This window comes from Novosphingobium jiangmenense, assembly GCF_015694345.1.
GTDB classification, from domain to species: Bacteria; Pseudomonadota; Alphaproteobacteria; order Sphingomonadales; family Sphingomonadaceae; genus Novosphingobium; species Novosphingobium jiangmenense.
This window is the reverse complement of record NZ_JADQDC010000002.1, coordinates 57490-172074: the sequence shown is the minus strand read 5'-3', so window position 1 is coordinate 172074 and position 114585 is coordinate 57490. Positions and strand designations below refer to the sequence as shown.

The window sequence follows — 114585 nt, the reverse complement described above, 5'->3', positions numbered from 1 at the left end:
CGCCAGACGACAAGCAGTTGAACCTGCGCTGCGTTCACGCCGGGCCGGTCAGCCTCCCGACCTCAGGCTAGGCCCACCGCGCTGTCACGCCGCATGCGCCAGTAGGCGTAGGTGATGATGCCGCCGAATGCGATCACGCCGAAAGGCAGCGCGGCGGGGAAGGTCTCGACGACGGCAAGCGCATCGGGATTGTCGGTTGCAGCAACGATTGCGGCATAGGCAATGTTGAACAGGCTGTCGCCGACGATCAGGCCGGTGGCGGTCAGCACGCCCATGCGCTCGGCGAATTCCGGTGCGGACTGGCGTGCGGCCCAGCCATTGTATAGGTGGCCAAGCACTGCGCCGACGATCACCATGATCGTCACCGAGGTCGGCAGGTACATGCCCATGCCGACGGCGAGCGGCGGCAACGAACGGTTGCCGGTGCGCTTGAGCATTTCATCGACGAAAATCACTCCGGCGCCGATTGCTGCGCCGAGGCCGACGAGGTTCCAGTCGAGATTGCCACCGAGCACGCCTTGAGCGATGGCTGAGATCAGCGAGGCCTGCGGTGCGGACAGGGCGTTCTCCCCTGCCCCCGGCGCGCCCTGGAAGCCGAATGTCGAGTTCAGCAGATCGAGAATTGGCGGTATGACCAAGGCACCGAACAGTACGCCGAGGACCAGCGCCACCTGCTGTCGCCATGGCGTGGCGCCGACAAGCTGGCCGGTCTTGAGGTCCTGCAGGTTGTCGTTCGAGATCGTCGCGACGCCGAAGACGATGGATGTGACGAACAAAGCGAAGGCGACCAGCGCCTTGGTATCGTCCTCGCCCAGCCCTCGACCGAACAGGCCGAGGAGGAGGAGCGAGATGCCGAGTGCGGCGAGGATGCCGACGCCCGAGATCGGGCTGTTCGATGCGCCGATAAGCCCCGCCATGTAGCCGCAAACGGAGGCAATGATGATCCCGGCGACGAGGACGTAGACGACAGAGGCAATGAGCGAGAGGCCGAGGGCGTTGGCGACCGGGCCTCCGGCGGCGAAGTCGGCCAACAGCAGGGCTATCGGTATCATGGAGGCCAGAATCGTACCGCCGACGATGCCGATCGGAATATCGCGCTCGGTGAGGTCGAGGCTGCCCATCCCGGCACCACTCCGGGCGCGGTTGGCGGCGATGGCTGCGGTGACGCCCTTCACGATGGGGCCAATCACGCGCAGCAAGGTCCAGATCGCAGCAACCCCGATCGTGCCTGCACCGATGAAGCGGATCTTCTGGCGGAAAACCGTGCCGACGAAGTCGGCGAGTTCGGTGCCGGAGGGCACCCCGCCCGCTGTGAGCTGCGGAAGCAGAACGCCGAAGCTGATCACGATGCCGACGAGCATGGCAATGCCCACGGCGAGACCAACGAGATGGCCTACACCGACGAGTGCGAGGGAAAGTCCGCCGGTCAGCATCGAGCCGCCAGCGCCAACCTTGAATGCGCCGCCCACTTCCTCGACCGCCAGTTTCATCTTGGCGAGCAGAGGGTAGAGTGCGGCGAGCAGGCCGCCTGCGGTCACTGCGGCCAGGCCCTTTTTGTTTTCCTCCGCGCCACCTACGCCTGCACCAACTTTGAGCACTTCAGCAGCAGCAACGCCTTCAGGATAGGGCAAGTCCGATCCGGTAACCAGGGCCCGGCGCAGCGGCACGGAATACATCACGCCGAGGATGCCGCCGACGGCGATGACTGCGACCGACTCCCAATAGGGGAAGTCTGCCCACCATCCGACCATGACAAGGCCAGGCAGCACGAACACGATGGCCGAGAGCGTACCTGCCGAACTCGCGATTGTCTGGACGATGTTGTTTTCCTGGATCGTCGCGCCGGAAAACGCGCGCAGGACGGCCATGGAAATGACTGCCGCAGGGATCGAGGTGGCAAAGGTCAGGCCGATGCGCAGGCCGAGATAGACGTTGGCGGCGGTGAACACGATCGTCAGGATCGCGCCCAATACCACGCCGCGAAGTGTCAGTTCCCTTGGGGCCATGCCGCTCATTCGTGCTCCATCCACTTTGAAAGGCTGCCTGTCTTGCATGACAGGGCGGACTTGGGAAGCGGCATCAGCTTACAAACGAAACCTTCGTTGAGCCCGTCACCATCTGTGCGAGGCGCGCCGCATCCCAGTTGGTCAGGCGTACGCAGCCATGGCTTTCGGCGCGGCCGATGGTCTGGGGCTCGGGCGTGCCGTGAATGCCGTAATGCTCCTTGGACAGATCGATCCATGCCACGCCAACCGGGCCGTTCGGACCGGGGGGTAGCAGGTGTTCGCCCTTGCTGTCCGGCACATCCCAGAACAGGCTGGCGTCGTAGGAGAACTCCGGGTTGTAGGACGTGCCGTTGATTTTCCAGTCGCCGAGCGGCAGCGGGTCATGGCTGGACCCGGTCGTCACGGTGAACACGGCGACAAGTTTGTCAGCCTTGTCGTAGGCCTCGAGCGTACCCTTCGATTTGCTGACGACGATGCGCGAGGCTTCGGGTTGTGCATTGCTGACGCCCAAGGTTGCCAGCGTGGCAAGCCAGCCCTTGTTGTCGACCTTCGACGGATCGATGCGATCACCGCCGGTGTTGGGCACGCGCAGTTGCAGACCGGCACGGTAAGGCTCGGGTGGGAGCGGATTGGCGGTCGGCGGGTTCTGCGCCTTGCGCTGTTGCATTGCGGCCGCATGCGCAGCTGCCTGTCGGGCAATCGCCGGGTTGAGGCCGCGCAGGACTTCCGCCGTGGTGTGGAAGCGCTCCGCCAGCTTCTCCTCCAGCGACGTATATCCGATTTCCGAAAGCTTGGCCTGCTGCGCCGGGTCCTTGGGCAGTGGCTCGTACCGTCCGGCCGCGAAGTCATCGGGAATGGTAACGACACGAGTGGCCGCAATATTCGACCAGCGCGAAAGCGCCTTCATCGTCGCCTCATCGAACTTGCCCGTTACAGGCAGGCCGTTCGCCTTCTGGAAGCCGCTTACGGCGTTCGTGGTGGAAAGTCCGGTCTTGCCGTCGATGATGCCGGGCGCAAAGCCAAGCCGCTCGAGCACAACTTGCGCCTGCATCACCGGGCGCGCAGCGTCATCCTGTTGCGCGGGCGCACCTGGCGCAGGATCGTCGGAAGCCATTGGCACCGAGAAGGCAGGCGCGCTGGCGACGCTTTCGCTGGGTTCGGGTTCGGGCTTGTTCGAGTTGCAGGCCGAAAGCCCAAGGGCGGCAAGGACCAGGAGAGACGGGGCGGCGAGTTGGAAGCGAGGCATCGGTGCTCCGAAAGAGATTGCCTCTCCAGAACCCCCACCTTCCGCCGCCGTTCCGTCAGTCTGCGTCAGTGATGCGAGGATTTGCGCGGATGGCGTCGAAAAACGCCGCCACGTTGGCAGCTTCATCCCCGCCCCACACGGCATTGCTCACGGCAAGGAAGTCTGCCCCTGCCTGCACCAGCGGCCCACAATTGGCGGCCGTGATCCCGCCAATAGCAACGCAGGGCAGTTCGAAGATCGACTGCCACCATTCCAGCAGATCCAGCCCCGCGACATGCTTGGTGTCCTTGGTGCTGGACGGGAAGAATGCGCCAAAGGCGACGTAATCGGCCCCGGCCTCGCCAGCGTCCATGGCAAGGTGGCGGCTGTCGTGACAGGTCACGCCGATCTGGGCATTGCGGCCGAGGCGGTCCCGGGCGTCCTTCACGTCACCATCATCCTGACCGAGGTGGACGCCATCGGCGCCGAGGCGCTTTGCCAGACTGATCGAATCGTTGACGATGAACGCCACTTCGCGATCCGCGCAGATGCGCTGGAGCGGTTCGGCGAGCCGTGCCGCCTCGTGCTCGTCCACGCCCTTTACCCGGAACTGAAATGCCGCCACCGGCCCGGCATCGAGCGCCCGCGCGAGCCTGTCCGGAAAGGTGCCCGCAACATCGAGCGGCGAGATGAGGTAGAGTTCGGATGAAAGCTTGGCCATGCGGCGCCCTTATCGGTTCGCTGGCGATGCTGCAACGTCGGTTCCGGAACGGTTCATCCGGCGGGAGCATTGTCCGCCCATGACCAAAGCCATTCTTGCCTTGCTACCCGCAATCGCACTCGCTTCCTGCGCCGTCATTCCCAAAGTGGAGCGCACCGACGGATTCGCCAGCATCGGCGAAACGACGCTTGTCGGAAGCGCCAAAATCCGCCCGGATTCGCTGATCGAAGACAGCCGCTGCCCGATGAACGCGCGGTGCGTCTGGGCCGGACGCGTCATTATCGAAGCAACGGTGATGCGCGGCGGAGGGTTCGAGACGAGGCGCTTCACGCTGGGCGAAGCTGTTGATGGCCTGATGCTCGATACCGTCGAACCCGGCCGAATGACCGATACACAGCTCAAGCCGTCCGACTACCGCTCCCACTTCAGCGTCGCGCCCTGACGCAAAACGCCCCGCCCCGGCTGTGCCGGTGGCGGGGCGGCCTTTCCGTCCTCTCAAACGGCAATCAGGCGGCGACGAGCGTCTTCTGCGTCGAGCCGGTGTAGATCTCGTCGATTGCGGCGGCGAGCGAGGCATCGAATTCCGCGTCAGTCATCTGATGGCGCAGGTCTTCGAGCAGGGCGCGGCTGAAGCTGGCGATGATGCCGGTGTTCTTGGCGAGTTCGACGCAAGCCTCGGGACGCTTGTAGCCGCCCGAGAGTGCCACCACGCGCAGCACCTTGGGGTGCGACACGAGCGGGTCGAAAGTGCACGGCACGATCGGCAGCGAAAGCTTGAGCATCACCTGCGTGCCTTCCGGCAGTGCATCGAGGTTCTTGAGGATCTCGTCGAGCAGGATTGCGTCGCACTCGGCGCGGGTCTCGCTCTTGATGTTCACTTCAGGCTCGATGATCGGCATCATGCCGTGGTTCAGCACCTGCTTGCCGACTTCGAACTGCTGCGCGACCACGGCGGCAATGCCTTCGCGGTTGGCGCTGTTGATGACCGAGCGCTCCTTGGTGCCATAGACGCCCAGCGCCTTCGAGCGGGTCAGGAGGTCGTCCAGCGCCGGCATCGGCTTCATGAGCTGCACGCCGTTGGCTTCGTCCTCGAGGCCCTTGTCGATCTTGATGAACGGGACCACGCCCTTCTCGATCAGCGCCTGCGGCACAGGCTTGCCATCAACCGTGCCGTCCATCGTACGCTCGAACAGGATCGCGCCGATGACCTTCTCGCCCGAGAACGCGTCCGAACGGATGATGCGAGCGCGCATCTCGTGGATCAGGCCGAACATTTCCTCTTCCGAGTTCCACGCGCCTTCTTCGATGCCGTAGCCCTTGAGAGCCTTCGGAGTCGAACCGCCCGACTGGTCGAGTGCGGCAATGAAGCCGTTGCCGGAGGCCATCTTCGCGGTCATTTCGGTCGTGTTCATCTGCGGGTCCTGTTCTTCGCAGAAACGGCGGAATTCCGTCTCCGCATACCTATGCGTAAAAGCGCTTTTGAAAGACGCTCCCCAAGTTCGAAGAGCGTCTGGAATGGCGCATACCTATGCGGATATGCGCCATAAAGGAGCGCGTGCCGCAGTGCAACACGCGCTCCTGAATTTTTTAGCGTTCGAGCGCGGCGACGCCCGGCAGTTCCTTGCCTTCCATCCATTCGAGGAAAGCGCCGCCCGCCGTCGAAATGTAGGTGAAATCAGCCGCAACGCCGGCGTGGTTGAGCGCGGCGACGGTATCACCGCCACCAGCGACCGAAACCAGCGAGCCTTCCTTGGTCAGTGCCGCAGCCGTCTTCGCCAGTGCAACCGTGGCCGCATCGAACGGCTCGGTCTCGAACGCGCCCATCGGGCCGTTCCAAACCAGCGTGCGGCAGGTCTTCAGGGCATCGCCAAGGGCTTCGACCGCTGCCGGCCCCACGTCGAGGATCATCTCGTCCTCGGCGACCTCATGCACGTTGCATGTGCGCAGGCTCGGCGGATTGGCCGCGAATTCCTTCGAAACCACCACGTCGTAAGGCAGATGCACCGTGCAACCCGCCTTGTCGGCGTTGTCGAGGATTTCCTCGGCGGTTGCCTTGAGGTCATGCTCGCACAGCGACTTGCCGACATTCACGCCGCGCGCCGCGAGGAACGTGTTGGCCATGCCGCCACCGATGATCAGGTGATCGACCTTGCTGACAAGGTGCTTGAGCACGTCGAGCTTGGTCGAGACCTTCGCGCCGCCAACAACGGCCGCGACCGGACGTTCCGGTTCACCAAGGGCCTTCTGGAGAGCCTTGAGTTCGGCCTCCATGGCGCGACCTGCGTAGGCTGGCAGCACATGGGCGAGGCCCTCGGTCGAGGCGTGGGCCCGGTGCGCGGCGGAGAAGGCATCGTTGACGTAGATGTCGCCGAGGCTGGCGAAGCGCTCGATCACGGCAGGATCGTTCTTCTCCTCGCCACCGAAAAAGCGGGTGTTCTCCAGAACCGCGATGGCTCCCGGCGCGAGTGCTGCAACAGCAGCCTTGTCGCCTTCCCAGTCGATGTAGCTTACCGGACGGCCAAGCACGTGCGAGAGCGGCGCGGCGAGCTTCTTCAGGGAGAACTCTTCCGAAGGCTGGCCCTTGGGGCGCCCGAAGTGTGCCAGGACCAGCACCTTCGCGCCCTTGTCCGACAGTTCGTTCAGCGTCGCGACGGTAGCGCGGAGACGGGTGTCATCGGTGACGGCGCCGTCGGCCATCGGCACGTTGAGGTCCTCGCGCACAAGCACGGTCTTGCCGGTCAGGTCGCCGATATCGTCCAGAGTCTTGAAGCTCATTCCTCGATCCTCACTTCGTCGCCGATCGCGATTTCGCCATCGGTCAGCACCCGGCCGAGTACCCCGCCGCGCCAGTCAGGCATCAGCGCGAGTTTCAGGCCGGGCAGGATTTCGTCCATGCGGCTGCATGGGTCGCATTCGCAGGTCGTCTCGATCCGCAAGCTCTTGCCGATGGCAATGATCTTGCCAGCCTCGCGGGGCAAGCGGATGCCATGAACCAGCAGGTTGGCGCGGCGCACATGCCAGGGAAGCAGTTGATCCGCCGACACCTTGAGCTCGGCCAGCGCCGCATCCCAGCTTTCGGCTTCGATCAGCGAAATCTGCCTGCGTCCGGATTTGCCGGGGCGGATCGCCCCGCGCAGGTCACCGCGAACGCCAAGCTCGCGTGTGACGGAAACGTGATCGAGCGTCTCGATAGGCCCGCGCGGCCGGTCATGCCGTGCAATGCCACCGAGACGCCCGCTCATTTTACCATTTCCTCAGAGGAACTTCGCCATCGCGCCCGCGGTGTCGAGCATGCGGTTGGAGAAGCCCCATTCGTTGTCGTACCACGACAGCACGCGAACCAGCTTGCCTTCGAGCACGGCCGTCTCGAGGCTGTCGATGGTCGACGAGTGCGGATCGTGGTTGAAGTCGATCGAGACCAGCGGCTCCTCGGTGTAGCCGAGCACGCCCTTGAGCGCGCCTTCGGCTGCAGCCTTGAGCAGGCCGTTGACTTCTTCAACGGTGGTGTCGCGCTTCGGCGTGAAGGTCAGGTCGACAACCGAGACGTTCGGGGTCGGCACGCGGATCGACGAACCATCGAGCTTGCCCTTGAGGTCGGGCAGCACTTCGCCGACGGCAACGGCAGCGCCGGTGCTGGTCGGGATCATGTTCATCGCGGCAGCGCGGGCGCGGCGCGGATCCTTGTGGATCTGGTCGAGGATCTTCTGGTCGTTGGTGTACGAGTGGATCGTGGTCATCAGGCCACGCTCGATACCGATCGATTCATGCAGAACCTTGGCCATCGGCGCGAGGCAGTTGGTGGTGCACGATGCGTTCGAGACGATCAGGTGATCGCCGGTCAGCTTGTCGTGGTTCACCCCGTAGACGACCGTGAGGTCCACGCCCTTGGCCGGAGCCGAGATGAGCACACGCTTGGCGCCCGCATCGAGGTGCTTCTGGCCACCGGCGCGATCGGTGAAGAAGCCGGTGCACTCCAGCGCGATGTCGATGCCATTGGCGGCGTGAGGCAGGTTGGCCGGGTCCTTCTCGGCAGTCACCTGGATGCGCTTGCCATCGACGATCAGGTCATTGCCGTCGACCGAGACTTCGCCCGCGAATGCGCCGTGTACGCTGTCGCGCTTGAACAGCAGGGCGTTGGCCTTGGCATCGGCCAGGTCGTTGATCGAGACCAGCTCAAGGCCGCAATCGGGCCGTTCGAGGATGGCGCGGGCCACGTTGCGCCCGATGCGTCCGAAACCGTTGATCGCAACCTTGATCGCCATGTCAGCTATCTCCTGTTTGAATTACGAAACCCGCGAAAGGATCTGCGGGACAATCTTTTCGGCGGTGAGGCCGAAGTGATCATAGAGCACGTCGATCGGAGCCGAGGCGCCGAACGTGTCGATGCCGATCGACAGGCCATCGCCGACATACTTCTGCCAGCCCAGAGTCACGCCGGCCTCGATCGAGACCTTGAGCGCGTCGGCGGGAAGCACGTCAGCCTTGTAGGCGGCGTCCTGCTCGTCGAACAGTTCCCAGCACGGGAACGAGACGACATCGGCGCCGATGCCCTGCTCTTCCAGCGCAGCAGCGGCCTTCATCGCGATCTCGACTTCGGAACCCGAAGCGAGCAGCACGACCTTGCGCGCAGCCGTCGCCGAGACGAGCCGGTAAGCACCCTTGGCGCTCTTCATACCGGCATCGAAACGCACCGGCGGCAGGTTCTGGCGGGTCAAAGCGAGGACAGACGGACGGTCCTTGTTGGCCAGAGCGATCGCCCAAGCTTCCGCCGTCTCGATCGCGTCGGCCGGGCGGAACACCAGCAGGTTGGGAATCATGCGCAAGCTCATGACATGCTCGACCGGCTGATGGGTCGGGCCGTCTTCGCCAAGACCGATCGAATCGTGCGTGAACACGTAGATCGAGCGGACATGCTGCAGGGCCGACATGCGCACGGCATTGCGGCAATAGTCGGAGAACACCAGGAAGGTGCCGCCGTAAGGGATGATCCCGCCATGCAGAGCCATGCCGTTCATTGCCGCGGCCATGCCGAATTCGCGAATGCCGTAGTAGACATAGCGGCCGTCGTAGCTGTCCGGCGTGAACGGTGCGGTCGACTTGGTCTTGGTGTTGTTCGAACCGGTAAGGTCAGCCGAACCGCCGACCATTTCCGGCACGTTGGCGGTGAAGGCCTCGAGCGCCATTTCGCTCGACTTGCGGGTCGCAACCTTGGGCGGATTGGCGATCAGCGACTGCACATAGGCATCGAGACCGGTTTCGGCCGGAAGATCCCCTGCCATGCGGCGGGCGAGTTCGGCCGCCCGCGGGTTGGCAGCGGCACGCTGCTCCCACGCGGCGCGAGCGGCCTTGCCTGCCTCTGCCGACGAACGCCAGTTGCCGAGGATATCTGCGGGAATTTCGAACGGAGCCGAAGTCCAGCCCAGATATTCGCGGGCCGCAGCGATTTCGTCAGCACCAAGCGGCGCGCCATGGACGTTGTGGCCGCCCTGCTTGTTGGGCGCACCCTTGCCGATCACGGTGCGGCAGGCAACGAGTGATGGACGCGGATCCGCCTTGGCTTCGGCCAGTGCGCGGGCGATGTCGGCAAAGTCATGACCGTCGCACGAGGTCACGTGCCAGCCCGACGCGGTATAACGCCCGAGGATGTCCTCGGTGGTCGAAAGCGAGGTATCGCCGTCGATCGTGATCTTGTTGTCGTCCCACAGAACATTCAGGCGACCGAGTTTCAGCGTACCGGCAAGGCCCACGGCCTCATGGTTGATGCCTTCCATGAGGCACCCGTCACCGGCCACGACCCAGGTGTGGTGATCGACCAGGTCATCGCCGAACTGCGCGTTGAGATGACGCTCGGCCATGGCAAAGCCGACGGCCATGGCAAGACCCTGCCCCAGCGGGCCGGTAGTGCATTCGACACCCGGGATCAGGAAATTCTCGGGATGCCCTGCGCAAACGCTGTCGATCTGGCGGAACTTGCGGATGTCTTCCATCGTCGGGCTTTCGTAGCCCGTCAGGTGAAGCAGCGCGTAGATCAGCATCGAGCCGTGGCCGGCCGAGAGGATGAAGCGGTCACGGTCCGACCACTGTGGCGCGGCGGGATCATGCTTCAGGAACTGGGTCCACAGCACCGTCGCCACGTCGGCCATGCCCATCGGCATGCCGGGGTGGCCGGAATTGGCTGCCTGAACCGCGTCCATGGCAAGCGCACGGATCGCGTTGGCCATGGGAGCCAGCGCGGTGGAATCGCGTGTCATGCTGAAAAAGCCCTTCCCTGCGAGCGGCCGAACGGCATGGGCCGCATGAATCCGGTGATTCGGAGCGGGGTCTCTTTGGTCACCATGGGGCCAAGGGTCAAGGCTGGCGGGGCGGGTTCTTTGTTGCAGGTGCACAAAGCAGGCTTTTCCGTGCCGCTATCCCCGCCCCTTTCCTGCCAGAGTGTTGCGCCTCTGCGCCATTGTGCTAGCGTGCCGGGCCATGGCGACGGAAGCACTCGGCGCCGCTCTTGACAGGCTCGAGCAAGCGCTCGCGCGGGTTGAAGGAGCGGTCGCGCAACAGGGAACCCAAGGGGCTGCAGCGGGCGAGGAGCTGGCGCTGCTAAAGGTCCGTCATCGCCGCCTCAAGGATACGGTCGCGCAGGAGTTGCGCCAGCTCGATCTCCTGCTTGCAGGTCTGCCGAAATGAGCCCCAGGTCATGAGCAACGTCAGCCTGCCGATCGGCGGTCGCAATTTCGCCGTCTCCTGCGCCGATGGCGAGGAAGCGCATATCGAAATGCTCGGCCGCATGATCGACGAGCGTGCACGGAAGATCGGCGGCCAGCAAAGCGAAACGCGGATGCTGCTGTTCGCGGCGCTGATGATGGCCGACGAACTGCACGAAGCGCATAGAGCGTCACCTGCGCCTGTCGCCGTGCCAACCCCGCCTCCCGCTCCCGCTCCCGCTCCCGCCGAAATCGACCCCGCTGTGGTCGACCGCGTCAACACATTGGCGGAGCGCATCGAAAAACTCGCCGTTGCCCTTGAGCAAGGGCCGGTCAGCGCCTAACTAGGCCGTGACGGGATCTGCCCGGCACGAGCCGCATGAACATCCCTGAGGCTATAAGCAATCCAAGGGGGCTGCCCCTGTCTGGGATCCTGGTCCCGGGTAAGCGGTCCCCACCTGACGTCGAGGCGTCAGAGGATTTTCCGAGCAACCGACCCATGGTGGGCCCGTCACCCCCTTCTCTTTCCTGATACCGGAGCACCTCGTGGAAGCCAAGACTGCGCTGCGCACTGAATTGAGAGCGCGGCGCAACGCTCACGTTGCATCGCTCGATCCGCGCGTGAAGGCGCTGATGTTCCGCCGCCCGCCCTCGCCCGTCATGGCGATGGTGCCCGAAGGGGCGACTGTCGGAGTCTATCTCGCAGGGCCTTCGGAAGCGCCAGCCACGGCTTACGCACAAGTCCTGCATGAAGCAGGGCACAAGGTCGCATTGCCATGGTTTGCCGATCGCGCCTCGCCCATGGTCTTCCGCGAATGGACCTCGCCATGGGTCGACGATCTGCTGGAACCGGGACCCTGGAAGGGCATCGTCCAGCCAGCTTCAGACGCTTCCGAGGTCGTTCCGGAAGTGCTCTTCGTCCCCCTGGTCGGTTTCAGCGCCGATGGTGGGCGACTGGGCCAAGGTGGCGGTCATTACGACCGCTGGCTGGAAGCCCACCCCTCCACGCTTCCCATCGGCCTTTCTTGGGACTGCCAACTCGTCGAGCACCTGCCCCGCGAGGCGCATGACGTTCCGCTTCACGCCGTGGTAACGCCGACGCGAATCTACGGACCGTGGGAGCGACAGGCATGAAGCAGGACTACCAGCCCACGTGGCGCAAGCCGGTCGGCATTCTCGCGCTGGTCCTTGCGCTGATGATCTACGCCTTTGGCGTTGCCGCGCTGTCCGATGTGATCGGGCAATGGCACGTCCTGCTTCAGACGATCGCCTACATCGTCCTCGGGACGATCTGGCTCCTGCCCCTGCGGCGCTTCCTGATCTGGATGGAAACCGGCCGCTGGGGCTGATCGCAAACGCTGCTGGACAGCGCCACGCGATTGCTTACCCCTTTGCACAAAGCAAAGGGGAGAATGCCATGTCTGGACCAGTCGAAACCGTCGCAACCTTCTGCGCAATGTGGGACCAACCCGGCGGGTTTGCAGCATCCATCCGCGAATACTTCACGGAGCAGACCGATTACGAGAACGTGGGCATGTCCCACACCATCGGGACCGACCAAGGGCTTGCGCTGGTAGCAGGCTTCGAGAACGACATGGGTATCGCACGCATCAAGGTCGACATGCTGGCGGTTGCGGCCAACGGCAATACGGTCCTGACCGAACGCGTGGACCACATGATCAACGCCGCTGGCGAGACTTTCGCGTCCTTGCGGCTCATGGGCATCTTCGAATTGCAGGATGGCAAGATCGTGAAGTGGCGGGATTACTTCGACACTGCGCCATTCAAGCAGTGATCCGGCTCAGAACGCGAAAGGGCGCCCGAAGGCGCCCTTTGCATCGCATCTGACGTGGCGCGAGTGACGGGGCTCGAACCCGCGACCTCCGGCGTGACAGGCCGGCACTCTAACCAACTGAGCTACACCCGCGTAACGTCAGCAAGATGCCGATCAGGCACCGCCCCAAGTGGTGGCGCGAGTGACGGGGCTCGAACCCGCGACCTCCGGCGTGACAGGCCGGCACTCTAACCAACTGAGCTACACCCGCGTACCTCTTGGAAGCCGCGCCTCTATGGCAGGCGGTCTGGGCTGTCAACGGGCTTGAAAGCGGGAATTTTTCCACAACGGAGCGCCGCCCCGCACGCAAAGAAAAAGGCGCCCGGAGGCGCCCTTTTCATCATCCCAATGGCGCGAGTGACGGGGCTCGAACCCGCGACCTCCGGCGTGACAGGCCGGCACTCTAACCAACTGAGCTACACCCGCTCGCCGTTGGGAGCGCCGCCTCTATGGCAGAGTTTGCAGGCTGTCAACGCTCAACGACAGGCAATCCGGCCCGACCAGCAATTTCTTCCGAAAGCACGAAGCTTCAGCAGTTCTGGTACTTCCAGTTACGGCTCTTGCCCTCGCCGATCCATTCCACCGCCTGCGCAATCCGCTTGTCCCGCGTAGGGTCGGTCTTTGCCTCGACAATCCACTCGATGTATTCCCGCCGCTGGCCGGGCGGCATGGCCGCGAAGCGCTCGGCATGTCCTGCGCCCGTCAAGGCAACGCTGAAGGCCTCCGGCAGTTCGGGGACCGGCTTGATAGCAGCACGCGGCACCTTGGGCTTCGGCGCGGCAAGTCGGGCAACAGCGGAGGTCAGCCGCTCAACGACGACCGTCTCTTCCGGAAAATCATCTGGCGAAGCGATCTTGCGAAACGGTCCGGTACCACCCGATTGCTCGTCGTTGTGGAAGAAAATCGAGACATGCGCTTTGAACGCCGCCATGCCCGCCAGGTTCTTTCCGCCCAGCGTGAAGTGCGGCATGCCCCATTTGATCGCTTCAACGCAGTCCGGCACTTCGCGATGAACGAGCGCCCGGAAGCGCTCGAGGATCGGACGGGCAAATTCGCCAGCGTTTGCGATATGCTGATCGATGCGCGGATCGGTAGTCGGCATGGGCACCTCCGATCCGCACATCTACCACATCAGTCGGCCAGCAGCAGTACCGGCGTTTCGATCAGCTTCTTGATCGCCTGGACGAAGCTGGCGGCATCATGCCCGTCGACGACGCGATGGTCGCAACTGATCGAGATGTTCATCAGCTTGCGCTTCTCGATCCGCTCGCCGCCCATGCCGTCAGGCACGAACATCGGCCGCTCGATGATCCTGTTGGGGCCGATGATGGCGACTTCCGGACGGTTGATCACCGGCGTCGTCGCAACGCCGCCGAGCGGCCCGAGCGAGGTGACCGTGAGGGTCGAGCCCGACAATTCTTCAGACTTGGCGCTGCCGCTGCGCGCGGATTCGGCAAGTCGGCCAATCTCGCGCGCAAGCTGCCACAGGTTCAGGCTCTGCGCGTTGCGGATAACCGGTACCATCAGGCCGGCGGGCGTCTGCGCGGCCATGCCGAGATGCACTGCACCATAACGGGTCACAACACCGGCTTCGTCATCATAGCGCGCGTTGATCATCGGAAATTTCGGCAGCGTGCGGCAGATCGCGGTGATCAGCAGGGGCAACATCGTGAGCTTGGGCTTGTCGCCACGGCTGGCGTTCAGCTGCTCGCGCATCACTTCCAGCATGGTCACGTCGCATTCCTCGACATACGAGAAGTGCGGGATGTGGCGTTTGGATGCGGCCATGTTCTCGGCGATGCGGCGGCGCATGCCGATGACCTTGATCACCTCGTCGCCGCGTTCCGCCCCCGCCGAGCGGTAGCCGCCCGTCGCGTTGTAGGCGAGGAACTGGTCGAGGTCGGCATGGCGCACGCGCCCTTCCTCGGACGGACGGACCTCGGAAAGGTCGATGCCGAGATCACGCGCCCGCTGGCGCACGGCGGGGCTTGCCAGAACCTTGGCATCGTAGCCACGCCGGACCGGCTCCACTGCCTGCGCGGGAGCAGCCTTGGGCGCCGCTGGGGGTGACGGAGGAGGTGCCGGTGGTGGCGGCGGTGCAACTGCTTCAACTCGCGTCACGTCCCCTGCATCTGGTGTTTCCACCTCTAAGCGCTCTTCGACGACTTCGGACTTCGGGGCGGGAGCGGCAGCGGGTGCTTGCGCCTCCCCTTCCCCCTCGGTCTCGATCACGACCAGCGCCGATCCGATCGCCACCACATCGCCGACTTCACCGGCGATCGAGACGACCTTGCCCGCTACCGGGCTTTCCATCTCGACCGTGGCCTTGTCGGTCATCATGTCGGCCAGGCGGCCATCTTCCTCGACCATGTCGCCCACGGCAACGTGCCATGCGACAATCTCGGCCTCGGCGATGCCTTCGCCGATGTCGGGCAGGCGGAATGTGTAGGTTCCCATGGCTTCAGGCTTTCGTCAGGCGGTCGATGGCCTCGCCGATGCGGACCGGGCCGGGGAAGTAGGCCCATTCGAGGCTGTGGGGATAGGGGGTGTCGAAGCCGGTCACGCGCTCGATAGGGGCTTCGAGGTGATAGAAGCAGCGCTCCTGCACCAACGCCGAGAGTTCGGCGCCGTAGCCGGAGGTGCGTGTCGCTTCGTGGACGATCAGGCATTTCCCGGTCTTTTCCACCGACTTTTCCACCGTCTCGATGTCGAGCGGAACCAGCGTGCGAAGGTCGATGATCTCGGCGTCGACGCCCTTCTCCGCACAGACCGCTGCAGCCACGTGGACCATCGTGCCATAGGCCAGCACAGTGAAGGCATTGCCCGGACGGACAATGCGCGCTTTGCCCAACGGGATCGAATAATACCCCTCCGGCACCGCGCTGTCCGCGTGCTTGCTCCACGGCTCGACCGGCTTGTCATAGTAGCCGTTGAACGGGCCATTGTAGATGCGCTTCGGCTCGAAGAAGATCACCGGATCGTTGTCCTCGATCGCGGCAATCAGCAGGCCCTTGGCGTCGTGGGGATTGCTCGGCACGACCGTCTTGAGGCCGGCAACATGCGTGAACAGTGCCTCCGGGCTCTGGCTGTGCGTCTGCCCGCCGAAAATGCCGCCACCGAACGGCGAACGCACCGTCATCGGCGCGACGAACTCGCCCGCTGAGCGATAACGCAGCCGCGCCGCCTCCGAAACGAGCTGGTCCAGCCCCGGATAGATGTAGTCCGCAAACTGGATTTCCGGCACCGGACGCAGGCCATAGGCGCCCATGCCAACGGCCACGCCGATAATCCCGCATTCGCTGATCGGCGTGTCGAACACGCGGGTCTTGCCGTACTTCTTCTGCAGCCCTGCCGTCGCACGGAACACGCCGCCGAAGTAGCCGACGTCCTCGCCCATCACGACGACATTGGGATCGCGCTCCATCATAATGTCGAGTGCATCGTTGATCGCCTCGATCATGTTCAGGCGGCGGGTCGGAGCCTCGGCGAGGCTGACCGGGGATTCTTCGTAGGTCATGCTTCTTTCCACTCTGGCCACTTGACCCGACGCTCGTGGATGGCCTGCTCGCTCTGTTCCTGAAGGTGCCAGGGCAAGTCCTCGAACACGTCCTCGAACATGGTGTGGAAGGGATGGTGCAAGCCATGACCCAGGATGCCGTTCTTCTCGGCCTCCTTGGTCGCCGCCTTGACCATCTCCATCAGTTCGCGGTCCATCGCGGCATGCTGCTCCTCGGACCATTCGCCCAGCGTGATCAGATGCTGCTTCAGCCGGTTGATCGGATCGCCCAAGGGCCACTCCTCGCGTTCGTGCGCCGAACGGTACTGTCCGGGATCGTCCGAAGTGGAATGCCCCTCGGCACGATAGGTAAAGTGCTCGATCAAGGTCGGACCGGCATTCGAACGTGCGCGGTCAGCCGCCCACTTTGTCGCGGCATAGACCGCCAGCGGATCGTTGCCGTCCACCCGCAACCCGGCCATGCCATAGCCGATGGCACGCGCCGCAAAGGTCGTCCGCTCAGCCCCGGCGAAACCCGAAAAGCTCGAGATCGCCCACTGATTGTTGACGACGTTGAAGATCACCGGCGCGTTGTAGACGGTGGCGAAGGTCATTGCCGAATGGAAGTCTCCTTCCGCCGTCGATCCTTCGCCGATCCAGGTCGCCGCAATCCGGGTATCGCCCTTGATCGCGCTGGCCATCGCCCAACCCACCGCCTGCGGGTACTGCGTGGCGAGATTTCCGCTGATCGTGAAGAACGATGCCTCGCGCGCCGAATACATGATCGGCAACTGCCGCCCCTTCAGCTTGTCCGCCCGGTTCGAATAGATCTGGTTGATCATCTCGACGATCGGGTATCCGCGCGAAATCAGGATGCCCTGCTGCCGGTAGCTCGGAAACACCATGTCGTCCGTAGCCAGGGCCATGGCAGGAGCAACCGAAGTCGCCTCCTCGCCGGTGCACTTCATGTAGAAGCTGGTCTTGCCCTGTCGCTGCCCCCGATACATGCGGTCGTCGAACGCCCGCGTAAGCGCCATGGTGCGCAGCATGCGGCGCAGGGTTTCGGCCTCCAGCTTGGGATCCCATGGCCCCACCGCGCGATGATCATCGCCCAGCACGCGGACCAGATCGAAGCAGAGGCCCTGCGTTTCCGAAGCTGCGCACTGCTCGTCCGGCCGAGCCTGCGCCCCTGCAGTCGGAATCTCGAGATGCGAATAATCGACCGCGTCTCCGGGCCGGAACTTCGGTTCGGGCACGTGGAGCGAGAGCGCAGGCATGTTGCTGCGCATGCCGCCATTCGTTCCGCCGCTCATCCTGCGAACGCCTGCATTTTCGACTCTCCCGCACCGAATCACTCTTTGCACATGCAAAAGTGTTACAGATGCAAAGTTATAGACGCGTGTTATTTTATTTCACACGCCTTTTCGAGTCAATCGCAGGCCTAGACGGCAACAGGAGCAGAAAGATGACCCTGCGGCGCGTATCCGGACACTTCGAAATCCTCGATCCGGTATCCGAAGATCGTATCCGGTCGGCGCAGGATGGCAAGGCGCGGATCGCCCTCCGGTTCCCGGGAAAGCTGCGCTTCGACCAGTTCCGCGTGATTGAGATAGAGATGCGTGTCGCCGCCCGTCCACACCAGCTCGCCCGGCTCCAGATCGCATTGCTGGGCAAGCAGCCGCAGAAACAGCGCCGCGCCCCACAGGTTGAATGGCAGCCCCAGCGCCACGTCGCAACTGCGCTGGTAGAGCAACCCGTTCAAGCGATTCCCGCTCACGTGGAACTGGTAGGTCTTGTGGCACGGCGGCAGAGCCATCGCGTCCAGCTCCGCCACGTTCCAACCCTCGACGATGTGGCGCCTGCTCCCGGGATTGCTACGCAACGAATGCACCAGATCGGCAACCTGGTTCACGCCTTGAGGGCGCTGTCGGAAGAGCCCTTCCCCTGCAGGCTCGTAAACAGGCCAGTCCACCCACTGCTTGCCGTAGACCGGCCCCAGATCGCCCCACTCCCGGGCAAAGGCCTCGTCCGCCACGATCCGCGCCGAGAAGTCGGCCCGGGAAATGTCCGAGCCTGTCGCCTTGCGGTAGCGGTCGAGCGGCCAGTCGGTCCAGATCTCCACGCCCTGCGCACAGAGCGCGCGGATGTTGGTATCCCCGGTAAGAAACCACAGGAACTCGCGCGTGGCAGTTTTCCAGTAGACCCGCTTGGTGGTCAGCAGCGGCACCCGCCCGTCGGACAGGTCGAACCGCAACTGCGCCCCAAATACGGAGCGCGTACCAACACCGGTCCGATCCACGCGCGTGTCCCCGCCTTCCCAGATCTCACGCATGAGATCGAGATACTGGCATTCGTAGTGGCGAGCGGAATCGGCGTGTTTCGACATGGCGCTGCTTCTATCGCGCGGCCCACAATCGAGCAAAAGAGCGCAACGGAAAAAACTTGTTCCTTCCCGCTTGCCAGTCTCGGAACTGCCTCGTATAGGGCGCCCCTGCCTCGCAGCCGGGTCACCGGTTGGCGGATCGGTCGGGGAATAGCTCAGCCTGGTAGAGCACTGTCTTCGGGAGGCAGGGGCCGGAGGTTCGAATCCTCTTTCCCCGACCATTTCATCCTCAAGGATGATCGAAAGGGCGGCCTTCGGGTCGCCCTTTTCGTTTGCCCGACGCACACAGTTCGTCGCCGCTGCTGCACAAGTGCCTCATTCTGGCGGGAAATACCGCTCCGGAAATCGCAAACGGGCTTTCGCATCGGAACAGTTGCCCCGACCTTGTGCGGGCATTCTCTGCAACTGGACAGGATACCCATTGTGAAAATCCGCAATCTCACCGTTGCCCTTCTCGTCGCTTCCATCCCCTTTGCAACCGCAGCAAACGCACAAGAGGCGGCTGCCGGCACCGATACCACCGCAACCGCTACAGCCACCGCTGCGACCCCGTCTGTCGGTGCTACCGTCTACGATGCCAGCGGCGCCGAAGTCGGCAAGATCAAGAGCGTGAACGCGCCCAACTTCGTCATCGACACCGGCAAGAACACCGCCACCCTCGCACTGACGGCGCTTGGCACAGGTCCCAAGGGCCCGGTTCTCGGCATGACCAAGGTCGAACTTGATGCTGCTGCCGAAAAGGCTGCCGCTGCGGCCAAGGCCGAAACTGCCGCTGCCATCGTCGCCGATGCGCCGGTCTATGCCTCCGACGGCACTACCCAGCTCGGCAAGGTTGCCGAAGTGACCGACACCGAATTCGTGCTCGATGCCGGAGCCGTCCGAGTGAAGCTGCCGAAGACCTCGGTCGCCAAGGGTGCTTCGGGCCTGATGATCGGCATGACCGCCCAAGGCTTTGCCGACGCCACCAAGAGCGCTGAAAAGAGCGCCAGTGCGGGCGCCGCAAAGCCTGCCGGCAAGTAAGCCATTCAGGGAGCGGGCGGCGCTTTTCCCCCTTTTTGCGCCGCCCCAACCCGTCCAGCCTATCCGCCTCTGAGTAGCTGCACGCCCCAATCGCGCTCGAACAGATAGAGCAGGACTCGCGCTGCCTCGCCCCGCGGCGAAGACAGTCCGCCGTCACGCTCCATCAGCAACCGCGCATCATCATGCGCAAGAGGTAGCAACCGCGCGATCTGCTCGAAGTCCGCAACCTTGAACGGGGTGTCGCCGGACTGCCGCGTGCCCAGCAGTTCTCCGCCGCCGCGCAAGCGCAAGTCCTCTTCCGCCAGCCTGAACCCATCCTGCGTCTCGCGCATCAGCGCCAGACGTTCGCGCCCGGTCTCGGACAGCGCCTCGCCGCGCAGCAGCAGGCAAGTCGATTGCTGGCTTCCCCGCCCCACACGCCCGCGCAACTGGTGCAGCTGGGCCAGACCGAAGCGCTCGGCCTGCTCGATCACCATCAGCGTCGCGTTCGGCACGTCGACGCCGACTTCGATCACCGTCGTCGCCACCAGCAGTTGCGCCTCGCCCCGGGCAAAGCGCTCCATGCCTGCGTCCTTGACCTCGGGCCGCAACTGGCCGTGGACCATGACCACGGTATCGCCAAACCGCTCTTTCAGCGCTGCGTAACGCGCCTCGGCCGCGGCAATGTCCTCGGTCTCCAGTTCGCGCACCATCGGGCAGACCCAATAGGCCTGCGCCCCCTTGGCAATGTGCCGCGCCACCCCTTCCACAACATCGGCGATACGCTCGGTCGAGATCACCCGCGTGTCGATGGCCTGACGCCCGGGCGGCATCTCGTCGAGCCGCGAGACGTCCATCTCGCCATACTGCGCCAGGGTCAGCGTGCGCGGGATCGGCGTTGCCGTCATCGCAAGGCAGTGCGGCGTCCGCCGCGCCTTCTGCGTCAGCATCAGACGCTGTCCCACGCCGAAGCGGTGCTGTTCGTCGATCACCACCAGTGCGAGATTGCGATAGGCCACAGCCTCCTGAAAGATCGCATGTGTCCCGACGCAAATGTCGATCGATCCATCGAGCAAGCCCATCAGGATCGATTCGCGCGCCTTGCCCTTGTCCCGCCCGGTCAGCAGCGCGATGGTCACGCCGGTGCCAGCGGCCATCTTGTTCAGCGTCTCGAAGTGCTGGCGCGCCAGGATTTCGGTCGGCGCCAGCAAGGCCGCCTGCCCGCCAGCCTCCACCGCGATCAGCATCGCGTTGAGCGCCACCGCCGTCTTGCCCGAGCCGACATCGCCCTGCAGCAGCCGCAGCATCGGCGCGCCCTGCGCCATGTCGCTCTCGATTTCGGCAATTGATCGCTTCTGCGCCCCTGTCAGCTCGAACGGGAGGTTGAGCTTGGCTCGCAGCCGTCCATCGCCATGCAGCGGCGTGCCCTTCTTGGCGCGGTTGCTTTCGCGCACCAGCATCAGTGCAAGGCTGTTGGCCAGCAGTTCGTCATATGCGAGCCGGTCCTTGGCCAACTTGTTCGCAGCCTTGTGCGCAGCCGGTAAGGCATGGTGCCAGGCAGGCCAGTCCATCCGCGCCAGCAGTCCCGGCTCGATCCACTCCGGCAGCTTCGGCAGATGCGCCAGCGATTGCGCCACCAGCGCCTGCACCCGCCCCTGCGTCAGTCCCTCCGACAGCGGATAGACCGGCTCGTTCAACTGTCCGAGCATACCGGCGCTGTCTTCGCTGACATGATCCGGATGGACGATCTGCCAGGTCTGCCCGAATTGGTCGAGCCTGCCCGCAACCCAGCGCTTCTCGCCCAGCGGTAGCTGCTTCTTCGCCGTATAGGCCGCCCGCCCGAAGTAGGTCAGCGCCACGTAATTGCCCACGGCATCCTCGGCCATCACCCGGAACGGCCCACGCCCGGCCGACTGCCGGTAATCGCGCACCGTCAGCGGCAGGACGATCTGCTCACCAAGGCCTGCCTCATCGAGATTGGCAACCGCCCGCCGCAACACCCAGCGATCCGGCAGATGATAGGCAATGTCCTTGACCCGCGTCAGGCCGAGCTTGTCGAGCGGGCGCGCCAGTCCCGGCCCGACGCCTTTCAGGCTCGAACTTTCGGCAAAGAGGGGATTGAGCAGGTCGGGACGCATGGTCTGCCCGACATAGGCTGCAAGGCCGGCTTTCGCCAATGCCACGCCCTGCGAAATTCACGGCCAATTTTGACCCAGCGCATGGTTGCACCTGCTTCCCGGTGCTTGAGTCCTCTCGCAGTCAACGAGAACAGGAGCCTCAGATGCTGATCCCACACGGAACCGTCATTGCCGTCGTCGATGGCAAGGCATGGGAACTCTACCGCAACGCCGGGACCGAAGCCGCGCCCGAACTGGCGGTGATGGAAACCCCCGCGCTCGTCGAACACAACCATTCCAGCGGCGGCAGCCACGCATCGCCTCACCAGCAGGACGAGACCGCCCATTGCGCTGCCGTGGCCGATTGGCTCAACCGGCAGGTGCAGGCGCACAAGATCGCCCAGATCGTGCTGATCGCCCCGCCCCGCGCACTGGGCGAACTGCGCCACGCGCTCAGCAAGGCGACCCAGCACGCCATGATCAAGGAACTGGCCAAGGACATGGTCGGTCGTCAACCGAACGACATCATCGCGGCGCTGCGGGGCAAGTAACGCGCGCGGTCAAGCGATGGGGCATTCCGGCGCGGGGGAAGGACGGCGCCGGGATGCCCTTTGGCATGGGGCCTGCACCCTTGTTTCGCCGGGCCGATCAGCCTAACGGCAAGCCATGACCGAGCCCGCCCCCGCCACGCCTGAAAGCCTCCGCCGCATCCACTTCCGCGCCTGGCATCGCGGCACGCGCGAGGCCGATTACATGATCGGCTGCTACTTCGACCGCTATCACGCGTCGTGGACGCCCGAGCAAGTCGCCTGGTTCGAAGAGCTGATCGAGGAAGACGATGTCGAGATCATGGCGTGGGCTCTCGGCACCCAGCCTGTCCCTGCGAAGTACGAGGGGCCGATGATGGACGCCATGCGCAAGCTCGATTACGTCGAAATCCCGCGCTGATTTCGAGCTTCGCGCGTTAAGCCTGCCATGTCCGATCTCGCTCGCATCCTCTCGGCCAAGACACCGCTCACCCTGTCCTCCGTCGCGCGCGGAGCACAGCCGCTCGTGCTGGCCGATCTCGCCCGCGCCGCGAAAGGCCGCGCCATCTTCATCGCGCCCGATGAAGCCGCGATGCGCGCGATCGTCGAAAGCGCCGCCTTCTTCGCACCCGACCTCGAGGTCATCGACTTCCCGGCATGGGACTGCCTGCCGTTCGACCGAGCCTCACCCGCGCTGTCAGTAAGCGCCCGCCGCCTCGCCGCACTTCAGCGCCTGCAGCGCAAGCGGTCCGGCCCGCAGCTTTTCGTCACGACGATCAACGCCGCGCTCCAGCGCGTCCTGACGCCTTTCCGCATCCGCGAATCCACCCGCCTGCTCTCTCCCGGCACCGAGATCGGCCGCGAGAGCCTGATCGCGCTCCTGCAGCGACAGGGCTATTCGCGCACCGATACGGTGGTCGATGCCGGTGAATACGCCGTGCGCGGCTCCGTCTTCGACATCTACCCCTCCGGCCTCGATCACGGCCTGCGCCTCGATTTCTTCGGCGACGAACTCGAAACCCTGCGCCTGTTCGATCCGAACACGCAGCGTTCGGTGCAGCCGGTCGAGACCCACCTGCTGCTACCCGCCAGCGAGGCCCTGCTCGACGACGACAGCATCAAGCGCTTCCGCAGCCGCTATCGCGAATTGTTCGGCGCCAACGCCACCGGCGACCCGCTCTATCAGGCGATCACCGACGGCCGCCGCCTTGCCGGCATGGAGCATTGGCTGCCGCTGTTCGAAGACCGCCTTGCCACGCTGTTCGACCATCTGGCCGAAGACGACCTCGTCCTGATCGACACGACCGCGATCAAGGCCGCCGAACAGCGCGTCGCCGATATCGCCGACTACCACCAGTCGCGCCTCGATTCCTCGTCCAAGGCCCCCGGCAGCTACCGTCCGCTGTCCGAAACCGCGCTTTACCTGTCACGCGACGAGTTCGACCGCGCGCTCGCAGGCTGGCCGGTCCACCGCACCACCATCTTCGCCGAGCCGGAATCGAAGCAGGTCGTGGACTTCGGCTTCAGCTCCAGCCACGATTTCACGCCCGAGCGCGCCGCAGCCACCTCAGGCGGCACCAACATCTACGAAGCTGCTGCCAAGTACATTTCGGCACTGGGCACGCGCGGCAAGAAGCCGATCATCGCTGCCTACACCGCAGGCTCCCGCTCACGCCTCGCGTCGTTGCTGGCCGAGGCGGGCAAATTCACACCCCAGATGGCCGAAACCTGGCAGGAAGCCCTCGGCCTCGCCGCATCCGGCAAACCCGCCGCAGTCGTCCTCCCGCTCGAACAGGGCTTCGCCAACGACGATCTGGAACTGCTGACCGAGCAGGACATCCTTGGCGACCGCCTTGTCCGCCGCAAGAAGAAGCGCAAGGACGCCGACGCGTTCCTTGCCGAACTCTCCGCGCTCACCCCCGGCGATCTCGTCGTCCACATGGACCACGGCATCGGCCGCTACCTCGGCCTCGAAGCGATCGGCGTGGGAGATTCCCCGCACGATTGCGTCCAGCTCGAATACTCGGGCGGCGACAAGCTCTACATCCCGGTCGAAAATCTCGACGTCCTTTCGCGCTATGGCTCCGATGCCGAAGGCGTTGCGCTCGACAAGCTCGGCGGTGAAGCCTGGCAGCGCCGCAAGGCGCGCATGCGTGAGCGCATTCTGGAAATGGCCGGCCATCTCATGGCCACCGCCGCCCAGCGCGCTTTGCGCCAGGGCACGGTACTGCCGGTGGACCCCGCCAGCTACGGCCCCTTCGTCGACCGCTTCCCATGGGACGAGACCGAGGACCAGGAACGCGCGATTGATGATGTTCTGGGCGACATGTCGGAAGGCAAGCCGATGGACCGCCTCGTCTGCGGCGATGTCGGCTTCGGCAAGACCGAGGTTGCCCTGCGCGCCGCCTTCGTCGCGGCCATGCAGGGCGTGCAGGTTGCCGTCATTGCCCCGACCACGCTGCTCGCGCGCCAGCACTACGCGAACTTCGTCGAACGCTTCAACGGTTTCCCGCTCGAAATCGGCCGCCTCTCGCGCCTCGTCCCTGCCAAGGAAGCTGCAGAGACAAAGGCAGGCCTTGCCAGCGGCAAGGTCGATATCGTCATCGGCACCCACGCCCTCCTGTCCAAGTCGGTGGAGTTCAAGCGCCTCGGCCTCGTCATCGTCGACGAGGAACAGCGCTTTGGCGTGACCCACAAGGAAAAGCTCAAGGAGCTGAAGGCGGACGTCCACGTCCTCACCCTCACCGCCACGCCGATCCCCCGCACTCTGCAGATGGCAATGTCGGGCCTGCGCGAGCTGTCCACGATCCAGACCCCGCCGGTCGACCGCCTCGCCGTACGCACCTATGTCATGCCGTGGGACGACATGGTGATGCGCGAGGCGCTGCTGCGCGAACACCAGCGCGGCGGGCAGAGCTTCATCGTCGTCCCCCGCATTGCCGACATGCCCGATCTCGAGGAATGGCTGCGCCTCAACGTCCCCGAAGTCCGCTTCGTCACCGCGCACGGCCAGATGAGCCCGACCGAGGTCGAGGACCGCATGGGCGCGTTCTATGAAAAGAAGTACGAGGTCCTGCTTTCGACCACCATCGTCGAAAGCGGCATCGACATTCCCTCGGCCAACACCATCGTCATCCACCGCGCCGACCGCTTCGGCTTGGCCCAGCTCTACCAGCTGCGCGGACGCGTCGGTCGCGGCAAGATCCGCGCTTACGCCTATCTCACCGTGCCGGAGGACATGGCCCTGTCCGAAGTCGCGGAAAAGCGCCTCAAGGTGCTCGGCGATCTCGACAGCCTCGGCGCGGGCTTCCAGCTTGCCAGCCACGATCTCGACATTCGCGGCGCCGGCAACCTGCTGGGCGACGAACAGTCCGGCCATATCAAGGAAGTCGGCTTCGAACTCTACCAGTCGATGCTCGAAGACGCGATTCTCGCGGCCAAGGCTGGGGACATCGGCCTTGCGCGCGAGCGCGAGGCGCTGAGCCCGCAGATCACGCTCGATGCGCCGATCATGATCCCCGAGGATTACGTGCCCGATCTCGCCGTGCGCATGGCGCTCTACCGCCGCATGAACGACGCCGAAGGCCCCGATGCGGTGGAAGCACTGGCCGCCGAGATGATCGACCGCTTCGGCCCCCTCCCCGGTCCGACGCAGAACCTGCTGCGCCTGATCGAGGTCAAGCGGCAGGCCATCGCCGCCAACATCGCCAAGATCGACGTCGGCCCCAAGGGCGCGCTGGTCAGCTTCCACAAGGACCAGTTCCCCGATCCGATGGGCCTGATCGGCTATGTCGAGCGCCTCAACGGCGTCGCCAAGTTGCGCCCCGACAACAAGCTCGTGATTACCCGCGCCTGGGGTACTGCAGAAGGGCGCCTCAACGGTCTGGTGCAACTGACCAAGGGCTTGGCAGCCATCGTCAAGCGGGCGAAGAAAGTGGCTTAGAGAAGCGCTGCGATCCCTGCCGCGCTGATCGGCCCGGATCGGAGAAAGCCCTGAAACGTATCGCAGCCTTCCGCCTGCAGGACGGCAAGCTGGCTTTCCCGCTCCACCCCCTCGCACACGATCTTCAACCCCAGGGCCTGCGCCATCGCCACGATGGCCGTCAGGATCGCCCGGTCACGCGGATCGCTGTCCACGTCGCGGATCATCGAAGCGTCGAGCTTGATCGTATCGAGCGGCAGCGCCTTCAGCGTGCGGAAGTTTGCATAGCCCGTGCCGAAATCGTCGAGCGCGATGCGCACGCCCGCTGAAGCCAGCAGGGCCAGTGCTGCTGCAGATCGCCCGAAGTCTCCGACAAGGGCGTGTTCGGTAACCTCCAGGGTCAGCCGGTCTGGCGCAAACCCGATCTCGTCCAGCAGTTCGCGGAACTCGCTCGCAAAGGAATCGCTCGCAAGATCCTGAGCTGTAACGTTCAAGGATAGCGACAGATCGGCCCAATCCTTCGCCAGCGATAGCGCCTTGCGCGCAATATGGCGCGAGAGTTGCGCCACATGATCCCCGCGCTCGGCAATGGAGAACAGGGTCTCAGCGCCGATGCGTCCAAGCTGTGCATGGTTCCAGCGCGCCAGTGCTTCGACGCCGACCAGCACTCCGTCGGCAACCCGATACTGCGGTTGGAACACGATCTCGATCTCGTCACGCGCCATCGCCCCGATCAGATCGGCTTCAAGCCTTGCCGCGCTGCGCCCCCGCGCTCGATGCGAACCATCCGCCCAGAGTATCCGCCGACCCACCTGCTGCTGCGCAGTGCCGAGCGCCTGGTCCAGCCTGTCGATGATCGCCGCCCCGGCCTCGTCCGGCACGCCGCGCAGCAGCGCAGTGCGCGGCACGAGATGCAGCACCTCGCCCCGCACCGTCAGGGCGCGCGAAATCCGACGCGTCAGCGCTTCGGCCAGCCACTGCCAGCGTTCGCGGCTGATCGAACCACTGCTGGCAATCAGGAACTCCCCGCCGCCGACCCGCGCGACAAGCGCATCGGGGCCAAGCTCTTCCACCGCAAAATCGGCGATCCGCCGCCCGATCTCCGCCAGCGCCACGTCGCCTCCCGCCTGCCCGTAAGCGAGATTGACCGAACTCAGCCGGTGCAGTCCGACCAGCATGGCGTGGATGAAGCCCGGCTCGTGGCGCTCCAGCCATGATGTTGCCGCTGCCATGCCCGGAAGACCCGTCAGGCTATCCCGGCCAAGATCGGCTTCCGGCATGGTCAAACGGTGGGGCATCCTCTTCCGCCTAGCACGCGAACCTTGCCAAAGCGTTCCCTGTATCGGCTCACCCGCGTCGGCTCGACAGCCGCTGCTATGCTTTTGTGCATTGCGCCACTGCGGTCTGCCCAATATCTCCGGAGCGAAGCGATTTGCCGCGTCCGATGGGGGCCTGAACAACGATGCCGGATTTCACCCGCCTGGCCCTGCTGGCGTCGCCCAGCGAGCGTGCGCAGGACGCCTATGACACGCTGTTGAAAAGCCGCGAGTGGGTTGCACTCGAGAAAGCTGACGCCGCCGTGGTCATTGGCGGCGATGGCTTCATGCTGCAGACGCTGCACACCATGCTCGATATCGACCATGTGGTCCCTGCCTTCGGCCTCAATCTCGGCACCGTCGGCTTCCTGATGAACAAGTATCGCTCAAGCCGCGGCATCGAGGAGCGGCTTGCCAAGGCGACGCAGATCTCGGTTTCGCCACTGCGGATGACGGCGGTGACCAACACCGGCGAGGAACACTCGGTCTGCGCGATCAACGAAGTCTCCATCCTGCGCGAAACCCGCCAGACGGCGAAGCTCGAGGTCAGCGTCAACGGCAAGGTGCGCATGCCCGAACTCGCTTGCGACGGCGTGCTGGTGGCAACCCCCGCCGGATCGACCGCCTACAACCTCTCCGCGAACGGCCCGATCCTGCCGCTGTCGTCCAACATGCTCGCGCTTACCCCGATCAGCCCCTTCCGGCCGCGGCGCTGGCGTGGGGCGATTCTGCCCGACACCTACGAGATCGTGTTCAAGGCGCTCGAATCGGTAAAGCGCCCCGTCCTCGTGGTCGCCGACCAGAAGGAAGTCCGCGACGTGCGCGAAGTGCGCGTAAAGGCCTGGCCGGAGCACCGCCTGACCCTGATGTTCGACCGTGGCCAGAGCCTCGAAGACCGCATCTTCGCCGAGCAATTCATGGTCTGAGCAAAAATCTCGAAACAGGTGCTTGCCAAACCGGAATCGCCTGTTATTAGCGCGCTCCTGCCCCGGGGAACTGGGGCTGCTCCCTGATAGCTCAGCGGTAGAGCTCTCGACTGTTAATCGAGCGGCCGTAGGTTCGAATCCTACTCAGGGAGCCACTTCTTCCAACAAAATCAAAGCTCCTCGTCCGCCTTGGGTGGAGCGTTGTCGCGCAGCACTCCCCGCCCCCGCGGGGTTCCGCGCCAGCTGACACCGCGCGTCAGGTTGTTCGCGATCAGGCAATAGTCGTCGAGCTCGGTCGAGCCCAGATCGCCCCTGATGACGATGCTCTGGCGGACAAGGACGTTGTAGGCGACCACGACGTGGCTCTGGCCGTTGGTCAGCTGGCTGGCAATGTGGCGGTGATTGTTTGACCGGCCGCTGCGGTCCTTGTTCGCGAACCGGTTGTTGACTGCGAAGAAGTCCGCACATCCCCCGCTGCCTTTGAAGAACAGGTCCTGCGTCACAAGGTCGGTGCCGACATTGTCCATGATCACGACGTTCTCCTTGAGCACGCCGGTGTCGTTCTTCTGATAGAAATCGGAATGGATGTCGAAGTAGGAGCAGACGCTCAGCGGCGCGCTTCCCACCGCTACCGGCCCCCACGGTCCGATCGTCCCCTCCGCCTGGCATGATGCCGCAAGGTAACGGTCGTCGATCAGCCGGGCAGACCAGCCGGCCAGCCCGTTGAGCCACGCGACGACACCCGCGAAGTTGTAAGCCTCCCCCGCTCCAAACGTATCGTCGCCATTGCCGGTCACGAATGTCCCCACCGGGCTGCCGTCGATCCTGGCGGTGAACACCCGTTTGCGCGCCATGTTGAGCCCGCTGCACTCCAGCGTCGCCCGCCCCGCGCCGCGATAGCTTGCCGTGAAGGCGGGGCGATAGAGGGTCCAGTCCTCCGAACTGTCCCAATCGTCAACCCGGTTGCCATAGACGCACAGGCTTTCGGTAAACACGTCCCACCCGCCTTGCTGAAGCACGCAGCACCGGGCGAGCGAGCTCTGGACCATCGCGTTGAGAACGCGCGATGCGGAAACCTCGGTGAAGTATGGCCAGTCGCGCACCACCTGCGCGACTGGCCTTACGCTTTTACGCCACAGCGCGCCGCGCCCGGCAGGATCGCTGTTGGTCAGCACGCAACCATCGAGCCAGTGCTGCCGGTTGTCCGGACGCTCGTGGTAGATCTGGAACACATTGCGCAGGTCCAGCGTCAGGTTGCCGCCGCGAAAGCAGATCGGCTCAAGGCGCGGCCTGACCAGGCTCGCCCCATCGAATCCGCGCTGACCGGATGGCAGCGATGCTCTTCCGATGGTCGCAGCCACGCTTGCATCCACCACAGTGTAGCCGAGCGTATGGCACGTCGCATCAAGCGCAGCCCATTCATGCACACCACGCTCGACCAGCGTGATATGGGCGAACTGATAGCCGCCCTTGCGAATGTAGTCGGCCGCATCCCGCAGCGACGCATAGCGCGATCCGGGGATCGCCTTGCGCGACGGCGCCACGGTAAGTTCGACATCGTAAAGCGTTCTGCGCGGATGGAAGCGATAGGGCCCGATGACCCTCGCCTGCATCGAAGGATCGCGCGGTATCGCCTTGAAGTAGATGTCGACCCCGCCCTGCAGGCTTTCCGCGCGCTGCCGACCGTCGTTGCGCAGATCGGCCCACCACCCGAAGGCAGTCTGCTCGCGGCCGTTGACGTCGATGTATCGGCGCAGCGTCGGCGCGGCGATCACTGCCACAGCCCCTTCGCAGTGCGCTTCCACCGCTTTGAGGCCAAGGTTGGTCAGGCAGTCCCCGCGATCGTTCGCCCCTGCCATCACGCCAATGATCAGGCTGTCGGTGTAGACCTGATGCGGTGGCACCAGCAGCCGCAACGCGGGCTTTGCCGTGATCCTCGCCGGATCTTGCGGTGGCTCGGCATAGCCGCTCCCGGCAATCCCGTTCCAGCGCTGGCCCGGAGCAACGACGACAGGCGCCGCTCCGGCGGAGGAGCGGCTTGCCTGTTCCATCGCGTCGAACGCATTGCGCACCTTGTTCGGTGCCCCGGGCGCAGCCAGCAAGGGCATGGCGCCCGGCGCTGCGGCACTCGCCAGCAGGGCAGACAGGGCGGCTCTTCGGCTCCATTGCAGGCCTTGGCGCTCGCCCTCGTCTGCGTGATCTTGCCTCTGTGCCATCGGCGAACCCTACCAGATCGACCGGAGTCCGGTCACGCCCCGGTCGTCAGGTCCGCCATTTCGCCTTGACCATCACTGAACAGGCCTGCGCCGCGATCAGTGGAAACGCAGCAAGGTTCCGCCAAGGATCGCGTCCAGCACCGCAGGATGGAACGGCTCGGCAAAGCGCACGCGCATCCGGAATGCAGCGCTGTCCTCGACCACGGCGGCGCGGGCTTCCAGACCATGAAGCTTCAGCCAGACCGTCGTACCGGCAGGAGGGTTCTCAAGGCACTCGATCTGCGCATGCGTGCGGGTCAGCTCACAGGCATTAACCTTCGCGCGAAAGACGCCGCGCCGATACCCTGCAACGATCGGCCCGGAAGGAACGCCTGCAACCCAAGGCCCCTGCCCTGTCACGCCGTCATGGTTGAGCCACATTGCGCATCTCCGATCGCTGTCATTCAGACATGACGGAGGACGGCGCGTTAACCGCAAAGTTCAGCCCGCAGGCAGCACCTGCGGGCCTCTACTTAGCGCACCTGAAAGCACCCGTTACCGGGAAGCCTGGCTGGTCATTGCGGCCTTCCCGGCGACAAGCGGCTTGGCTCCGTCGCCAACGATGATGAACGCCGCCCAGTAGAACGGATGCGACGTATTGGGATCGTCCATCAGGTTCTCCTGCGCGCCCTCCAGCGCATTGGCGAGCTCCTGTCCGGGGCGGGAATCGATCACCCCGCCGATCAGCCTCTTTGTTGCGTCGAAATCGTCAGGAACCGGCCAGTGGCTGGCAATGACCGAGCGCGCGCCCGCGCCGACGAAAGCACGCACCAGCCCGTCGAGGGCATAGTTGCCGCCCGTGGTCACCCCCGCCTCGCGGCTTGCTGCCACGGTCGCCATCCCCGCCGTGTCGCAGGCGGAAAGGATCACGAGATCGGCGTTGAGCTTGAGGTCGAAAATCTCGCGGAAGCTCAGCAATCCGTCCGACCCCATGTCCCCGAAGCTCGTGACCAGCGCCGGACGTGCCGGACAATCGGCGCGCGGCGCGGTGACGAGACCGTGGGTGGCAAAGTGCAGCACCCGGTACTGATCGAGGTCGCTCTCGCTCAACAGCGCGCTGTCGCTGAACTGGGCGTCGGTCTTCACCGCACTCCCGCCCAGAGCCAGCTTCTTCTGCGCGAAGAACAGCTCGTCCGCCGAGATCGGGTTCTGCCAGGTCGCCAGCGGCCAATCGCACTCGTCCGCAACGGCAGCCATCGGGCGGGCGGTGGGCTTGGCATTGTGGCCAAGCCCCAGGTAGTTCCGCGGCGCGCCTGAGGCTGCCAGCTTGCGGATGTCGAGGAAGCCGCGCGGACTGACCGCGATCGACACTTCGCGGCCGCGCCCCAGCCACTCCACCCCGGTAAAGTCGAACGGATCGCCATCCGGGCTTTCCATCCGCTTCTTGTAGGCGGCAATGCCTTTGTCTCCGGTGACCAGCACAGTCGGTGGCAACTGCAGCATCGCACCGTCCGGCTCGAAGATCAGATGCCGGGTTGCCGGCAGCATGTCCTCGACCGGGCCGAACAGCGTCTTGTAAAGCGCGCGCGACTTGTCGAGATCGAACGGATAGTTGACCTGCTGCCCGTTCTCGACCTTCACGATCGTATCGCGGATCTCCTGCACCTGCTTCGCCATTTCGGCAGGGGTTATGCCAAGATCGACGACGCGGGCATCGCTCGCGGTGGCAAACAGGCCATAGACGCGGTCGCCCACAAGCATCAGCTTGTAATAGGACTCCCCGCTCTTCAGCGCCGATTGCAGTTCCGCCAGTTCCACGCTGCGCGGCGCCAGCACGTTGTAGCGCGGGAATGCCGCGAGCTTGCTGACCAGCGCGGTCTGGTCGCGGCGCAGCGAAGCCAGATTGTCCTGTGCCGATTGCAAGGCCGCAGCCTGCTTGGGATCGGGTGAAGCAACTGCGGACAACTGCTCGACCAGCGCTTCGGTGCGCGCGATGTCGCGGGTCCGGGCCAGCGACAGGCGGAACAGCGCCGCAGCCTCGTCATTGCCCTCCGACATCTGGCGGGCAAGCACGGCCTGCGTCTGCGCCACGCCCGGCCGCTGCAGGACCTGTGACGCAGCGAACGTCGCCTTGGCCGCATCTGCGCCGGACTGCTTGGCGAGCAGTCCGAAGTAGGGGCCGAGCAGATCGCGCAGGGTCGTACCGGCATCTGGCACGGCCAGGCTGTCCTCGACGACCTTGCCATAAAGGGCGAGCGCCCCTGCTTCGTCGCCGGACCGGCCCAGCCACGCCGCCTTGCGCGCCTGTGTTGCCAGCAGGGCGGGCGATTGCGGGAACGAAGCACCGATCAGCGCGATGGCACGGTCGAACGCGGCACCGGCGTCTGCCTTCCGCCCTTGCGCCTCGGCCAGCAGGGCCAGTTCGATCTGGATTTCGGACCGCAGCCAGCCCGCGGAAGCAACGCGACCGCCACGGACTGCTTCCAGCCTCCGGCTCGCGCCTTCGAAGCCGGCCACGGCCTGATCGAAGCGCCCCTGAAGGCGAGCTGCCGTCGCTTTCAAAGCGTCGGCCTGAGCGTCGAGGATTTCGGCACGTTCGGTGTCCGACAGGCCGGGATCAACTGCGCCCAGACGCTTCAACGCTGAACTCTCGCGGTTGATCTGCTCCGCCAGCGGCATGTTGATCAGGCCTGCCTGAAGGCTGCCACGGTCAAACGAGTCGCCAATCGCGTTCACCGGGTTGGCCAGCTCCTTCAAGGCCGCCGCCGGCTTGCGCTGGTTCAGCCGGTTGATCGCGCGATAGTTGCGGATCAGCCGCTGCGTCACGCCATCCCCGCGCGACATTGCTGCCGCAGCCTGCGTCAGCAGGCGATCGGCTGCCGTGAAGTTGCCAAGGTTGCTCTGTTGCAGGCCCTGGTTGGCCAGAGCTTCGGCAAGCCCTGTTCCGCCCGACGCCCGGTCCCGGTTTGCCAGCGCTTCGAAGAACTCAGAGGATTCGGCAAAGCGCCCGCCGTTGTTGCGCAAGTACCCCTCATCGCGCGCACCAAGCCGATCAAGCTGCCCCGCCTGCACGCGCGCGAAGGCCGCCGGATCGCTCACCTCGGTCGTCGCAACGCGGATTTCGCCGGCCACAGGCGCATCGTTTACCACGCTGGCCAGCGCGAGGCGCAATGCCGGGTCGTAGCCCGCCAACCCCTCGACGAAGTAGGTCGTGCCGCCGCGCTTCACGGCATAGCGCTTGTATTCAACATTTGCGCTCTGGTCCCGGCAATTGACTGCCGTCACCCGTCCAAGCGTCTCGATCGACACCGATCCTTCGGCACCACACGCCAAGGTGACGCCCGGCAAACCCGTCGGTTCGCCACCCATTGCCACATCGCGGCGGACCGCAATGAGGCTACCCACCGCTCCCGCCGCATCGCGGCAGCTTAGGCGATAGCTGCGGTCGAAAATGCCCCCCAGGCGCTTGTCCAGCGGCGCGTTCTGGGCGGTGCAGGTCACGCCAGAGGTCCCGACGCGGAACGAGTTGCGGATGGAGAGCGGTTGCCGTGCCTCGGCGGCAAGCGCCGGAGCGACGGTCGATGCCAGCAGCGCTGCGATCATCGAACCGTTGCGGAGTGTCTTCATGCGCGCGTTCACTGGTCATCTCCTTCCGCGCTGTTCTCGTTAACCACCGATCCGATCAGGGCGGGATTGCCGCTGCCTGCCACCGGCTGCTCGACTTGCGATTGCGGTTCGAGAGGCCTGCTGTCGATCAGCTGGGGCGGCGGCGCGATCGGGCTGGAAGCAGCCTCCTCGCCTTCGCTCGCCTGTTGCTGTTGTTGCTGCTCTTCCTGCGCCGGATCATCGCTCTCCGCATCCGATGTCGGCGCGGCCGGGCTCTCGGTAAAGGTCGGCGTGCTGCCGAGCGTCTCGTTCGAGATGATCTCGATCTGCCCGGAAATGGCGCCGATGGTATCGGGCCCTTCCATTGCGGATGAACAGGCCGTTGCCGTGAACAGGCAGCCGTTGATCTGGCTGTCTGCGGTGTACGGCGTGAAGTCGGCATCCGGAGCATTCACGACAAGATCGTGTGCAGCCACGCCTGAAACGATGCCGGTCGGCGTCTGGAACGCGCCGTTGACCACGATGGAGATCGAACCAGGAGTGGCGTTGGTCGGAGCCGTCACGTCCGTGAAATCGGCATCGGCAAGGAAACCGGCAGAGTTGAGCACGGTACCGGTGTTCTGGATGTAGAGCGTACCGGTCGGGTAAAGGTCGAGGCCCAGCGCGCGGATGACGCCTTCCGGGCGCTGGACCGCCGCAGGGGCATTCAGCTCGGCAATCCGTCCGGTATAGAACGGATCGGCGGCCAGCTTGTCGAGGATGCTGCCGGCCGCAACATGGATGTTGGCCGCATTGATCTCAAGCGTCCCGCCGAGAGGCGCCGTGGCGCCCGACTGGCTAGCCGAAGTCAGATTGATCGACCCGGTCGCCGCGTCAAGTTCGAACCGTCCGGTCGTGAACTCGATCACGTTGCCTTGCCCGAAGCCGGTGCCATTGATCGCCCCGGTCACCCGGATCGCGCCGCCGGGGGTCTGCGTCTGCAGGTTGCCCGAGGCGAAGATGATCCGGCCCGTCGTGCCGGCGAGGTTGGAAGAACCGATTGCTCCGCCCGCGGTCAGCGAAAGATTGCCAATCAGCATGTCGGTGGCGTTGTTCGGCTGATCAACCGCGGCGATGGTCAGTTCGCTGGTGGAGATCAGGCCGATCTCGGCGTTGCTCAGGGCATAGCCGGAGCCGGTCAGCCCGTCACCGATCAGCGCCGTGCCGGTCGAGGTCGAGATGAGATCGACAAACCCGGTCTCGCTGGTGCGGATGCCCGAAAGGATCGGCTGTCCGGTCGGGCCTGTCGCGGTGCCGTTGTCGATGATGGCAATGTCACCCGAGACGATCCGCACCTGCGGCCCGCCCCAGCGGCGGCCTACAGTCACGAGGCCATCGGCCAGCACTTCGATCCGGCTGAACCCGGCCATCCCCGCCCCGGTGAACGACCCGGCAGTAGCGCCGACGATCTGCCCGGCCACCGCCACGTTGCCGACATTGATGTTGCCGTCCGTCTTGATCGGCGTCGCCGCGAACAGGCCAGCATAGTTGATGCTTCCCGGCAAGGCGCCGGTAACCGGCAGCATCGTCGAGTTCGCCATCAGCATTCTGCCGACGGCATTGGTGATCTGGTTGGTCTGCGGATCGAACACTGCTCCCGACAGCGCGGTCTGTACCGAGATGTTTCCGCTCGACAGCAGCACGAGATCGCGGCCCCTGACAGTACCGACCGTCAGTCCAGCCGCACCGCTTGCCAGAATGTCCGAGCTTGAAAGCAGCGCGCTGGCCGTAACGGTCCCGTTGCGCGAAATCACTTCGATCCGGTCGCTCTGCGACTGCAGCGAACCGAAGTTCATCGCGCCATTGCCTGTCACGCCGATACGGCCAGCGGCAAACACGTTGGCCGTCGTGACGGTGGTCCCCGCAGCAATGCGCAAGGTGCCGACGGTGGAGTTGTTGGAAATCGTCACCGCGCCGGTCAGCGCCATCGGCGTCGCGGCAAATACGAGTTCCTTGTCGAACCCGTTGGCCGTCTGGCCCAGCGCCTGCATCGAACTGTTGGCGATCAGCACCCGGTTGACCACGTTCATGCTCGTGACCGAAAGGTCCCCGACCGAGCCGAGCAGGACGTCGTAGCCGACCACCGTCCCGGTGCTCAGGCCACCGCCTGAGGCAACGCGGACGTCGCCGCTGGAGGTCAGGTTGCCGGTGCTGACATTGCCCGACGATGCGATCGAGATCAGCCCCGCTCCGCCGGCCGTCGGTGTGCCCGAGCCTGCCGTGAGTTGCCCCAGAGTTGCGCTTCCGCCTGCCGAGAGTCGCAGGGAGTTGGAAACGGCGATGTTGCCAGTCGTCAATGCGCCTCCCGCAGCAGCGGTGAGGCTGCCCGACCCGGAAGCGTTGGTAATCTGGATGGGACCGTTCGTCGCCACTGGAGCCGCTGCGAACACCAGTTCCTTGTCGAACCCGGCCGGCGTCTGCCCAAGGGCCGCCATTGAAGCATTGGCGATCAGGGTGCGGTTCACGATCGAGAGACTGTCGATCGTCGCGCTCGAACCGGCGAGGAGCAACGTATCGTAGGCGCGGACAAGCCCGGTCGTCAGGGTGCCCGCAGCCGATATCCCCACATCCGATGCGGCAAAGATCGTCCCGGTCTGGACATTGCCGCCCGATGTGATCCCGATCGAATTGAGATCGCCGTTGGCGCCCGAAGGCGTCCCCGTTCCGGCCGCAAGGTTGCCGGTGGTGACGCTGCTGGCCGACTGGACCGTGATCGAGGTGGCGGCCGTCATGTTGCCAAGTGCGGCCACGGCCTGCGATGTCAGGTCGATCGAATCCCCTGAGGAAACATCCCCCAGCGTCAGCGATCCGCCCGCCGTCACATCCACTGCCCCCAGCGCGGACAACGAGCCGAGGAAGATGCGCCCGACCGCCTGAAGCGTCAGCGTCCCCTGCGTGGAAAGGTTCGCGTAAGCGATGATGTCCTGCCCTGACGACAGGCTCACCGAGCTTGTCCCGGTCAGGCTGCCGTAGCTTGCGGGGGCGGTGGCAGGAAGCACCCAGTTTCCGGCGTCGATCGCCACGCTTGCAGCCGTCAGGTTCGACTGGTCGAGCTGCAGCGAGAAAGCGTTCGGTGTCGAGAACGACAGGCTGCCGGAAAGGTTCGCCGTCGAATTGGTCAGCGCGATGTAGTCCGGAAGCGCACCGGCAGTTACGCCATCGGCAAGGGCCGAGAACGACAGGTTTGTGCCGCTCAAGCTGCTGTTCAGCATCTCGAAATCGACAGCATCGCCAGTGACCGTCCCGACGCCGGCGACAGATCCTGTACCGCCAGCGGCGATCGCGCTGAAATTCAGATCACCTGCCGTCAGGCTGCCGCTCTGGGAGGGCTGCTGGAAACGGCTCGTCACGACGAGCCCGGCACCCGACGCCTGCGCCGGATTGGTGCTCACGCCGACAGTAGCGTCGCCGCCTGCTCCGACCGTCGCACCACTGCCGCCGTTGCCGCCTTGCGCATGGGCGTTGAAACTGCCGGTTCCGGTAACGGTTGTCGAACTGCCCCGCACAAGCAGCAGCGAACCGCCGGCCCTGCCACTGCCGCCTGCACCGCCTGTCCCGGTCGAGGCATCACCGCTGCCACCATCGCCGCCAACACCGGAGGCAATCGTCAGTATGCTGCCGTAGGTGCCGGACCCGGTATTCAGGGTTCCGGTATCGAGTCCGCTGGCGGTGCCGATCTGGACGAAGCCGCCGTTGCCGTTGCCACCCAAACCGCCAGCGAGACCATCGCCGCCGCCACCGCCCTGGCCGCTCGCGCTGGCCAGGACCGAGCCGATCTGCATCCGCCCGTTTCCGGCCGTGCCGAAGATCGCGATCGTACCTGCCGTTGCATCGCCGCCCACGCCGCCGTTGCCGGTCGGCGTCGCAGCAAGGCCACCAAACCCGCCAAACGCCGACGAATCCGCGGTCAGAGTGTTGATCGTGACAAGGCTGGCACCTTCAAGGGCGCTGTTGGCGTAAACTTCTATGCCGCCGCCCTGGGCGACGCCGCCTGCTCCGCCGAACTGGCCATAGCCCCCGAAGCCATCGGCGGTGGCGAAGGTCTGGTCGAGCGAGAGTGTCCCCTGGCGAGCCGAAATGCCGACAAAGCCGCCAGTGCCGACTCCGCCCCGGAAGGAGTCTCCACCGGTACCTTCGGCAGTGACAAAGCTGAAACCACCGACAGTGATGCTGCCATTGTTGCCAATCGCGTCAGGCGTGCCCACCGTAAGCAGGGCCTGGCCGCCCGTTCCGGCGCCGCCGGTTCCGCTGGCGCCGTCCAGATACCCGAAGCCACCGAAGCCGCTGGCTTCCACTGAAGCACCGCCGGTGACCGAGACGGTACCGCCATCGCTGTAGAGACGGCTGATGCCGCCGGTGCCGGTGCCGCCATTGGCGCCAACGTCGCGGCCATCGCCGCCCGTGCCGTCCGAGTAGAGGCCGATGGTACCGGAAATCGTGGCCGAGCTTGTGCCCGAGGCAATGAACGATGCATTGCCGCCAGTTCCATTGCCGCCTGCAAGCGCGGTAAACTGGTCCCCGCCTTCGCCAGTGGCAGACACGCTCACGCTGTCGGCAGTCAATGCCAGTCCGGAATTGAGGTGGATGATTGCCACACCACCGGTGCCGTTTCCACCTGGAGCGCCGTAGGCCCCCCCGCCGACTGCGAAGGCCGACAGGTTGAGCCCGCCGACGATCGAAACCGAATTGCCGGTGGTGGCTCCGCCCGAACCGAAATTGATCGAGCCACCCTGCGCATTGCCGCCGGCGGCGGTGCAGGTGATCCCGCAATCACCGCTGTTGCCGCCTGTCGCATCCGCCGAGACGTTCAGCCCATCACTGACGGTCAGTTTGCTGCCGCCACGGTCGAACGCCATGTTGATCGTGCCGCCGTTGGCCGCGCCGCCATTGCCACCTGCGCCCGGAGTCGGACCTTCGCCGCCGCTGCCGCCAGCGCCGCCTATGGCTCCGGCATTGAACAGAACGACGCCCAGTTCGTATCCGCCACTGCCGCTGCCCCCCGATGCCGCGATCGAGTTGACATTGATCAGGCCGCCAGTCGCCGCCCCGCCGTTGCCGCCTTGATCGCCATTAGGAGTGTTCATGGTGCCCGAAGCGCCAAACCCGCCAACGCCCGAGGCGTTCGCGTTCAAGTCGCCGACAGAGATGGTACCGCCATCGACAGCAGCATTAAGAGTTATCGTGCCGCCCTGACCAATACCGCCACTGCCACCGACGCCGCCAATCGCCGAAGCGAAGGCGCCTGCGCCACCGCGTCCGACAGTGCTGATCGAGATTGTCGAAGTCGAAATCGCGGTCGGAGCCGTCAACGCAGCATCGGCAGTGACCGAGACGCCTCCGCCAAGGCCGTTGCCACCACTGCCGCCAAAGAAGCCGTTGCTGCCAACGCCTTCCGAGAAAAGATTGATGCCCGAGGTGGAATCCACAGTCGAGCTGCCAGCGGCCAGGCTTATGCTGCCACCCTCGCCATTCGCCGCCGTCTGCCCGTCACCCGCATAGCCGGTGGCTTCAAACGTGACGTTCCCGGTCTGGCTGAGATGCACCGTGCTGCGCGTTGCGTTGAACGAAATCGCCCCGCCCGTCGCTGCACCCGCACTTCCCGGGGATGAGAAGTTGCTGCTGGTCCCGCCCGATCCGATTGCGCCGATATAGGATATGCCATTGATCGTGAAGGAAGCGTCGGTGATCGCAGCATTCACCGTGCCGCCCTGTCCGGAACCCGCGGTCACACCACCGCCGCCGTAGCCTTCGGCAACAAGGCTGAAGGCGCCTCCTGCCGAGAGGGCTCCGCCGCTCATCTGGATAACTGCGTTACCGCCCGTGCCGTTGCCAGCGTTGCCGGTGCCGTCGGTGGCATCTCCACCACGCCCGGTGGCAGCTACCGAGATACCTCCGGTAGCTGACAGCTGACCTGCAGGAGCGACACGCAGCCGCGCCAAGCCGCCGGTACCGGCGCCCGCAGCAGCTGAGCCGAATTGAGGACCGCCGTTGCCGTTGGCGGTCATGAACAGGTCAGTGGTCTGGATGGTGCCACCATTCGCGAATGCGTCCACCGTTCCACCGGTCGCCGCACCTGCAGGGGTTGTTCCGCTGGCAGGAGAGCCGACCGCATTTGCCGTCAGCAAAATGCCATCGGTACCCGTCAGGACGCCGCCGTTGCGAGCCTCCACGGATATGAAACCGCCGGTAGCAGCCTGGGTTGCTCCTGTCCCGAACGAGCCGGACGCCGCCGCCGTTGCATTGAGCAAGCCGTTGATGGTGATGTCAGTGGTGTCGGCCAGAAGATTGATCGAGCCGCCATTGACGGATCCCGAAATACCCGCCGATCCGGTGCCGCTGCTGCCCAAGGCAGAAGCCTCGAGACGGGCCATTCCGTTGATCGTGATGCCGGTTCCGGAGGTCGCCCCGGCCAGCAGGGAGATGTGGCCACCAAGCGCCGAGCCGCCGCTGGTGGAGCCACCGCCGCCACTCGCATCGGCAAGGGCGGTGAGGCCCTGCATCGAAATCTGAGCAGCATCGAGAGTGAAGATGCTGACTTGACCGCCGGTAGCGTTCCCGCCGGCGCCTGCGGAAGATTGGCCTGCGGTTGCGTAGGCTGACAGGACCGAAGCACCGCCGATGGTTATTGCGGAATCGCCGTTCGCCCGGATGGCGGCAAGTCCGCCGAAAGCGCTGCCTCCATCCCGCGTACACGTGACGCAGCCATTGCCGTCATAGCCTCGGCCGGATGCGTCGAGATTGGCGGCTCCGAGGATGTTGACTTGTGATCCGCCTGTGCCGGTAGAGAGGATCCATGCGGTCCCTCCCGTTCCGGAGCCAGAACCAGTGCCCGGACTTTGAGGCTGGCCGCCGAAACCGATGGCCTCGAGTTGAGCGTCGCCGCCAATATTGATCTGCCCCCCGTTGTTCGCTTGGATCTTGGCAAATCCGGCCTGCGCGTCTCCCGCGTTCGCACCTGGCGAGATAGCCGGTGCGCCGTAGGCGCTGGCACTTAGGAGTACATCGCCTGCCACAGCGATCGTGCCGCCATCGGTAGCATAGAGCTGCGCCCGCCCGCCGAATGCGGTAAAACTTGCGCTTGCCCCGCTTTGGTCGGCATGGAAATCGACATTGGCCGCAAAGTTCACCTGTCCACCGGCATTGGCGAAGACGCTGGCATTACCGCGCGCGGAGCTGGCAAAGACATTCGAAGCGAAGTCCAGGCCGGCGCTGCTCCCGGAGCCGAGCTCGAAATTCCCGGTGGTGCGAGCCACGAGGTTCGAAGTGAAGTCCGCATCGCCGCCGATGACCTCGGCGAGTCCTGAACCGCCGCCGATCGACGCAAAATTCTGGGCACTGCCGCCTATGATGTTGTTGCCTGCTGACAGCACGATGGTGTTGCCGCTGACGTCGGCAGCACCCGCAATGTCAAAGCCGAGCGAACTGCCGGCGCCGATCGCCATCGTGATCGCGTCGTTCTTCGGCACGGCGACCATGTAGATGCGATGGAAGAATGAAGAACCGGACGCAGCCGGGCCGGTGATCGTGCCGTTGTTCACCGCGACCGTCCCCGTCGCGCTGGTTCCGGAATCGACCTGGATATCGAACAGTCCGCTTGGCGAAAACGTTATCGTCGCCGCATCGGCAGCGACCAGCGCCGCCGAGCCGTTTACGGTGATCGTGCCGTTGTTGGTAACGGACGGCGCAACCATTGCGATGTACGAGCCATCGGTCGTCGCACCGAGTTGCGCCCCCGCGCTCACCACGATCTGCGAACCCGCAACGGTGGCGGGCTGGAACACGTAGGCGCCGCTGGTATCGAAGCTGCCGTCGGTCGTGTTGTAGTTGAGGTCCGAAGTCGTCAGCACCAGATTGCCGACATCGAACACCGATGACGCCCCGATCAGGATCCCGCCGGGGCTGTAGAAGAAAACCGTACCCCCCGCAGTCTGGCCGCCAGCTGCCGATTGCAGACGCGAAACGACCGTGCCGTCAAACTGGATCGGGCGCGTCGATCCCGAAGGAATGATGCGGTTGAGGACGGTGAAGTCGCTGTTCGCCGCCGGGTTGTTGGTGAACGTCGCGGTCGTGCCCGAAGTCTGGAAGATGATCGGGCCGCCGGTCGTCGCGGTATCGGTCGGCGTCCAGTTGATCACCGCGCTGGGGCTCGAAACCGTGATCGCGGTCGTGGTCGGGGTGGTGTTGATCGTTACCGAGCCGAAGGTGGACGTCGGCGTCGCCTGGAACGACTGCGCACGCAAGGCCGGCCCGGCCGCAACCAGCGCCGTGGCCAGAGCAAGGCCGGACGCCGACAGCAGCTGCTTGCGGGTAGCGAGTGGGATCGAGCGCATCAGAAGTTCCTCCACGGCAGCAGTCGCGTGGTCAGTGTCACGAGAAAACGGGCTTTCGAGCGGCTTGCCTGCAGGCCGACCTTTTCGAGCGGGACAGCAAGCGTCGCATCGAGGCGGAACCTGCTGCCGATTTCGGAGCGGATGCCGCCGCCTGCCGAAGTCAGGCGTTCCGAACCGGACACGCCCTTGTTCCAGACCCAGGCCACGTCGCCGAACACGAAAGGCTGGATGCGGACGCTGCGGCTGCTGCCAAATGGCAGGCGCGGCCCGCGCAATTCGGCCGAAGTCCCGATGGCGTCATCCCCGATCAGTTCGCCCGGATCGTAGCCGCGGCCAACGGTGAAGTTGCCCGCCGAGAACTCCTCGAAGCTGAACAGTGGCTTGAAGGCATACTGCGCGCGCGGCGCAAGCAGGAACGACACACGTCCGATCGCCCGCTCGTATTCCCCTTGCCAGCGGATCACGGTGGCAGTGGGTGAGGCGTCGGCCCGGCTCGCCGGAACCGCGGTAGCACATGCCGCACCTGCGCAGGGACGCGTGGCGCCGAAGATTGCCAGGCCCTGCCGTACCTCCAGCGCCGAGGACATCCGCCATCTCGGGCTGGCATGGGCGGTATCCACCGCGTCGAGATCGACACGAGCCCACGCCACGCGGATCTTGTCGCGCGTCAGCGGGGCGATCAGGTCGACGTCCTGATTGACGAGATCGAAGCCGCCACCCAGCCAGATGTTGCGGGCAAGCGACCGCTCCAGCGGATAGCGCGCATAGAGGCTGGCATAGAGCGTCCGGGCATCGAGCGACACGTTCGCGGGAAGCCCTGCCACATCGGGCTTGGTCCAGGCGTAGGTGAGCTGGCCACCGACAACTAGCCCCTGCGATCCGGGTCGGAACTCATGGCTCCCCTGCAGGATGTGCTGCTCGGAGAAATCCGAAGTGGCATAGTAGGACAGGGTGGTCACGTCGCCCATCCCGGTCAGGCCGAACGCCTGCGCGCGCAACTGCCCGCCAAACCGCCCCGTCGCCTTGGAGGAGAGGTTCTGGACGGTGAAATCCACCGCGTAGGGCTCGCGCAGCACGCTCACCTCGGCGACGAGATCGCCCGCGCCGGTCCCGGCCGGCTTCAGGGTCAGCTGGACGTTGTAGCCGGGCAGGTCACGCGCCAGCAGAAGATAGCGCTCCGCCCGCTTCTGGTTGAATACCTCGTCCCCGGTGAGTTCGCCGAGATACTGCTGAAGCTTCTTCTCCGCCCCCCGCGTTTCGCCCCGGGCACGCACGGCGGCGATGCGCGCATAGATTACTTCCATGCGGACCTTGCCATCCTCGATCTTCTGGGTCGGCACCTGGACCGCAGCAAGATAGCCCTTGTTGCGCAGCATAGTACCTGCAGCATCACGGATTTCGCACAGCATCGAGATCGGCTGGGGCGTGCCGACCAACGGCTTCCACGTGCTGGCCAGTTCTTCGGGCGCGATTTCCTTGAGGTTGTTGAAGGTCACTTCGCTCAGGTTGACCTTGATGTCGGCATATTGCGCATCATCGAGCGGACAGGGCGAACGTTCGATTTCGCCCTTGATTGAAAGTCGCGGCGCGGTTGTCGGCGCCTGACCGGTCAGCCCGCGCAGTTCATCGCGCGAAGGTGGAGCGACAGTGCCATTCGGTACGACCTGAGCCAAGGCAGGCGCGGATGTCGAAGCGAGCACGAGAATCGTCAGGCATGCTGCACCAGAAAGCAGCCCGCTCCGCCCCGAAAACCTGGAAATCATCTGCATTAGCCCCCGTCGGAAAATTCAACGACGCGGCCCGGTCTGTTCTGTTTATGCGTTTGTCACCTTAGCAGCAAAAGTTACCACTGCAATCGCGCCGTCGTGTGTTATGCACAAACCCATATCATACAAGTGCTTGCAAATTCGAAAGAAAGGGCGATCCGCGAGGATCGCCCATTGGTTTACGTAGCGTTACGCAGCAACACCGTGGCAATGTTTGTACTTCTGCCCGGAGCCACACGGGCACGGCGCGTTGCGGCTGATTCCCTGTCCGGCAAAGGGATCGGTACCCGCAGCACCCGCTGTCAGTGCACCCCCAGCCTGCGGCGGCAGCGCGCCGAAGAACGACGGCGCGGGCGCCAGCGGCGCCGCGTCGTTCTCGCCGGTGAACGGGTCGATGTGGCTGGTCAGGAAGTCCGGCAGTTCCGGCAGCTGAAATTCGTCAGCCGGCCGCAGACGGATCTCGCTGGTCGTCAGGATGCGCGTCACGTCTTCGCGGATCGCATCGAGCATCTTCTCGAACAGGCCGAAGGCTTCCTGCTTGTACTCGTTGATCGGCGTCTTCTGCGCATAGGCGCGCAGGAACACGACCTGGCGCAGCGCGTCGAGCGTGGCGAGGTGTTCCTTCCAGTGATGGTCGAGCCGTTCGAGCAGGATGGACTTTTCGAGGCTGCGCCAAGCGGTCGGGTCGATCTCGGTGATCTTGCGATCCATGTGCTCATCGGCCAGCGTCTGGATGCGCTCCTCGATCGTCTCCGGCTCGATCGCTTCTTCCTGCATCCACTCCTCGAGCGGAACTTCGAGACCCAGGACGTCGCGCACGCGCGCCCTCAGGCTCTCGACATCCCACTGTTCGGGATAAGACCCCGGAGGGCAGGCATCGCCAACGATCGCGTTGACCGTGTCGTGACGCATGTCGGTCACCACGTCGCCGACCGTCTCGGCATCCATGATGTCCGCACGCTGCTCGTAGATAACCTTGCGCTGGTCGTTCATCACGTCATCGTATTCGACGACCTGCTTGCGGATGTCGTAGTTGCGCGCCTCGACCTTCTTCTGCGCGGTCTCGATGGCCTTCGACAGCCACTTCGAACCGATCGCCTCGCCATCGGCAAGGTTGTTGTTCATCATCTTGGCGAACAGGGTGTCCGGGCCGAAGATGCGCAGCAGGTCGTCTTCAAGGCAGAGGTAGAACTTGCTCATGCCCGGGTCGCCCTGACGGCCAGAACGGCCGCGCAGCTGGTTGTCGATGCGGCGGCTCTCGTGGCGCTCGGTGCCGATCACGCAGAGGCCACCGGCAGCAAGCACCTTGGCCTTTTCCTCGGCCACTTCGGCCTTGATCCGGGCGATCCCGGCATCACGCTCCGGCCCCTCGGGCAGATCGCGCAACTCGTCCTCGATGCGGAACTCGATGTTGCCGCCAAGCTGGATGTCGGTGCCGCGACCCGCCATGTTGGTGGCGATCGTCACCGCGCCAAGGCGGCCCGCCTGTGCCACGATGTGCGCTTCCATCTCGTGGAAGCGGGCGTTGAGCACGTTGTGCTTCACGCCTTCCTTCTGGAGGAATTCGGAAAGCAACTCGGACTTCTCGATGGAAACCGTGCCGACCAGCACCGGCTGCCCGTTCTCGTACTTGTCGCGGATCAGCTTGGCGATGGCGCCGAACTTGTCCATCGTGTTCTTGTAGAACTCGTCCTCGTCGTCGATGCGCTGCACCGGCACGTTGGTCGGGATCGAGACCACGTTCATCTTGTAGATGTCGAAGAACTCGGGCGCTTCCGTCGCTGCCGTGCCGGTCATGCCCGAAATCTTCGGATACATGCGGAAGTAGTTCTGGAACGTGATCGAGGCCATGGTCTGGTTCTCGGGCTCGATCCGCACGCCTTCCTTGGCCTCGACAGCCTGGTGCAGGCCATTCGACCAGCGCCGACCGTCCATCATGCGGCCGGTGAACTCGTCGATGATCACGACCTTGTCGTCCTTGACGATGTAGTCGATGTCCCGCTTGAACATGACGTTCGCCTTGAGCGCCTGGTCGAGGTGGTGGACCACCATCGTGTTCTCGACGTCATAGAGGTTCGAGCCGACCAGCAGCCCCGCTTCCTCGAATGCGCGCTCGACCCATTCCACGCCGTCTTCGGTCAGCGTGATGTTCTTGGTCTTCTCGTCCGCTTCATAGAGATCGGGCTGGATCTGCTTCACGATGGCGTCGACCGAGATGTACAGGTCGCTCTTGTCGTCCGTCGGCCCGGAGATGATCAGCGGCGTGCGCGCCTCGTCGATCAGGATCGAGTCCACTTCGTCGACGATCGCGTAGTTGAACGGGCGGTGCACCATCTGCGTCCGTTCATGCTTCATGTTGTCGCGCAGATAGTCGAAGCCAAGCTCGTTGTTGGTCGCGTAAGTGATGTCCGAGTTGTAGGCCTCGCGGCGCTGCTCCTCGTTGAGGTTCGGCACGATCACGCCCACGGTCAGCCCGAGGAACTTGTAAAGCACGCCCATCGTCTCGGCGTCGCGGCGGGCGAGGTAGTCGTTCACGGTCACGACGTGAACGCCCTTGCTTTCGAGCGCATTGAGATAGACCGCCAGCGTCGCAACAAGGGTCTTGCCTTCGCCCGTGCGCATTTCGGCAATCTCGCCGCGGTGGAGCACGATACCGCCGATCATCTGCACATCGAAGTGACGCAGGCCCAGCGTGCGGATCGAGGCTTCACGAACCGTGGCGAAGGCTTCAGGCAGGATGTCGTCGAGCGTCTTGCCATCGGCCAGCATCTGCCGGAACTTCGGCGTCTGCGCTGCCAGTTCCTCGTCCGAAAGGGCCTGAACATGGGGTTCGAATGCCGCGATCTGGCGAACGATCTTGTCGAGCGACTTGACGTAACGGTCGTTGGACGAACCGAAGAGGGCCTTGGCGATTGAGCCGAACATGGGCGGATTTTCCTGTTGAATCTGTAATGTAGGGAGCGGCCACGCCAATGGCGCGCCACGTCGGGCAAGGGTCTTGCCGGTAAGGGTATGCTGGCCCGGGCGCTATTCGCGCGCGCGGTCAGTCAGTTCAATGCCGCAGGGCCGGATCAGTGCCGGGGCGGGCAGCCACACCGTCTTGCGGCGGGCATTCGTGCGCTTCTGCGGAACGGCACCGCCGCGCGCGGCGCAACGCTGCTGGCGCTGATCGACCGAGGTCGTAGCACCGGCAGACATCCCCGCTTCCGCCACTTCCGTGCGCGAGACGGCAAGCGCCACCGCGGGCAGGGAAAGCCCCGTGATCAGGGCCAGAAGGGCAAGCAGCATGCGCATCGCCGCAACAGATAGGCATTCCGTCGCGGTTCGTCCATCTTGAAAACGAACCCTTTTGCCGCACGCGGTGCCAAAGCCAGTGCGCAGTTGAACCGCAGGCCCCGGCGCGCTAGGCGCTTGCGCCATGTCCGACGCCGTTTCCCCGCTCGCCTCGCCCTTCCCCGCCCTGCCGCAAATCGCAGGGGTTGCCCCGCGCGTCGCGCGCGCCGGATACAAGGATTGGGGTCGCTGCGACCTTACCTACGTCGAACTCGCCGAAGGCACTTCGGTCGCCGGCGTGTTCACGCGCAATGTCTGCTGCTCGTCCGAGGTCGAGCTCGGGCGGCAGAACGTGGCGCTGGGCAAGGCCCGCGCGCTGGTGGTCAACGCCGGCAATTCCAACGCCTTCACCGGCTATCGCGGGCGCGAGGCGGTGGAGCAGATCATGGCTCAGGTGGCAGGGCATCTTTCCTGCGCCAAGGAACAGGTGTTCGTCTCCTCCACAGGCGTGATCGGCGTGCCGCTGCCCAAGGACAAGGCGCGCGCGGGTATCGAGGCCGCGATGCAGGCCGAACTCTGCACCTGGGAAGACGCCGCCCGCACCATCGGCACCACCGATACCTTTGCCAAGGGCGCAACCGCCACGGCCATGATCGGCGATGTCCGCGTGACGTTCAGTGCGATCATCAAGGGCAGCGGCATGATCGCGCCCGACATGGCGACGATGCTCGGCTATGTCTTCACCGACGCCGCCGTGAGCGCCGCCTTCCTGCAGGAGTGCCTGTCTGCCGCCAATCGCCGCACCTTCTCGTGCATCACGGTCGACAGCGACACCTCGACCAGCGACACCGTCCTCGCTTTCGCCACCGGCAAGGCGGGCAACGCAGAACTGACCGGCTTCGACAGCCCTGGCGCCGATGCCTTTGCCGCCGCGCTAGAACAGGTCTGCCGCGAACTCTCGCACCTCGTCGTCAAGGATGGCGAAGGCGCGCAGAAGTTCATCGCCGTCAGCGTGACCGGCGCGGTGTCCGATGAAAGCGCCCGCAAGGTCGGCCTCGCCATCGCCAACTCGCCCTTGGTGAAGACCGCGATCGCCGGTGAGGACGCCAACTGGGGCCGCGTCGTCATGGCGGTGGGTAAGGCGGGAGAACCGGCTGACCGTGACCGCCTGTCCATCGGCTTCGGCGGCATCTGGGCCGCGCGCGACGGACAGCCGCTGGCCGATTACGACGAAGGCCCCGTCGCCGCGCACCTCAGGGGCCGCGAGATTTCAATCGAGGTCGATCTCGGGCTCGGCGAAGGAACGGCCACGGTGTGGACCTGCGATCTCACCCACGGCTACATCTCGATCAACGCGGACTACCGTTCTTGAGCCGCGCACTGGACGACGCCGTCGCCGCGCTGATGCGCGAGACTGCGGAGCAGACGCTGCTCAAGCATTACCAGCGGCTCGGCGCGCAGGAAGTCTCGAACAAGGCGGCGGACGATGTCGTCACCATTGCCGACACCGAAAGCGAGATCATGCTCGCCGAAGAGCTGGCGAAGATCCTGCCCGAAGCGGCGATTGTCGGCGAGGAAGCGGCCCATGCCGATCCCGCCATCTTCGAGCGCCTGTCCGACAAGCTCTGCTGGATCATCGACCCGCTCGACGGCACCAACAACTATGCCGCTGGCAAGCCGCCGTTCGGCATCCTGCTCGCGCTTGCCCAGGGCGGCGAAACGGTCGCGGGCTGGATCTACGATCCGCTTTCAGGCCGCCTGTGCACTGCGCATCGCGGACAGGGCGCATGGGTGAACGGCGAGCGGGTGTCATCAGGCGGCAGCGGCAAGACTCCCCCGATAGCCGCGATCTCGCTGGTCTTCGCGGACAAGGCCAAGCGCGCGGCCCTGCTGGAACACATCGCACCGCATTACACGCTAGTCGACATCCCGCGCTGCGCTGCCGAGCAATACCCGCGCATCGGGCTTGGCCGGAATGACGTTTCGCTGTTTGAAAGGACTTTGGCCTGGGATCACGCGGCTGGCGTGCTGTTCCTCAACGAGGCAGGCGGCAAGGCCGCGCGGCCGGACGGTTCGGCCTATCGCGTGGACCGTCATCTGGAACCCGGGCTAATCGGCGCCGCAACCCCAAGGCTGTTCGACGAGATGGCCGAGCGTCTGACGCGCATGCCCTCCTGAAACAAGAACCCCCGCTTTCGCGGGGGCAATTGCTTGATCAGAGTACGCTTTCCAGCCAGCCCTTGAGCTGGCTCTTGGGTGCAGCGCCAAGCTTCTGGGCGACCGGCTGACCGTCCTTGAACAGGATCAGCAGCGGGATCGACTGCACGCCGAACTGGCTGGCGATGTCGGTGTTTTCCATGATGTCGACCTTGGCGATCTCCACCTTGTCGGCCAGCTCTTCCGAGATTTCCTCGAGCGCCGGGGCGATCATCTTGCACGGACCGCACCAGTCTGCCCAGAAATCGACAAGCACGGGCTTGCTGCTGCCCAGCACTTCGCTGGCAAAGGTGGCGTCGGTAACGGCCTTGGTCGACATTGCGATGAACTCCTGTTGGTTGAAGGGCAATCTAGGCACTGCAATGCGCAGTGCAACCGATCACCCGGAAAAGGATTCCTGAACCCCGCCAAGGCGCAGCTTTTGCGCCTCGATCAGATCGGCGGGCAGCACGAACAGCTCAGGCGTATGCGTATAGAGCAACGCCGCCTCGACCGGCACGCCCGGATGGATCGCTTCCAGAGCTGCGACATAGGCCGCCATCTGCCGCACGTAAGCCGCCGGAATCTCCGAAAGCGAAGCTGGCGGCCGCCGCGCCGTCTTGAAATCGACAATGCGGATGGCGCTCTCGCCGATCACCAGCCTGTCCACCGTGCCCGAGACCACCCGGCCACCGACCACGGCAGCCAGCGGCACTTCGGCCAGCGAATCCGGTCCGAACACTTCGGCCCAGTCCGCATGGGTGAGCACAGCCAATGCAGAACGCACCATGGCCACGCGCTCCGTGACATCGAAATCCTCAGCCGCCCGCGCCAGCCATGCCAGACCTGCTGCCTCCCGCGCCTCGAACGGAAGCTCGGGCAGCCGCTCGATCAGGCGGTGCATCAAGGTCCCGCGCCGCGCCGCCAGCATGGCATGCGGCCCTGCCGGTGCAGGCGGATCGGGCGCATCATCTTCGCCAAGCGATGAGGGCGCCAGCGGCCGCGGCGGTCGGGGTTCCGGTCCGACGCTTGTCAGCAGCACGTCCGGCAACGCCAGCTTCGGCACCATGGGCCGAACCGCCTGCCCACCGCGCAGCGCAGGCGGACCGCCGATCTGCTTGATCCCGCCCCACAGCGCATCCTCGCGCCAGTCCTCGCCGAACAGCGGCTCGAGTTGCGCGTACCAGCTGTCCTCGGGCAATTCGCCCGGCGTCTTCTTGCGCTTCTTGCCCTTGGCCCCGGCAATGAACAGCGCCTCCTCCGCGCGCGTCATCGCCACATAGAGCAGGCGCCAGTGCTCCTCGCGCTCGGCCCGCTTGGCTTCGGCTTCGGCCTCCAGCACAGCCGGCGCCTTCTCCTCCTTGCGCAGCGAGGGCAGCGGCACCTTGCGCACGGCACCCAGCACATCCTCAAGCAGCTCAAGCCCGCGCGGCGGCGAAAGGTCCGGGTCATCCGCCGAATCCGCCAGGATCACGATCGGCGCCTGCAAACCCTTGGAGCCATGCACGGTCATCACCCGCACCAGCCCCTCGGCCTTGCCAGCCTCGCGCTTCAACTCGCCCTCGCCCGCGTCGAACCACTGCAGGAAACCGATCAGGCTGGGCACGTTGGCGCTGGAGAAAGCCATCGCCGCGTTGAGCAATTCGTCGATCGGATCGTTCGCCTCGCGCCCCAACCGCGCCACCAGCTTGCGCCGCCCGTCCCACGGCCCGACCAGCAACCAGTGCAGCAGAACCTGCGGCGGATCGTAGTCAGCCCGCGCCAGCAGGCTGCGCAAGCGCTCCATCGTCGCGAACGTTGCCGGCCCCTCGTTTCGGCGCAGCCACTCCCACAGCGCCACGCCGTTCTTGCGATAGCCGTGTTCGAGCAGGTCTTCCTGCGACCACCCGATCAGCGGCGAGACCAGCAGCGAGGCAAGGTTCAGGTCATCCAGCGGCTGCGCGGCAAAGCGCAATGCCGCCACCAGATCCTTCACCGCGAGCGGCGCACCAAGCCGTAGCCGGTCCACGCCCGCCACCGGCACGCCCCGCGCATGAAGGCGCGCCACGATCAGCCCCGCTAGTTCCTTGCGCTTGCGCACGAGCACCATCACATCGCCCGCATCGGCATTCCGGCCGGCCTTGCCGAGCGGGAAGCCGCTGTCGATCCAGCCCTTTACCTGCCGTGCGATCTGGTCGGCCAGCTTGCGGTCAGGGCGCGACAGCCAGGTCTCGCCCCCCTCCTCGCCCTCACCTTCGTCGCCTTCCTCGGGCGCATCGTCACCAACGACCTTCCACAGGCCGACGGTGCCGGGGATGTCGAGCCCCACATGCCGCTCGGGCTTGCGGTCCAGCCCGAGCCGGTCCCAACCAATGTGATCGATCGCCGCATCGACGAACTCGAGGATCGGGCGCGCGGTGCGGAACGACTGGCCAAGGCCCAGTTCCAGCAGCTTGCGATCCGGGTCGCCGAGCACTTCGGACACTTGCGCCAACTGGTCGCGAACACGAAGGCTGGCCTGCGCGAAGTTTTCCGGGCTGGTGCCCTGAAAGCCGAAGATCGCCTGCTTGTAATCGCCCACCACGAACAGCGTACGCACCGCCGGACCGCGCTGGCCTTCTCCCGTAAAGAAGTCCGAGACCAGCCCTTCGAGCACGATCTCCCACTGCGAGGCATTGGTGTCCTGCGCCTCGTCGACAAGGATGTGGTCGAACCGCCGGTCCAGCTTGAAGCGGATCCATTCGGCGCTGGTGCGCTTGGTCAGGAGATCGGCAGCCGTGCGGATCTGGTCATCGAAATCGATGAACCCCTCGCGCGCCTTGGCCTCGTCCCACGCCAGCGCAAAGCGCCGCCCGACACTCAGCGCGGTATCGAGCAGTTCGGCCAGATCAAGCTGTGCCTTGCGCGCCCGCACCGCCTCGATGCAGGTGATCACCCGCGCGGCATAGCCGGGATAGTCCGGCTGCTTCTTCTCGATATTCGTCGTGGACTTGGGCTCGTCCTTGGCGGTCAGAAACTGGCTCTTGAACGCGTCAAAGCCCTCAAGCCGCCTGGCAGGATCGGCCGAGAGCCAGTCTCCCAGCGCATTTGCCGCCTCGATACCGCTCTTGGTGCCCCAGGCGGCATTCATCTCCATGCAGCGCCTGACCGACCGGCAGTCGAACGCCTCATCCCCGCACAGCGCGGCAAGGCTGTCCGGCCCGTCGTCCTCGCCCAGACCGAGCACGCGGTTGATGCGCGGGCGCAGCGGCGGCTGCCAAGCTCCCGGCCCCTGCCACAGGTCCAGCGCCCCGGCACAACGCAGCAGGAACGCCTCGACCTGATCCTCGCTCATCCGCCGTGACAGCGCGGCAAGGTTGTCGATGAGCCCCTCGTCGCCCTCGATCTCGGCACTGACGAGCAGTTCGGCCAGCACCTGCCGCACCAGCAGTGCGCGGTCGCGATCTTCCATCGCCCGCGTGCCGGGACGCAGGCCCGCCTCCACCGGGAACGAGGCGAGCAGCCACTGGCAGAACGCATGGATCGTCTCGATCCTCAGGCCACCACCAGGGCAATCGAGCACCGCGGCAAAGCGGCTGCGCGCGCGCGCCACCGTCTCGGGCCCGAACGGCGCACCGATCGCGCGCAACTGTGCGGCAAGGTCGGTCTCGGGCAGGCGCACCCAGCTTGCCAGCACCTCGTTGACACGCGTCGCCATCTCGGCGGCACCGGCCTTGGTGAAGGTCAGGCACAGGATCTGCTCTGGCTCCACCCCGTCCTGCAACAGCAGCCGCAGCACGCGCGCCGAAAGCACCTGCGTCTTGCCGGTCCCGGCCGAGGCCGAAAGCCACACCGTGCGCTGTGGATGCACCGCATGCGCCTGATTGTCCTTGAGCGGATAGACCTTGCTCACTGGTCTTCCCCTTCCCTGCCCTGCCATTCGTCAAGGCGCATCAACTGGTCGTAGTCGGTATAGCTCGGCAGATCGGGATTGAGCCGTGCCGTGAACGGCTCGCTGCCCAGCAACCAGCGGGCTATGGCCTCGCGCAGAAAGCGCTCGGTTTCGGGAAGGAACTCCTTGAGCTCAAGCCCGGTCTGCCGCGCTGTTTCCTTGATCGGTGACTTGACGTAGCCGAACCCCTTGTCCTTGTTCCGGCCAAGCGACCAGTACTCGAAACGCGAAGGCTCGCCCGCCACGTCCTGCATGCCCCCTTCGCGGGCGATCAGGCCGATCAGGCCAAGCTGCAAGGCATACCCTTGCGCCACCATCTTGCCTGATGGCGGCGTGCCGGTCTTGTAATCGACCACCGCCAGCGTCCCGTCGGCAAGCCTGTCGATGCGGTCGGCGCGCCCATGGATGCGGATGCCGTCGACCATGATCTCGCCCTTGCGCTCCACAGCGAGAACTTCCCGGCCTTCCCCCGCCAGCCTGTCGGTCTCCTCCTCGATCCACAGCAGTGCATCGAGCAACCTCGGCTTCCACATCGCCCGCATGAAGGGATGCGCGCTCATCTCGTCGAACATGCGCTCGGCCAGCGGCACCAGCTCTCCCGGATGCCCGCCAGCCTCATGCCAGACCTTGAGCACATCGTGCACGGCCGTGCCCTTCCACGCAGGCGTCGGATCGGCATCGACCGGATCGAGACTGCGCAAGGCCAGGATCGCCGAAGCATAGAACTGGTAGGGATCACCCCGCAGCCGGTCGAGCGCGGTGACCGCAATCGGCACCCGGCGCTGCTCCGCGCTGGGCATGGGATGAGGGCGCGGATGGGGCGGCTCGGCTTCGGCATCGGCCAGCGCGCGAGCCAGTTCGACAGCCCGCGTCTCATGCCGCAATTGCTCGCCAAGCATGGCCTGTATCCGCAGCAGGAAGCGCGAGGGGATCACCGGCCCTGCCGCATCGCGCTGCGCATGGCTCAACACCACTTCCGGAGCGCCAAGCGCCGCGGCAAGATCGTGCGCGGAAAGGCCGATGCGGAAGTCCGCGCCCGGAATGCCCAGCGCCCGCAGGATCGGTGGCGCCAGCAGCGGATCGGGCGCAGGATTGCCCGGCCACGTGCCCTCGGTCAGCGCGCCGCAGATGACGAGGTCCGCCCGGCTCATCCGCGCTTCGAGCAGGCCATAGATGGCAAGGCGCGGATGCCCGCCATAGGGCGGCCGCACCGAAACCTCCTCCATCGCATCGCGCAGCAGGGAGGGCAGTTCCTCGAACGGCACCATGGTCGGCGCCAGCGTCGACGCCTCGCGCCAACGCTCGACGAACTGGGCAAGGCAGCGGCCATCGGCCTGCGCCCACAATCCCTGCCCGCACAGCGCCTCGCCCGCTGCACACAGCGCGATCAAAGCGCCATCGAGCGGTACCTCGCCCTCCAGCGAGAGCAGAGGGAACAGCAGGTCCTCGACGCCGGACCACCATGCCGCAAGACCCGGAAAGCGCCGATCAAACTCGTCCGCCTTGCCGCGCACTGCCGCCAGCCCCGGCCCCGGTCGCGGCCCGCGCAAAGCCAGATCGAGCTGCCGCACCCGCTCAAGCCAAGCCGCGCGCCCCTCTCCCGCCTGCACCAGCGGATGGCCGAGCAGCGCGAGCAGCGGCACCGGCGCAACGCGTTCCGCCACCACCTCGGCCAGTTGGAGCAGCACCCGCCCCGCCGCAGTCTGCGGCAGCGGCCGTCCCGCCGTATCGTCCGCAACGATGTTCCAGCGGCCAAGATGCGCAACCACCCGCGCGGCGAGGCTGCGGTCCGGCGTGATCACCGCCACCCGCCGCTCTGGCTCGGCCAGTGCCTCGCGCACCAGCACCGCAATCGCCTGCGCTTCCTCTTCCGGATTGGCGCTTTCCATCACCCTCACGCCCGAAAGGCGCCGGTCTTTGGCCTCGAGCGAGACCCAGGCCGCGCTCGCTTCAGGCGGCAGGAACAGGTTCGAAATCGCGCGGCTGCGCTCGGGCGGAGCCGGTGCCAGCCCGGACCGATGCCACGGCTCCACCTCGTCCCGCGCAATGCCCATGCGGTTGAGCAGCAGCTTGAGGTGATACTGCGGATGCGTCACCACATCCCCCCGCTCGAACACGCCACCCTCGCTCCCACCGGCAGAACCGAGTGCGTCCCACACGGCATCGTCCAGCGCGAGGTCGAGATCGGGCAAGATCACGCCGCCATCCGGCAGGTCCGCCACCACGCGCAGCAGCCTGGCCACCGCTGGCGATGCCGATGTAACACCCGCCGCAATCACCGGATGCAGCGGCGGTCGCTCGCGCCAGCTTTGCGCCGCATGGTCCAGCAGCCGGTTGCGCCGCTCCGGAGCATCAAGCTTGCCCAGAGCCTCCAGTTCGGCCTGCCACCGCGCGAAAACGCGCGCAAAGAGCCGCGTACTCGCTTGCCAATGCTCGGAAAGCTCAGCCGCAATGCCGACAACGCTTTCGTCCAGCATGTCCGCAATGGACACGCCTTCCACCAGCAGCCGGTCGATCCCCTGCGCCAGACCCTTGGCCTGCCGCAGCAGCGCCGCTTTGCCCGGCGCCTCAGTGCCAAGCTCCTCGGCCAGGTGCTCCGCCAGACGGAGCAGGCGGAACGTCGGATCGACCGCCTCCGGAATGTCCAACCCAGCGCCGATCGGATCGAGCAGCGGCCCCAGCGTCTCGTCGAGATCGAGATCGCCGACCACCGCCATCCGCGGCAGCAGCAGGCCCTGCCCGCTCGCCCGCACGAAGGCCTCGGTCACCGTGCGCACGGCGCGCTGGCTCGGCAGCAGCAGCGTCAGCCGGGCAAGGCCGAACTTGTCCTCACGGTAACGCGGGATCAGTCCCGCGACGAGCGCATCGGCAAAGCCCCGGTGCGCTGCAATCGACCAGACGCGGGGGCGGGTGGAACCGGCCATCTCAGTCGCGCCTGAGCGCGGCCTCGGTCGGGGCAATCATCTGCGGCTCGCCCACTTCGTACCACAGGCCAAGGTGCGAGAGGCCATAGAGCCGCCCCTCCTCGATCGCGCGCTGCCACAGCGTCATCGTCCCGAAGGCGCCGTCGGGCGCATCGCGCAACAGGCGGTGCGAAACGATCTGGATGCCGCTGTAGATGAACGGCGCCACCCGCCCGGTGCGACGGCGCGAAATGCGGCCCATCGCGTCCATGTGAAAATCGCCCTTGCCGCGATAGTTGAACGCCCGCGCATGCGGCACCAGCAACAGCAGCGCGTCCATCTTCTCGGCGTTCCAATGATCCGAAAGATGCGCGAACACGTTGCGCGGGCCGTCGAGCCAGATGTTGTCCGAGTTCAGGCAGAAGAACGGATCGCTCCCGATCAGCGGCAACGCCTTGACCATCCCGCCGCCCGTCTCGAGCAACTGACTGCGCTCATCTGAAATCGCGATCTGCGGGCTCTGCCGCTGCGCAAGGTAGGCTTCCATCGCATCGGCAAGGTAATGGACGTTGACCACCGCCCGCGCCACGCCCGCTTCGTCGAGCTTGTCGAGCGCATGATCGATCAGCGGCTTGCCCGCCACCTGCACCAGCGGCTTCGGGCGCGTGGCAGTCAAGGGACGCATCCGCTTGCCCAGCCCCGCCGAAAGCACCATCGCGACATCGCTTGCCAGCGGCTTGGTCATACCGCGTAGCTTCCCCCGAATGCGGCGCGCAGCTCGGCCGGAATGTTGGCATCGAACCAGGCGGCAACCGGTCCCAGCGCCGGATGGGCAAGGTCACGCTCCAGCAGCGCCCACACCCGCGGAATGTAATCGAGGTAGCGCGGCTTGCCGTCACGCTTCCACAACCGCACGAAAATCCCCACGATCTTGGCGTTCCGCTGCGCGCCCAACCGGGCGTAGTCGGCCAGGAACTCCTCGCCCTCGCCGGTCTGCTGCAGATAATACTCCAGCATCCGCGCCTCGAGCTCGGGCGAGACATCGCGCCGCGCATCCTGAAGCAGCGACACCAGATCATAGGCCGGGTGCCCGTTCAGGGCATCCTGAAAATCGAGCAAGCCCTGCCGATCGAGCCCGTTCAGCAGCATGATGTTCTCGGCATGATAATCGCGCAGCACCGTCACGCCCGGTCGCTGGCGCGGCAGCAGGTGCGACATCACTTCTTCCCACGCCGCCGTCCAGCCACGCCCGTCGACATAGAGCGACTGCGTCGGCACGTACCACTCGATGAACAGCCGCGCCTCGCGCTGGTATTCGGCCAGCGTGTAGCCCGTGAACGGCCCCGCCGGCAGCTTGCGCAACTGCAACAGCGCATCGATGGCGTAGCGGTAGACTTCCTCTTCGTCCTGCGGCCAGGCGTCGAGATACTCGCGCATCCGCACTTCGCCGAAGTCCTCCAGCAGCACGAAGCCCTGATCGGCATCCTCGGCAAGGATATGCGGCGCGCGCAAGCCATTGGCATCGAGCCACTTGGCCGCACGCAGGAACGGCTCGGGGTCCTCGTTGGGCGGCGGCGCATGCATCAGCATGGCATTGCCGCTGGCGCGACGGATGCGGAAATAGCGGCGGAACGATGCGTCACCGGCCAGCGGCTCGATCGTTGCGCCGATCCAGCCTGCCTTGTTCAGGAAAGCCTCGACGCCCGGAGGAATGGTCAGGTCCATGACCCCCGCTCTAGCCAATCCCGGCCCGGCGTTACAATGGCCCGCCTGCCCTTTTCGGTGGATTCGAGCATGATCGAAAGGCAGCCCGGCTCATGCGCAAAGCCACCGGCGTGTTCGGGCCACTCGGCCAGCATGGCGGCACCCTCACGATAGTCGTCCAGCCCGATCTCGTCGGCCTCGCCCGGATCTTCGAGCCGGTAGAAATCGGCATGGACCAGCGGCAGCCGAACCGCAGGCGGCTCGTAGAGTTCGATGATGGCAAAGCTCGGGCTCGGCACTTCGCCCTGATGGCCCAGCGCCGCGATGATCGCGCGGGCAAGCGTCGTCTTGCCCGCGCCCAAGCCGCCCGAAAGCGCCACCACGTCGCCCGCCTGCAACCGCGCGGCAATCCGCTGCGCCAGCGCCTCTGACGCCGCATGATCCGGCAGGTCGACGATCACGGCAGCACCACGATGGCACTCGTGCCCAGACCCGGCTCCGACATCAGCTCCAGCGTCCCGCCATGCGCCTCGACCAGCTGACGCACCAGCGGGAGGCCCAGTCCTTGCCGCCGCTCCACCGCCTTGCCCTCGGCATCCAGCTTCAGCCCGTCCAGCGCCCGCGCAAGCACTTCAGGCTCCATGCCGCGCCCGTTGTCCGAAACCACCACCTGCAACGGCCCGCCCTTCTTGCGCGAGGCTTCGACGAGTATCCGCCCGCCCTCCGGCGTTGCCGCAATGGCATTGTCGACCAGCTGGCCGAAGGCCCGGCGAAGCCGCCGCGCATCGCCGGTCACGCTTCCAGCGGAACGGTCCCCGCGCAGGTCCAGCGTCAACCCCGCCGCGCTCAACCGCTCTGCCCGCTCCCTGACCACGTCGGTCAGCAGCGGAAACATCTCGACCGGCTCCTGCTCCAGCGGCAGGGTCCCGGCCTCGCTCTGCGAAAGGTCGAGCACGTTCTCGATCTGCTCGCCAAGCCGCGCCACCGACGACAGGATCGCCGCGACGTACTCGTCCTGCTGCTCGGTCAGTTCACCGGCAATCCCGCTTTGCAACAGCTCGGCAAACCCGCCGATCGAGGTCAGCGGCGTGCGGAATTCATAACTCATGTTGGCAATGAACCGGGTCTTCACCGCATCTGCCTCGACCAGCGCGGCATTGCGTTCGCGCAGCGCCGCCTCGGCCTTCTGGCTGTCGGTGATGTCGAGGACCGTCAGCATCCCGTTGCCATCGGGCAGCGGCACCCCGGCCAGCGCCAGATGCCGGCCATCCGCCAGCGCCAGACGCCCGCTGCGCTGCTTGCGTTCGAGCGTCGCCGCCTGGATCACCTGCGCCACCGTCCCGATCTGTGCTGGGCGCTTCAGCTGTCCGGCGAGCTTGTTCAACAGCACGTCGACGCGCGGATGCTTGCCGAGGAATGCCTCTTCCAGCCCCCAGTCCGCCGCGAACCGCCGGTTCCACAGCTGCAACTTGCCGTCGGGCGCAAACACGGCGAGCGATTCGAACAGGTTGTCGAACGTCGCCGTCCGCGTCCGCAGCAGCGTATCGCGCGTGGCCGAAAGCTGCAGCTGCTCGGTCCGGTCCTCGAAGATCATCAGCAACCCGCCGTCGGGCATCGGCTGCCCCACCACGCGCAGGTGGGTGCCGCCCGAAAGGTGCCAGGATTCCTCGATCGGTTCGCGCGCCAGGAACCATGCCTGCCGTTCGCGCCGCCACTCGGGGAAATCGCGCACCTCGGGCAGTCGTCCGGCATCGCGCATCCGGTCGATGACCCGGTCGAACGGCGGGGTATCGACCACCCAGGCCTTGGGCACGCCAAATATTCGCAGGAAAGGCTGGTTGGCAAAAACCAGGTTCCGCTTCTCGTCGAACTGGGCAATCCCCGCCGAGAGCGTATCGAGCATTTCGCGCTGGGCTTCGCGGAACCGGCGGAACTGGCGGATCAGTTCCTCCATCTCCTCGATGTCGACAACGTAACCGGCAATGCCGTCCTCGCCCAGCGGCAGATCGGTCACCCTCACCGCCCGGCGCTGTCCCTTGATCGTGGCCAGCAGCGTTCGCTCGATCGGCACGCGCCGCGATTGCGCCTGTCGGGCCACTTGCGCGGCGCTGAGGCCGTCGACCGGCTCGATCAGTTCGATCCCCTGCTCGATCACCGCATCGGCACTGGCCGCTCCCACCGCCTTGACATAGGCGCTGTTGACCAGACGCAGACGCTGGTCCGGGCCGCGAAACCACATCGGCAGCGGTGCGGCCTCGATCAGGCCGGACAGCCCGGTGAAGTCTGCCCTTGCCGCCGTGGTCTCCGCGCGCAGCCGCACCAGCTCTTCCTGGCTCTCGGAAAAATCGAAGAACCACACCAGCGCCGCGCCGCCGGGAGACACCTGTGGATCGGCGAGGTGCCCCTGCGCAGAAAGGCTGCGCGCGCCACCCTTGGGCGTAAGTGCCAGACGGAACGATGCGCCGGTCTTCTGCGCCCGGCGCACAGCGTCGCTCAGTTGCGCCAGCTGGACTTCGTCGAACCCTGCACCATCGGCATCCAGTTCGGAAAGGTAGCCCGGCAGGCTCGAAAAACCGAACCATCCGGCCAGTCTCGCAGGACCCTCGATCCGCCCATCCGCCCGCACCAGCAGTGGCAGCGCCGGCGATTCGTCCACCATCCGCGCCAGCTTGCGCGCCTGACGCTGCACCGCCTCGCCCTTGCGCGCGCGTCGGCGGGCATCGAGCACCAGCCACCCCGCCCCCACCGTCCACACGGCAAGCAGCAGTCCGATCAGCACCAGTACTGTCTGATTGAGCAGCGGCATCATGCCTTCGCTACGGCGTGCCCCACGGAATTACAATGCGGGTATTTGCTCTGTGTTACCGATAAGGAAAAGGCGGCGTGGTTCCCCGCGCCGCCCTTCCGGTTTTCTTGGTGCTATCGCAAGATCAGTAGCGGTAGTGATCCGGCTTGAACGGACCAGCTTCGGGCACGCCGATGTAGTCGGCCTGCTTCTTGCTGAGCTTGGTCAGCTGCACGCCCAGCTTCTCGAGGTGAAGCGCGGCCACCTTTTCGTCGAGGTGCTTGGGCAGCACGTAGACGTCGTTCTTGTAGTTCTCGCTCTTGGTGAAGAGTTCGATCTGGGCGAGCGTCTGGTTGGTGAAGCTGGCGCTCATCACGAAGCTCGGGTGGCCGGTGGCGCAGCCGAGGTTCACCAGGCGGCCCTTGGCAAGGATGATGATCTGCTTGCCGTCCGGGAATTCGACGAGGTCGGTGCCCGGCTTCACTTCGGTCCAGTTGTAGTTGTCGAGAGCGGCGATCTGGATCTCGCTGTCGAAGTGCCCGATGTTGCAGACGATGCTCATCGGCTTCATCGCCTTCATGTGCTCGGCGGTGATCACGTCCTCGTTGCCGGTCGCGGTCACGAAGATGTCGCAGCGCTTGACCGCTTCTTCCATGGTGACGACTTCATAGCCTTCCATCGCCGCCTGCAGCGCACAGATCGGATCGACTTCGGTGACCATGACGCGCGCGCCGCCCTGGCGCAGCGAAGCGGCCGAACCCTTGCCGACATCGCCGAAACCGGCAACGCAGGCGACCTTGCCGGCGAGCATCACGTCGGTCGCGCGACGGATCGCGTCGACCAGCGATTCCTTGCAGCCATAGAGGTTGTCGAACTTCGACTTGGTGACGCTGTCGTTCACATTGATCGCCGGGAAAGGCAGCTTGCCGTCCTTGGCGATCTGGTAAAGGCGGTGAACGCCGGTGGTGGTCTCTTCCGAGACGCCCTTGATGTTCTTGACCGACTGCGTGAGGTAGCCGGGCTTCTTCTTGAGGAAGGCGTTGAGCGCGCGGACGAACTCGATCTCCTCGGCGTTCGAAGGCTCGAACAGCTTCTCTCCGGCTTCGACGCGCGCGCCCCACAGCGCGAACATCGTGGCGTCGCCGCCGTCGTCGAGGATCATGTTGGCGGTGACATCGTCACCCCAGTCGAAGATCGAACCCACGTAGTCCCAGTACTCGGCGAGGCTTTCGCCCTTGATCGCGAAGACCGGAATGCCGGCAGCAGCGATTGCGGCCGCTGCGTGGTCCTGCGTCGAGAAGATGTTGCAGGTCGCCCAGCGGACTTCCGCGCCAAGCGCAACCAGCGTCTCGATCAGCACGGCGGTCTGGATCGTCATGTGCAGCGAACCGGTGATGCGCGCGCCCTTCAGGGGCTGCGAAGCGCCGAATTCCTCGCGCAGCGCCATCAGGCCGGGCATTTCGGTCTCGGCGATGCGGATTTCGGCGCGGCCAAAGTCGGCAAGGCCGATGTCGGCGATCACGTAATCGTTCTTGGCGTCAAGCACGCTGGCCACGAAGCAGTCTCCTGAAAAATCATCCGCGCGAAATCAGCGCGCCTCTGCGCTGCCCATAGCGTGCTGCGCTGCAACCTGCAAACTTAATATAAAGACTTCTTTATATCGCAAATTCGTTCTGGACCATCCGGACCGGTTGCAGACCCCTCGCCCATCCCTATATCTCGCGTGCCATACCGGACCGGGCGCTTGCCCGGCGCAACGAAAGGAAGATGGGGATGACAATCGCTGTTGGTGACAAGCTGCCTGACGTGAAGATCGTCAAGGCGACCGCCGAAGGTCCCGAAGCCGTGCAGTCGGCCGATTACTTCAAGGGCAAGCGCGTCGCGCTGTTCTCCGTCCCCGGCGCATTCACCCCGACCTGCTCGGCCAAGCACCTGCCGGGCTACGTCGAAAAGGCTGCCGACCTCAAGGCCAAGGGCATCGACGAGATCGCCTGCACCGCCGTCAACGATCCCTTCGTGATGAAGGCCTGGGGCGCCGCTTCGGGCTCGCCCGACGTGACCATGCTCGCCGACGGCAACGGCGACCTCGCCGAAGCGCTCGGCCTCACCATGGACGGTTCGGGCTTTGGCCTCGGCAAGCGCGGCCAGCGCTTCTCGATGGTCGTCAACGACGGTGTCGTCGAGCAGCTGTTCGTCGAAGCCCCGGGCGACTTCAAGGTCAGCTCGGCAGAGCACATGATCGAGAATATCTGATTGATCGAAAGGCCCCCGGAAACGGGGGCCTTTTTCAATGCGGCCTCAGAACGACAGCCGCACCCGGCCAAGCACCCGGTCGCCAGCGTGTTTGAGATCGGCATAGGGCGAAACCGTTATGCCAGAGGTGTCGATGTCGGTCCCCGCATAGTCCAGCCCGATCGTGAACGGGAACTGGTTGTACTCGACACCCAGCCTCCAGTCGGCGTAGTCCCCCGCAGGACGAAGGCGCGCCGAGCGCGAATCCTTCGTGTCTCCGGTCGTATATCCCACTGAGGCTGAAACGCTGATCGGCAACCCCGGAATCCCGGCATTGGCGGACCCGCGCAGGTAGAGATTGTCCCCTCCGATCGCGTCCTGCTTGGGTGCATAGAACGCATCGGCCCGCACCTGCAGCGGTCCTATCGAATAGCGCGCGCCAAGGCCGATCTCGCCATAGTCGGCGCCGATGTCCGCCCCGCCGAAGAAGTGGCCGATGGCCTCCGTCCGCAGGGTTATCGCACCCGCATTCCAGTCCTTGCCGATCGCCACGTCGCCGACGACGTCGGCATTGGCATGACGGTCCGACTTGCGCAGCGCCGCCATGCGCACCGAGGCATCGAGCCCGGCAAAGCCGACGCTGGCATCAGCCGAAGCGGAGATTTCGCCATCGCTCCAGCTGAGGCCGCGCCGGACTTCGTCCGTGGTCGCTTCAACGCCCACCTCCACCGATTGGGCCATGGCCTGCGGCGACTGCACTGTCGCCATTACGCCAACGGCTGCAAAGGCTTGCCAACGGTGGATGCGGATCATCAATTCATGTCTCCTCAGCCCTCGCGCTGACCGGCGTGGGCTCCTTCTGCTTCAACGAGGATCACTTCGCGATCCTGCGCGACCATTGCCATCATCGCGCTGCGCAAGTCCTCGCGGCGCGCCTCGACCACGCGGTCGATGCCGTTGCCGCGCTCCGAGCACCAGCCCGGCGACGACCCCGTAATCACGTCATCGCGCACCATCGAGCGCTTTGCCTGCAGGTTTGCGCTGACCCGTGCCTGCCGCTCGACCGAAAGGGAGACCGACCACTGGCAGCGCAGCGACGAGGCGCGTCCGGCGCCGCCTGCCGAGCCCACCTGCTTCATCTCGACCCGGGTTGCGCCGGTGTAGTCGGCGGTGATCTGGCCGGCGGGATGCTCGATGACCGTCGAGTGCTCCATCGCCTGTGCCGGCATGGCAAGCATCAGGCCTGCGGCAAGTCCCGCGAACGCGAACGTCTTCATGTCCTGTCTCCTGCATGTGCCCCGGTTTTTTCCGGTGACACACACAAGATAGGGCGAACATGATGTTCCCCCAACACACTGGACTGTAACGTTTCTTTGCCAAACGCCGTTTTTCAGTAGCCCATCAGGCTGAGCACTTCCTTGCGGCTGCGCGTATCGTCGAGAAACGTGCCCATCATCCGGCTCGTCACCATGCCCACGCCCGGCGTGCGCACCCCGCGCGCGGTCATGCACGCATGGCTCGCCTCGATCACCACGGCCACGCCATGCGGCTTGAGGTTGTCCCAGATGCACTGGGCGACCTCGGCCGTCAGCCGCTCCTGGATCTGCAAGCGGCGGGCATAGGCGTGAAGCACACGCGCCAGCTTCGAAATGCCGACCACCTTGTGGCGCGGCAGATAGGCGATGGCCGCCTTGCCGATGATCGGAGCCATGTGGTGTTCGCAGTGGCTCTGGAACGGGATGTCCTTCAGCAGCACGATCTCGTCGTACCCGCCCACTTCCTCGAACTGGCGCGCGAGGTGGCTGGCGGGATCCTCGCCATAGCCAAGGCAATATTCCTTCCACGCCCGCGCCACGCGCTTGGGCGTATCGAGCAGGCCCTCGCGCGTCGGATCGTCACCCGACCAGCGGATCAGCGTGCGGATCGCGTCCTGCACGTCCTCAGGTACGGGCAGCTTGCCCCGGGCCAGATCGTCGTCTTCGTCGGGCCCCACCAGACTGCTCATCGTATCCCCTTCGCTATCGTGCAGGCCGCCGCAGGAAACGGCTCCTGAAAAGACCCCGGCGGTAGAAGGACAGCATCTCCTCCGGCCGCTCCGGGTCCAATACCTCATTGTCGGCCAAGGCCTTCTCCGCATCGCTCAGCGCGCGCGGCTCAAACCGTTCGAGCCGCTTGCCATCCCGAGGCGCGGCGGCGATCGCACCTGCCATCGTGCCATGCCGCTCGAGTAGTTCCGCTACCTCTTCGGGTGCGACACCGCAATGCTCCGCAAGCAGCGAAATCCGCAGCCGCGCAATGGCCTCGCCGCAATGACCGTTGGCTGGCCGCGCGCAATCGATGAACACGTCGCATTCGCTGTCCAGCCCCATCGAGCGGTTGTTGAGATTGGCCGAACCGATGCGCAGGATCTCGTCATCGACGATGGTCAGCTTCGAATGGACATAGATCGGCGTTCCCTTGGCGGTGAACGGATGCCAAACCGAGAAGCGCCCGGCGTGATCCACCTCCTCGATCGCCCTCACCAGCCTGACCCGCGCGCCATCCATCGCCGTCTGTTCAAGCCAACCGTCGGAGCTTTGCGGGTTGATCAGCACGATCTCGGGCGGATCGGCCTCTTCCATGCGCTGGACGATCGCCTCGGCGATCTTGCGCGACGCGAAGTACTGGTTCTCGAAGTAGATGAACTTCTTCGCCCGCGCGATATGCTCGAGGAACAGCGCCTCCACCTCGCGCACCTCGCGCGCTTCGGCAAAGTGCGAGCGAGTGCGGGCTATGCCGATTTCCACGTCGCGAAATTCCGCCTCGATGCGCGCGGGCCAGGGCGATGACTCCTGCGGGCGGCAGGCGTCGAACGGCTTGCCCCCGGCCTGCTCCCACCGCTTGCGCCCGAACTGCCCCAGAACCGCAGCGGCCTCGCCTTCCATCAGCATGGTGCAGTCGTGCCACGGGCCATAGAGCTTGCCCCCGGGACGCTTGCGCCGCTTGTCATCGTCGAGATGTTGGCGCGTATCCCAGCGGTCTCCGGCCATGTCGATGCCGCCACAGACGGCGAAGCGATCGTCGATCACCGCGATCTTCTGGTGATGGCTGCACCCCAGCGGATGCGCGCTGTCGAGCTTGAACACGATGCGCGGGTGCCGCCACCAGCGCAGCAGGTCGAGCATCATCGAGCCGCGGAACACCGCCTTCAGCGCGCCGAAGTTCCATTTCAGGACGCGGACGTCGAGTTGCTTGCGGCGATTTGCCAGCCAGACCACGAAGGGTCCCAACCTCGCCGGCGAGATGCGCCTTCTCGGCAGGTTCCACCACCGCCGCCCGCCGCCGATGATGATCCGCGTGTCGAAGTCCCAACCGATCAGCAGGATGCGCTGCCGCGCCCGCATCATCGCCTCGCGCATCAACGCAAAGTAGTCGGCGGCATCGATCACGGCATGGGCACGCGTCGCCATGGCATAGCGCCAGACCGATTCGGATTCCGAACCCCGTCCCTCCTGGTCGAGTGGAACGGATGAGTCCGGATTTTGCGCTTCAGTCACAAAAAGTTACTTCGCATATATGACCCAGGCTGACCAATGATTTGCCACTCCCCGCCGATAGATTGCAATCTCTTGCCCGGTAGTTAGGAAAACACCATTTCGGCTTTACCGCCGCCCTGCCGTGGTTACTTCGACAGGTCGATGGAACGCGAATTCAGCCTGATGACGTCCCTACGCACTGGACTGCTCGCAGTTCCTCAGGTGCGCAAGGCCGTCAACTGCATCCGTGAACTGACCGATCCCGATCGTCGTGCCATTGCCCGCATGCGGCGCACCCATGCCAAGGCAGTCCTGCAACCGTGGCCGACCACGTTCGAGGATCGCTATCCCGAAATCTTCACGGCGCTCGACGCGCATCTGTGGACGATCGCCAATCCCCGCATCCTCTCGTTCGGGTGCAGCGATGGCAGCGAAGTGCGCAGCCTGCGGCGCTGGTTCCCGAACGCGCGCATCGTCGGCCTCGATCCCAACCCGGCGATGATCCGCACGGCCCGCGCCCACCTCGCACTGCATCCCGACCCGGCGATCACCTACATCGAGGCGGCTGACGTGGCGGCGCTCGGCGACCAGAAGTTCGATGCAATCCTCGCCATGGCCGTCTTCCGCCACGGCAACCTCGAGCGCGAGGATCGCGAAACCTGCTCGGCGCTGCTGCCCTTCTCGCGCTTTGCCGAAACCGTGGCGGCACTCGATCGACACCTCGTGCCCGGCGGATGGCTGACGATCTGGAACGCCCAGTTCCGCTTCTGCGACACCCCGGTGGCCGCGCGCTACGAGGCACGCTCACTGCGCTTCACCCGCGCAGAACCGATGACGCTGCTCTACGGCCCCGACGACGCGAGGATCGAAGGCAGCTACAGCGAAGCGATGTTCCTCAAGCGCGAATAGTCGCGCACAAACGCAATCCGGCTCAATTCTTGAGCTGCATCACCACGTCGTCGGGATGGGTGACGTTGAGATTGCTGTGCAGCAGTTCCCCGACGAGGTCCGGATCGGCATGGCGCGGATCGAGCAGATCGACGCGGTTCTTCATCCGGTCCCGCTCGGCGGTCAGCATGGCGATCTCCTGCTGGCGCTGTTCCAGCACCCGCGCATTCTCGCCCCAGGCCAGCAGACCGCTTGGTCCAGCCACGCCCACGGCTGCGAGCACCAGCAACACCACCAGAGCCAGCGACTGGGTCAGGCTGTCTTTGGGCAGAAGAGGACGACGTGGTTTCATGGTGTCAACTGAATCACAAAACCCGCGTCGTTTCAAGAAACTTCAACCGAAAGCCCGCAACAACTTGCCACCGTCGCCCCGGACAGGATCCGGGGCCCCGCTTTTCGGTTTCACGCAGAGACGCAGAGAAGAAAGGGGAGACGCGGAGATGAGAAGAAGAGGAAGGCAAGGAAACAAAAGCCTGCGGCGCAGCCGCCCCAAACCCTCTCTTCTTCTCCGCGCCCTCTGCTCCCTCCGCGCCTCTGCGCGAACTCCCCTCCCTTCGTCATTCCCGCGCAGGCGGGAATCCAGCGACAAGCAACACCGTCGCCCGGCGACGCCCGCGTTCGCACCTTCTGGATTCCCGCCTGCGCGGGAATGACGAGGTGAGTGCAGGCACCTTGACAAAACGAACCATATAGGTTATATGCCCCGCCACAGGTCAGGAGAGGGCAAAAGGCCAACCCGCTCCTCTCCCTTCGGAAGCTGATGCTGTGGCAAAGGCTTCCGGCGCGATCGGTGCGGCAGGTACTCGCGGGTTCAATGCGGGGCGTTAAGCCCAAGACCCACCGGGCAACAACTGCCGTTACCCAAGGACAGACAGGACACCCCAGGGCTGATAGCACGGCGCCGAACCCTGAGCGACGCTGCGGATGCGGAACCCGCCATGATTGTGCGACTTGTCAGCACAAACGACAGGTTCTTTTCACGCAGCCGCTTGCCAGAAGCCAAAGCAGCCCGCGAGCCGCTGCCACAGCTTCGTCCTCTCACATGCGTCCGCCCTCAGGCTGAGCCGACAAGGGGTCCGGAACCGCCCCCCGGCCACTCGCAACCGGTCCCGCGCCCTCCCCGCGCGTGCCAAACGGCACCCGCACCGGTCGCGCGATCTGTGCTTATCCCTCCGGCGTTACCGTCCGCACTCGCCAGCGGATGATCCCTCATATCGCGTATCCGCGATACCCACCCCCAACCCCTCCCGCCTGCGGGAGGGCCGCGAGACTTGGAGAGCGTAGCGAACCTAGTCGCAGCGGGGTGGGCACCCGAGCGCCGCGCCAGAGTTATCTCACGCAAAGCCGCAAAGACGCGAAGAGGCCGCGCCCGCCGCAGGCGTCTCACACTCCGACAAACCATGACCCACACGCCCCTCACCCCAACCGCAACACCCTCGCGTCTTCGCGGCTTTGCGTGAGCATCAAAAAGGCACAGCGTCTCCGCCCAAGCAGAGGGCTCGAACATAAAACCGAGATAAAGATGAAATATGGCGCGCCCGACGGGATTCGAACCCATGGCCCCCAGATTAGGAATCTGGTGCTCTATCCTGCTGAGCTACGGGCGCCCGCGCTTCCTTTAGGCAGGCCGTGCGCCGCTGGCAACGAGGTTTGCGCCGCCGCGTTCAGTTCGCCTCTTCGGGCGGCACCACCGGGATCAGCAGCGGCGCAACCGGGATGCCCTCTTCCATAAGTTCGCGCGCTTCATCGAGCGTCGCCCTGCCATGGATCGCAGCTGCATCCTTCTCGCCGTAGTGCATGGCGCGAGCATCGTCGGCAAACTTCTCGCCGACCCACGTCGAACTCTTGATCGCCTCTGCCTGAATCGCCGCCACGGCCTTGAGCATGGCGACCGCCTCGGGCGGCAGCGGCGCGTTTGCCACCGGCTGCGCTGGCGCCGGGGTCGGAGCGCTCGCCACGGGCGCCGGCATCTGGTTGCCCTTGCGCCCGACGTTGGGCGCCATCACCGCCTTGCCCACCTCGGCCGAACCGCACGACGGGCACGAGACCAAGCCCCGCGCCTGCTGGTCGTCATAGTCCTGCGAGGAGCCGAACCACCCCTCGAACCGGTGCCCTGCCGGCGAACATTGCAGATCGAAGACTATCATGCCGCCGATCTAGGGAATTCGCGCTTGTTGGCAAGACTGGGCAACTGCCCGCGCACCTCGCCCGTTCGGGCAGGGTCGATCACCGCAAAGCCGAGCGACGTGCCCTCGCCGCCATCATAGGCAACCTCGCCCCACGGATCGACCACCAGCGAATGGCCGAAGGTCTCGCGCCCATCCTCGTGCCGCCCGCCTTGCGCTGCAGAAATCACCCAGGCGCTCGCTTCCACCGCGCGGGCGCGCTGCATCAGGTGCCAGTGCGCCTTGCCGGTCGGCACCGTGAACGCCGCCGGAATGCGGATCGCATCGCAGCGACGGCGCCCCAGTTCCTCGAACAGCGCGGGGAACCGGATATCGTAGCAGATCGCCATGCCAAGCCGCCCAACCGGCGTCTCGACCGTCACCACCTGCTCGCCCGGCGTATAAGCCGCCGATTCCCGCCACGTTTCACCCGTCGCCAGATCGACGTCGAACATGTGGATCTTGTCGTAGCGAGCGGCAACCTCGCCATCGCCATCGATCACGAAGCCACGGTTCGCCCACTTGCCATCCTCGCGCAGCACCGCGAGCGAGCCGAGATCGATCCAGATCGACAGGTCCCGCGCCGCCTTGCGCGCTGCGGCCAGCACCGGGTTCTCCGCCTCGCTGACGATGTTCGGCGTTGCCCGCGCCCGGTCCCGGTCCAGCAGCCCGCACATCTCGGGCGTGAACAGCATCGCCGCCCCGCCCTCGGCCGCCTTGCGCGCCGCATCGACAATCGCCTGCACATTGGCCAGCGGATCGATCCCGCTGGTCATCTGAAACAGCGCGACCTTCACTGTAGAACTCACTTGCCGAGCATCATGTCCAGCTTGCCCTGCGCGTTGAGCGCGGCAAGATCATCGGAACCGCCGACGTGGATGCCATCGATGAAGATCGAGGGGACCGTGGTGTGTCCCGGTGCGCGTTCGAGCATCTCGGCCTTCTTCGGCCCGCCCATCGTCACGTCGAACTCCTCGTAGGCCACGCCCTTGCTGTCGAGCAACTGCTTGGCCCTCGAGCAATAGGGGCAACCCCACTTGGTATAGACTTCGACCTTGGGCGTATCGGACATCGGGTACCTCTGACTGGGGTCTTGAAATGCGGTTTTCGCTAACACACATGGGTTTTCGTGTCATGCGCCGCAAGTCGGGCGTGATCACGAAGAAGACCGTAAAACCGCCGATGCGCACGCCGGGTTCCGGGTTCGCAAAGGCAAGTGCAGATTGCTCATCAAGAGGATATTGCCATGAACCGTTTCGATTTCACCCCCTATCGCCGCACCACCGTGGGCTTCGATCGCCTGTTCGACCTGCTCGAACGCCAGGCCCGCGCCAATGCCGGCGACAACTATCCTCCCTTCAACATCGAGCGCAGCGGCGAGGATGCCTATCGCATCACGCTGGCCGTCGCCGGGTTCAAGCCCGAGGATATCGACATCACCGCCCAGCAGAACCTGCTCGTGGTCAAGGGCCAGCGCCCCGAACCGCAGGATCGCGAATACCTGCACGTCGGCATCGCCAACCGCGGTTTCGAACGCCGCTTCGAACTGGCTGACTTCGTCCGCGTCGAAGCTGCCGACCTTGCCGACGGCCTCCTGACCATCGACCTCGTGCGCGAAGTGCCCGAGGCGATGAAGCCGAAGAAGGTGCTGATCGGCGCCCAGAACCAGCTCAAGGTGATCGAAGGCGACAACACCGCCGCCGCCTGATCGAAGCTAAAAGGGCATGCCCACCCCCAACCCCTCCCGCTTGCGGGAGGGGAGCGAGACTTGCGCTTCTGAAAGAAGCGTTAGTCGCAGCGGGGTGGGCACCCTGCCATCACGTCACCAGGCCTCGGCCACGTCCACCAGCGCCTCGCGGTCGAGGATCGTCACGCGCCCGCCCTTCAACGCCACGATACCATTGTCGACCCACGCCGAAAGCTGGCGGTTGATCTGCTCGCGTGACATGCCCGCGAAGTTGCCGAGTTCGCCCTGACTCAGTGCGATCTTCAGCTGGTTCCCGGCCTCGGTATTGTCGCCCATCATCAGGCGCAGCAGGAAGCGGGCGAGCCTCGGGCCGGAGGTATAGGCGCGATCGGCCTCGATTACCGCGTTGTTCTGCCGCAGCCTGCGCGCCATGGCCTTGAGCAGGCGCAGGGCGAGTCCTTGATGCTTCTCGATGATGTCCGCAAACGCACCGCGCGTCAGGATCAGCGCCTCGACCGGCTCGATCGCCTCGACGGTCGCCGTGCGGTCCCCCCCATCAAGAAACGCGATCTCGCCCAGCACGTGGCCCGGTTCGGCGTAATCGAGAATGATCTCGCGTCCGTTGGCGGCCACCATGCTGACGCGGGCGAGGCCCTTGAGCACGATGAAGAGCGTCTTGCCCTCCTCGCCCTGCGCCATGAGTTCCTGACCCGGCTTGAACTGCCGGACCTGCCCCCGCGCGATGATGTCCGAAAGCTCGGCAGGCTCGCAATCGGCGAACAGGCTTTGTGCGGTAAGTGCTTCGGCAAGCTTTGCCGCATCCATCACGAGGTCCCCCAATATCTGCCGCGCAGATAATCAGGGAAACTACGCGCTGACCAGTCCCTTTAGGGGATTTAAACCAGACGCGCCTGCTTGACCGCGGCGGCGATGAACCCGGCAAACAGCGGGTGCGGTTCGAACGGGCGGCTCTTGAGTTCCGGGTGGAACTGCACGCCGATGAACCACGGGTGGTCCGGACGTTCGACGATTTCGGGCAGCAGGCCATCGGGCGACATGCCCGAGAACACCAGCCCGCCCTGCTCGAGGCGATCCTTGTAGGCAACGTTGACTTCGTAGCGATGGCGGTGCCGCTCGCTGATCTCGGTCGCGCCATAGATGTTGGCGACATGGCTGTTGCCGGCCAGCTTGGCATCATAGGCGCCAAGCCGCATCGTGCCGCCAAGATCGCCGCCTTCGGACCGCTTTTCGAGGCCCTCGGCAGTCATCCATTCGGTGATGATGCCCACCACCGGCTCGTCGGTCGGGCCGAATTCGGTCGACGAGGCATTGGCGATTCCGGCGGTGTTCCGTGCGCCCTCGATGCAAGCCATTTGCATGCCGAGGCAGATGCCGAAGAACGGCACCTTGCGCTCGCGGGCAAAGCGCACCGAGGCGATCTTGCCCTCGGTCCCGCGCTCGCCAAAGCCGCCCGGCACGAGAATGCCGTGCATCGGCTCGAGGTGCGCTGCGATTTCCGCGTCGTCCTTCTCGAACAGCTCGGCATCGAGCCACTTGATCCGAACCTTGACGCGGTTGGCCATGCCGCCGTGAACCAGCGCCTCGTTCAGGGACTTGTAGGCATCCTGCAGGCCGACGTACTTGCCGACCACGCCGATGGTCACTTCGCCCTCGGGGTTCTGGTGGCGATCGACGATGTCGTCCCAGCGCGTCAAGTCCGGCTCGGGCGCGGTCAGGCCGAAGTGGCGCAGCACTTCGCTGTCCAGGCCCTCGGCGTGATACTGCAGCGGCACGGCATAGATGCTCGCGGCGTCGAGTGCCGGAATGACGGCAGACTTCCGCACGTTGCAGAACTGCGCGATCTTGGCGCGCTCGCTCTCGGGCAGCGGCTTCTCGCAGCGGCAGAGCAGGATGTCGGGCTGGATGCCAAGCCCGGTCAGCTCGCGCACGGAGTGCTGGGTCGGCTTGGTCTTCAACTCGCCCGCCGCAGCGATGTAGGGCACGAGAGTGACGTGGACGAAGCAGGTCTGCTCGCGGTCCAGTTCGTTGTGCATCTGGCGCAGTGCTTCGATGAACGGCAGGCCTTCGATGTCACCCACCGTGCCGCCGATCTCGCACAGTACGAAGTCGAGATCCTCGGTCTCGGCCTGGGCGAAGTCCTTGATCGCGTCGGTCACGTGCGGGATCACCTGCACCGTCGCGCCGAGATAATCGCCGCGGCGCTCCTTGGCGATGATGTCGCGATAGATGCGGCCCGAGGTGATGTTGTCGGCCTGGCGTGCCGAAACGCCGGTGAAGCGCTCGTAGTGCCCAAGGTCGAGGTCGGTCTCGGCACCGTCGTCGGTCACGTAGACCTCGCCGTGCTGATAGGGACTCATCGTGCCGGGATCGACGTTCAGATAGGGGTCGAACTTGCGGATTCGCACGCGAAATCCACGAGCCTGCAGGAGAGCCGCGAGGCTCGCCGCCATGAGTCCTTTGCCGAGCGAGGAGACCACGCCGCCGGTGATGAATATGTACCGCGCCATGGGATTCGGGCCTTAGCGTCAGAGGTTGCAAATAGGCAAGCGGTTGCGACTGCAATCTTGTCGCAAATCCACAGGCCGGAAACGAACGCAACACGAAAACCGGCCCGCAACCAGTAGGAAGCGGGTCGGCCTGCCGCGTCGCGGTTATGGAATTACTGTCCGGCCGCGCCCTTCAGCGGATCATTGGCCGGGGCCTGCTGTGGCGCAGGCGCCGCAGCAGGAGCCTGAGCGGGCTGACCGCCCTGCGCAGGAGCGAGCGGATCGGCAGCCGGTGCGTTCTGGATCGGTGCGGTCCGCTCAAGCGAAGTGTCGATCTTGCGGCTCGAGGTCGTGCCGACGGCCAGTGCCGCCAGAACAACGCTCAGGACCACGAAGGCTGTGGCGAGAATCGTCGTCAACCGGGTCATGAAGTCGGCCGCGCCGCGTGCCGACATGAAGCCCGCCGGGCTGCCGCCAACGCCGAGGCCGCCGCCTTCGGACTTCTGCATCAGGATCACCACCACAAGCAGTGCGGCAACGATGGCCTGGACCACGGTAAGAAAAATGAACAACGACATGAATCACACCTCATGCGCGGAACCGCGCTGGATTTAGCGGCCATGTAGGCGCGGCGGCCCGATCGTGCAACCCGCCGCGTTGCCTCGATGCCTCAGGCCTCGCCCGATCCGGCAGCTGCCACGATCGGCAGGAAGGCCTCGGCCGTCAGGCTCGCGCCGCCGACCAGTGCTCCGCCGACGCCTTCTGCCGCAAGCAGATCTGCAGCATTTCCGGCATTGACCGAACCGCCATAGAGAATGCGCACCTTGGCCCCGGCCTCGCCATAAAGCGCCAGCAGTCGCTCACGGATCGCGGCATGCATCGCGACAACGTCGGCGACTTCGGCAACGCGCCCGGTGCCGATCGCCCAGACCGGTTCGTAAGCCACGGCCACCTTGCCGCCAGCGACAGCCTCGGCGGCTGCATCGCCCTGCGGCAGCGAACCATCGACTTGCCCGGAAACCACCGCCTCGGCCTTGCCGGCATCGCGCTCGTCCAGAGTCTCGCCAACACAGACGATGATGCCAAGCCCGGCAGCCAGCGCCGCCTCGGCCTTGGCCCGGATCACCGCATCGCTCTCGCCGTGATCCTTGCGGCGCTCGCTGTGCCCCACAATCACGAAGTCGGCGCCGGTATCGACCAGCATCGGCGCAGAGACATCACCGGTATGCGCGCCCTTGGCATTGACGTGGCAGTCCTGCCCGCCGACGCCCATCGCCGTCACGGCCTCGCGCAGGGCGCCGATCAGCGTAAACGGCGGCGCCAGCGCCACCTGCACGTCGGGATAGCGACCCGCTGCCCGGTCGATCGCGCGCGCCTCGGACAGCATGGCCCGGCTCCCGTTCATCTTCCAGTTGCCCACGATGTAAGGACGATGCGGCATAAGCGGCCAGTTCCCCTGAAATTCCCTGATGCAATCGATATTTGCCCGACGAGTCCGCTGCCTCGGACGTCCGGATTCGGGTGGCGGCTAACAAACCCCGAGCGATTCTGCAAAACGCCTGATCGCATAAGGCGGGAAATCGTTTCGGTGCGCCCGGACACATCGCACCTCCTCGCCCCACCTACGCGGCCATTGCGGGAATTGCGTTTGCCCCCTAAGGCATCGCCATTCCGAACCCACTGGGGTGCGCCCGTCCCGCTATGCGACGCGCCCAGACAAGAGACGACAAACCGCAAAATGCTCGGCTTTTTCCGCTCGTTCCTGAAGTCCCGCATCGGCGTTGCCCTTGCCCTGATCTTCCTTGGCCTGATCGCCCTGGCGTTTGCCAGCGCCGACGTGACGGGCAGCGGTTTCGGCGGCATCGCCGGCGGAGATCGCGCTGCCAAGGTCGGCTCGAGCCGGGTCGGCACCGGTGAACTGGGCAAGGCGCTGACCAATGCGCTCGAGCAGGAGCGCCAGAATCAGCCGGGCCTGACGATGAAGCAGTTCATCGACGCCGGCGGTCTCGATACCGTGCTCACCGGCCTGACCGACCGTCTGGCGATGAGCGAGTGGGGCCGCGAACACGGCGTCGTTGCCGGTGACCGCCTGATCGACAGCGAGATCACCAAGATACCCGCCTTCCAGGGTCCCGACGGCAAGTTCAGCCAGTCGGCCTACGAGCAGCTGCTCGTCCAGCGCGGTCTCACCGACAAGGACGTGCGCCAGGACATCGGCCAGCGCCTGATTGCCCGCCAGGTCCTGCTCCCCGCCGCCTTTGGCGCGCAGATGGCAGACGAGGCAGTGCAGCGTTATGCCGCACTCCTTACCGAGAAGCGCATCGGCACGATCGTCTCGATCCCGTCCCTGGCCTTTGCGCCTGCGTCGCCGCCCGACGCGGCAACGCTGGCATCGTTCTATCAGGCCAATCAGGCCCGCTACATGCAACCCGAGCGCCGCACGATCCGCTATGTCGTGGTCGACGAAGCCAGCCTGAAGACCGTCGCGGCCCCCACCGACGCCGAAGTCGCCGCGCGCTACAAGCTCAACGCCGGGGTCTATTCCGCGTCCGAACAGCGCTCGGTCACCCAGGTGATCGTGCCGACCGAAGCCGCCGCCAAGGCGCTTGCCGCCGAAGTCGGCACGGGCGGTTCGCTCGACAATGCCGCACGCACCAAGGGCCTCGTGCCCAGCAAGCTCGCCGACCAGACCCGCGAAGCGCTTGCCGGTCAGACTTCGCGCGCGGTGGCAGACGCCGCCTTTGCCGCCGCTTCGGGAGCGCTGGCCGCTCCGGCCAAGTCCGGCCTCGGCTGGCACGTGATCAAGGTCGATTCGGTCAAGCGCAACGCCGGCAAGACGCTGGAACAGGCCAAGCCCGAGATCGTTGCGGCCATCACGCTCGAAAAGCGCCGCGCCGCGCTGTCCGATCTTGCGGCGCAAGTCGAACAGGAGATCGACAACGGCACCGGCCTTGCCGACATTGCCCAGACCCTCAACCTCACCATCGCCAGCACTCCTTCGCTTACCGCTGACGGCAGCGTCTTCGGCAAGCCGGGTGAAAAGGTCGCAGCCGATCTCGCTCCGCTCGTCCAGGCGGCATTCTCCATGGAGCGCGAGGGCGAGGCACAGCTGACCGAGATCAAGCCGGGCGAGAAGTTCGCGATCTTCGATGCCGGACGCATCGATGCCGCAACGCCCGCCCCGCTGGACCAGATCCGGCAGGCAGTTGCCCGTGATTGGGCCGTCCAGCAGGGCTCGGCCAAGGCGCGCGCTGCGTCCGACAAGATCCTCGCTGCCCTCAACAAGGGCACGCCACTGGCCGAGGCGCTGAAGCTGGCAGGCGCTCCGCTCCCGGCACCGCAGGCGGTCGACCTGCCGCGACAGGCGCTTACCCAGATGCAGGGCAAGGTCCCGGCGCCGCTCGCGCTGATGTTCGCCATGGCCAAGGGCACCAACAAGCGCCTCGAAGGCCCCGGCGGTGCAGGCTGGTATCTCGTCTCGCTCAAGGAAATCGTGCTCGGCCAGGTCAAGCGCGGCGATCCGGTCTTCCAGCAGGCCGCCCGCTCGTTCGCCCAGGATGCCGGCGGCGAATTTGCCGAGCAGCTCCGCCTCGCCATCCGCAAGGAAATCGGCGTTGAACGCAACGAGGCCGGGATCAAGGCTGTCCGCGACCAGCTGACCGGCGCCAACGCGCAATAAGCCCATGACCACCGTTTACGCCGAACCTGCCACCGCCCTTCCCGAGAACCATCAGGCCGCGCTTGCCCAGCTTTCGTCGGGCAAGCCCGCGCTGGTGTGGCGCAAGCTGATCGTGGACACCGAAACCCCGGTCGGCGCCGCGCTCAAGCTGATGGAAAGCGGGCGCGGCGATTTCCTGCTCGAATCCGTGCAGGGCGGCGAAGTGCGCGGACGCTACAGCCTGCTCGGCATCGATCCCGACCTCGTCTTCCGCGCCACCGGCCGCAGCGCCGAGATCAACCGCATCTGGCGGCATGATCGCGCTGCCTACGCACCCCTGCCCGGCGATGCGCTCTCCGAACTGCGCGCACTGGTCGCCTCGTGCCGCATCGACGTACCCGCCGCCCTGCCCTCGGCACTCGCCTGCCTCGTCGGCTACTTCGGCTACGAGACGATCGGCCTCGTCGAGAAGCTTCCCCGCGCCGAGCAGAGCGACCTCGTCCTGCCCGACATGCTGTTCACCCGCCCCACCGTGGTGCTGGTGTTCGACCGCCTTTCCGACGAACTCTTCGCTATAGCCCCGGTCTGGGCCGAAGGCGGCGAGCCTGCTAGGCTTCTGGAAACCGCAGCCGAGCGCATCGACAACGCCTTGCGCAAGCTGGCCGACCCGGTTCCCGCCGACGCGCGCCTTGCCGAGACCGTGGACGTCACGCCGCAACCGGTCATGCCCGCCACGAACTACGCGCAGATGGTTACCCGCGCAAAGGACTACATCGAGGCTGGCGACATCTTCCAGGTGGTGCTGGCCCAGCGCTTCACCGCCCCCTTCCCGCTGCCGCCGGTCGCGCTCTACCGCGCGCTGCGCCGCATCAACCCCTCGCCGTTCCTCTACTTCCTCGACATGCCGGGCTTCGCGCTGACCGGATCGAGCCCGGAAATCCTCGTCCGCATCCGCGATGGCGAAGTGACGATCCGCCCGATCGCCGGCACGCGCCCCCGCGGCAAGACGGCGGAGGAAGACCGCGCCAACGAGGAAAGCCTGCTCGCCGACCCCAAGGAGCGCGCCGAGCACCTGATGCTGCTGGACCTCGGTCGGAATGACGTCGGCCGCGTCGCCAAGGCGGGCACCGTCAAGGTCACCGAAAGCTACACGGTCGAGCGCTACAGCCACGTCATGCACATCGTCTCGAACGTGGTCGGCCAGCTCGACACCGACCGGGCTGACAGCGTCGACGCCCTGTTCGCAGGCTTCCCCGCAGGCACCGTCAGCGGCGCGCCCAAGGTCCGTGCCTGCGAGATCATCGCCGAACTCGAACCCGAAACCCGCGGTGCCTACGCCGGCGGCGTTGGCTACTTCGCCCCCGACGGCTCGGTCGACAGCTGCATCGTCCTGCGCACCGGCGTGATCAAGGACGGCGTCCTCCATGCCCAGGCAGGCGCCGGCATCGTCGCCGACAGCAACCCCGAATACGAACAGCGCGAATGCGAATTGAAGAGCGGCGCCCTGTTCGCGGCGGCGCGTGAAGCCGTCCGCGTCGCCACTGAACCGAAGTTTGGCCAATGATCCTCGTCATCGACAACTACGACAGCTTCACCTGGAACCTCGTCCACTACCTGATGGAGATGGGCGCGGAGGTTGAGGTCGTGCGCAACGATGCGCTCACCGCCGATCAGGCGATCAGGACCGGCGCGCAGGGGTTCCTGCTTTCGCCCGGCCCCTGCACGCCCAACGAGGCGGGCGTCAGCCTTGATCTGGTCGGCGCGGCGGCGGATGCAAAGGTGCCGTTGCTCGGTGTGTGCCTCGGGCACCAGTCGATCGGGCAGTACTTCGGCGGCAAGGTCGTGCGTGGCGGGCTGATGCACGGCAAGACCTCGCCGGTCACACACGATGGCACCGGGGTGTTCGAGGGCCTTCCCTCGCCGTTCATCGCCACGCGCTATCACTCGCTGATCGTTACCGACATTCCCGACTGCCTCGCGGTCAACGCGCAGTCGGACGACACGCATGTCATGGGCTTCCGCCACACCTCGCTGCCGATCCACGGCGTGCAGTTCCACCCGGAAAGCATTGCCACCGAACATGGCCATGCGATGGTTGCGAACTTCCTCAAGCTCTGCGGCATCAAGACCAACCCGTTGCCGGCATGAGTCTGCCTGACGTTACGCACCCGCTCGAGGAAGCCGAGGCCGAGACCGCTTTCGCCGCAATTCTCGACGGCACCGTATCTGACGACGCCATTGCCCGGTTCCTGACGGCGCTGTGCGACCGTGGCGAGACCGCCAGCGAAATCGCCGGAGCCGCGCGAGCCATGCGCGCCCGCATGATCCCGGTGAGCGCGCCAGCCAATGCGATCGATGTCTGCGGCACCGGTGGCGACGGGCACCATACACTCAACGTCTCCACCGCCGTCAGCCTCGTCGTCGCAGCCTGTGGCGTGCCCGTCGCCAAGCACGGCAACCGCGCCGCCAGTTCCAAGGCCGGTGCCGCCGACACTCTGGAAGCGCTCGGCCTCAATCTCGATCGCGCGGCCGAGACCGCCGAGGATACGCTGAACGACCTCGGCATCTGCTTCCTTTTTGCCGCGCGGCACCACCCGTCGATGGGCCGGATCATGCCGATCCGCAAGGCGCTGGGCCGCCGCACGATCTTCAATCTGATGGGGCCGCTGGCCAATCCGGCAAACGTGCGCCGCCAGCTCGTCGGCATCGCCCGACCGGCCTACGTGCCGATCTATGCCGAAGCCATCCGCCGTCTCGGCACGGACCACAGCATGGTCATCTCGGGCGATGAAGGCCTTGACGAACTGAGCCTGGCAGGCGGCAACGAACTGGCCGAAGTGCGCAGCGGCGAAGTCCTTATGCGCCGTGTCTCGCCCGCCGATGCCGGCCTGCCGCTCGCGCCGGTCGACGCGATCCGGGGTGGCGATGCCGCCTTCAACGCCCGCGCCCTGCGCGCCTTGCTGCAAGGCGAGGAAGGCCCCTACCGCAACGCCGTCCTGTTCAACGCCGCCGCCGCGCTGATCGTCGCAGGCGAAGCGGCCGATTGGCACGAAGGGGTAGAAGAAGCCGCCGAAGCCCTCGACAAGGGCCTCGCCAACGCCCTGCTCGATTGCTGGATAGCAGCGCTGAAATGACGAGCCGAAAGCAACTGCCATGACCGACAAGCTCACCGAGATCTGCGAGACCAAGCGCGGCGAAGTGGCCGCGCGCAAGGCTGCCGTCACTGTCGCCGAACTGGCCGATCGCGCTGCCGCCCAGAGTGCACCGCGCGGGTTCGAGGCGGCTCTGCGCGCCAAGGCCGCTTCAGGCTTCGCGCTGATCGCCGAGATCAAGAAGGCAAGCCCATCAAAAGGCCTGATCCGCGCCGACTTCCGCCCCGCCGAACACGCCCGCGCCTATCAGGCTGGCGGTGCGGCGTGCCTCTCGATCCTGACCGACGCACCTTATTTTCACGGCCATGAGGACTATCTCGTCGAAGCCCGCGCCGCCTGCACCCTGCCGGTGATCCGCAAGGACTTCATGGTCGATCCGTGGCAGTGCCTTGAAGCGCGCGCGATCGGCGCCGACGCCATCCTGATCATCGCCGCCTGCCTTTCGGACCAGCAGATGGCCGAAATCGAGGCCGCGGCCCGCGAACAGGGCATGGATGCGCTGGTCGAGGTGCACAACGAGGAGGAAATGGAGCGCGCCGCCCGCCTGAAGTCTCGCCTGATCGGCGTGAACAACCGCGATCTCAAGCGCTTCGTCACCGACCTCGGCACCACCGAACGGCTCGCCGCTCTGGCGCCGGAAGGCACCTTGCTGGTTGCCGAAAGCGGCATCAACACCCACGAGGACATCCTGCGGCTCGAAAAGTGCGGCGCGCGGACGTTCCTGGTCGGCGAAAGCCTGATGCGGCAGGATGATGTCGAGGCGGCGACCCGCGCCCTGCTGCAGGGCTGAGCCTTACCGGGCGGCGGAGAACTCGCCCCTCCCCCGCAGCGTGGCGATCACGCCGGTGCAGATCAGGAACTGGCCGAAGTAGTAGAGCGGCCAGATCAGCAGGTCCGGAATGGCGCTCTGCGCCAGCGGTCCCATGCGCGCGAAGATCAGCAGATCGGACACGACGAACATGGCGGCGCCCAGCGCCACCCGGCGACGCGGGAAATCGCTGGCAAAGGCCGCCGTCGCCATGCCGCCGAGCAGCAGCGCATAGCTGGCAACATCCGCGCGCCCCGACAGCGCCCATGAAAGCGCCGGGACGCCAATGACGGATGCCACCGCCACGGCCTTGTCCAGCACCGAAAGGCTGGCGCGGGGGTGGCGGAGATAGAGCGCGATCGCGGCAATGTGGCCTGCGAAGAATGCAGCGGCACCGCCGGTGAAGTCCACTTCAAGCACCATGTCGCCAATCGCGCCCAGTGCCATGACCAGCGCCAGCAGGTGGGCACTGCGCGAGGGATGATGCGCCCAGGCATAGGCGGCCAGCAGGCCAACGCCCGCGCCTTTCCACAGTATCAGCCAAAGGCCCGGCACCTGCCCCTTTGCGGCAAGCCAGTAACTCGTTCCGGCAATGAGACTGGCAACCAGCCAAGGCCGTTTCTCGATCAATGCGCGTCCCGGCACCCGGCGTCTTCTCCCTTTGCCCTGCGGACGGTCTTGCCGCAGCGGCGCGGCAATGCCAAGGGCAAGCGCATGACGCATCAGGTCCATATCATCGGCGGCGGCATGGCCGGAAGCGAAGCGGCGTGGCAACTGGCACGTCGCGGCATCCATGTGCGCCTGTCGGAAATGCGCGGCAGCGGCGATACCACCCCCGCCCATAACGGCGATGGCCTTGCCGAACTGGTCTGCTCCAATTCGTTCCGTTCGGACGATGACGAGAAGAATGCGGTGGGCCTCCTCCACCACGAGATGCGCAAGTGCGACAGCCTGCTGATGGCAGCGGCCGCGAAGGCGCGCGTTCCCGCAGGGTCCGCCCTGGCGGTGGATCGCGACGTGTTCTCGGCAGAGGTCGAAGCCGCCCTGCGCGCCCAGCCCACGCTGCAAATCGTGCGCGAGAGGGTCGACGTGCTGCCGACCGATGGCCTGACCATCGTCGCCACCGGGCCGCTGACCGCTCCGCTGCTGGCCGAGAGCATCGGCAAGGCGACCGGGGCGGACAGCCTCGCCTTCTTCGATGCGATCGCCCCGATCGTCTATCGCGACTCCATCGACATGGACGTCGCGTGGATGGCCTCGCGCTGGGACAAGGGCGCGGAAGCCTCGCTGGCGCTGGGCGGCGACGGGCGCGACTACATCAACTGCCCGATGACGCGGGACCAGTACCTCGCCTTTCGCGAGGAGTTGCTGGCCGGCGAGAAGACCGAGTTCAAGGAATGGGAGGCCAATACCCCCTATTTCGACGGCTGCATGCCGATCGAGGTCATGGCCGCGCGCGGCGAAGAGACCTTGCGCTTCGGCCCGATGAAGCCGGTCGGCCTCGACAACCCGCACTGGGCCACGGCAGAGCATCCCAACGGGCGCTGGCCCTATGCCGTGGTGCAATTGCGGCAGGACAACAAGCTCGGCACCTTGTGGAACATGGTCGGCTTCCAGACCAAGCTGAAGCATGCCGAACAGGTCCGCGTCTTCCGCACCATACCGGGGCTCGAGAACGCCGAATTCGCCCGGCTCGGCGGCTTGCACCGCAACACCTTCCTCAATTCGCCGACGCTGCTTGACCGTCAGTTGCGGCTGAAGGCGGCACCGCACATCCGCTTTGCCGGACAGATCACCGGTTGCGAAGGCTATGTCGAAAGCGGCTCGGTGGGCCTCCTCGCCGGGCTAATGGCGGCAGCGCAGATCACCGGCCGTGACTGGACACCGCCGCCCCGCACCACCGCCTTGGGCGCGCTGCTGGCGCACATCACCGGCGATGCCGATGCGGAGAGCTTTCAGCCGATGAACGTCAACTTCGGCTTGTTCCCGCCGCTGCCCGAGGTGAAGAAGAAGGTCCGCAAGGAGGCCTATACCGAACGCGCGAAGGCAGACTTCACGAGCTGGGCCTCCACCCTGCCCTGAGCGCTACTTGCACGAGCACTTCTGCTTGGCCTTGGGCTTGTCCTTGGGCCGGGTCGTCGCGAATTCCTCCCGCGTCAGGTACAGGTCGCCGTTGCCGTCGGCCGCCTTGAACTTGTCGACCGTGGCAAAGGCCCACTCCTCGAACGTCAGCAGGTTGTTGCCGTCCTTGTCGAGCTTGCGGAAGGCCTTTGCCCGCTGGCTAAGCATCTCGGTGCGGCTGATGCGGTTGTCGCGGTCCTTGTCTACAAGGTTGAAGCGGCGGGTCTCCTTGCCCACCACGGTCGCCTCGGGCGGGGCGACGCCGACCAGTCCGTCGACATCCGCCGTCGGCAGTTCTTCGGGCTCATCGGTGGCGGCTTCATCCAGGGCGAGCGGTGGCGCAGCCCCGTTGATCGTCGCCGCCCTGCCCTGCCACCAGAAAATGCCCGCCGCGCAGAGCATCAGCGCTGCCAGTCCTCCCAGCAAACCACGAACCATCGCACCTGTCCTTCCGTCCCTGCCGGTGTAGTGCGGCAGCGCGGCGAGGTGCAGCGGCAGATGCTGCCGGTTTGGCAGGAAATCAGAAGCCGAGCAGCCCGGCCCGGATCACTGCGAGCATGTCCGCCACCGGCCTCGAGCCGCCTTCGCGGTCGACACTACGCTGCATGGCGGCAAGGACGGCGAGCGGACGCATCGGCCGGGGCACCGCGCCTGCCCGCCGATGGTCACCCCGGCTACCGGCCAGAAACTCGGCAGTTGCACGAACCGCACTGGTATCGCGAACGCCAAGGACCTCGGCCAGTGCCACGTAAGCCGAGACCTGCGCGGAGACGAACTCCTCGCAATCGGCGCGGCCATCATCTTCGGCGAGGACGCTGGCTTCCCAACCGTCGACGAGTTCGACCAGCCTGCCATGTTCGCCGTCCCAAGCCTTGAGCGCAGAGAGCACCGGCTCGCTGACCGGCCAGGCATCGCCCTGCTCGTTCAGCCGGTCCCGCCACCATGACAGGCGCAGCTGCACCATCAGTGGTTCACGTCCGGGACGCGCTGTTTCGGCAAGTTTCTGCTGAAACATGAACAGAGCCAGCCATGCGGGCCGCGCCCGCGCCGGGGCATAGGCCAAGGCAATCCGGCGGGCGGGATCAAGGTTTTCCGCGGCTCCCGATGGTAACTCCGACATTAACAACGAACTTTCGCAATTCCCGTAATATTTAACGGGCCGTCAACCACATGGCTTCAAGATGAACTTACCACGACAAATTATTGAACGAGTCGCGGGGATCGGCATCGGCAACCGCCGACAGGGTGAACAGACGGTAGCAGCATGCTCTCAGCATTTCGACCACTCTCGAGGCTACGCGACTTGTGCAAGCGCCTTGCCCGCCACACCGGCGGCAACGCAACCTTGCTGCTTGCGCTTGGCATGCCGGCCTTCATCGGCGGCGCCGGCTTCGCGGTCGATACCGCACAATGGTACATGTGGAAGCGCGAGTTGCAGTTCGCGGTCGATCAGGCGGCGCTGGCCGGCGCCTGGGCCCGCACGCAAAGCGCCACCCGCGCCAACTATTCGGCCCGCGCGCTGCAGGAATTCAACGCCAATATCTCGACGGTGGCGGACATCACCGTGGCCACCCCGACCGTCACGCTCTCGAGCTATGCGGGCGGCAGCAACAACAGCGTCTCGGTCAGCGCGGCTGTTCGCGATACGCTGCCGTTCTCAAGCTTCCTGACCGGCAAGGGCACCACTGTCACCGCCTCTGCGCAGGCTGCTTTCACAGCAGGCACCTCGTTCACCTCTTGCCTGCTGGCGCTGGACGAGGATGAAAGCGGCGCGGTCACCATCGGCGGCACCTCGGTGCTCAAGGCCAAGTGCGGCATTGCCGCCCTTTCCACGTCGGAGTCATCGATTCTCGTCAACGGCACACCCGATATCGACGCGGGTTGGGTGCTTTCCCGCGGCGGCATCGACGACTGGTTCAACCTGCATACCGATGACGAGGTCCATGATTACCTCGAAGGCCTGTTCGATCCTTACGCCAATGTCTCACCGCCCAACCCCGTGGAGAGCCAGACAGCGCGCAGCTACTATTGCGTGAAAGGAACGACCACCACCCGCGCGGACCGGAGCAAGAAGACTACGGTCACCTACACGTACTGGAAGGGCGCCACCTGGCAGACTGCCACCACCCAGGTCACCGGCGTCAGGAACTCCAACAAGGATTACACGACGACAAGCACCGAAAGCTACGTGATCGTCGATAACACCACTGTCGCGGGCACTACCTACACGACGACCACCACCTGGACGCAGACCAACAACGGCTCGGGCAACAACACTGTCTGGGAAAAGATGGAGACCGTGGTCGCCACTACGCTGTCCAACCTCAGCAAGACGAGCACCGCGGATCTGGCATCGGCACAGCCCGGCACCTACACCGGCGGCATCAAGGTGTCCTGCGCGACCACCTTCGCCCCCGGCGTCTACATCATCGACGGCGGCGGCGTGGAGGTCAGCGGGCAGTATGCGGTTGTCGGCAGCGGCGTGATGTTCGTGCTGAAGAACGGAGCCTACATCAAGATCAACGGCGGTTCGAACATCAACCTCACGGCCATCCAGGCCTCCGAACTGGTCGCGCGCGGCGTATCGCAGACCGATGCCAATGCGCTGGCCGGGATGCTGGTGTTCGAGGACCGCAGTTCTACCGGCACCAGCCGCAGCCTGATCAACGGCGATGCCTACACCGTCCTCAACGGCACGATCTATCTGCCGAACAGCGCCATGGACTTCACCGGCACCGCCACGGTCACCAGCCAGTGCCTGATGATCGCCGCCAACACGATCACCATCACCGGCACGGCGAACATGTCCACATTCTGTCCTCCCGGCATGACCGAAGACACCATCGTCGCCAGGGAAGTCAGCAAGGTGAAGCTGGTCGTATGATCGCCGCTTCCGCTCTCCTTGCTCGGCTGCTGAGGGATCGTGGCGGCGCCATGGCCGTGGAGACGGCCATAATCGCGCCAATCATGGTCCTGTTCAGCCTTGGCGCCTACCAGGTTAGCACGCTCGTGGCTCGGCAGAGCGAGCTGCAGAGCGCGATGACGGTGGCGGAATCGATCGCACTGGCCACCGATCCCGATACGACCGACGATCTGACCACGCTCAAGAACGTCGTTTCGACCACCACTGGCCTCGACGCCAGCAAGGTGGCCGTTGCCGCAGCGTACCGCTGCAATTCGTCGGGGTCCTATGTCGCGCTGGAAAGCACCTGCGCGACGGGCGACAACGTTTCCCGCTACGTGCAGGTCACGCTGACCGACAACTACGTGCCGATCTGGACGGAATTCGGGGTCGGCTCGACGATTGCGCTGCGGGTCAATCGCTACATCCTTTACGGGCAGAGGACCAAGGCATGACCGGCGGGCACGTTCGTGGCCTGATCTGCCGAGTGCTGCGGCAGAAGGACGGTTCGGTGGTAACCGAGTTCGCCTTGCTCGCGCCTACCGTCATGGCGCTCATGCTGGGCGTGTTCCAGATCGGCATCGGCATGCAGAACTACAATGCGATGCGCTCGATTGCGTCGGATGTGGTCCGCTATGCGACCGTCAATTACCAGACCGGCAACGAACTCACCAACGACCAGATCCGCTATTATTTGCGCTCGATCGCGATCAAGAACCCTTATGGCCTCGAAAGCTCACGCCTCGCCATAAGCGTCACCAGCATCGCAACGCCTCGGGTGACCGGCACAATCGAAAAGCGGGTCAGCATGACCTATAGCGTGCCCACTGTACTGGCGTTCATCGGGGTCGATGAATTCCCGATCACCTATGCGCAACCCCTGTTCCTGATGCCCAAGACCTGAGCAAGACCGTTCTTCGGATTGCCGAGTATAACAGCCTTGTCCGGACGGCGCTGAATGTATCAGAACCATATCGGGGCGATGACATAAGTGAATTTTTCACGATAATCCTTTTCCAAGATATTAGGGGTTTTCGCGTAGGTAGGCACTCATGTCTTCCGGTGCGGATCAAGAATACGGCAGTTCGCTGAAGCACACGCGATTGCGTCGCGCCGTGAACTGCCTCTGCCTGCTTGCCAGAGACAATTCCGGCAATGCCCTGGTGATCCTCGCTTTCTCGCTTTTGCCACTGCTTGCGCTGGTCGGATCGAGCATCGACATGGGGCGGGCATACCTTGTCGAATCCCGCCTGCAGCAGGCGTGTGACGCAGGCGTACTGGGAGCGCGAAAGGAACTCGGCGCGATTGCCGGCTTCGATCCGGACGTCGATGGCGCGACGGTCGTCGAAAAAGGCACGCGTTTCTTCAACGCCAACTTTGCCGACGGCATCTACAATTCGGTCGATCGCACTTTCACCATGACGCTGGAGGACGACCAGTCGGTCGGCGGCGTGGCCTCGGTGATCCTCCCCACCGACATCATGCAGATCTTCGGCAAGGACGAGATAAACATCTCGGTCAGCTGCCGCGCCGAGCTTTCCGTGCCGAACACCGACATCGTGATGGCGCTCGACGTGACCGGTTCGATGGCAGAGAGCAATCCCGATGACACTGCGCCCAAGATCTTGGTGCTCAAGTCGGTGGTCAAAGGCTTCTTCGCGACGATGGAAGCCACGCGCCAACCGCAGAGCCGCATTCGCTACGGCTTCGTCCCATACTCCACCAACGTCAATGTCGGCGCTTTGCTCAAGGATGAATGGGTCGTCCCGCAGTGGAGCTATCCCTCGAGGACCCTCACCGGCACGAGCGGCAGCGGCGGGCTTTACGGATACTACAGTGCGGTATCGCCGGTCTCGGGCACCTATTTCACGGCAAACTCCACCTTCGAGGCAACGCTCTCGAACGGAAGCTATACCTGCGCAAGGCCGGCGAATACGCTGACAACATCGACCCAGCTGGTGTCGACAACGACGGCGGCAGTCACCAATCCGGATGGCACCCGGACAACCTATACCTACAACCGCACGCGCAACGGGGACACCTACTCGGTAAGCCTCTCAGGCTCGACCTGCACGCTGTCGACCACGACCTATGCAAGCTACGTCGACACGTACAAGTACATCACCGAGCCTTCCCTGGCGAGCGGAAGCACCTGGCTCTACAAGGATGTCGTGCGCGATACGAGCGACTGGCGCACCGCTTCGAACGGCTGCATCGAGGAGCGCTCGACCTACGAAATCGACGACTACGACAATGTCGATCTGACCCGCGCCCTCGATCTCGACATCGACCGGGTGCCGACCGCCGGCGAACCCGACACGCAGTGGCGACCGATGTATCCCGGGATCATCTACGAGCGGGCACGGCTGTGGAATGGAACGGGCAACTTCACCACGGCGGAAGTCTCGACCAATAGCGAATTCCTTTCGCCAGGCGTCGCCGGGTTTGCCGCCTGCCCGACTGCCGCGCGCAAGCTTCAGGTCTGGAACCAGACCGATTACGACGCCTATGTCGACGGACTGGTCGCTGCTGGAAGCACCTATCATGATATCGGCATGATCTGGGCGGCCCGCCTGCTCACCCCGAACGGCCTGTTCGCCAGCGAGAACGCCGACGTATCTTCGCGCCAGAGGACAAGTCGGCACCTGATCTTCCTGACCGACGGGCAGACCTCCTCGCTCGACATCAGCTACAGTTCCTATGGCGTGGAACCGATCTCGCAGCGGCGCTGGAGTCCGACCTCCTCGCGCACGCTGACCCAGACGATCGAAAACCGCTTTTCCTTCGTTTGCGAGGAAGTGAAGAAGCGCAACGTGACCGTGTGGTTCGTGGCCTTCGGCACCGACCTCAATCCGATCATGACCGAGTGTGCAGGAAGCGGGCACTACTTCAGCGCGAAGAACGCGACCGAACTGCAGGACGCATTCCGCAAGATCGCACGCTCCATCGGCGACCTGAGGCTGGCGCAATGACCCGCAAGCTGCCCCGGTCCATCCGGTCCGATCGCGAAGGCGCTACCGCCGTAGAATTCGCGCTGGTTTCACCGATCCTGATCCTTGTCCTCATGGGGCTCTTCGACATGGGCTTCACCGTCTATGCCAACACCATGCTCCAAGGCGCCCTGCAGCGCGCGGCGCGGAGTTCCACGGTCGAAGGCGCTGGCGACAACCTTTCCACCATCGACGACGCCGTCAGGATCGAGGTTCATCGCGTCGTTCCGGATGCGGCAATCGCGTTCACGCGCAAGTCCTATGCGAACTTCACCGACATCGGCGTCGCCGAGGATTTCACCGATGCGAACGGCAACGGCGCATGCGATGCGGGAGAACCCTACGAGGACGCCAACGGCAACGGGACCTGGGACCGCGACCGTGGCAGCGTCGGCCTTGGCGGCGCGCGCGATGCGGTACTCTACACTGCGACCATGACCTACCGCCGCAAGTTCCCGATGGCCTCACTGATCGGGATGCGGGACACGGTTACCAACAGCGCCAGCACGGTGCTGCGCAACCAGCCCTATGATGCGCAGAAGAGCAAGGCGCGCCTGGGGAACTGCGCATGAGCCGGTGGCGAAACCTGCTGGCTCGCCTGCGCGGGAACGCATCGGGCGTCGCGGCGGTGGAACTGGCGCTCGGCGCCCCGCTCGTGCTGACGCTCGGGCTGTGGGGTGCGGAACTGGGCAACCTTGCCATAACGCACATGCGTGTCAGCCAGCTGGCGATGCAGCTTGCGGACAACGGCTCGCGCATCGGCGACGTGTCGATGCTCGAAAACCTGAAGATCTACGAGAGCGACATCAACGACCTGCTGATGGGTGCCAATGTCCAGTCCGGCAAGCTCGACCTGTTCAAGCACGGCCGCGTCATCATCAGCAGCCTAGAGGTGGTGCCCGGCACGGAAGGTACGCAGTACATTCACTGGCAGCGCTGCAAGGGCAAACGCGCTTTCCAGTCCAGCTATGGCGGCGAAGGCGCGGGACTTGACGGATCGCTTTCAGGTATGGGCCCGGCGGGCGAGGAAGTGAGTGCGACCGAAGACGACGCCGTGATCTTCGTCGAGATCGAGTACGCCTATCAGCCGATCGTCAGCGCACGCTTCGTGCCGGACACGGTCATCAGCACGACCGCGACTTTCAACGTCCGCGGCGATCGCGATCTTTCCCAGATCTACCAGCGCAATGCCGCCACGCCCGATCCGGTCGCAAGCTGCAACGTCTACGACGATTTCGCGTGATCGATGAAGAAAGGGCGCCGGAATGCACCGACGCCCTTCCCTGATTGCAGATGCGCGATGCAGGTCAGCGATAGCAGACCTTGCGCACCGCAGCGACGATCTTGCCGGCATCGATCAGCGCGAGCTTCTCGAGGTTGGCAGCGTAAGGGAGCGGCACGTCCTCGTCGCACACGCGCAGGACCGGGGCGTCGAGGTGATCGAAGCCCTCTTCCATGCAGATGGCGATGATTTCCGACGCGATCGAGCAGACCGGGAAGCCTTCCTCGGCCACGACCATGCGGTTGGTCTTGGCGAGCGAGGCCAGCACGGTTTCCTTGTCGAGCGGACGCAGCGTGCGCAGATCGATCACTTCGGCGTCAATGCCTTCGGCCGCAAGCTGCTCGGCGGCTTCGAGCGCGAAGCCGACGCCGATCGAGTAGGACACGATCGTCACGTCCTTGCCCGGACGGACGATGCGCGCCTTGCCGATCGGCAGAACGAAATCGTCGATCTGCGGCACGTCGAAGGTGCGGCCGTAGACCAGCTCGTTCTCGAGGAAGACGACCGGGTCCTCGCTGCGGATCGCGGCGCGGAGCAGGCCCTTGGCATCGGCGCTGTCGTAAGGCGCGATGACGACGAGGCCGGGAACGCTGGCGTACCACGGACCATAGTTCTGCGAGTGCTGCGCACCAACGCGGCTGGCGGCGCCGTTGGGACCACGGAACACGATCGGGCAGCGCATCTGGCCGCCGGACATGTAGTTGGTCTTGGCGGCCGAGTTGATGATGTGGTCAATCGCCTGCATGGCGAAGTTGAACGTCATGAACTCGATGACCGGACGCAGGCCACCCATGGCCGCGCCCGCACCGATGCCGGCAAAACCGTACTCGGTGATTGGCGTATCGATCACGCGCTGCGGACCGAACTCTTCGAGCAGGCCCTGGGTCACCTTGTAGGCGCCCTGGTACTCGGCCACTTCCTCGCCCATCACGAAGACGCGATCGTCAGAGCGCATTTCCTCCGCCATGGCATCGCGCAGAGCTTCGCGCACCGTGGTCGGGACCATGGTCGTGCCGGCGGGAAGTTCGGGATCGGCGGCGGGCTTGGCATCGCTCTTCGGAGCGATCGCAGCGGCGGCCTTGGCCTTGGCGTCCTGACCGGCAGGTGCCTCGCTCTCGGCGGCCTTCTGTTCGACGGCAGGAGCAGCAGCGGCGGGAGCCGGTGCGGCGGCATCGTCATCACCCTTGATCGTGGCGATCACGGTGCCGACTTTCACCCCTTCGGTACCTTCGGCCACGAGGATTTCGCCGATCGTGCCTTCGTCGATCGCTTCGAATTCCATCGTTGCCTTGTCGGTCTCGATCTCGGCGAGGATATCGCCGGACTTCACTTCGTCGCCGGCCTTGACCAGCCACTTGGCAAGCGTGCCCTCCTCCATCGTCGGGGAGAGCGCGGGCATCTTCAGTTCGATGGCCATCTCAATAGGTCTCCACCAGTACGTCGGTATAAAGCTCGGCCACATCGGGCTCGGGCGATGTCTCGGCGAAGTCTGCCGATTCGGCGACGACCTGGCGAATGCGCTTGTCGATTTCCTTGATCTTGTCCTCGGTCACGCCGCGCTTGAGCAGTTCCGCCTTGGCACCTTCGATCGGATCGTGGTTGTCGCGCATTTCCTGCACTTCCTCGCGGCTGCGATACTTTGCAGGGTCCGACATCGAATGGCCGCGATAGCGATAGGTCTTGAGCTCCATCAGCACCGGACCGTTGCCGGCGCGGACATATTCGAGCGCAACTTCGGCAGCCTGGCGGACTTCCAGCACGTCCATGCCGTTCACGTCCATGCCGGGAATGCGGAACGCGGTGCCGCGGCGGTAGAAGTGCGTCTCGGCCGAGCCGCGCTTCACGGCGGTGCCCATGGCGTAGCCGTTGTTCTCGACCACGAAGATGATCGGCAGCTTCCACAACGCGGCCATGTTGAAGGTTTCGTAGACCTGGCCCTGATTCGAAGCGCCATCGCCGAAGTAGGCCATGCACACGCCGCCATCGTTGCGGTACTTGTGCGCGAACGCCAGACCCGCGCCGAGGGGCACCTGCGCGCCGACGATGCCGTGACCGCCGTAGAACTTGTGGTCGGTGCTGAACATGTGCATCGAACCGCCCTTGCCGCGCGAGATGCCCGCGCCGCGTCCGGTCAATTCGGCCATGATCACCTTGGGATCGATGCCGTAGGCGAGCATGTGGCCATGATCGCGATAGCCGGTAATGACGCTGTCGTGCCCTTCCTTCAGCGCCGACTGCAGACCGACGGCAACGGCCTCCTGGCCGATGTAGAGGTGGCAGAAGCCGCCAATCAGGCCGAGACCGTAAAGCTGGCCGGCCTTTTCCTCGAAGCGGCGAATCAGCACCATCTGCTCGTAGAACTTGAGCAGTTCCTCGTCGCTCGCGTCATAGCGCTTGTTGTTCGCGTGCGCCTGCTGAAGGCTGCGCAAGGCAAAGGCCGCTTCTTCGGCAACGTCGGAAGCGATGATCGGCTCGGCTGCGGCAGCGGGCTTCGCGGCGCGCCTCGCAGCAGGTTTTGCGGCAGATGCAGTGGCTCTGGGCCTCGGGGACTTTGCCAAGTCTGGGTTTCCTCTTCTGGCAGCCTCGGGTTCCGTAGGGTCCGGAACACCGGAAAAGCCTATACCCTAGCTTGCGACGTTCGCAACGTCGTTCGGACGAAACGAACCTTTGACGGATACCTATGCAAATGCAGGGAACCAATCCGGTTTCCGCTTCGCGGTCGCAGCAGGGATTGTGGAAGTGCAAACGAAAAAGGCCCGCGCGGCGGCGGGCCTCTTCTTCATTCTGTTGATGGCGCACCCGGAACGATTCGAACGTCCGACCCTCAGATTCGTAGTCTGATGCTCTATCCAGCTGAGCTACGGGTGCTCACCAACAAATGCGGAACGCACCTGGGTGCGATTCCTTTCCCGAATCACTCCCCGAAGGAAGTGGCGCACCCGGAACGATTCGAACGTCCGACCCTCAGATTCGTAGTCTGATGCTCTATCCAGCTGAGCTACGGGTGCTTGGGAGACGCGCCTTTAGGAGGCTGTTTCAGCTTTGGCAACCCCTTCAAGCAAAGGAATGATCGCACGAGCCAGAGGAACGTCGAGAGGGGGCATGGGCAACGCCAGCATCTGTTGTGCGTCAACCCAGAGAACCGCCGATCCGGGCTCCAGTGCGACCGCTACGCCCGACCACTCGCGGGCACCATACAGAAGGAGGACGATCGATCGTCCGCCCGGTGAAGCAACCTGATTTGCAAAGGAAATCGGAAAAAGCGCCGAAGCCTTCACGGTCAACCCGAGCTCCTCGTCGATTTCTCTTACAATCGCCTGCTCGCACGATTCGCCGGCTTCCACTTTGCCGCCGGGGAACTCCCACAACCCGCCATGCTGCTTGTCTGCGGGACGTTGCTGCACAAGCACCCTGCCCTTGGCATCGATCAGGGCCAAGGCAACCACGACCATGACTGTCGAGAAACTTTCCATGCGTGCCGGCCCCGTCAACCTTTTCTTAGGAATGCGATCGTAGACCAACCTACGCCGCAATCGTTGGGAAAGAAAATGAAGACCCTTCTTCGAAAGATCTTCCGCAATGATCGCGGTGCTACAGCCATCGAATACGGCTTGCTGATCTCTCTGGTCGGTCTTGCCGCAACGTTCGGCATGAAGAACTTCAGCGAAGCGATGTACAACATGTACGTCACTGTCAATGAAAACACCCAAGAGAAGACCAACGGCTGATTAACCAGTCCTTAGGTTTTGATCAGTAAGACTACGAATGCTCGCTCCGGGGACAAAAATGGAGCGGGACGGGAAGAACGAAGCAAATCAACTCTAGGAGACCGACATGAAGCTTTTCCGTGACCTGCTCGCCAACAACGAAGGTGCAACCGCGATCGAATACGGCCTGATCGCTGCTCTCGTTGCTGTTGCTGCCATCGGCGCCATGACCTCGCTGGGCACCTCGCTGGGCAACACCTTCAACAACGTTTCCGGCGAAATGGATTCGGCCAGCCCGACCGCCTAATAGCGGCAGCTGACCGGCTTTTCAGCCGATCTAAAAGGAAGAGGCGGTCGCGATGCGGTCGCCTCTTTCATTTGTGCGCTTGGCGCAGGAGCGAGCTGCCCCTGCGCCATGGCAGCTTCAGTATACTACAAGCTTGACCTTCTGGCCCGGGACAAGCCGGCTGTTGGCGTTGAGCGCATTGAGGACCAGGAAGCGCTGCAACGGCTGATCGGTATAGGCCATGCGCTTTGCCAGCGACGCCACGGTGTCGCCCGACTTTACAGTCACCACCGAAAGCTTGCGCGGCTTGACTGCCGCAGCTTCTGTCGCGCTGATCCGCCGGATCGAGCGGAACATGGCATCGAACTGCGAAGCCTGCCCTGCCTGGCTGATCGTCGAGAAGTGATAGGCCTGCTGCGGGCCGAACTCGTAGGCGAACACCACGACATCGACCTGTCCGTTGCCGCTGTTCACGCGCGCCGCGCCATACATGGCGGGAATGCCGTTGACAGTGGTCCGCTCGATCGTTGTCGGTGCAAGTTGTTGCTGGCTCGAAAGGCCAGCGAACACGGAACGGACGTAGCTTTCGAGATTGCCGCTGTAGGTGGCAGTAGAGAACTCGCCCTTGCCGCTCTGCCCCGAGATCGAGACTGCGCGCGTCCCGTTCACCAGATAGAACCCGTCGGGCGCACGGAAGGCGAGTCGCAATGCCGGATGCACGAAGCTTGCACCGTCGACGATGCCTTGGGCGGGATCGTCGCCGTACGTCAGTCCGTTGATGCCAGCGAGGAACGTATCGCGATTCGTCTTTCCGGTTGCCGAACCCGCCCGCGACAGCGCAGCGCGGACGCGCGAAGCCGGATCCGGGTGCGTGCTGGCCCATTCGGGCACCTGATTCGTCGTGCCCTTCACGCTGGCGTCGAGCGCATTCTGATTCGCCAGGCTCTGCAGCACGGTCGACATGGCGCGCGGATCATATCCCGCGCGCTGCAGGTAGGTGATGCCGAGGTTGTCGGCTTCGGTTTCCTGTCCGCGCGAATACTTCAGCGTCAGCAGCTGGCTTCCGGTCGAAAAAATCTGCTGCCCGATCTGCCCGAGCGCGCCGTTTCCAAGCAATGCGCCAGAGAGAATTGTGCCGAGGGCACCAAGCAGCGAATTGCGCGTGGCCGCGCTGTGGCGCTTGGCCGCGTGACGTGCCGCAACGTGGCCGACTTCGTGGCCGAGAACGCCGGCAAGCTCGGCCTCGTTATTCATCAGGGCCGCCAGCTGGCGCGTGACGTAAACGTAGCCGCCGGGAATGGCGAAAGCATTGTTCACCGGCGAATTGAGCAGGGTCACGGTGAAATCGCCACGGGCGTTGCTCAGGCCCGATTGCACGGCGATGTTCTTGCCGACCGTCTCGACATAGGTAGCCTGAGGCCCGGTCAGTGCGCCACCGAACTCCTGCAGCAGCTGCGGATGCGCTTCGGAGCCCTGCTTCTTGTCAGCGGCGCTGATCGTCTGGACCGTGCCCTGCGCGGTAGCGGGACTGCCGGTCTGGCTGACGCAGGCGGGAAGCGCCGACATGGCCAGGACCGAAACGGTCAGGAACGTCGCGCGCGAACGGCGGGCAAAAGGCATCGTGATCTCCCCAAGACAGCGATCTGGCAGCCATGCGCAGCGCGCCGGCTCCGCCAGGGAACTGGTCCAACAACCGTCTTGTCGCAAATCCGGTTCCCGAGCGCCAGACGGCGCGGGCCATCATGCACCGATGCGGAGGAAACGTTCTGCCCGGAGATTGCGCAGTTCATCGGCGGGGCGACCGGACAGGGCATCAAGCTCCTCGCCAATCGCCTTGCCCAGAGCGGCACAGGTCGCCGCGGGATCGCGGTGGGCACCGCCCACCGGTTCGCGCACGATGCGGTCGATCACGCCCAAGGCCAGCAGGTCCTGTGCCGTAACCTTCATCGCCTCGGCAGCGTCAGCCGCCTTCTCTGCCGTGCGCCAGAGGATCGAGGCGCAGCCTTCGGGCGAAATGACCGAATAGACGGCATGTTCGAGCATCAGTACCCGCTCGGCACTGGCAAGGGCCACGGCGCCGCCGGAACCGCCCTCACCCACGATCGTCGCGACCATGGGTACGCCCAAGGCAAGGCAGGCCTCTGTCGAGCGTGCAATCGCCTCGGCCTGACCGCGCTCTTCGGCCTCGACGCCCGGAAAGGCACCGGAGGTGTCGACCAGCGTCACCACCGGCAGCCCGAATCGGCTGGCCATTTCCATCAGGCGGATGGCCTTGCGATAGCCCTCGGGCTTGCCCATGCCGAAGTTGTGGCGGATGCGGCTTTGCGTGTCGTTGCCCTTCTCGTGACCGATCAGCATCACGCGCCGACCGTCGAGCCTGGCGAAGCCGCCCACGATGGCCTGATCTTCGCCATAGAGGCGGTCGCCACCCAAGGGCATGAAATCCGTGAAGATCTTCTCCACGTAGTCCTTGAAATGCGGACGCGACGGGTGGCGCGCGACCTGCGTCTTCTGCCAGGGCGTCAGCGCCTTGTAGGTGCTGGCGAGCAGTTCGGCCGACTTGTTCTCGAGCCTGCGGATCTCGGACGAGATGTCGATGTCTCCGCCCTGCGCCGTCTGGCGCAGTTCGGCGATGCGGGCTTCCAGCGCGGCGACCGGCTTCTCGAATTCAAGGTAGGAAATCATGGCCATTCCGCTAGGCGCGAGCGCCGATTTGGTCAACTGCGCGCAAGCGGATGGCGCTCGTTGACCAGCGCGACGAGCCTCGCGGAATCGACGTGCGTATAGATTTGCGTGGTCGCGATGTCGGCATGGCCAAGCAGCGTCTGCAACACGCGCAGATCTGCGCCGCCTTCGAGAAGATGCGTGGCGAAGGCGTGGCGCAATACGTGCGGGCTGACTTTTTCCGGATCCAGCCCGGCACGCAACGCGAGGTCGCGCAGCAGCTGGAACAGGCGCACCCGTGACAGGTATCCGCCACGCGGGCTGGGAAAGACGAAGCGCCCGCCCTTCCCGCGCATGACCAGCCAGTCCGCCAGCGCCTTCACCGCTCGCCCCGAAACCGGGACCATCCGCTGCACGCCGCCCTTGCCGGTGATCGTCAGGAACGGAGCATCGCGCGGCACTGCCGCCAGCGGCAGTGACATCAATTCAGTCGCGCGCAGGCCCGAACCATAGAGCAGTTCGAGCAGCGCCAGCATCCGCACCCCTTCGGGCGTGCCCTCTGCAGCATCGGCTTCTGCCTGTCGGAAGAGCGCGCCGACCTGATCGTGGTCGAGCAATCGGGGCAATGGTCGCCTTGCGCGCGGACGGGGCAAGGCTGCCGAAGGATCGTCGTCTCTCACCCCTTCGTCGACGAGAAAGCCGTAGAACTGACGCAGTGCAGACGACTTTCGCGCCAGCGAGGACGGGGCAAGATCGGCGAAAACTCCCGCCAGACGGGCTATGTCTTCGCGCGTGGCAGCGGCCAGCGGGCCGATTGCTTCCGCCGCGCCCATGAGATCGCGCCGGTATGCCGCCAGAGTATTGGCAGCGGCGCCGCGCTGCGCCGCGAGCATCGCCAGAAAGTCCTCGACTGCCGGTTCGGCCTTCGCCTTGCCTTCCGCAGCGCTCACCTTCAGACGCGCGCGACGGCTTCGGCGGCAATCATCCGCGCTTCGGCATCAAGCCCGACGCGGTGAAGCGCCAAGACGATGTGGTACAGGTGCAGCGGGGTCATACGGGTCCAGTTGTCCCCTTGCATCCCGAAAGCCGCAAGCAGGGCGACCAGCGCCTGGTTGTTCGAAGCCGCTGCCTGATCAATGGCGCGGGTCCAGCGCGTCTGGCGATTGAAGTCCACTTCGAGCTTGCCGGCAAAATCGCGTGCCGCGGCAGGATCGACCCGCTCCAGCCCCATCATGCCCGCCAGCAGGAAGCGCGAGCGCAGCGAATCAGTCGAATCGTCGTTGTCGGCAAAGGCATTGAGGCCTTCTGCGCCGGTCCGTGCAGCCCGCCCGGGGTTGGCGAGTACCAGCAATCCCCAAGCCTCGCTGCCAACCGGGCAGAAGCGTGCCCACTTGATCGCATTCCGATCGAGGCCGGCGGTGAGCATCGAGGAAATCAGCGGGGCCGCGCTGTCGGCAAGTTCCTCGGCCGGGAGTATTCTCGCCGATGCGTGCGATGTCAGCACGAGACCTGCATAGGCGCGGTCGGGGTCGTTGCCGTCGCCCCACAAGGTCCGGATGGCATCGAGCCGATCGCCCTCGGCCGGCGCGACGTAGGCCGTGCGCAGCGTTTCGGCGCGTCGTGACCAATCGTCTTCGGCGCTTGCTGCGGCTTCCTCGTCGCGCAAGGCGTAGAGTTGCGAATAGAGGTCGATCATCGCCGTGGACGACAATGCCCCCCTCGCCGCGGCAACGTCGGCAGCGGCTGCGCGCGAGGCCAGCGGCAGCATCGGCGCGCGTGCTGCCAGCAAGGCATAAGGCGCCCCGGCCTTGGCCCGCAGCGCCTCCGGCGGTTCAAGCCCTGTCGCCAGTGACAGGCCGATGCTCCACGGCGTCAGGGCCTCAACGTCATCCCATTCGATCTTGACCGCCCGCCGCGCATTGGTTGCGGCGCCAGCAAACTTCTGGGCGAGGAGAATATCGATCTTGCTGCCCGTGCCACGGCGCAAGGCCTTGTCGAGCGTCGCCATCGCGCTCGAACCTTCGTCGGCAAACGAAGAGCAGATCGCGCGGGAAAGCTCCCAGTCCCAGCCCGGTCGGCCCGCTGCGGTAAGCGCGGTGATCGGGCACAGGCCCACCGGATCGGCGGTGGCAAGGAAACTCGCCATCGCCGCGTCTTCCAACCCGCGCGTGAAATTGCCGCTGTCGACCGATTGCACCATCGCGCGCGCGGCATCAGCTTCGCCCATGCGCAGCAGCAACTGCGCCCGGATCGCCGCCCAGTCCGCACCGTTCATGCCGACCGGCGTCGCCAGCCTGCTAGCGAGCGCGCGCCGGACGAGGATGTGGCCCCAACGCGAGACGAACCGCCCGCGCATCTTCGTGATCACGCCTTCGACGAACGGGCCATTGAGATAATGCGTCGATACCGCAGGAAAGCCGCCATCGCGCTGGTCGATCACGCCGACAACGTCGAGACTGCGCCGTCCGGCAGGCGGAATGTCGGACTTTGGCCGCGCGGAATCGATCAGCTTGGCCAGCAGCGCGGGATCGATCGAATCCAGCAAGGCCTGATCGCTGATGCCGCCGCCGCCAACACTGGTGACAGGAGCCGCATCGGGGATTGGCTGAACCACTGGCGAAGACGTGGCTGCAGGGGTAGCCGCCTGCGTCGCAGCCGGTCGCGCAACAGCGGGCGCGGCACTTCGCGCAGGCGCTGGCGCATTGCTGCGCTGCGGAGCCGGCCTGGACTGGGCGGGCGGATTGTCAAACCCCGGAGGGAGCAGCGATTCCTGTGCCAGCAGGACACCGGACAGCGAAGCCAGCGCGGCCGCTCCACAAAGCCAGATAGCCCGCTTCACTTCGCAGCGCCCCCATTGGGATTGGCTTCAACCGGCTGTTCGATCCATTCCATCGGCTGCGTTCCACCCCTGATCCAGATCACAACCAGCAAGGCCACCGCCACAATCGCTGCTCCCGTGACCACGGCAATCCTCTTCATGCAACCACCCGGTACCAGATCACCAACCCACCGCACGACCTTTGCGGTTCAGGCCAAGCTTGCAACGGGCACTAGCGCAAGTATAGGCGGCGCGGCAATGGAACATGACGCGCACCTTCTCGGCTCGTCCGAAATCGCCCGCATCGCGCGGCGGATCGAACGACCGTTGGTGCTGGTCGGCATGATGGGCGTGGGCAAGACCACCGTCGGGCGCAAGCTCGCCACGATGCTCCACCTGCCCTTCCTTGATGCCGACGAGGAAATCGAGCGGGCCGCGCACATGCCGATCCCCGAGATCTTTTCAACGTATGGCGAGCCCTACTTCCGCGATGGCGAACGCCGCGTGATCGTGCGCTTGATGGGAACCGGCAGACATACCGACCGCAAGGTGCTTTCGACCGGCGGCGGCGCATTCTGCAATGCCGAAACCCGCGCGCTGATCCTCGAGAAGGGCATCGCCATCTGGCTCGACAGCGACGTCGATACGCTGGTCGAACGCGTCGGCCGCAAGGACAACCGCCCGCTGTTGCGCACCGGCGATCCGCGCGAGATCCTCTCCCGCTTGAAGGCCGAGCGCGAGCCGTTCTATTCTCAGGCCCCCATCCACATCACCAGCGGCGCGCAGCCGCACCATGTGACGGCGGACAAGATCCTCAAGGCAATCGACAAATGGCTGTAATCCCCGTCGCCATCGCCGGCGCTCCGTATGAGGTACGGATCGAGGCAGGCCTGCTCGCCCGCGCCGGGGAGCATTGCCGCCCGTTCCTGCGCAAGAACCGCGTCGCGATCGTCACCGACGAGAACGTGGCAGCGGAGTGGCAGGCGCCGGTTACTGCCTCGTTCGATGCCGTCGGCATTGCCAGCGACTGGCTGATCCTGCCGCCGGGCGAAAGCACCAAGGGTTGGGAACAGCTTGCCCGTGTGGTCGACTGGCTTCTGGCGCTCGAAGTTGAGCGCAAGGACAACATCGTCGCTCTTGGCGGTGGAGTCATCGGTGACCTGACCGGCTTTGCCGCCTCCATGGTCAAGCGCGGCTGCGGTTTCATCCAGATCCCGACGACCCTCTTGGCGCAAGTCGATTCCAGCGTCGGCGGCAAGACCGCGATCAATACGCCTGCGGGCAAGAACCTCGTTGGCGCGTTCCACCAGCCCTCGCTGGTGCTCGCCGACCCGCTGGCGCTCGACACCCTGCCCTTGCGCGATACCCGCGCGGGTTATGCCGAAGTCGTCAAGTACGGGCTGATCGACGACGCGCCCTTCTTCGAATGGTGCGAGGCCAATGGCGCAAAGCTTCTGGCAGGTGACAGTGCCGCGCGCGAGACGGCCATCGCCAAGAGCGTTGCCGCCAAGGCGCGGATCGTGGCGGCAGACGAGAAGGAAACGGCGGGCATCCGCGCCCTGCTCAACCTTGGCCACACCTTTGGCCATGCGCTTGAGGCCGAGACCGGGTTCTCAGACCGACTGCTGCATGGCGAGGGCGTTGCGCTTGGCATGGTCCTGGCCGCGCGCTTCTCGGCGCGTCAGGGGTTGATGAGCGGGCAGGACGCGGGGCGGATCGTGGCGCACATGGAAGCGGTTGGGCTGCCCTCCTCCCTCAAGGCGCTCGGCCTCGATTGCAGCGGTCGCCGTCTGTCAGACCACATGCTCCACGACAAGAAGATGGACGCTGGGACCCTGCCGTTCCTGCTGCTGCGCGGCATTGGCGAGACGTTCCTGGCGAAGGACGTGGACCTGAATGAGGTGGCCGCGTTCCTTGATGAGGAACTGCGCGGCTAATCCTGCGGGATCAAATCGACCACTTCGAAGTCTGGCAGGACTGATCGCCGGAGCAGCGAGCGATGGCAACCGTGCGCTTCGCGCTCATAGCACAGCAATGCGACTTTTCGCTCGCTGGCGAGGCCTGCCAGCTTCGCACCCGCCGCGATGGCTTCGGGCAGTTCCAGCTGGCCGGCGTAGATGCGCTCCAGCGCTGCATGATCGTTGCGCCGAGCCGCAGCCCGCCCGTCCGCAGGCGTGCCGAGGGCTTTGAAGTGGACATAATCTATTCCCGCTTCGCGGGCATTGGCGGCAAGCGCCGTCTTGGAGAAGCCCGGCCTGCGCGACAGCGGCAAGGCGCGGACATCGGCCAGAACTTCGACGCCCGCATTGCACAGCGCGTTCATTACGGCAGACACGGTCGCCTGCTCATAGCCGATGGTCCAGATCGTGCGGATGGTCATGCCCATGAGGTGGGGAAGACCATCCGCAGATCAAGGGCTTACTTGCCGGTGAAGACCGCCTTGCGCTTTTCGAGGAAGGCGAGGCCGCCCTCCGCCGCATCGGCGCTGTCACCCGCTTTCCATTGCCCTTCGGCCTCGACCAGCAGGGCGCTGGCGTAATCAGCCTCGAGCGCCTTGGCGATGTTCTGGCGCATCGTGCCCAAAGCCACGGTCGGTCCGGCGGCAAGGCGCGTGGCCAGAGCCAAGGCTTCATCCTGCAGCGCGGCATCGTCTACCGCCTTGTAGATCAGGCCCCAGTTCTCCGCCTTCTCGGCACCGATCTTCTCGCCAAGCATCATCATCTCGGTGGCGCGGGCCTTGCCGACCAGACGCGTCAGCATCCACGATGCGCCGCCGTCGGGAACCAGTCCGATGTTGACGAACGCCTGCAGGAAATAGGCGCTACGGCCGGCAATCACGAAATCGCCAGCCAGCGCAATCGAGCAGCCCACACCCGCAGCCGGGCCGTTGACCGCCGTGACCACCGGAACCGGCAGGCGCGAAAGCGTCAGCATCAGCGGATTGTACGCCTGGGTCAGCGCGGTGTAGGCGCCGCGACCACCGGCGATCGAACGCTCTCCGCGCGCCGCAAGATCGGCGCCCGAGCAGAATGCGCGGCCTTCGCCGGTGATGACTACCGCCCGCGCACCATCAAGATCGTTGAGCGCAGTTGCGAGTTCCAGAGCCATGTTCGGCGGACAGGCGTTAAGGCGCTCCGGCCGATTGAGGACGATTTTCAGCACATCGCCGACACGCTCGACGCGAATGGTCTCGTAATCCATCTGGGCACCTTCTCCTTGGGCATCCGCAAACTGCATCGCGTACGAGCAATACCGTCTTGGCCGAGCGAATCCACCAAAACTTAACTGCTCGATTAAGATCGTCGTCACAGAGTCGCTGGAAGGGCCTTTAGGAGGTGCGCCGTGCTCTGGATATCCACCTATTGATCAGTCTGGGTAAGCTTGCGCAAAGGCAGCAGCTGCGCCGAAAAGTCCCGGCTGAGGGTGCGTGATCAGCTTGACCGGGATCGCGGCCATAAGTCCTTCGAAGCGGCCCTTGGCGCGGAAGCGGTCGGCAAAGCCCGATTTCACGAGTGTGTCCTTGATCCGAAGACCAAGGCCGCCCGCCATGACCACGCCGGTCGAGCCGTGGGCAAGCGCAAGATCACCGGCCACGCTGCCGAGCGAGAGGCAGAAGCGGTCCACCGCAGCGGCGGCGAGGCTGTCTTCGCCCGAGGTGCCGAGTTCCCACAACTCGCGGTCGGTGCGCGGCGTGTAGGGGCGGCCTTCCAGCAGGGCGAGTGCCTCGTAGATGTCCACGATCCCCGGCCCCGCCACGACGCGCTCGACCGACACCCGCCGATGCCGCTTGCGAAGGCCTGCAAGGATAGCGTCCTCGATGGAGTCGAGCGGGGCATAGTCGATGTGGCCGCCTTCGGTCGGCTGGACGCGATAGTTCCCGCTATCCCGCCTCAACTGCGCGACGCCAAGGCCGGTGCCGGGGCCGACGACGCTGATGACGCCAGTTTGCGGGAGATCTGTCTCGGGGCCGGAAAGGTGGAGGAAGTGGCTGTCCTCCGCCTGCGCCACCGCGTGAGCGACAGCGGCAAAGTCGTTGACCACCACGTAGCGCTCGGCACCGAGTTTTTCGGGGATCAGGGCGGGCCGGATGATCCAGGGATTGTTGGTGAACTTGATGATCTCGCCGCCGACGGGTCCTGCGACGGCGATGGCCGCTGCAGACGGCAGGGGCTTGCCTACGATCCGCCCGAAATCCTCCCAAGCAAGCTGGAATGACCCATGCTCGGCAGTCTTCAGAGTGACGGCCTCGCCAAGGGACAGGACCCTGCCCCCGCCCACTTCGGCCAAAGCGAAGCGCGCGTGGGTTCCGCCAATGTCGACGGCAACTACCTGCATTCCAACCCCCTCAAATTCGTTCTTTTCAGAGCCCGGCGGCTGCCAGCATCGCCGAACCGCCGCGCTCCGCTTCATCGGAATGCAGGCGCATCAGCGCGAATAGTTCGCGTCCTACGCCAAGACCGGCAGGCGGCGCGACAGCTTCTTCGCGTGCGTTCCATTCTTCTGTCGGGACAAGCGCTGCCAGTTCGCCGGTATTGGCGCAGACACGGACAACGTCGCCATCGCGCAGCTTTGCAAGCGGGCCGCCGGTCTTGGCTTCAGGAGAAACGTGGATTGCGGCAGGCACCTTGCCCGATGCACCGGACATCCGGCCGTCGGTGACCAGCGCCACCTTGAAGCCACGGTCCTGCAGCACGCCCAGCGGCGGGGTCAGCTTGTGCAGTTCGGGCATGCCGTTGGCTGCCGGACCCTGGAAGCGCACGACGACGACGACGTCCTTTTCGAGCTCCCCGGCCTTGAACGCAGCCAGCACGGCGTTCTGGTCCTCGAACACCCGGCACGGTGCCTCGATCGTCCAGCGCGAGGGATCGACGGCGCTGACCTTGATCGTGCCGCGACCGAGATTGCCCTTGAGCAAGCGGAACCCGCCTTCGGCCTGGAACGGCGCGGCGACCGGGCGCAGCATCTTCTCGTCGCCCGACGTTGCCGGAGCAGGATTCCACTTGAGCGCATCGCCATCCATGACCGGCTCCTGCGCGCCCTCTTCGAGCGACTTGCCATAGACGGTCATGATATCGGCATGGGCAAGGCCTGCACCGATCAGTTCGCGGATCACATAGGGCATGCCGCCTGCAGCGGCGAAGGCGTTCACATCGCCCGCGCCATTGGGATAGACGCTGGCGATCAGCGGCACGGCGCGGCTCAGCTCGTCCATGTCGTCCCAGTCGATCTGGATGCCGGCAGCGCGGGCGATGGCAGGCAGGTGGATCACATGGTTGGTCGAACCGCCCGTTGCCAAGAGGCCCGCGATTGCATTGACGATGGCCTTCTCGTCCACGCACAGGCCGAGCGGGCGATAGTCGTCGCCGTTCCATCCGATCTGGGTGATGCGATGGACGGCGGCGCGGGTCAGTTCCTGACGCAGCTTCAGGCCGGGCTGGACGAAGCTGGAGCCCGGCATATGCAAGCCCATCATCTCCATCATCATCTGGTTGGAGTTGGCAGTGCCGTAGAACGTGCAGGTGCCCGGCGAATGATAGCTGGCGCTCTCGCTTTCGAGCAGTTCGTCGCGCCCGACCTTGCCCTCGGCATAGAGCTGGCGGATTCGGACCTTCTCCTTGTTGGGAAGACCGCTCGGCATCGGGCCGGCAGGAACGAGGATCGTCGGCAGGTGGCCAAAGCGCAAGGAGCCGATCAGCAGGCCCGGCACGATCTTGTCGCATATGCCGAGCAGCAGCGCGCCTTCGAACATGGCGTGGCTGAGCCCGACGACCGCCGCCATGGCGATGTTGTCGCGGCTGAACAGCGACAGCTCCATCGAATCCTGGCCCTGCGTGACGCCATCGCACATCGCGGGCACGCCGCCTGCAACCTGTGCCGTCGCGCCAACTTCGCGGGCGAAGATCTTGATCTGCTCGGGGTAGCGGCCATAGGGCTGATGCGCCGAGAGCATGTCGTTGTAAGCGGTGACGATGCCGATGTTCATCGCCTTGCCGCTCTTGATCAGTGTCTTGTCCTCGCCAGAGGCGGCAAAGCCGTGTGCGAGGTTGCCGCAGGACAGTTGCGGACGGTTGAGCCCGTTGTCGCGCGAACGCTCGATCAGTTCGAGATAGGCGGCGCGCGTCGGGCGCGAGCGCTCGATAATGCGTTGGGTGACGCGCTCGACGATGGGGTTCAAGGGCATCATTCGCTCCAGTAGATGGTAACGGGCGGGCCGTAGCCGCGCAGGAATTGGGTCACGGGGTAGCGGTCGTCGCCTGCGATGGCGCTGTCGAGCAGTGCCTTCTTTGAGGAACCGGTCACGACGAGGATTATCTCCTTCGTCGTCTTCAAGGCTTTCTCGTTCAGGGTCAGGCGGTCGAATGGTGCCTCGGGTGGCAGCGGAATCGGCGTGGTCGCGATTACTGCAGCGCCGGGACGCACATGCGCCTTCATTTCGGGAAAGAGCGAGGCGACATGTCCATCCTCGCCCATGCCCAGCCAGACCAGATCGAAGGGCTCGACTTCCGCTCCTTCGACAAGCCGCTCGAACCGGGCCCCGGACAAGCCGAGGGCAGCATGGATCTTGCCGAAGTTGCTGGCCGGATGGTCGTCGGGCACGCGGCGGTCGTCGGTGAGCGCGATGGTTACGCTGGACCAAAAGAGCGGACGGTTCTTGAGCAGCGCCAGCACCTTGATCGGCGTAGAACCACCAGTAAAGGCGATGCGCTTGTGGCCTGGCGCGGAAACGACGCGCGCGATGTGATCGGCAACGGCAGCAGCGTCGCCGGGTTCGGCCCAATTCACAGTTGCAGGCGCGAAATCAGTCATTCCAGCTGCGTCCGTCACGTTCGGTCAGGGCGATCCCGGCGTTGGGGCCCCACGAACCGGCAGCATAGGGCTTCGCCTCCATGCCGGTGTCTGCCCAGACCTTGCGGATAGCATCGACCCATTTCCACTGCGCTTCCACTTCGTCACGGCGGACGAACAGCGTCTGCTCGCCTTCGATCAGGTCGAGCAGCAGGCGCTCGTAAGCGATGCGGCGGCGGGCTTTGGCGAAGGCGGTGGTCAGCGACAGGTCGAGGTTGACCTCACGCAGCACGATGCCGCCACGATCCAGTCCCGGCTCCTTGGCCATGACCTGCAGGCGCACGTACTCTTCCGGCTGAAGGCGGATGACGAGACGGTTGGCCCGTATCCGGCCGCCACGTTCCGCAAAGACGTTGTGCGGCACCTGCTTGAACTCGACGACAATCTCGCTGCGCCGTTCGCCCAGACGCTTGCCCGTGCGCAAGTAGAACGGCACCCCAGTCCAACGCCAGTTGTCGACATGGGCCTTGATGGCGACGAAAGTCTCGGTGTCCGAAGCCTCGCCAAGGTCCTCCTGATAGCCGGTGACCGAGGTGCCCTTGACCGCGCCGGTGCGGTACTGGCCGCGCACCATTTCTTCCGCCTTGACCGGGCGCAGCGCGCGCAGGACCTTGACCTTTTCGTCGCGGATCGAGGTTGCGTCGAGGTTGGCGGGCGGCTCCATCGCGGTCAGCGCCAGCAGCTGGAGCATGTGGTTCTGAACCATGTCGCGCAGCGCGCCGGTGTCGTCGTAGAAGCCCTTGCGACCTTCAAGGCCGACCGTCTCGCTGACCGTGATCTGCACATGGTCGATGCCGCCTGCGTTCCACAGCGGTTCGAACATCATGTTGGCAAAGCGCAGCGCCATGAGGTTCTGAACCGTTTCCTTGCCGAGGTAATGGTCGATCCGGAAGATCTGTTCCTCGGCGAAGGCAGCGGCAACCGCGTCGTTGATGCGGGTGGACGAGGCAAGATCGTTGCCGAGCGGCTTTTCAAGGCCGATGCGCACGTTGGCGTGGGCCAGCCCTGCCCGCTTCAGGCCTTCGATGGTGGGTTCGAACAGGAAGGGTGCGGTCGACAGGAAGATCGAGAGGCCGCACGAGGTATCGCCAAGCTTCTTCGCGAGTTCGCCGAAGCCATCGACGTTGGATGCGTCAAGCGTCTGGTACTCAAGTCGGTCGAGGAAACTGGCGAGCTTCTCTTCGTCGCGACGGTCCTCGGGCAGGAATTCAGCGAGGGCGGCGCGGGCGAACTCGCGAAACTCGGCGTCGTCATGCTCTGACCGGGCGGTGCCGACGATGCGCAGGTCCGGGCGGATCAACCCATCCTCGTGCAGAGCATAGAGCGACGGGAGCAGCATGCGCCGCGAAAGGTCCCCGGTCGCGCCGAACAGCAGCAGGGCCGAGCAACTGGTTTCGATCATCGACGCTAATCTCCCTTGGCAATGCGGCCCGCCGAATATGGCGCCGGGCCGGTGCCTTGCACATGGCCCTAGACCCTTCGTCCGCCCGGTTCAGCACGCATATGTATGCAGGATAGCTATGCGTGCAAAAGCGGTCGGCGATGGTTTGCACTGCACCATCGCCGACCGCAATCGTTTCCGGCCTTACTGCAGTTACTTGCCCGGATGCAGGCGCACGGCAAGACCGCCGCCGGGGGCCAGCCAAGCCGGCAGGACATCGCCCTTCTTCACCTTCAGCGTGGCATAGGCGATGCGGTGGCGGGCCTCGGTTTCGTAAGTCGCGCCCTCACCGTCCTTCCACACCGTGGCAGTGTAGGTCTTGCCGGGATCGAGGAAGTCGAGGCTCAGCGAAACGTCACGCGCGGTCGCATCATTGACCCCGCCTACGTACCAGTCCGCGCTATTGCGGTCCTTGCGCGCGAAGATCGCATAGTCGCCCACTTCGCCCGCAATCAGGTGGCTTTCCGACCAGTCTGCAGGAACCTGCTTGATGAAGGCCAGTTCCTTCGGGTGCGCCTCAAGGCTCTCGATTAAGTCCGCCGCCATCTGGATCGGGGAATAGATCGCGAGGTAAAGGCCGAGCTGCTTGGCCAGCGTGGAAGCCAGCGGCACGTGGTTGGCGCCCTCAAGGCTCAGGATGCCTGGCGTGAAGTCCATCGGGCCCGACAGCATGCGGGTATAGACCAGCGTCGGTTCATGGTCCGGTCCGTTGGCGAACTGGCCCCAGGCGTTGTATTCCATGCCGCGCGCACCTTCGCGGTCGATCCAGTTGGGATAGGTGCGGCGCAGGCCGGTGTCCTTGACCGGTTCGTGGGCATTGACGACGATGTGGTACTTGGCGGCCATCTCGACCACCTTGAGATGGTGCTGCACCTGGCGCTGGCCGTCGTGGTACTCCATCTTGTACGTATCCGGCGTGTCACCGGGCGCGAGGATGCCTCCCGCATCCGCGACATAGCCGGTCTTGACGGCACGGACGCCGAGCTTGTCGTAGAGCTTCATCGCGTCTTCGAGCTGGGCTTCGTAGTTCGCGATGTTGCCGCCGGTTTCATGGTGGCCGATCAGCATGACGCCCTTCTTGGCGCCGTACTTCGTCACCGCCTCGATATCGAAATCGGGTGTTGCCTGAGTGTAGCTGAAGTCCTTGCCGTTGCCGAACCAGGTGCCGTTCCAGCCCTTGTCCCAGCCTTCGACGAGCACGCCGCGGAAACCGTTCTTCGCGGCAAAGTCGATGTACTGCTTTGTCCGCTCGGTCGTCGCGCCGTGCTTGGGACCTTCCGCCCAGGTCCAGTCACCGCGGATCATGCCCCACCAGATGCCGATGTACTTCATTGGCTTGAAGTAGGAGACGTCGCCGATCTTGTTCGGTTCGTTGAGGTTCAGTTCAAGGTCGTTCTCGACGATGCCCTTGGCGCTGTCGGCCACGCGCATGGTGCGCCATGGCGTGTTGAACGGAAGGGCGCGTATGACCTTCGGACCGTTGGGCGACGGCGAGAGGGTTGCGCGGAAGGAGGTGCCAGTCTGGCGCTTCAGCCACATGGCGGAGTAGTCGACGAGCGCGGCCTCGTGGAACGAGAGGTGCGTGCCATCGTCCAACTTCATCGTGATTGGCGTATGCGCGGTGGAAACGCCGTCGATCGGGGTCTTCTGGTAGACCTGCTCGTAGCGGTTCCATTCGCCACCCGGAATCCACCAGGCGGTGCCGTTCTGCGCGACGTTGAACTCGGTCAGCTCGTCGGCGATCTTCATCACCTTCATCGCGGGCTGCTCGGGGATTTCGTAGCGGAAGCCGAAGCCGTCGTTGAACAGGCGGAAACGGACGTTCATGCGGCGGCCGCCCCAGTCGGACACCTGCTCGAACTTCACCAGCAGTTCGTTGTGATTGTCGGTGACGTAGCGCCGCTCGCCCCAAGGCTGCTCCCAGGTTTCCTTGCCCGATGCGGTTTCGCTGCCGATGATCTTCTGGCCGCGCTGCATGGTCGGGCCATCGCTGGTGATGAAGCCGAGCATCGAGGAGCCAAGCAGCAGCTTGCCCTTGCGGGTCAGGCTGTACAGCGGGTGGCCATCGTTGTCGGTGGTGACCGAAAGCACGAGGCTGCCATCGGGCGAAGAGGCCGTCACCGTCTCGGCCAGTGCAGGCGTGACGAAGGCGCACGAAAGGGTCAGCGCCAGCGGCGCTGCGACGTTCAGAAGGTTACGCATCAGATCCTCTCTTCGATCAGCAACGCGCCGAATGGCGGCAACTGTCCAGCAGTGGCGCCGTTGACCGACGCGATTTCCTTTCCTTCCCGCACCAGCCCTTGCGGCCAGACCACCGGGACGGAGGACAGGTTGAACAAGCCTGCAATCGATTGCTCACCTGAAAGACGACGGATGGCAAGTAGGCATTCGTCTGCATGGAGCACTTCGAACGTGCCAAGCCGGAGGGCGTCATTCTCGCGGCGAAGCTTCAGCAGCTTTGTCGTGAGATTGAGCAATGAGGACTGATCGGCTTCCTGCCGGTCCACTGCGCGCGCAAGGTTCTCTTCGCCCACAGGCAGCCATGGCGAGCCGGAGGTGAAGCCTCCCTCGCCCGACTGCACCTGCCACGGCATCGGCGTGCGCGCACCATCGCGCGAAAGCGTCAGCGGCCAGTTGGCGATCGCTTCGGGATCCTGCAGCTGTTCGAACGGGATATCGACCTGCGTCAGCCCCAGTTCCTCGCCCTGATAGACGATGATGTTGCCACGCAGCGAGGCGAACAGCATCGCCTTCAGCCGCGCGAATGCCTCGCGATCTTCTGGCTGGCACCAGCGGGACAGCGCGCGGGGCGCGTCATGGTTCTCGAAGGCCCAGCTCGGCCAGCCAATGCCCGGGGCATCGGGCCACTTGGCCACCGCTTGCTCGACGAACTTGGGCGTGAGCTTGTCGGCGTAGAGGAAGTCGAAGCCGTAGGCGCTATTGAGGTGATCCTCGCCCGCAGTGAAGGCCTTCATCTCGGTCTCGGCCAGATCGCCCCCGACTTCGGCGACGGTGAACACTGCGCCATATTCATCGCACAGCTTCCGCGCGCGCTGGATGAACTTGAGGATGTCCGGGTGCGACTGGTTGTAGATCTTGAGCTGGTAGTCGAACGGGCGCGTCTTGCGGCGGCCGTCGTCGGGCGCGGGCGGATTGTCACGCAGCGTCGGGTCGTGCATCAGGAAGTTGAGCGCATCGAGGCGGAAGCCGTCCACGCCGCGATCCAGCCAGAAACGCATCACGCCGAGCAACGCTTCCTGAACGTCGGGATTGTGCGCGTTGACCTGAGGCTGGCTCGAAAGGAAGTTGTGCAGGTAGTATTGGCGGCGGCGCGCATCCCAGGTCCAGGCCGGGCCGCCGAAGACGGACTGCCAGTTGGACGGCGGGGAGCCATCGGGCTTGGGATCGGCCCAGACGTACCAGTCGGCCTTGTCGTTCAGCTGGTCCTGACGGCTTTCCTCGAACCATGGATGCAGGTCGGAGGTATGGGCATAGACCTGGTCGATCGTGACCTTGAGCCCGAGTTCGTGCGCGCGCTTCACCATGGCGTCGAAATCGGCAAGCGTGCCGAAGATCGGATCGACATCGCAGTAGTCGGCCACGTCATAGCCGAAATCGCGCATCGGGGACTTGAAGAACGGCGACACCCAGATCGCATCGACGCCAAGCCGGGCGACATGCTCCAGACGCTGGGTAATGCCCGGCAGGTCGCCGATCCCGTCACCGTTGGAATCGCAGAAGCTGCGCGGATAGATCTGGTAGATCGCGGCACCCCGCCACCACGGCGCTTCGGCCTTTGGCTTGGGGGTGGCAAGAACGGCTTCTGAAGTCTTCATCGAACAGTATTTTCCGGGGAGGGAGCGAGGCGGCAGACCATGCTGCCGAAGGCGGGTAGCTCCACGGTAACGCTGCCGGGCGCGGAAACCTGCGCCGGGCAAGGACCGTAAAGCGTCTCAAGGCTTGTTGCGGACGTCCCGATCACGCTTTGCACGGAAATCGGCTTGTCCGATGTATTGAAGGCGATGAAATATTCGGTACCGCTAACCGGATCGAAGCGGGAGACCGAAAACAGTCCGGGCTTCTCCGAATACGTTCGCGTAATCTGGCGTCCTCGCGCAAGTGCCGGATGTTCCTTGCGAAGTTTCGCGAGGCCGGAAATCAGCCGGTAGAATGGATGGGCCGGATCGAAATTGGCCACCGCAGTGGTGGAAGTTGAGCCGAGAAGCCTGTTGTCGTTGTAACTCAGGACCTTGCTTGCGAACATGTCCTCGCGCGCATCCTGATCGTTGCCATCGCCAACGAAGCCCTGCTCGTCGCCGTAGTAGATGACCGGCGATCCCCGCAGGGTCAGCAGCATGACGTGGGCCAGTTCGACGCGGCTCGTCAGTTCGGCCTCGGAAATCCCCGGCATGTCCTTGGCGAGCAGCGTGGAGAAGCGCCCCATGTCGTGATTGCCGAGGAAGGTCGGCATCGCCAGCACTGCTTCTTCACCACCCTGGTAGAGAACGTCGCCATCGAAGGTGTCGGCGAGAACCTCCGTGCCCTTGCCCTGCCCCAGTACCGCGCGAACTGCACCCTGGAATGCGAAATCGAGTACCGCCGGGTAGCCGTCTCGGCGGGTGTAACGCGCGATGGTGCCGGGATCAGGCCCCTCGTTCGCCACTTCACCGAAGATGGTGAAGTTCGGGATGCCAGCCTGCTTGGCGGTGTCGAGCATTGCCGGGATGAACGCTTGCCAGAAGCCCGGATCGACATGCTTGGCGGTATCTATGCGATAGCCGTCGATGCCGTACTGCTTGATCCAGTCGGCATAGATTTCGATCATCCCGGCGCGGACGCGCGGGTGTTCGGTGAACAGGTCATCGAGACCGGCGAAGTCGCCAAAGCGGCTGTTTTCGCCACGGAAAGTGCTGTCGCCGCGGTTATGGTAGTAAATCGGATCGTTGAGCCAGTCCGGCACTTTCACATGTGCTTCGGCAGGTGGCACGAACGGTTCGTATGCCGCCCCCGGATCGGTCAGCTTGGCAAAGTTCGCCGCGCTCGAATCCTCGTCCCCGGCAAATCCGGGATTGATCGGCTTTCCGTACAACCCACCCTTGCGCGAGTACGGCCAGTTGGCCCGATCCCGGTAGGTGTATTGCCCACCCTTGTACTGGATCACGTCCGCCGTGTGGTTGGCGATGATGTCCATGTAGACTTTCATGCCCCGCGCGTGGGCGGCGTCGACCAGAGCCTTGAACTCGGCATTGGTCCCGAAGTGCGGATCGACGCGGGTGAAGTCGGTTACCCAGTAGCCATGGTATCCGGCGCTCTCGAGGCCCGGACCGCCCTGAACCGGCTTGTTCGTGAACACCGGTGCCACCCAGATCGCGGTTGCGCCGAGGCCTTGCAGATAATCGAGCCGCGCGGTCAGCCCCTTCAGATCGCCGCCATGGTAGAAGCCCTTGGCGGAAGGATCGAAGCCGGTCTTGAAGCGGTCACCCTTCAGGCCGCCGCGGTCGTTGCGCTTGTCGCCGTTCTCGAAGCGATCGGGTAGCAGGAAATAGATCGTCTCCCCGGCCGCTGGACGCGCCCTAACCTCGGCCAAGGGCGTATCGGCCAAGGCGGGCTGTACGGCGAGCAGCGAAAGCAGGGAGAAACCGAGAAACTTACGCATGTGCCGGCACCTGTCCGCAGACGTGAGCCACGTATTCGGCGTGGGATGGCATTCGGGCAACGTCCTTTTCGTATGCACCGCGCACGGTATCGAGGAAGCCCTTGAGGCTTGCGGGAGCGACCTGGTCGGCCAGCGGGTGCCAGCGCTCGGGCATCACCCCCTGCCCGATCATGACCTGGACCCAACCGGGCACGTCGAACAGTTCATCGTGCTCGCGCACGACGCGGCCCGATGCGCGGAACATGGCAAGACGCTCGCCCAAGGCCTCGGGGAGTTGCCCGTCTGCTTCCATTTGCCGCAGAGAGTCCCAGAAGGGTTCGCCGTAC

General features: G+C 64.9%; 96 protein-coding genes and 8 tRNA genes (2 of these 104 cut by a window edge). 35 read left to right on the top strand and 69 right to left on the bottom strand.

Translation table 11 applies throughout. The features are described from left to right. Positions 1 to 71 carry the 3' portion of a hypothetical protein gene (locus tag I2488_RS03360; protein ID WP_196274405.1) on the top strand. 307 nt of this gene lie to the left of the window's left edge, so the window shows 71 of its 378 coding nt (coding positions 308-378); its start codon lies beyond the left edge, outside the window; it ends in the stop codon at positions 69 to 71. Here the strand turns inward: I2488_RS03360 and I2488_RS03355 are convergent. The 3 genes from I2488_RS03355 to thiE form a co-directional block, all read right to left on the bottom strand. Further along, on the bottom strand, positions 63 to 2015 hold the full coding sequence (locus I2488_RS03355; RefSeq protein WP_196274404.1) for an OPT family oligopeptide transporter: 1953 nt from the start codon (positions 2013 to 2015) through the stop codon (positions 63 to 65). The genes I2488_RS03360 and I2488_RS03355 overlap by 9 nt on opposite strands. A gap of 64 nt (positions 2016 to 2079) precedes the next feature. Further along, positions 2080 to 3252 (bottom strand): L,D-transpeptidase family protein, encoded by a 1173-nt coding sequence (locus tag I2488_RS03350; RefSeq protein ID WP_196274403.1) that lies wholly within the window; start codon positions 3250 to 3252, stop codon positions 2080 to 2082. 55 nt (positions 3253 to 3307) lie between these two features. Further along, positions 3308 to 3952, bottom strand: a complete 645-nt coding sequence (gene thiE, locus I2488_RS03345; protein ID WP_196274402.1) for a thiamine phosphate synthase — start codon at positions 3950 to 3952, stop codon at positions 3308 to 3310. Positions 3953 to 4031: 79 nt separating this feature from the next. Here thiE and I2488_RS03340 point away from each other — a divergent pair, with 79 nt between their 5' ends. Then, positions 4032 to 4394, top strand: coding sequence for a hypothetical protein (locus tag I2488_RS03340; protein ID WP_196274401.1), 363 nt, complete (start codon positions 4032 to 4034; stop codon positions 4392 to 4394). 64 nt (positions 4395 to 4458) lie between these two features. On the opposite strand, the gene I2488_RS03335 is transcribed toward I2488_RS03340, so the two are convergent. The 5 genes from I2488_RS03335 to tkt form a co-directional block, all read right to left on the bottom strand. Further along, the gene (locus tag I2488_RS03335) at positions 4459 to 5364 is read right to left on the bottom strand and encodes a fructose bisphosphate aldolase (RefSeq protein WP_196274400.1); all 906 of its coding nucleotides are present in this window, start codon (positions 5362 to 5364) and stop codon (positions 4459 to 4461) included. Positions 5365 to 5539: 175 nt separating this feature from the next. Next, positions 5540 to 6727 (bottom strand): phosphoglycerate kinase, encoded by a 1188-nt coding sequence (locus I2488_RS03330; RefSeq protein ID WP_196274399.1) that lies wholly within the window; start codon positions 6725 to 6727, stop codon positions 5540 to 5542. Then, positions 6724 to 7194 (bottom strand): MOSC domain-containing protein, encoded by a 471-nt coding sequence (locus tag I2488_RS03325; protein ID WP_196274398.1) that lies wholly within the window; start codon positions 7192 to 7194, stop codon positions 6724 to 6726. Before I2488_RS03325 ends, I2488_RS03330 begins: the two co-directional genes overlap by 4 nt. 12 nt (positions 7195 to 7206) lie before the next feature. Then, a complete protein-coding gene (gene gap / locus I2488_RS03320; RefSeq protein WP_196274397.1) occupies positions 7207 to 8214 on the bottom strand; it encodes a type I glyceraldehyde-3-phosphate dehydrogenase in 1008 nt (335 codons plus the stop codon). 21 nt (positions 8215 to 8235) lie between these two features. Next, positions 8236 to 10203 carry a transketolase gene (gene tkt, locus I2488_RS03315; protein WP_196274396.1) on the bottom strand — a complete coding sequence of 656 codons (1968 nt, stop codon included), beginning with the start codon at positions 10201 to 10203 and terminating at the stop codon, positions 8236 to 8238. A 220-nt stretch (positions 10204 to 10423) separates the two neighbouring features. On the opposite strand from tkt, the gene I2488_RS03310 reads away from it, so the two are divergent. The 5 genes from I2488_RS03310 (at position 10424) to I2488_RS03290 (ending at position 12442) form a co-directional block, all read left to right on the top strand. Continuing rightward, positions 10424 to 10630 carry a hypothetical protein gene (locus I2488_RS03310; protein WP_196274395.1) on the top strand — a complete coding sequence of 69 codons (207 nt, stop codon included), beginning with the start codon at positions 10424 to 10426 and terminating at the stop codon, positions 10628 to 10630. Positions 10631 to 10640: 10 nt separating this feature from the next. Continuing rightward, entirely contained in the window at positions 10641 to 10991 is a 351-nt protein-coding gene (locus tag I2488_RS03305; RefSeq protein ID WP_196274394.1) for a cell division protein ZapA, read from the top strand. A 202-nt stretch (positions 10992 to 11193) separates the two neighbouring features. Continuing rightward, positions 11194 to 11781: a 5-formyltetrahydrofolate cyclo-ligase gene (locus I2488_RS03300; protein ID WP_196274393.1), complete on the top strand. Its 588-nt coding sequence runs from the start codon at positions 11194 to 11196 to the stop codon at positions 11779 to 11781. Beyond that, on the top strand, positions 11778 to 11996 hold the full coding sequence (locus tag I2488_RS03295; RefSeq protein ID WP_196274392.1) for a DUF2842 domain-containing protein: 219 nt from the start codon (positions 11778 to 11780) through the stop codon (positions 11994 to 11996). Before I2488_RS03300 ends, I2488_RS03295 begins: the two co-directional genes overlap by 4 nt. Before the next feature lie 68 nt (positions 11997 to 12064). Further along, entirely contained in the window at positions 12065 to 12442 is a 378-nt protein-coding gene (locus I2488_RS03290; RefSeq protein ID WP_196274391.1) for a limonene-1,2-epoxide hydrolase family protein, read from the top strand. 55 nt (positions 12443 to 12497) lie between these two features. Here I2488_RS03290 and I2488_RS03285 read toward each other — a convergent pair. From I2488_RS03285 to thyA, 8 genes are all read right to left on the bottom strand, one after another. After that, a tRNA-Asp gene (locus tag I2488_RS03285) sits at positions 12498 to 12574 on the bottom strand. Between the two features lie 41 nt (positions 12575 to 12615). Continuing rightward, positions 12616 to 12692 (bottom strand) — tRNA-Asp (locus I2488_RS03280). Between the two features lie 138 nt (positions 12693 to 12830). Next, positions 12831 to 12907: transfer RNA gene (locus I2488_RS03275), tRNA-Asp, on the bottom strand. Between the two features lie 103 nt (positions 12908 to 13010). After that, the gene (locus I2488_RS03270) at positions 13011 to 13583 is read right to left on the bottom strand and encodes a YdeI/OmpD-associated family protein (RefSeq protein WP_196274390.1); all 573 of its coding nucleotides are present in this window, start codon (positions 13581 to 13583) and stop codon (positions 13011 to 13013) included. A 29-nt stretch (positions 13584 to 13612) separates the two neighbouring features. Next, on the bottom strand, positions 13613 to 14938 hold the full coding sequence (locus I2488_RS03265) for a dihydrolipoamide acetyltransferase family protein (protein ID WP_196274389.1): 1326 nt from the start codon (positions 14936 to 14938) through the stop codon (positions 13613 to 13615). A gap of 4 nt (positions 14939 to 14942) precedes the next feature. Beyond that, on the bottom strand, positions 14943 to 15998 hold the full coding sequence (locus I2488_RS03260; protein WP_196274388.1) for an alpha-ketoacid dehydrogenase subunit beta: 1056 nt from the start codon (positions 15996 to 15998) through the stop codon (positions 14943 to 14945). After that, positions 15995 to 17290 (bottom strand): 3-methyl-2-oxobutanoate dehydrogenase (2-methylpropanoyl-transferring) subunit alpha, encoded by a 1296-nt coding sequence (locus I2488_RS03255; protein ID WP_196274387.1) that lies wholly within the window; start codon positions 17288 to 17290, stop codon positions 15995 to 15997. Before I2488_RS03255 ends, I2488_RS03260 begins: the two co-directional genes overlap by 4 nt. A 128-nt stretch (positions 17291 to 17418) precedes the next feature. Next, positions 17419 to 18363 carry a thymidylate synthase gene (gene thyA / locus I2488_RS03250; RefSeq protein WP_196274386.1) on the bottom strand — a complete coding sequence of 315 codons (945 nt, stop codon included), beginning with the start codon at positions 18361 to 18363 and terminating at the stop codon, positions 17419 to 17421. A 141-nt stretch (positions 18364 to 18504) separates the two neighbouring features. Here thyA and I2488_RS03245 point away from each other — a divergent pair. Next, positions 18505 to 18581 (top strand) — tRNA-Pro (locus tag I2488_RS03245). A gap of 202 nt (positions 18582 to 18783) precedes the next feature. Beyond that, positions 18784 to 19380: a hypothetical protein gene (locus I2488_RS03240; protein WP_196274385.1), complete on the top strand. Its 597-nt coding sequence runs from the start codon at positions 18784 to 18786 to the stop codon at positions 19378 to 19380. 59 nt (positions 19381 to 19439) lie between these two features. Here I2488_RS03240 and recG read toward each other — a convergent pair whose 3' ends face one another. Further along, a complete protein-coding gene (gene recG / locus I2488_RS03235) occupies positions 19440 to 21497 on the bottom strand; it encodes an ATP-dependent DNA helicase RecG (RefSeq protein WP_196274706.1) in 2058 nt (685 codons plus the stop codon). Positions 21498 to 21640: 143 nt separating this feature from the next. On the opposite strand from recG, the gene I2488_RS03230 reads away from it, so the two are divergent. The 3 genes from I2488_RS03230 (at position 21641) to mfd (ending at position 25946) form a co-directional block, all read left to right on the top strand. Next, complete coding sequence (locus I2488_RS03230; protein ID WP_196274384.1) at positions 21641 to 22027, top strand: host attachment protein; 387 nt, start codon at positions 21641 to 21643, stop codon at positions 22025 to 22027. A gap of 115 nt (positions 22028 to 22142) precedes the next feature. Further along, positions 22143 to 22424, top strand: coding sequence for an FAD assembly factor SdhE (locus I2488_RS03225; protein ID WP_196274383.1), 282 nt, complete (start codon positions 22143 to 22145; stop codon positions 22422 to 22424). 27 nt (positions 22425 to 22451) lie between these two features. Beyond that, on the top strand, positions 22452 to 25946 hold the full coding sequence (gene mfd / locus I2488_RS03220; RefSeq protein WP_196274382.1) for a transcription-repair coupling factor: 3495 nt from the start codon (positions 22452 to 22454) through the stop codon (positions 25944 to 25946). On the opposite strand, the gene I2488_RS03215 is transcribed toward mfd, so the two are convergent. Continuing rightward, entirely contained in the window at positions 25943 to 27223 is a 1281-nt protein-coding gene (locus I2488_RS03215; protein ID WP_246465459.1) for a bifunctional diguanylate cyclase/phosphodiesterase, read from the bottom strand. The two genes, mfd and I2488_RS03215, sit on opposite strands and share 4 nt — an antisense overlap. A 164-nt stretch (positions 27224 to 27387) precedes the next feature. Between I2488_RS03215 and I2488_RS03210 the strand changes: the two genes are divergently transcribed. Together I2488_RS03210 and I2488_RS03205 are read left to right on the top strand one after the other, a co-directional pair. Further along, positions 27388 to 28167, top strand: a complete 780-nt coding sequence (locus I2488_RS03210) for an NAD kinase (protein ID WP_196274381.1) — start codon at positions 27388 to 27390, stop codon at positions 28165 to 28167. An 80-nt stretch (positions 28168 to 28247) separates the two neighbouring features. Beyond that, positions 28248 to 28322 (top strand) — tRNA-Asn (locus I2488_RS03205). Positions 28323 to 28337: 15 nt separating this feature from the next. On the opposite strand, the gene I2488_RS03200 is transcribed toward I2488_RS03205, so the two are convergent. From I2488_RS03200 to I2488_RS03170, 7 genes are all read right to left on the bottom strand, one after another. Continuing rightward, positions 28338 to 30383 carry a hypothetical protein gene (locus tag I2488_RS03200; RefSeq protein ID WP_196274380.1) on the bottom strand — a complete coding sequence of 682 codons (2046 nt, stop codon included), beginning with the start codon at positions 30381 to 30383 and terminating at the stop codon, positions 28338 to 28340. Between the two features lie 96 nt (positions 30384 to 30479). Continuing rightward, positions 30480 to 30803 (bottom strand): hypothetical protein, encoded by a 324-nt coding sequence (locus I2488_RS03195; protein ID WP_196274379.1) that lies wholly within the window; start codon positions 30801 to 30803, stop codon positions 30480 to 30482. A 114-nt stretch (positions 30804 to 30917) separates the two neighbouring features. Then, on the bottom strand, positions 30918 to 34001 hold the full coding sequence (locus tag I2488_RS03190; protein ID WP_343070974.1) for a CHAT domain-containing protein: 3084 nt from the start codon (positions 33999 to 34001) through the stop codon (positions 30918 to 30920). Continuing rightward, positions 33998 to 42337 (bottom strand): hypothetical protein, encoded by an 8340-nt coding sequence (locus I2488_RS03185; protein ID WP_196274378.1) that lies wholly within the window; start codon positions 42335 to 42337, stop codon positions 33998 to 34000. Before I2488_RS03185 ends, I2488_RS03190 begins: the two co-directional genes overlap by 4 nt. Beyond that, entirely contained in the window at positions 42337 to 44100 is a 1764-nt protein-coding gene (locus tag I2488_RS03180) for a ShlB/FhaC/HecB family hemolysin secretion/activation protein (protein ID WP_196274377.1), read from the bottom strand. Before I2488_RS03180 ends, I2488_RS03185 begins: the two co-directional genes overlap by 1 nt. A 192-nt stretch (positions 44101 to 44292) precedes the next feature. Further along, a complete protein-coding gene (gene secA, locus I2488_RS03175; protein WP_196274376.1) occupies positions 44293 to 47028 on the bottom strand; it encodes a preprotein translocase subunit SecA in 2736 nt (911 codons plus the stop codon). Positions 47029 to 47130: 102 nt separating this feature from the next. Next, entirely contained in the window at positions 47131 to 47391 is a 261-nt protein-coding gene (locus I2488_RS03170) for a hypothetical protein (protein WP_196274375.1), read from the bottom strand. A gap of 130 nt (positions 47392 to 47521) precedes the next feature. Between I2488_RS03170 and argJ the strand changes: the two genes are divergently transcribed. Together argJ and I2488_RS03160 are read left to right on the top strand one after the other, a co-directional pair. Next, entirely contained in the window at positions 47522 to 48748 is a 1227-nt protein-coding gene (gene argJ, locus I2488_RS03165) for a bifunctional glutamate N-acetyltransferase/amino-acid acetyltransferase ArgJ (protein ID WP_196274374.1), read from the top strand. A 32-nt stretch (positions 48749 to 48780) separates the two neighbouring features. Continuing rightward, positions 48781 to 49554, top strand: coding sequence for an inositol monophosphatase family protein (locus tag I2488_RS03160; RefSeq protein ID WP_196274703.1), 774 nt, complete (start codon positions 48781 to 48783; stop codon positions 49552 to 49554). Between the two features lie 37 nt (positions 49555 to 49591). Here I2488_RS03160 and trxA read toward each other — a convergent pair whose 3' ends face one another. The 8 genes from trxA to ahcY all read right to left on the bottom strand — a co-directional run bounded on the left by trxA (position 49592) and on the right by ahcY (position 62429). Then, positions 49592 to 49912 carry a thioredoxin gene (gene trxA / locus I2488_RS03155; protein ID WP_196274373.1) on the bottom strand — a complete coding sequence of 107 codons (321 nt, stop codon included), beginning with the start codon at positions 49910 to 49912 and terminating at the stop codon, positions 49592 to 49594. Between the two features lie 60 nt (positions 49913 to 49972). Next, complete coding sequence (gene addA, locus I2488_RS03150; RefSeq protein WP_196274372.1) at positions 49973 to 53470, bottom strand: double-strand break repair helicase AddA; 3498 nt, start codon at positions 53468 to 53470, stop codon at positions 49973 to 49975. Beyond that, on the bottom strand, positions 53440 to 56406 hold the full coding sequence (locus I2488_RS03145; protein ID WP_196274371.1) for a PD-(D/E)XK nuclease family protein: 2967 nt from the start codon (positions 56404 to 56406) through the stop codon (positions 53440 to 53442). The genes addA and I2488_RS03145 overlap by 31 nt, the downstream gene beginning before the upstream one ends. A 1-nt stretch (position 56407) precedes the next feature. Beyond that, positions 56408 to 57130, bottom strand: coding sequence for a nucleotidyltransferase family protein (locus tag I2488_RS03140; protein ID WP_196274370.1), 723 nt, complete (start codon positions 57128 to 57130; stop codon positions 56408 to 56410). Further along, positions 57127 to 58110 carry an aminoglycoside phosphotransferase family protein gene (locus I2488_RS03135; RefSeq protein ID WP_196274369.1) on the bottom strand — a complete coding sequence of 328 codons (984 nt, stop codon included), beginning with the start codon at positions 58108 to 58110 and terminating at the stop codon, positions 57127 to 57129. The genes I2488_RS03140 and I2488_RS03135 overlap by 4 nt, the downstream gene beginning before the upstream one ends. Beyond that, positions 58101 to 58550: a tRNA (adenosine(37)-N6)-threonylcarbamoyltransferase complex ATPase subunit type 1 TsaE gene (gene tsaE / locus I2488_RS03130; RefSeq protein ID WP_196274368.1), complete on the bottom strand. Its 450-nt coding sequence runs from the start codon at positions 58548 to 58550 to the stop codon at positions 58101 to 58103. The genes I2488_RS03135 and tsaE overlap by 10 nt, the downstream gene beginning before the upstream one ends. Further along, a complete protein-coding gene (locus I2488_RS03125) occupies positions 58547 to 60895 on the bottom strand; it encodes a sensor histidine kinase (RefSeq protein ID WP_196274367.1) in 2349 nt (782 codons plus the stop codon). Before I2488_RS03125 ends, tsaE begins: the two co-directional genes overlap by 4 nt. A gap of 124 nt (positions 60896 to 61019) precedes the next feature. After that, positions 61020 to 62429 (bottom strand): adenosylhomocysteinase, encoded by a 1410-nt coding sequence (gene ahcY, locus I2488_RS03120; RefSeq protein WP_196274366.1) that lies wholly within the window; start codon positions 62427 to 62429, stop codon positions 61020 to 61022. 218 nt (positions 62430 to 62647) lie between these two features. On the opposite strand from ahcY, the gene I2488_RS03115 reads away from it, so the two are divergent. Continuing rightward, positions 62648 to 63127, top strand: a complete 480-nt coding sequence (locus I2488_RS03115) for a peroxiredoxin (RefSeq protein ID WP_196274365.1) — start codon at positions 62648 to 62650, stop codon at positions 63125 to 63127. Positions 63128 to 63172: 45 nt separating this feature from the next. Here the strand turns inward: I2488_RS03115 and I2488_RS03110 are convergent, their stop codons facing one another. From I2488_RS03110 to I2488_RS03095, 4 genes are all read right to left on the bottom strand, one after another. After that, on the bottom strand, positions 63173 to 63919 hold the full coding sequence (locus I2488_RS03110) for a TorF family putative porin (protein WP_196274364.1): 747 nt from the start codon (positions 63917 to 63919) through the stop codon (positions 63173 to 63175). 14 nt (positions 63920 to 63933) lie between these two features. After that, positions 63934 to 64383: a hypothetical protein gene (locus I2488_RS03105; RefSeq protein WP_196274363.1), complete on the bottom strand. Its 450-nt coding sequence runs from the start codon at positions 64381 to 64383 to the stop codon at positions 63934 to 63936. 113 nt (positions 64384 to 64496) lie between these two features. Next, positions 64497 to 65111, bottom strand: coding sequence for a GTP cyclohydrolase I FolE (folE, locus tag I2488_RS03100; protein ID WP_196274362.1), 615 nt, complete (start codon positions 65109 to 65111; stop codon positions 64497 to 64499). Positions 65112 to 65124: 13 nt separating this feature from the next. After that, positions 65125 to 66555 (bottom strand): phospholipase D-like domain-containing protein, encoded by a 1431-nt coding sequence (locus tag I2488_RS03095; RefSeq protein ID WP_196274361.1) that lies wholly within the window; start codon positions 66553 to 66555, stop codon positions 65125 to 65127. A 228-nt stretch (positions 66556 to 66783) separates the two neighbouring features. Here I2488_RS03095 and I2488_RS03090 point away from each other — a divergent pair, with 228 nt between their 5' ends. Next, positions 66784 to 67530 (top strand): class I SAM-dependent methyltransferase, encoded by a 747-nt coding sequence (locus I2488_RS03090; protein WP_196274360.1) that lies wholly within the window; start codon positions 66784 to 66786, stop codon positions 67528 to 67530. 22 nt (positions 67531 to 67552) lie between these two features. Here the strand turns inward: I2488_RS03090 and I2488_RS03085 are convergent, their stop codons facing one another. The 5 genes from I2488_RS03085 to grxC all read right to left on the bottom strand — a co-directional run bounded on the left by I2488_RS03085 (position 67553) and on the right by grxC (position 70806). Beyond that, the gene (locus I2488_RS03085) at positions 67553 to 67861 is read right to left on the bottom strand and encodes an FtsB family cell division protein (protein ID WP_196274359.1); all 309 of its coding nucleotides are present in this window, start codon (positions 67859 to 67861) and stop codon (positions 67553 to 67555) included. Positions 67862 to 69099: 1238 nt separating this feature from the next. Next, positions 69100 to 69176, bottom strand: a tRNA-Arg gene (locus tag I2488_RS03080). A gap of 57 nt (positions 69177 to 69233) precedes the next feature. Then, on the bottom strand, positions 69234 to 69716 hold the full coding sequence (locus tag I2488_RS03075) for a DUF1178 family protein (protein ID WP_196274358.1): 483 nt from the start codon (positions 69714 to 69716) through the stop codon (positions 69234 to 69236). Beyond that, on the bottom strand, positions 69713 to 70543 hold the full coding sequence (locus I2488_RS03070; RefSeq protein ID WP_343070973.1) for a carbon-nitrogen hydrolase family protein: 831 nt from the start codon (positions 70541 to 70543) through the stop codon (positions 69713 to 69715). The genes I2488_RS03075 and I2488_RS03070 overlap by 4 nt, the downstream gene beginning before the upstream one ends. Then, positions 70540 to 70806, bottom strand: a complete 267-nt coding sequence (gene grxC, locus I2488_RS03065) for a glutaredoxin 3 (RefSeq protein ID WP_196274357.1) — start codon at positions 70804 to 70806, stop codon at positions 70540 to 70542. The genes I2488_RS03070 and grxC overlap by 4 nt, the downstream gene beginning before the upstream one ends. Positions 70807 to 70980: 174 nt before the next feature. Between grxC and I2488_RS03060 the strand changes: the two genes are divergently transcribed. Next, positions 70981 to 71442, top strand: a complete 462-nt coding sequence (locus tag I2488_RS03060; protein ID WP_196274356.1) for an Hsp20 family protein — start codon at positions 70981 to 70983, stop codon at positions 71440 to 71442. Between the two features lie 114 nt (positions 71443 to 71556). Here the strand turns inward: I2488_RS03060 and I2488_RS03055 are convergent, their stop codons facing one another. The 4 genes from I2488_RS03055 to tpiA form a co-directional block, all read right to left on the bottom strand. After that, entirely contained in the window at positions 71557 to 72246 is a 690-nt protein-coding gene (locus tag I2488_RS03055) for a Crp/Fnr family transcriptional regulator (RefSeq protein WP_196274355.1), read from the bottom strand. Between the two features lie 71 nt (positions 72247 to 72317). Next, positions 72318 to 73949 (bottom strand): CTP synthase, encoded by a 1632-nt coding sequence (gene pyrG, locus I2488_RS03050; RefSeq protein WP_196274354.1) that lies wholly within the window; start codon positions 73947 to 73949, stop codon positions 72318 to 72320. A gap of 152 nt (positions 73950 to 74101) precedes the next feature. Beyond that, on the bottom strand, positions 74102 to 74506 hold the full coding sequence (gene secG, locus I2488_RS03045) for a preprotein translocase subunit SecG (protein ID WP_196274353.1): 405 nt from the start codon (positions 74504 to 74506) through the stop codon (positions 74102 to 74104). Between the two features lie 92 nt (positions 74507 to 74598). Further along, positions 74599 to 75369, bottom strand: coding sequence for a triose-phosphate isomerase (tpiA, locus tag I2488_RS03040; protein WP_196274352.1), 771 nt, complete (start codon positions 75367 to 75369; stop codon positions 74599 to 74601). A gap of 297 nt (positions 75370 to 75666) precedes the next feature. Between tpiA and I2488_RS03035 the strand changes: the two genes are divergently transcribed. Genes I2488_RS03035 through trpC form a run of 5 tightly spaced genes read left to right on the top strand, consistent with a single transcriptional unit; the run spans position 75667 to position 81528 of the window. Continuing rightward, positions 75667 to 77607: a peptidylprolyl isomerase gene (locus I2488_RS03035; RefSeq protein ID WP_196274351.1), complete on the top strand. Its 1941-nt coding sequence runs from the start codon at positions 75667 to 75669 to the stop codon at positions 77605 to 77607. Positions 77608 to 77611: 4 nt separating this feature from the next. Beyond that, positions 77612 to 79150: an anthranilate synthase component I family protein gene (locus tag I2488_RS03030; protein ID WP_196274350.1), complete on the top strand. Its 1539-nt coding sequence runs from the start codon at positions 77612 to 77614 to the stop codon at positions 79148 to 79150. After that, positions 79147 to 79734, top strand: a complete 588-nt coding sequence (locus I2488_RS03025; RefSeq protein ID WP_196274349.1) for an anthranilate synthase component II — start codon at positions 79147 to 79149, stop codon at positions 79732 to 79734. The genes I2488_RS03030 and I2488_RS03025 overlap by 4 nt, the downstream gene beginning before the upstream one ends. Beyond that, a complete protein-coding gene (gene trpD, locus I2488_RS03020; protein WP_196274348.1) occupies positions 79731 to 80720 on the top strand; it encodes an anthranilate phosphoribosyltransferase in 990 nt (329 codons plus the stop codon). The genes I2488_RS03025 and trpD overlap by 4 nt, the downstream gene beginning before the upstream one ends. A gap of 19 nt (positions 80721 to 80739) precedes the next feature. Further along, positions 80740 to 81528: an indole-3-glycerol phosphate synthase TrpC gene (gene trpC, locus I2488_RS03015; RefSeq protein WP_196274347.1), complete on the top strand. Its 789-nt coding sequence runs from the start codon at positions 80740 to 80742 to the stop codon at positions 81526 to 81528. A gap of 3 nt (positions 81529 to 81531) precedes the next feature. On the opposite strand, the gene I2488_RS03010 is transcribed toward trpC, so the two are convergent. Further along, positions 81532 to 82191 (bottom strand): lysoplasmalogenase family protein, encoded by a 660-nt coding sequence (locus tag I2488_RS03010; protein ID WP_196274346.1) that lies wholly within the window; start codon positions 82189 to 82191, stop codon positions 81532 to 81534. A 69-nt stretch (positions 82192 to 82260) separates the two neighbouring features. On the opposite strand from I2488_RS03010, the gene trmFO reads away from it, so the two are divergent. After that, positions 82261 to 83628: a methylenetetrahydrofolate--tRNA-(uracil(54)-C(5))-methyltransferase (FADH(2)-oxidizing) TrmFO gene (trmFO, locus tag I2488_RS03005; protein ID WP_196274345.1), complete on the top strand. Its 1368-nt coding sequence runs from the start codon at positions 82261 to 82263 to the stop codon at positions 83626 to 83628. 3 nt (positions 83629 to 83631) lie between these two features. On the opposite strand, the gene I2488_RS03000 is transcribed toward trmFO, so the two are convergent. Continuing rightward, positions 83632 to 84105, bottom strand: coding sequence for an EF-hand domain-containing protein (locus I2488_RS03000; protein WP_196274344.1), 474 nt, complete (start codon positions 84103 to 84105; stop codon positions 83632 to 83634). A gap of 82 nt (positions 84106 to 84187) precedes the next feature. After that, positions 84188 to 84631: a hypothetical protein gene (locus I2488_RS02995; protein ID WP_196274343.1), complete on the bottom strand. Its 444-nt coding sequence runs from the start codon at positions 84629 to 84631 to the stop codon at positions 84188 to 84190. Between the two features lie 339 nt (positions 84632 to 84970). Here I2488_RS02995 and I2488_RS02990 point away from each other — a divergent pair, with 339 nt between their 5' ends. The 6 genes from I2488_RS02990 (at position 84971) to I2488_RS02965 (ending at position 90802) form a co-directional block, all read left to right on the top strand. After that, positions 84971 to 86551 (top strand): pilus assembly protein TadG-related protein, encoded by a 1581-nt coding sequence (locus I2488_RS02990; RefSeq protein ID WP_196274342.1) that lies wholly within the window; start codon positions 84971 to 84973, stop codon positions 86549 to 86551. 50 nt (positions 86552 to 86601) lie between these two features. Then, positions 86602 to 87024: a TadE/TadG family type IV pilus assembly protein gene (locus I2488_RS02985; RefSeq protein WP_214652185.1), complete on the top strand. Its 423-nt coding sequence runs from the start codon at positions 86602 to 86604 to the stop codon at positions 87022 to 87024. After that, complete coding sequence (locus I2488_RS02980) at positions 87021 to 87473, top strand: TadE/TadG family type IV pilus assembly protein (RefSeq protein WP_196274340.1); 453 nt, start codon at positions 87021 to 87023, stop codon at positions 87471 to 87473. Before I2488_RS02985 ends, I2488_RS02980 begins: the two co-directional genes overlap by 4 nt. Before the next feature lie 259 nt (positions 87474 to 87732). Further along, positions 87733 to 89541, top strand: a complete 1809-nt coding sequence (locus I2488_RS02975) for a pilus assembly protein TadG-related protein (protein ID WP_196274339.1) — start codon at positions 87733 to 87735, stop codon at positions 89539 to 89541. Next, positions 89538 to 90131: a TadE/TadG family type IV pilus assembly protein gene (locus tag I2488_RS02970; protein ID WP_196274338.1), complete on the top strand. Its 594-nt coding sequence runs from the start codon at positions 89538 to 89540 to the stop codon at positions 90129 to 90131. The genes I2488_RS02975 and I2488_RS02970 overlap by 4 nt, the downstream gene beginning before the upstream one ends. After that, complete coding sequence (locus tag I2488_RS02965; protein WP_196274337.1) at positions 90128 to 90802, top strand: TadE/TadG family type IV pilus assembly protein; 675 nt, start codon at positions 90128 to 90130, stop codon at positions 90800 to 90802. Before I2488_RS02970 ends, I2488_RS02965 begins: the two co-directional genes overlap by 4 nt. A gap of 64 nt (positions 90803 to 90866) precedes the next feature. On the opposite strand, the gene I2488_RS02960 is transcribed toward I2488_RS02965, so the two are convergent. The 5 genes from I2488_RS02960 to I2488_RS02940 form a co-directional block, all read right to left on the bottom strand. After that, complete coding sequence (locus I2488_RS02960; protein ID WP_196274336.1) at positions 90867 to 92258, bottom strand: pyruvate dehydrogenase complex E1 component subunit beta; 1392 nt, start codon at positions 92256 to 92258, stop codon at positions 90867 to 90869. Position 92259: 1 nt separating this feature from the next. After that, positions 92260 to 93309, bottom strand: a complete 1050-nt coding sequence (gene pdhA, locus I2488_RS02955) for a pyruvate dehydrogenase (acetyl-transferring) E1 component subunit alpha (RefSeq protein ID WP_425492356.1) — start codon at positions 93307 to 93309, stop codon at positions 92260 to 92262. Positions 93310 to 93632: 323 nt separating this feature from the next. Then, positions 93633 to 93709: transfer RNA gene (locus tag I2488_RS02950), tRNA-Arg, on the bottom strand. A 63-nt stretch (positions 93710 to 93772) separates the two neighbouring features. Continuing rightward, positions 93773 to 93849 (bottom strand) — tRNA-Arg (locus I2488_RS02945). A 15-nt stretch (positions 93850 to 93864) separates the two neighbouring features. Next, complete coding sequence (locus I2488_RS02940; RefSeq protein ID WP_196274334.1) at positions 93865 to 94314, bottom strand: (deoxy)nucleoside triphosphate pyrophosphohydrolase; 450 nt, start codon at positions 94312 to 94314, stop codon at positions 93865 to 93867. Positions 94315 to 94389: 75 nt separating this feature from the next. Between I2488_RS02940 and I2488_RS02935 the strand changes: the two genes are divergently transcribed. Together I2488_RS02935 and I2488_RS02930 are read left to right on the top strand one after the other, a co-directional pair. Then, entirely contained in the window at positions 94390 to 94569 is a 180-nt protein-coding gene (locus I2488_RS02935) for a Flp family type IVb pilin (protein ID WP_196274333.1), read from the top strand. A gap of 106 nt (positions 94570 to 94675) precedes the next feature. Then, on the top strand, positions 94676 to 94855 hold the full coding sequence (locus I2488_RS02930; RefSeq protein ID WP_196274332.1) for a Flp family type IVb pilin: 180 nt from the start codon (positions 94676 to 94678) through the stop codon (positions 94853 to 94855). A gap of 117 nt (positions 94856 to 94972) precedes the next feature. Here the strand turns inward: I2488_RS02930 and I2488_RS02925 are convergent, their stop codons facing one another. The 5 genes from I2488_RS02925 to I2488_RS02905 form a co-directional block, all read right to left on the bottom strand. After that, entirely contained in the window at positions 94973 to 96454 is a 1482-nt protein-coding gene (locus I2488_RS02925) for a M48 family metalloprotease (protein WP_196274331.1), read from the bottom strand. Between the two features lie 120 nt (positions 96455 to 96574). After that, the gene (locus I2488_RS02920; RefSeq protein WP_196274330.1) at positions 96575 to 97519 is read right to left on the bottom strand and encodes an acetyl-CoA carboxylase carboxyltransferase subunit alpha; all 945 of its coding nucleotides are present in this window, start codon (positions 97517 to 97519) and stop codon (positions 96575 to 96577) included. 32 nt (positions 97520 to 97551) lie between these two features. Further along, positions 97552 to 98448, bottom strand: coding sequence for a tyrosine recombinase (locus I2488_RS02915; RefSeq protein ID WP_343070972.1), 897 nt, complete (start codon positions 98446 to 98448; stop codon positions 97552 to 97554). A 2-nt stretch (positions 98449 to 98450) separates the two neighbouring features. Next, positions 98451 to 100112 carry a hypothetical protein gene (locus I2488_RS02910; protein ID WP_343070971.1) on the bottom strand — a complete coding sequence of 554 codons (1662 nt, stop codon included), beginning with the start codon at positions 100110 to 100112 and terminating at the stop codon, positions 98451 to 98453. 221 nt (positions 100113 to 100333) lie between these two features. Next, positions 100334 to 100477, bottom strand: a complete 144-nt coding sequence (locus I2488_RS02905; protein ID WP_196274328.1) for a hypothetical protein — start codon at positions 100475 to 100477, stop codon at positions 100334 to 100336. 97 nt (positions 100478 to 100574) lie between these two features. On the opposite strand from I2488_RS02905, the gene I2488_RS02900 reads away from it, so the two are divergent. After that, positions 100575 to 101156, top strand: coding sequence for a shikimate kinase (locus I2488_RS02900; RefSeq protein ID WP_196274327.1), 582 nt, complete (start codon positions 100575 to 100577; stop codon positions 101154 to 101156). After that, positions 101147 to 102253, top strand: a complete 1107-nt coding sequence (gene aroB, locus I2488_RS02895; RefSeq protein WP_196274326.1) for a 3-dehydroquinate synthase — start codon at positions 101147 to 101149, stop codon at positions 102251 to 102253. Before I2488_RS02900 ends, aroB begins: the two co-directional genes overlap by 10 nt. On the opposite strand, the gene I2488_RS02890 is transcribed toward aroB, so the two are convergent. From I2488_RS02890 to I2488_RS02845, 10 genes are all read right to left on the bottom strand, one after another. Further along, positions 102250 to 102696 (bottom strand): DUF488 domain-containing protein, encoded by a 447-nt coding sequence (locus I2488_RS02890; protein ID WP_196274325.1) that lies wholly within the window; start codon positions 102694 to 102696, stop codon positions 102250 to 102252. The two genes, aroB and I2488_RS02890, sit on opposite strands and share 4 nt — an antisense overlap. Positions 102697 to 102734: 38 nt before the next feature. Further along, on the bottom strand, positions 102735 to 103517 hold the full coding sequence (locus tag I2488_RS02885; RefSeq protein WP_196274324.1) for an enoyl-CoA hydratase-related protein: 783 nt from the start codon (positions 103515 to 103517) through the stop codon (positions 102735 to 102737). Positions 103518 to 103682: 165 nt separating this feature from the next. After that, on the bottom strand, positions 103683 to 104651 hold the full coding sequence (locus I2488_RS02880; RefSeq protein ID WP_196274323.1) for a glucokinase: 969 nt from the start codon (positions 104649 to 104651) through the stop codon (positions 103683 to 103685). Positions 104652 to 104676: 25 nt separating this feature from the next. Further along, complete coding sequence (gene edd / locus I2488_RS02875; protein WP_196274322.1) at positions 104677 to 106497, bottom strand: phosphogluconate dehydratase; 1821 nt, start codon at positions 106495 to 106497, stop codon at positions 104677 to 104679. Further along, positions 106497 to 107123 (bottom strand): 6-phosphogluconolactonase, encoded by a 627-nt coding sequence (locus I2488_RS02870; RefSeq protein WP_196274321.1) that lies wholly within the window; start codon positions 107121 to 107123, stop codon positions 106497 to 106499. The genes edd and I2488_RS02870 overlap by 1 nt, the downstream gene beginning before the upstream one ends. Then, the gene (gene zwf, locus I2488_RS02865) at positions 107116 to 108564 is read right to left on the bottom strand and encodes a glucose-6-phosphate dehydrogenase (RefSeq protein ID WP_196274320.1); all 1449 of its coding nucleotides are present in this window, start codon (positions 108562 to 108564) and stop codon (positions 107116 to 107118) included. The genes I2488_RS02870 and zwf overlap by 8 nt, the downstream gene beginning before the upstream one ends. Positions 108565 to 108756: 192 nt before the next feature. Next, a complete protein-coding gene (locus I2488_RS02860) occupies positions 108757 to 110805 on the bottom strand; it encodes a glycoside hydrolase family 97 protein (RefSeq protein ID WP_196274319.1) in 2049 nt (682 codons plus the stop codon). After that, positions 110805 to 112439, bottom strand: a complete 1635-nt coding sequence (locus tag I2488_RS02855; RefSeq protein WP_196274318.1) for an alpha-amylase family glycosyl hydrolase — start codon at positions 112437 to 112439, stop codon at positions 110805 to 110807. The genes I2488_RS02860 and I2488_RS02855 overlap by 1 nt, the downstream gene beginning before the upstream one ends. Next, positions 112436 to 114259: an alpha-amylase family glycosyl hydrolase gene (locus I2488_RS02850; protein ID WP_196274317.1), complete on the bottom strand. Its 1824-nt coding sequence runs from the start codon at positions 114257 to 114259 to the stop codon at positions 112436 to 112438. The genes I2488_RS02855 and I2488_RS02850 overlap by 4 nt, the downstream gene beginning before the upstream one ends. Then, positions 114252 to 114585: the final stretch of an FAD-dependent oxidoreductase gene (locus I2488_RS02845; RefSeq protein ID WP_196274316.1), read on the bottom strand. The gene runs 1193 nt beyond the window's last position; the window shows 334 of its 1527 coding nt (coding positions 1194-1527); the start codon falls outside the window, past its right edge; the stop codon is at positions 114252 to 114254. Before I2488_RS02845 ends, I2488_RS02850 begins: the two co-directional genes overlap by 8 nt.

Excerpts from the sequence above, each read along its gene's own strand:
- I2488_RS03355 (WP_196274404.1), bottom strand. The coding sequence starts at position 2,015 with ATGAGCGGCATGGCCCCAAGGGAACTGACACTTCGCGGCGTGGTATTG.
- I2488_RS03350 (WP_196274403.1), bottom strand. The coding sequence starts at position 3,252 with ATGCCTCGCTTCCAACTCGCCGCCCCGTCTCTCCTGGTCCTTGCCGCC.
- thiE (WP_196274402.1), bottom strand. The coding sequence starts at position 3,952 with ATGGCCAAGCTTTCATCCGAACTCTACCTCATCTCGCCGCTCGATGTT.
- I2488_RS03340 (WP_196274401.1), top strand. The coding sequence starts at position 4,032 with ATGACCAAAGCCATTCTTGCCTTGCTACCCGCAATCGCACTCGCTTCC.
- I2488_RS03335 (WP_196274400.1), bottom strand. The coding sequence starts at position 5,364 with ATGAACACGACCGAAATGACCGCGAAGATGGCCTCCGGCAACGGCTTC.
- I2488_RS03330 (WP_196274399.1), bottom strand. The coding sequence starts at position 6,727 with ATGAGCTTCAAGACTCTGGACGATATCGGCGACCTGACCGGCAAGACC.
- I2488_RS03325 (WP_196274398.1), bottom strand. The coding sequence starts at position 7,194 with ATGAGCGGGCGTCTCGGTGGCATTGCACGGCATGACCGGCCGCGCGGG.
- gap (WP_196274397.1), bottom strand. The coding sequence starts at position 8,214 with ATGGCGATCAAGGTTGCGATCAACGGTTTCGGACGCATCGGGCGCAAC.
- tkt (WP_196274396.1), bottom strand. The coding sequence starts at position 10,203 with ATGACACGCGATTCCACCGCGCTGGCTCCCATGGCCAACGCGATCCGT.
- I2488_RS03310 (WP_196274395.1), top strand. The coding sequence starts at position 10,424 with ATGGCGACGGAAGCACTCGGCGCCGCTCTTGACAGGCTCGAGCAAGCG.
- I2488_RS03305 (WP_196274394.1), top strand. The coding sequence starts at position 10,641 with ATGAGCAACGTCAGCCTGCCGATCGGCGGTCGCAATTTCGCCGTCTCC.
- I2488_RS03295 (WP_196274392.1), top strand. The coding sequence starts at position 11,778 with ATGAAGCAGGACTACCAGCCCACGTGGCGCAAGCCGGTCGGCATTCTC.
- I2488_RS03290 (WP_196274391.1), top strand. The coding sequence starts at position 12,065 with ATGTCTGGACCAGTCGAAACCGTCGCAACCTTCTGCGCAATGTGGGAC.
- I2488_RS03270 (WP_196274390.1), bottom strand. The coding sequence starts at position 13,583 with ATGCCGACTACCGATCCGCGCATCGATCAGCATATCGCAAACGCTGGC.
- I2488_RS03265 (WP_196274389.1), bottom strand. The coding sequence starts at position 14,938 with ATGGGAACCTACACATTCCGCCTGCCCGACATCGGCGAAGGCATCGCC.
- I2488_RS03260 (WP_196274388.1), bottom strand. The coding sequence starts at position 15,998 with ATGACCTACGAAGAATCCCCGGTCAGCCTCGCCGAGGCTCCGACCCGC.
- I2488_RS03255 (WP_196274387.1), bottom strand. The coding sequence starts at position 17,290 with ATGAGCGGCGGAACGAATGGCGGCATGCGCAGCAACATGCCTGCGCTC.
- thyA (WP_196274386.1), bottom strand. The coding sequence starts at position 18,363 with ATGTCGAAACACGCCGATTCCGCTCGCCACTACGAATGCCAGTATCTC.
- recG (WP_196274706.1), bottom strand. The coding sequence starts at position 21,497 with ATGCGTCCCGACCTGCTCAATCCCCTCTTTGCCGAAAGTTCGAGCCTG.
- I2488_RS03230 (WP_196274384.1), top strand. The coding sequence starts at position 21,641 with ATGCTGATCCCACACGGAACCGTCATTGCCGTCGTCGATGGCAAGGCA.
- I2488_RS03225 (WP_196274383.1), top strand. The coding sequence starts at position 22,143 with ATGACCGAGCCCGCCCCCGCCACGCCTGAAAGCCTCCGCCGCATCCAC.
- mfd (WP_196274382.1), top strand. The coding sequence starts at position 22,452 with ATGTCCGATCTCGCTCGCATCCTCTCGGCCAAGACACCGCTCACCCTG.
- I2488_RS03215 (WP_246465459.1), bottom strand. The coding sequence starts at position 27,223 with ATGCCCCACCGTTTGACCATGCCGGAAGCCGATCTTGGCCGGGATAGC.
- I2488_RS03210 (WP_196274381.1), top strand. The coding sequence starts at position 27,388 with ATGCCGGATTTCACCCGCCTGGCCCTGCTGGCGTCGCCCAGCGAGCGT.
- I2488_RS03200 (WP_196274380.1), bottom strand. The coding sequence starts at position 30,383 with ATGGCACAGAGGCAAGATCACGCAGACGAGGGCGAGCGCCAAGGCCTG.
- I2488_RS03195 (WP_196274379.1), bottom strand. The coding sequence starts at position 30,803 with ATGTGGCTCAACCATGACGGCGTGACAGGGCAGGGGCCTTGGGTTGCA.
- I2488_RS03185 (WP_196274378.1), bottom strand. The coding sequence starts at position 42,337 with ATGCGCTCGATCCCACTCGCTACCCGCAAGCAGCTGCTGTCGGCGTCC.
- I2488_RS03180 (WP_196274377.1), bottom strand. The coding sequence starts at position 44,100 with ATGATTTCCAGGTTTTCGGGGCGGAGCGGGCTGCTTTCTGGTGCAGCA.
- secA (WP_196274376.1), bottom strand. The coding sequence starts at position 47,028 with ATGTTCGGCTCAATCGCCAAGGCCCTCTTCGGTTCGTCCAACGACCGT.
- I2488_RS03170 (WP_196274375.1), bottom strand. The coding sequence starts at position 47,391 with ATGCTGCTTGCCCTTCTGGCCCTGATCACGGGGCTTTCCCTGCCCGCG.
- argJ (WP_196274374.1), top strand. The coding sequence starts at position 47,522 with ATGTCCGACGCCGTTTCCCCGCTCGCCTCGCCCTTCCCCGCCCTGCCG.
- I2488_RS03160 (WP_196274703.1), top strand. The coding sequence starts at position 48,781 with ATGCGCGAGACTGCGGAGCAGACGCTGCTCAAGCATTACCAGCGGCTC.
- trxA (WP_196274373.1), bottom strand. The coding sequence starts at position 49,912 with ATGTCGACCAAGGCCGTTACCGACGCCACCTTTGCCAGCGAAGTGCTG.
- addA (WP_196274372.1), bottom strand. The coding sequence starts at position 53,470 with ATGGCAGGGCAGGGAAGGGGAAGACCAGTGAGCAAGGTCTATCCGCTC.
- I2488_RS03145 (WP_196274371.1), bottom strand. The coding sequence starts at position 56,406 with ATGGCCGGTTCCACCCGCCCCCGCGTCTGGTCGATTGCAGCGCACCGG.
- I2488_RS03140 (WP_196274370.1), bottom strand. The coding sequence starts at position 57,130 with ATGACCAAGCCGCTGGCAAGCGATGTCGCGATGGTGCTTTCGGCGGGG.
- I2488_RS03135 (WP_196274369.1), bottom strand. The coding sequence starts at position 58,110 with ATGGACCTGACCATTCCTCCGGGCGTCGAGGCTTTCCTGAACAAGGCA.
- I2488_RS03125 (WP_196274367.1), bottom strand. The coding sequence starts at position 60,895 with ATGCCGCTGCTCAATCAGACAGTACTGGTGCTGATCGGACTGCTGCTT.
- I2488_RS03115 (WP_196274365.1), top strand. The coding sequence starts at position 62,648 with ATGACAATCGCTGTTGGTGACAAGCTGCCTGACGTGAAGATCGTCAAG.
- I2488_RS03110 (WP_196274364.1), bottom strand. The coding sequence starts at position 63,919 with ATGATCCGCATCCACCGTTGGCAAGCCTTTGCAGCCGTTGGCGTAATG.
- I2488_RS03105 (WP_196274363.1), bottom strand. The coding sequence starts at position 64,383 with ATGAAGACGTTCGCGTTCGCGGGACTTGCCGCAGGCCTGATGCTTGCC.
- folE (WP_196274362.1), bottom strand. The coding sequence starts at position 65,111 with ATGAGCAGTCTGGTGGGGCCCGACGAAGACGACGATCTGGCCCGGGGC.
- I2488_RS03095 (WP_196274361.1), bottom strand. The coding sequence starts at position 66,555 with ATGGCGACGCGTGCCCATGCCGTGATCGATGCCGCCGACTACTTTGCG.
- I2488_RS03090 (WP_196274360.1), top strand. The coding sequence starts at position 66,784 with ATGGAACGCGAATTCAGCCTGATGACGTCCCTACGCACTGGACTGCTC.
- I2488_RS03085 (WP_196274359.1), bottom strand. The coding sequence starts at position 67,861 with ATGAAACCACGTCGTCCTCTTCTGCCCAAAGACAGCCTGACCCAGTCG.
- I2488_RS03075 (WP_196274358.1), bottom strand. The coding sequence starts at position 69,716 with ATGATAGTCTTCGATCTGCAATGTTCGCCGGCAGGGCACCGGTTCGAG.
- grxC (WP_196274357.1), bottom strand. The coding sequence starts at position 70,806 with ATGTCCGATACGCCCAAGGTCGAAGTCTATACCAAGTGGGGTTGCCCC.
- I2488_RS03060 (WP_196274356.1), top strand. The coding sequence starts at position 70,981 with ATGAACCGTTTCGATTTCACCCCCTATCGCCGCACCACCGTGGGCTTC.
- I2488_RS03055 (WP_196274355.1), bottom strand. The coding sequence starts at position 72,246 with ATGGATGCGGCAAAGCTTGCCGAAGCACTTACCGCACAAAGCCTGTTC.
- pyrG (WP_196274354.1), bottom strand. The coding sequence starts at position 73,949 with ATGGCGCGGTACATATTCATCACCGGCGGCGTGGTCTCCTCGCTCGGC.
- secG (WP_196274353.1), bottom strand. The coding sequence starts at position 74,506 with ATGTCGTTGTTCATTTTTCTTACCGTGGTCCAGGCCATCGTTGCCGCA.
- tpiA (WP_196274352.1), bottom strand. The coding sequence starts at position 75,369 with ATGCCGCATCGTCCTTACATCGTGGGCAACTGGAAGATGAACGGGAGC.
- I2488_RS03035 (WP_196274351.1), top strand. The coding sequence starts at position 75,667 with ATGCTCGGCTTTTTCCGCTCGTTCCTGAAGTCCCGCATCGGCGTTGCC.
- I2488_RS03030 (WP_196274350.1), top strand. The coding sequence starts at position 77,612 with ATGACCACCGTTTACGCCGAACCTGCCACCGCCCTTCCCGAGAACCAT.
- I2488_RS03025 (WP_196274349.1), top strand. The coding sequence starts at position 79,147 with ATGATCCTCGTCATCGACAACTACGACAGCTTCACCTGGAACCTCGTC.
- trpD (WP_196274348.1), top strand. The coding sequence starts at position 79,731 with ATGAGTCTGCCTGACGTTACGCACCCGCTCGAGGAAGCCGAGGCCGAG.
- trpC (WP_196274347.1), top strand. The coding sequence starts at position 80,740 with ATGACCGACAAGCTCACCGAGATCTGCGAGACCAAGCGCGGCGAAGTG.
- trmFO (WP_196274345.1), top strand. The coding sequence starts at position 82,261 with ATGACGCATCAGGTCCATATCATCGGCGGCGGCATGGCCGGAAGCGAA.
- I2488_RS03000 (WP_196274344.1), bottom strand. The coding sequence starts at position 84,105 with ATGGTTCGTGGTTTGCTGGGAGGACTGGCAGCGCTGATGCTCTGCGCG.
- I2488_RS02995 (WP_196274343.1), bottom strand. The coding sequence starts at position 84,631 with ATGGTGCAGCTGCGCCTGTCATGGTGGCGGGACCGGCTGAACGAGCAG.
- I2488_RS02985 (WP_214652185.1), top strand. The coding sequence starts at position 86,602 with ATGGCCGTGGAGACGGCCATAATCGCGCCAATCATGGTCCTGTTCAGC.
- I2488_RS02980 (WP_196274340.1), top strand. The coding sequence starts at position 87,021 with ATGACCGGCGGGCACGTTCGTGGCCTGATCTGCCGAGTGCTGCGGCAG.
- I2488_RS02970 (WP_196274338.1), top strand. The coding sequence starts at position 89,538 with ATGACCCGCAAGCTGCCCCGGTCCATCCGGTCCGATCGCGAAGGCGCT.
- I2488_RS02965 (WP_196274337.1), top strand. The coding sequence starts at position 90,128 with ATGAGCCGGTGGCGAAACCTGCTGGCTCGCCTGCGCGGGAACGCATCG.
- I2488_RS02960 (WP_196274336.1), bottom strand. The coding sequence starts at position 92,258 with ATGGCCATCGAACTGAAGATGCCCGCGCTCTCCCCGACGATGGAGGAG.
- I2488_RS02940 (WP_196274334.1), bottom strand. The coding sequence starts at position 94,314 with ATGGAAAGTTTCTCGACAGTCATGGTCGTGGTTGCCTTGGCCCTGATC.
- I2488_RS02935 (WP_196274333.1), top strand. The coding sequence starts at position 94,390 with ATGAAGACCCTTCTTCGAAAGATCTTCCGCAATGATCGCGGTGCTACA.
- I2488_RS02930 (WP_196274332.1), top strand. The coding sequence starts at position 94,676 with ATGAAGCTTTTCCGTGACCTGCTCGCCAACAACGAAGGTGCAACCGCG.
- I2488_RS02925 (WP_196274331.1), bottom strand. The coding sequence starts at position 96,454 with ATGCCTTTTGCCCGCCGTTCGCGCGCGACGTTCCTGACCGTTTCGGTC.
- I2488_RS02920 (WP_196274330.1), bottom strand. The coding sequence starts at position 97,519 with ATGATTTCCTACCTTGAATTCGAGAAGCCGGTCGCCGCGCTGGAAGCC.
- I2488_RS02905 (WP_196274328.1), bottom strand. The coding sequence starts at position 100,477 with ATGAAGAGGATTGCCGTGGTCACGGGAGCAGCGATTGTGGCGGTGGCC.
- I2488_RS02900 (WP_196274327.1), top strand. The coding sequence starts at position 100,575 with ATGGAACATGACGCGCACCTTCTCGGCTCGTCCGAAATCGCCCGCATC.
- aroB (WP_196274326.1), top strand. The coding sequence starts at position 101,147 with ATGGCTGTAATCCCCGTCGCCATCGCCGGCGCTCCGTATGAGGTACGG.
- I2488_RS02890 (WP_196274325.1), bottom strand. The coding sequence starts at position 102,696 with ATGACCATCCGCACGATCTGGACCATCGGCTATGAGCAGGCGACCGTG.
- I2488_RS02885 (WP_196274324.1), bottom strand. The coding sequence starts at position 103,517 with ATGGATTACGAGACCATTCGCGTCGAGCGTGTCGGCGATGTGCTGAAA.
- I2488_RS02880 (WP_196274323.1), bottom strand. The coding sequence starts at position 104,651 with ATGCAGGTAGTTGCCGTCGACATTGGCGGAACCCACGCGCGCTTCGCT.
- edd (WP_196274322.1), bottom strand. The coding sequence starts at position 106,497 with ATGCCCTTGAACCCCATCGTCGAGCGCGTCACCCAACGCATTATCGAG.
- I2488_RS02870 (WP_196274321.1), bottom strand. The coding sequence starts at position 107,123 with ATGACTGATTTCGCGCCTGCAACTGTGAATTGGGCCGAACCCGGCGAC.
- zwf (WP_196274320.1), bottom strand. The coding sequence starts at position 108,564 with ATGATCGAAACCAGTTGCTCGGCCCTGCTGCTGTTCGGCGCGACCGGG.
- I2488_RS02860 (WP_196274319.1), bottom strand. The coding sequence starts at position 110,805 with ATGCGTAACCTTCTGAACGTCGCAGCGCCGCTGGCGCTGACCCTTTCG.
- I2488_RS02855 (WP_196274318.1), bottom strand. The coding sequence starts at position 112,439 with ATGAAGACTTCAGAAGCCGTTCTTGCCACCCCCAAGCCAAAGGCCGAA.
- I2488_RS02850 (WP_196274317.1), bottom strand. The coding sequence starts at position 114,259 with ATGCGTAAGTTTCTCGGTTTCTCCCTGCTTTCGCTGCTCGCCGTACAG.